This is a genomic window from Streptomyces sp. NPDC005820 (assembly GCF_040630255.1).
GTDB lineage: Bacteria > Actinomycetota > Actinomycetes > Streptomycetales > Streptomycetaceae > Streptomyces.
Map to the genome: position 1 here is coordinate 53,350 of NZ_JBEXXE010000025.1, position 108,838 is coordinate 162,187.

The 108,838-nt window shown below is 70.9% G+C and carries 106 protein-coding genes and 2 pseudogenes (1 of these 108 cut by a window edge); 57 read left to right on the forward strand and 51 right to left on the reverse strand.

What is annotated here, in order from left to right:
- Positions 1–21, reverse strand: the beginning of a protein-coding gene (locus ABZ464_RS28860) for a tetratricopeptide repeat protein (protein WP_359281231.1). The gene continues 3,201 nt to the left of window position 1, outside the view; only the first 21 of its 3,222 coding nucleotides appear in the window; its start codon is at positions 19–21; its stop codon lies beyond the left edge, outside the window.
- 164 nt (positions 22–185) lie between these two features.
- Here ABZ464_RS28860 and ABZ464_RS28865 point away from each other — a divergent pair, with 164 nt between their 5' ends.
- Together ABZ464_RS28865 and ABZ464_RS28870 are read left to right on the forward strand one after the other, a co-directional pair.
- A complete protein-coding gene (locus ABZ464_RS28865; RefSeq protein ID WP_359281234.1) occupies positions 186–836 on the forward strand; it encodes a hypothetical protein in 651 nt (216 codons plus the stop codon).
- Positions 837–873: 37 nt separating this feature from the next.
- On the forward strand, positions 874–2,907 hold the full coding sequence (locus ABZ464_RS28870) for a thioredoxin domain-containing protein (RefSeq protein WP_359281236.1): 2,034 nt from the start codon (positions 874–876) through the stop codon (positions 2,905–2,907).
- A gap of 486 nt (positions 2,908–3,393) precedes the next feature.
- On the opposite strand, the gene ABZ464_RS28875 is transcribed toward ABZ464_RS28870, so the two are convergent.
- The 4 genes from ABZ464_RS28875 to ABZ464_RS28890 all read right to left on the reverse strand — a co-directional run bounded on the left by ABZ464_RS28875 (position 3,394) and on the right by ABZ464_RS28890 (position 7,171).
- The gene (locus ABZ464_RS28875; RefSeq protein WP_359281238.1) at positions 3,394–4,119 is read right to left on the reverse strand and encodes a Mut7-C RNAse domain-containing protein; all 726 of its coding nucleotides are present in this window, start codon (positions 4,117–4,119) and stop codon (positions 3,394–3,396) included.
- Positions 4,120–4,153: 34 nt separating this feature from the next.
- A complete protein-coding gene (locus ABZ464_RS28880) occupies positions 4,154–4,783 on the reverse strand; it encodes a TetR family transcriptional regulator (RefSeq protein ID WP_359281241.1) in 630 nt (209 codons plus the stop codon).
- Positions 4,784–4,794: 11 nt separating this feature from the next.
- Positions 4,795–6,354: an MFS transporter gene (locus ABZ464_RS28885; protein ID WP_359281243.1), complete on the reverse strand. Its 1,560-nt coding sequence runs from the start codon at positions 6,352–6,354 to the stop codon at positions 4,795–4,797.
- A gap of 103 nt (positions 6,355–6,457) precedes the next feature.
- The gene (locus tag ABZ464_RS28890; protein WP_359281246.1) at positions 6,458–7,171 is read right to left on the reverse strand and encodes a hemolysin III family protein; all 714 of its coding nucleotides are present in this window, start codon (positions 7,169–7,171) and stop codon (positions 6,458–6,460) included.
- 336 nt (positions 7,172–7,507) lie between these two features.
- Between ABZ464_RS28890 and ABZ464_RS28895 the strand changes: the two genes are divergently transcribed.
- Positions 7,508–9,331 carry a phosphoenolpyruvate carboxykinase (GTP) gene (locus ABZ464_RS28895; RefSeq protein ID WP_359281248.1) on the forward strand — a complete coding sequence of 608 codons (1,824 nt, stop codon included), beginning with the start codon at positions 7,508–7,510 and terminating at the stop codon, positions 9,329–9,331.
- Positions 9,332–9,465: 134 nt separating this feature from the next.
- Here ABZ464_RS28895 and ABZ464_RS28900 read toward each other — a convergent pair whose 3' ends face one another.
- Entirely contained in the window at positions 9,466–9,894 is a 429-nt protein-coding gene (locus tag ABZ464_RS28900; protein WP_359281251.1) for a GtrA family protein, read from the reverse strand.
- A gap of 61 nt (positions 9,895–9,955) precedes the next feature.
- On the opposite strand from ABZ464_RS28900, the gene ABZ464_RS28905 reads away from it, so the two are divergent.
- Positions 9,956–10,942 carry a glycosyltransferase family 2 protein gene (locus ABZ464_RS28905; RefSeq protein ID WP_359281253.1) on the forward strand — a complete coding sequence of 329 codons (987 nt, stop codon included), beginning with the start codon at positions 9,956–9,958 and terminating at the stop codon, positions 10,940–10,942.
- Here ABZ464_RS28905 and ABZ464_RS28910 read toward each other — a convergent pair.
- The 4 genes from ABZ464_RS28910 to ABZ464_RS28925 all read right to left on the reverse strand — a co-directional run bounded on the left by ABZ464_RS28910 (position 10,908) and on the right by ABZ464_RS28925 (position 14,753).
- Positions 10,908–12,164, reverse strand: coding sequence for a glycosyltransferase 87 family protein (locus ABZ464_RS28910; protein ID WP_359281256.1), 1,257 nt, complete (start codon positions 12,162–12,164; stop codon positions 10,908–10,910). The two genes, ABZ464_RS28905 and ABZ464_RS28910, sit on opposite strands and share 35 nt — an antisense overlap.
- Positions 12,161–12,784, reverse strand: a complete 624-nt coding sequence (locus ABZ464_RS28915; protein ID WP_359281258.1) for a tetratricopeptide repeat protein — start codon at positions 12,782–12,784, stop codon at positions 12,161–12,163. The genes ABZ464_RS28910 and ABZ464_RS28915 overlap by 4 nt, the downstream gene beginning before the upstream one ends.
- 204 nt (positions 12,785–12,988) lie before the next feature.
- Positions 12,989–13,429, reverse strand: coding sequence for a hypothetical protein (locus ABZ464_RS28920; protein ID WP_359281259.1), 441 nt, complete (start codon positions 13,427–13,429; stop codon positions 12,989–12,991).
- Positions 13,430–13,541: 112 nt separating this feature from the next.
- Positions 13,542–14,753 carry a pyridoxal phosphate-dependent aminotransferase gene (locus tag ABZ464_RS28925; RefSeq protein ID WP_359281262.1) on the reverse strand — a complete coding sequence of 404 codons (1,212 nt, stop codon included), beginning with the start codon at positions 14,751–14,753 and terminating at the stop codon, positions 13,542–13,544.
- A gap of 125 nt (positions 14,754–14,878) precedes the next feature.
- On the opposite strand from ABZ464_RS28925, the gene ABZ464_RS28930 reads away from it, so the two are divergent.
- Complete coding sequence (locus tag ABZ464_RS28930; protein WP_359281263.1) at positions 14,879–15,538, forward strand: hypothetical protein; 660 nt, start codon at positions 14,879–14,881, stop codon at positions 15,536–15,538.
- A gap of 90 nt (positions 15,539–15,628) precedes the next feature.
- Here ABZ464_RS28930 and ABZ464_RS28935 read toward each other — a convergent pair whose 3' ends face one another.
- The gene (locus tag ABZ464_RS28935; RefSeq protein WP_359281266.1) at positions 15,629–16,564 is read right to left on the reverse strand and encodes a chlorophyllase; all 936 of its coding nucleotides are present in this window, start codon (positions 16,562–16,564) and stop codon (positions 15,629–15,631) included.
- Positions 16,565–16,765: 201 nt separating this feature from the next.
- Here ABZ464_RS28935 and ABZ464_RS28940 point away from each other — a divergent pair, with 201 nt between their 5' ends.
- Positions 16,766–17,629 (forward strand): serine protease, encoded by an 864-nt coding sequence (locus ABZ464_RS28940; RefSeq protein ID WP_359281268.1) that lies wholly within the window; start codon positions 16,766–16,768, stop codon positions 17,627–17,629.
- A 54-nt stretch (positions 17,630–17,683) separates the two neighbouring features.
- Here ABZ464_RS28940 and ABZ464_RS28945 read toward each other — a convergent pair whose 3' ends face one another.
- The gene (locus tag ABZ464_RS28945) at positions 17,684–19,303 is read right to left on the reverse strand and encodes a D-aminoacylase (RefSeq protein WP_359281271.1); all 1,620 of its coding nucleotides are present in this window, start codon (positions 19,301–19,303) and stop codon (positions 17,684–17,686) included.
- 36 nt (positions 19,304–19,339) lie between these two features.
- Complete coding sequence (locus ABZ464_RS28950) at positions 19,340–20,608, reverse strand: amino acid deaminase (protein ID WP_359281274.1); 1,269 nt, start codon at positions 20,606–20,608, stop codon at positions 19,340–19,342.
- 138 nt (positions 20,609–20,746) lie between these two features.
- Between ABZ464_RS28950 and ABZ464_RS28955 the strand changes: the two genes are divergently transcribed.
- From ABZ464_RS28955 to ABZ464_RS28970, 4 genes are all read left to right on the forward strand, one after another.
- On the forward strand, positions 20,747–21,790 hold the full coding sequence (locus ABZ464_RS28955) for a sugar kinase (RefSeq protein ID WP_359281277.1): 1,044 nt from the start codon (positions 20,747–20,749) through the stop codon (positions 21,788–21,790).
- Complete coding sequence (locus ABZ464_RS28960) at positions 21,787–22,548, forward strand: IclR family transcriptional regulator (RefSeq protein ID WP_359281279.1); 762 nt, start codon at positions 21,787–21,789, stop codon at positions 22,546–22,548. The genes ABZ464_RS28955 and ABZ464_RS28960 overlap by 4 nt, the downstream gene beginning before the upstream one ends.
- Entirely contained in the window at positions 22,545–22,955 is a 411-nt protein-coding gene (locus ABZ464_RS28965) for a RidA family protein (protein WP_359281282.1), read from the forward strand. Before ABZ464_RS28960 ends, ABZ464_RS28965 begins: the two co-directional genes overlap by 4 nt.
- Before the next feature lie 138 nt (positions 22,956–23,093).
- Entirely contained in the window at positions 23,094–23,621 is a 528-nt protein-coding gene (locus ABZ464_RS28970) for a hypothetical protein (protein ID WP_359281285.1), read from the forward strand.
- Here the strand turns inward: ABZ464_RS28970 and ABZ464_RS28975 are convergent.
- On the reverse strand, positions 23,618–24,988 hold the full coding sequence (locus tag ABZ464_RS28975; RefSeq protein WP_359281287.1) for a M14 family metallopeptidase: 1,371 nt from the start codon (positions 24,986–24,988) through the stop codon (positions 23,618–23,620). The genes ABZ464_RS28970 and ABZ464_RS28975 overlap by 4 nt on opposite strands.
- A 301-nt stretch (positions 24,989–25,289) precedes the next feature.
- Between ABZ464_RS28975 and ABZ464_RS28980 the strand changes: the two genes are divergently transcribed.
- The 5 genes from ABZ464_RS28980 (at position 25,290) to ABZ464_RS29000 (ending at position 31,340) form a co-directional block, all read left to right on the forward strand.
- Positions 25,290–27,713, forward strand: a complete 2,424-nt coding sequence (locus ABZ464_RS28980; protein WP_359281290.1) for a LuxR C-terminal-related transcriptional regulator — start codon at positions 25,290–25,292, stop codon at positions 27,711–27,713.
- Positions 27,714–27,810: 97 nt separating this feature from the next.
- Positions 27,811–28,731 carry an MEDS domain-containing protein gene (locus ABZ464_RS28985; protein ID WP_359281293.1) on the forward strand — a complete coding sequence of 307 codons (921 nt, stop codon included), beginning with the start codon at positions 27,811–27,813 and terminating at the stop codon, positions 28,729–28,731.
- 82 nt (positions 28,732–28,813) lie between these two features.
- Positions 28,814–29,248 (forward strand): ATP-binding protein, encoded by a 435-nt coding sequence (locus ABZ464_RS28990; RefSeq protein WP_359281296.1) that lies wholly within the window; start codon positions 28,814–28,816, stop codon positions 29,246–29,248.
- A 52-nt stretch (positions 29,249–29,300) separates the two neighbouring features.
- Positions 29,301–30,644 (forward strand): Nramp family divalent metal transporter, encoded by a 1,344-nt coding sequence (locus tag ABZ464_RS28995; RefSeq protein ID WP_359281299.1) that lies wholly within the window; start codon positions 29,301–29,303, stop codon positions 30,642–30,644.
- A 114-nt stretch (positions 30,645–30,758) separates the two neighbouring features.
- A complete protein-coding gene (locus tag ABZ464_RS29000) occupies positions 30,759–31,340 on the forward strand; it encodes an isochorismatase family protein (RefSeq protein ID WP_359281302.1) in 582 nt (193 codons plus the stop codon).
- Between the two features lie 37 nt (positions 31,341–31,377).
- On the opposite strand, the gene ABZ464_RS29005 is transcribed toward ABZ464_RS29000, so the two are convergent.
- Both ABZ464_RS29005 and ABZ464_RS29010 read right to left on the reverse strand, forming a co-directional pair.
- Complete coding sequence (locus ABZ464_RS29005; RefSeq protein WP_359281305.1) at positions 31,378–32,643, reverse strand: hypothetical protein; 1,266 nt, start codon at positions 32,641–32,643, stop codon at positions 31,378–31,380.
- Between the two features lie 81 nt (positions 32,644–32,724).
- Positions 32,725–33,234 carry a SigE family RNA polymerase sigma factor gene (locus ABZ464_RS29010; RefSeq protein ID WP_359281308.1) on the reverse strand — a complete coding sequence of 170 codons (510 nt, stop codon included), beginning with the start codon at positions 33,232–33,234 and terminating at the stop codon, positions 32,725–32,727.
- A 132-nt stretch (positions 33,235–33,366) separates the two neighbouring features.
- Here ABZ464_RS29010 and ABZ464_RS29015 point away from each other — a divergent pair, with 132 nt between their 5' ends.
- Positions 33,367–33,741 (forward strand): hypothetical protein, encoded by a 375-nt coding sequence (locus tag ABZ464_RS29015; protein ID WP_359281309.1) that lies wholly within the window; start codon positions 33,367–33,369, stop codon positions 33,739–33,741.
- Here the strand turns inward: ABZ464_RS29015 and ABZ464_RS29020 are convergent.
- Positions 33,738–34,187 carry a DUF5707 domain-containing protein gene (locus ABZ464_RS29020; RefSeq protein WP_359281312.1) on the reverse strand — a complete coding sequence of 150 codons (450 nt, stop codon included), beginning with the start codon at positions 34,185–34,187 and terminating at the stop codon, positions 33,738–33,740. The genes ABZ464_RS29015 and ABZ464_RS29020 overlap by 4 nt on opposite strands.
- 212 nt (positions 34,188–34,399) lie before the next feature.
- On the opposite strand from ABZ464_RS29020, the gene ABZ464_RS29025 reads away from it, so the two are divergent.
- Genes ABZ464_RS29025 through ABZ464_RS29035 form a run of 3 tightly spaced genes read left to right on the forward strand, consistent with a single transcriptional unit; the run spans position 34,400 to position 37,722 of the window.
- Entirely contained in the window at positions 34,400–36,721 is a 2,322-nt protein-coding gene (locus ABZ464_RS29025) for a histidine kinase (RefSeq protein WP_359281314.1), read from the forward strand.
- The gene (locus tag ABZ464_RS29030; RefSeq protein ID WP_359281316.1) at positions 36,718–37,401 is read left to right on the forward strand and encodes a response regulator transcription factor; all 684 of its coding nucleotides are present in this window, start codon (positions 36,718–36,720) and stop codon (positions 37,399–37,401) included. Before ABZ464_RS29025 ends, ABZ464_RS29030 begins: the two co-directional genes overlap by 4 nt.
- A 24-nt stretch (positions 37,402–37,425) precedes the next feature.
- Positions 37,426–37,722: a hypothetical protein gene (locus ABZ464_RS29035; protein WP_359281319.1), complete on the forward strand. Its 297-nt coding sequence runs from the start codon at positions 37,426–37,428 to the stop codon at positions 37,720–37,722.
- Here the strand turns inward: ABZ464_RS29035 and ABZ464_RS29040 are convergent.
- Both ABZ464_RS29040 and ABZ464_RS29045 read right to left on the reverse strand, forming a co-directional pair.
- Positions 37,710–37,901, reverse strand: a complete 192-nt coding sequence (locus tag ABZ464_RS29040) for a hypothetical protein (protein WP_359281320.1) — start codon at positions 37,899–37,901, stop codon at positions 37,710–37,712. The genes ABZ464_RS29035 and ABZ464_RS29040 overlap by 13 nt on opposite strands.
- A gap of 11 nt (positions 37,902–37,912) precedes the next feature.
- Positions 37,913–38,764: a helix-turn-helix transcriptional regulator gene (locus ABZ464_RS29045; RefSeq protein ID WP_359281323.1), complete on the reverse strand. Its 852-nt coding sequence runs from the start codon at positions 38,762–38,764 to the stop codon at positions 37,913–37,915.
- A 178-nt stretch (positions 38,765–38,942) separates the two neighbouring features.
- Here ABZ464_RS29045 and ABZ464_RS29050 point away from each other — a divergent pair, with 178 nt between their 5' ends.
- The gene (locus tag ABZ464_RS29050; protein ID WP_359281324.1) at positions 38,943–39,461 is read left to right on the forward strand and encodes an ATP-binding protein; all 519 of its coding nucleotides are present in this window, start codon (positions 38,943–38,945) and stop codon (positions 39,459–39,461) included.
- Positions 39,462–39,463: 2 nt separating this feature from the next.
- Here the strand turns inward: ABZ464_RS29050 and ABZ464_RS29055 are convergent, their stop codons facing one another.
- Positions 39,464–41,161 carry a glycoside hydrolase family 18 protein gene (locus tag ABZ464_RS29055; RefSeq protein WP_359281327.1) on the reverse strand — a complete coding sequence of 566 codons (1,698 nt, stop codon included), beginning with the start codon at positions 41,159–41,161 and terminating at the stop codon, positions 39,464–39,466.
- 251 nt (positions 41,162–41,412) lie between these two features.
- Between ABZ464_RS29055 and ABZ464_RS29060 the strand changes: the two genes are divergently transcribed.
- From ABZ464_RS29060 to ABZ464_RS29120, 13 genes and pseudogenes are all read left to right on the forward strand, one after another.
- Positions 41,413–42,279: a hypothetical protein gene (locus ABZ464_RS29060; protein ID WP_359281330.1), complete on the forward strand. Its 867-nt coding sequence runs from the start codon at positions 41,413–41,415 to the stop codon at positions 42,277–42,279.
- Positions 42,280–42,361: 82 nt separating this feature from the next.
- Entirely contained in the window at positions 42,362–43,066 is a 705-nt protein-coding gene (gene cpaB, locus ABZ464_RS29065) for a Flp pilus assembly protein CpaB (protein ID WP_359281332.1), read from the forward strand.
- A gap of 13 nt (positions 43,067–43,079) precedes the next feature.
- Positions 43,080–44,345, forward strand: coding sequence for an AAA family ATPase (locus ABZ464_RS29070; RefSeq protein ID WP_359281335.1), 1,266 nt, complete (start codon positions 43,080–43,082; stop codon positions 44,343–44,345).
- Between the two features lie 5 nt (positions 44,346–44,350).
- Positions 44,351–44,737: a TadE family protein gene (locus tag ABZ464_RS29075; RefSeq protein ID WP_359281337.1), complete on the forward strand. Its 387-nt coding sequence runs from the start codon at positions 44,351–44,353 to the stop codon at positions 44,735–44,737.
- 1 nt (position 44,738) lies between these two features.
- Positions 44,739–45,116, forward strand: coding sequence for a TadE family protein (locus ABZ464_RS29080; RefSeq protein WP_359281339.1), 378 nt, complete (start codon positions 44,739–44,741; stop codon positions 45,114–45,116).
- Between the two features lie 17 nt (positions 45,117–45,133).
- Entirely contained in the window at positions 45,134–46,471 is a 1,338-nt protein-coding gene (locus tag ABZ464_RS29085) for a CpaF family protein (RefSeq protein WP_359281341.1), read from the forward strand.
- Positions 46,472–46,476: 5 nt separating this feature from the next.
- Complete coding sequence (locus ABZ464_RS29090) at positions 46,477–47,421, forward strand: type II secretion system F family protein (protein ID WP_359281343.1); 945 nt, start codon at positions 46,477–46,479, stop codon at positions 47,419–47,421.
- A gap of 16 nt (positions 47,422–47,437) precedes the next feature.
- Positions 47,438–48,325: a DUF5936 domain-containing protein gene (locus ABZ464_RS29095; protein ID WP_359281346.1), complete on the forward strand. Its 888-nt coding sequence runs from the start codon at positions 47,438–47,440 to the stop codon at positions 48,323–48,325.
- A gap of 10 nt (positions 48,326–48,335) precedes the next feature.
- The gene (locus ABZ464_RS29100; RefSeq protein WP_359281349.1) at positions 48,336–49,676 is read left to right on the forward strand and encodes a histidine kinase; all 1,341 of its coding nucleotides are present in this window, start codon (positions 48,336–48,338) and stop codon (positions 49,674–49,676) included.
- Positions 49,649–50,302 (forward strand): annotated as a pseudogene (locus tag ABZ464_RS29105) (response regulator transcription factor); the annotation flags it as partial. The gene ABZ464_RS29100 and the pseudogene ABZ464_RS29105, both read left to right, overlap by 28 nt.
- 294 nt (positions 50,303–50,596) lie before the next feature.
- Positions 50,597–51,199 (forward strand): pilus assembly protein TadG-related protein, encoded by a 603-nt coding sequence (locus ABZ464_RS29110; protein ID WP_359281486.1) that lies wholly within the window; start codon positions 50,597–50,599, stop codon positions 51,197–51,199.
- 17 nt (positions 51,200–51,216) lie between these two features.
- Positions 51,217–51,801, forward strand: coding sequence for a hypothetical protein (locus tag ABZ464_RS29115; RefSeq protein WP_359281351.1), 585 nt, complete (start codon positions 51,217–51,219; stop codon positions 51,799–51,801).
- A gap of 8 nt (positions 51,802–51,809) precedes the next feature.
- Complete coding sequence (locus ABZ464_RS29120) at positions 51,810–52,427, forward strand: OmpA family protein (protein WP_359281353.1); 618 nt, start codon at positions 51,810–51,812, stop codon at positions 52,425–52,427.
- On the opposite strand, the gene ABZ464_RS29125 is transcribed toward ABZ464_RS29120, so the two are convergent.
- Entirely contained in the window at positions 52,402–52,779 is a 378-nt protein-coding gene (locus ABZ464_RS29125; RefSeq protein WP_359281355.1) for a DUF192 domain-containing protein, read from the reverse strand. The two genes, ABZ464_RS29120 and ABZ464_RS29125, sit on opposite strands and share 26 nt — an antisense overlap.
- A 73-nt stretch (positions 52,780–52,852) precedes the next feature.
- Between ABZ464_RS29125 and ABZ464_RS29130 the strand changes: the two genes are divergently transcribed.
- Both ABZ464_RS29130 and ABZ464_RS29135 read left to right on the forward strand, forming a co-directional pair.
- Positions 52,853–53,440 (forward strand): dihydrofolate reductase family protein, encoded by a 588-nt coding sequence (locus ABZ464_RS29130; protein WP_359281358.1) that lies wholly within the window; start codon positions 52,853–52,855, stop codon positions 53,438–53,440.
- Between the two features lie 82 nt (positions 53,441–53,522).
- Positions 53,523–54,338, forward strand: a complete 816-nt coding sequence (locus tag ABZ464_RS29135) for a methyltransferase domain-containing protein (protein WP_359281360.1) — start codon at positions 53,523–53,525, stop codon at positions 54,336–54,338.
- Between the two features lie 47 nt (positions 54,339–54,385).
- Here the strand turns inward: ABZ464_RS29135 and ABZ464_RS29140 are convergent, their stop codons facing one another.
- Positions 54,386–55,540, reverse strand: coding sequence for a winged helix DNA-binding domain-containing protein (locus ABZ464_RS29140; RefSeq protein WP_359281362.1), 1,155 nt, complete (start codon positions 55,538–55,540; stop codon positions 54,386–54,388).
- Positions 55,541–56,298: 758 nt separating this feature from the next.
- Here ABZ464_RS29140 and ABZ464_RS29145 point away from each other — a divergent pair.
- The 5 genes from ABZ464_RS29145 (at position 56,299) to ABZ464_RS29165 (ending at position 62,067) form a co-directional block, all read left to right on the forward strand.
- Complete coding sequence (locus ABZ464_RS29145; protein ID WP_359281363.1) at positions 56,299–57,072, forward strand: isoprenyl transferase; 774 nt, start codon at positions 56,299–56,301, stop codon at positions 57,070–57,072.
- 290 nt (positions 57,073–57,362) lie between these two features.
- Positions 57,363–58,688, forward strand: a complete 1,326-nt coding sequence (locus ABZ464_RS29150) for a PhoH family protein (protein WP_359281365.1) — start codon at positions 57,363–57,365, stop codon at positions 58,686–58,688.
- 419 nt (positions 58,689–59,107) lie between these two features.
- A complete protein-coding gene (locus ABZ464_RS29155; protein ID WP_359281368.1) occupies positions 59,108–59,785 on the forward strand; it encodes a lytic transglycosylase domain-containing protein in 678 nt (225 codons plus the stop codon).
- Between the two features lie 67 nt (positions 59,786–59,852).
- Positions 59,853–60,566, forward strand: a complete 714-nt coding sequence (locus tag ABZ464_RS29160; protein WP_359281370.1) for a transglycosylase SLT domain-containing protein — start codon at positions 59,853–59,855, stop codon at positions 60,564–60,566.
- A 121-nt stretch (positions 60,567–60,687) separates the two neighbouring features.
- Entirely contained in the window at positions 60,688–62,067 is a 1,380-nt protein-coding gene (locus tag ABZ464_RS29165) for an AI-2E family transporter (protein ID WP_359281373.1), read from the forward strand.
- Between the two features lie 16 nt (positions 62,068–62,083).
- Here the strand turns inward: ABZ464_RS29165 and ABZ464_RS29170 are convergent, their stop codons facing one another.
- On the reverse strand, positions 62,084–62,617 hold the full coding sequence (locus tag ABZ464_RS29170) for a carboxymuconolactone decarboxylase family protein (protein ID WP_359281376.1): 534 nt from the start codon (positions 62,615–62,617) through the stop codon (positions 62,084–62,086).
- A 200-nt stretch (positions 62,618–62,817) separates the two neighbouring features.
- Between ABZ464_RS29170 and ABZ464_RS29175 the strand changes: the two genes are divergently transcribed.
- The 3 genes from ABZ464_RS29175 (at position 62,818) to ABZ464_RS29185 (ending at position 64,679) form a co-directional block, all read left to right on the forward strand.
- A complete protein-coding gene (locus tag ABZ464_RS29175) occupies positions 62,818–63,738 on the forward strand; it encodes a MarR family transcriptional regulator (protein ID WP_359281379.1) in 921 nt (306 codons plus the stop codon).
- Between the two features lie 121 nt (positions 63,739–63,859).
- On the forward strand, positions 63,860–64,237 hold the full coding sequence (locus ABZ464_RS29180) for a roadblock/LC7 domain-containing protein (protein WP_359281381.1): 378 nt from the start codon (positions 63,860–63,862) through the stop codon (positions 64,235–64,237).
- Between the two features lie 13 nt (positions 64,238–64,250).
- Complete coding sequence (locus ABZ464_RS29185) at positions 64,251–64,679, forward strand: hypothetical protein (RefSeq protein WP_030783701.1); 429 nt, start codon at positions 64,251–64,253, stop codon at positions 64,677–64,679.
- A gap of 44 nt (positions 64,680–64,723) precedes the next feature.
- Here the strand turns inward: ABZ464_RS29185 and ABZ464_RS29190 are convergent, their stop codons facing one another.
- The 5 genes from ABZ464_RS29190 to ABZ464_RS29210 form a co-directional block, all read right to left on the reverse strand.
- On the reverse strand, positions 64,724–67,060 hold the full coding sequence (locus tag ABZ464_RS29190) for an FtsX-like permease family protein (RefSeq protein WP_359281384.1): 2,337 nt from the start codon (positions 67,058–67,060) through the stop codon (positions 64,724–64,726).
- The gene (locus tag ABZ464_RS29195; RefSeq protein WP_359281385.1) at positions 67,057–67,746 is read right to left on the reverse strand and encodes an ABC transporter ATP-binding protein; all 690 of its coding nucleotides are present in this window, start codon (positions 67,744–67,746) and stop codon (positions 67,057–67,059) included. The genes ABZ464_RS29190 and ABZ464_RS29195 overlap by 4 nt, the downstream gene beginning before the upstream one ends.
- Positions 67,743–68,267: a PadR family transcriptional regulator gene (locus ABZ464_RS29200; protein WP_359281387.1), complete on the reverse strand. Its 525-nt coding sequence runs from the start codon at positions 68,265–68,267 to the stop codon at positions 67,743–67,745. Before ABZ464_RS29200 ends, ABZ464_RS29195 begins: the two co-directional genes overlap by 4 nt.
- Before the next feature lie 195 nt (positions 68,268–68,462).
- Positions 68,463–68,717, reverse strand: coding sequence for a hypothetical protein (locus tag ABZ464_RS29205; RefSeq protein WP_359281390.1), 255 nt, complete (start codon positions 68,715–68,717; stop codon positions 68,463–68,465).
- Positions 68,714–69,643: an SPFH domain-containing protein gene (locus ABZ464_RS29210; RefSeq protein WP_359281392.1), complete on the reverse strand. Its 930-nt coding sequence runs from the start codon at positions 69,641–69,643 to the stop codon at positions 68,714–68,716. The genes ABZ464_RS29205 and ABZ464_RS29210 overlap by 4 nt, the downstream gene beginning before the upstream one ends.
- Before the next feature lie 288 nt (positions 69,644–69,931).
- On the opposite strand from ABZ464_RS29210, the gene ABZ464_RS29215 reads away from it, so the two are divergent.
- Complete coding sequence (locus ABZ464_RS29215) at positions 69,932–72,427, forward strand: transglycosylase domain-containing protein (RefSeq protein ID WP_359281395.1); 2,496 nt, start codon at positions 69,932–69,934, stop codon at positions 72,425–72,427.
- Positions 72,428–72,489: 62 nt separating this feature from the next.
- Here the strand turns inward: ABZ464_RS29215 and ABZ464_RS29220 are convergent, their stop codons facing one another.
- The 4 genes from ABZ464_RS29220 to ABZ464_RS29235 all read right to left on the reverse strand — a co-directional run bounded on the left by ABZ464_RS29220 (position 72,490) and on the right by ABZ464_RS29235 (position 78,968).
- Positions 72,490–74,592 (reverse strand): SpoIIE family protein phosphatase, encoded by a 2,103-nt coding sequence (locus ABZ464_RS29220; protein ID WP_359281397.1) that lies wholly within the window; start codon positions 74,590–74,592, stop codon positions 72,490–72,492.
- A 325-nt stretch (positions 74,593–74,917) separates the two neighbouring features.
- Positions 74,918–75,610 (reverse strand): DUF402 domain-containing protein, encoded by a 693-nt coding sequence (locus tag ABZ464_RS29225; protein WP_359281399.1) that lies wholly within the window; start codon positions 75,608–75,610, stop codon positions 74,918–74,920.
- A gap of 72 nt (positions 75,611–75,682) precedes the next feature.
- Complete coding sequence (locus ABZ464_RS29230; RefSeq protein WP_359281402.1) at positions 75,683–77,086, reverse strand: class II fumarate hydratase; 1,404 nt, start codon at positions 77,084–77,086, stop codon at positions 75,683–75,685.
- A gap of 214 nt (positions 77,087–77,300) precedes the next feature.
- Positions 77,301–78,968, reverse strand: coding sequence for a fumarate hydratase (locus tag ABZ464_RS29235; protein ID WP_359281404.1), 1,668 nt, complete (start codon positions 78,966–78,968; stop codon positions 77,301–77,303).
- A 149-nt stretch (positions 78,969–79,117) separates the two neighbouring features.
- On the opposite strand from ABZ464_RS29235, the gene ABZ464_RS29240 reads away from it, so the two are divergent.
- Positions 79,118–79,807 (forward strand): DUF1707 domain-containing protein, encoded by a 690-nt coding sequence (locus ABZ464_RS29240; protein ID WP_359281407.1) that lies wholly within the window; start codon positions 79,118–79,120, stop codon positions 79,805–79,807.
- Between the two features lie 115 nt (positions 79,808–79,922).
- Complete coding sequence (locus ABZ464_RS29245) at positions 79,923–80,294, forward strand: WhiB family transcriptional regulator (protein ID WP_359281410.1); 372 nt, start codon at positions 79,923–79,925, stop codon at positions 80,292–80,294.
- Between the two features lie 160 nt (positions 80,295–80,454).
- Here ABZ464_RS29245 and glpX read toward each other — a convergent pair whose 3' ends face one another.
- Positions 80,455–81,489 (reverse strand): class II fructose-bisphosphatase, encoded by a 1,035-nt coding sequence (gene glpX / locus ABZ464_RS29250; protein ID WP_358999543.1) that lies wholly within the window; start codon positions 81,487–81,489, stop codon positions 80,455–80,457.
- Between the two features lie 127 nt (positions 81,490–81,616).
- Between glpX and ABZ464_RS29255 the strand changes: the two genes are divergently transcribed.
- Positions 81,617–82,141 carry a DUF4245 domain-containing protein gene (locus ABZ464_RS29255; protein WP_359281413.1) on the forward strand — a complete coding sequence of 175 codons (525 nt, stop codon included), beginning with the start codon at positions 81,617–81,619 and terminating at the stop codon, positions 82,139–82,141.
- Positions 82,142–82,229: 88 nt separating this feature from the next.
- On the opposite strand, the gene ABZ464_RS29260 is transcribed toward ABZ464_RS29255, so the two are convergent.
- The 3 genes from ABZ464_RS29260 to xseA all read right to left on the reverse strand — a co-directional run bounded on the left by ABZ464_RS29260 (position 82,230) and on the right by xseA (position 84,415).
- On the reverse strand, positions 82,230–82,820 hold the full coding sequence (locus tag ABZ464_RS29260) for a malonic semialdehyde reductase (protein WP_359281416.1): 591 nt from the start codon (positions 82,818–82,820) through the stop codon (positions 82,230–82,232).
- A gap of 145 nt (positions 82,821–82,965) precedes the next feature.
- A complete protein-coding gene (locus ABZ464_RS29265) occupies positions 82,966–83,196 on the reverse strand; it encodes an exodeoxyribonuclease VII small subunit (RefSeq protein ID WP_359281418.1) in 231 nt (76 codons plus the stop codon).
- A gap of 4 nt (positions 83,197–83,200) precedes the next feature.
- Positions 83,201–84,415, reverse strand: a complete 1,215-nt coding sequence (xseA, locus tag ABZ464_RS29270) for an exodeoxyribonuclease VII large subunit (protein WP_359281421.1) — start codon at positions 84,413–84,415, stop codon at positions 83,201–83,203.
- 153 nt (positions 84,416–84,568) lie between these two features.
- Between xseA and ABZ464_RS29275 the strand changes: the two genes are divergently transcribed.
- Entirely contained in the window at positions 84,569–85,606 is a 1,038-nt protein-coding gene (locus ABZ464_RS29275) for a 4-hydroxy-3-methylbut-2-enyl diphosphate reductase (protein WP_359281423.1), read from the forward strand.
- Between the two features lie 29 nt (positions 85,607–85,635).
- Complete coding sequence (ppgK, locus tag ABZ464_RS29280; RefSeq protein ID WP_359281426.1) at positions 85,636–86,391, forward strand: polyphosphate--glucose phosphotransferase; 756 nt, start codon at positions 85,636–85,638, stop codon at positions 86,389–86,391.
- 171 nt (positions 86,392–86,562) lie between these two features.
- Here ppgK and ABZ464_RS29285 read toward each other — a convergent pair.
- Positions 86,563–86,991, reverse strand: a pseudogene (locus ABZ464_RS29285) (DUF6542 domain-containing protein); the annotation flags it as partial.
- Between the two features lie 1,397 nt (positions 86,992–88,388).
- Here ABZ464_RS29285 and ychF point away from each other — a divergent pair.
- Positions 88,389–89,477 (forward strand): redox-regulated ATPase YchF, encoded by a 1,089-nt coding sequence (gene ychF, locus ABZ464_RS29290; protein WP_359281428.1) that lies wholly within the window; start codon positions 88,389–88,391, stop codon positions 89,475–89,477.
- Between the two features lie 382 nt (positions 89,478–89,859).
- Here the strand turns inward: ychF and ABZ464_RS29295 are convergent, their stop codons facing one another.
- From ABZ464_RS29295 to ABZ464_RS29330, 8 genes are all read right to left on the reverse strand, one after another.
- Entirely contained in the window at positions 89,860–91,260 is a 1,401-nt protein-coding gene (locus ABZ464_RS29295; protein ID WP_359281429.1) for an MFS transporter, read from the reverse strand.
- Between the two features lie 94 nt (positions 91,261–91,354).
- Positions 91,355–92,887: an AMP-binding protein gene (locus ABZ464_RS29300; protein ID WP_359281431.1), complete on the reverse strand. Its 1,533-nt coding sequence runs from the start codon at positions 92,885–92,887 to the stop codon at positions 91,355–91,357.
- Positions 92,884–93,786 (reverse strand): CoA ester lyase, encoded by a 903-nt coding sequence (locus ABZ464_RS29305; protein WP_359281432.1) that lies wholly within the window; start codon positions 93,784–93,786, stop codon positions 92,884–92,886. The genes ABZ464_RS29300 and ABZ464_RS29305 overlap by 4 nt, the downstream gene beginning before the upstream one ends.
- Entirely contained in the window at positions 93,783–94,244 is a 462-nt protein-coding gene (locus tag ABZ464_RS29310; protein ID WP_359281433.1) for a MaoC family dehydratase, read from the reverse strand. Before ABZ464_RS29310 ends, ABZ464_RS29305 begins: the two co-directional genes overlap by 4 nt.
- Positions 94,241–95,398: an acyl-CoA dehydrogenase family protein gene (locus ABZ464_RS29315; RefSeq protein WP_359281434.1), complete on the reverse strand. Its 1,158-nt coding sequence runs from the start codon at positions 95,396–95,398 to the stop codon at positions 94,241–94,243. Before ABZ464_RS29315 ends, ABZ464_RS29310 begins: the two co-directional genes overlap by 4 nt.
- Positions 95,395–95,898: a MaoC family dehydratase gene (locus ABZ464_RS29320; RefSeq protein ID WP_359281436.1), complete on the reverse strand. Its 504-nt coding sequence runs from the start codon at positions 95,896–95,898 to the stop codon at positions 95,395–95,397. The genes ABZ464_RS29315 and ABZ464_RS29320 overlap by 4 nt, the downstream gene beginning before the upstream one ends.
- A 610-nt stretch (positions 95,899–96,508) precedes the next feature.
- Complete coding sequence (locus ABZ464_RS29325; RefSeq protein WP_359281438.1) at positions 96,509–97,342, reverse strand: MurR/RpiR family transcriptional regulator; 834 nt, start codon at positions 97,340–97,342, stop codon at positions 96,509–96,511.
- Between the two features lie 31 nt (positions 97,343–97,373).
- Entirely contained in the window at positions 97,374–97,553 is a 180-nt protein-coding gene (locus ABZ464_RS29330; protein WP_359281443.1) for a hypothetical protein, read from the reverse strand.
- A gap of 1,259 nt (positions 97,554–98,812) precedes the next feature.
- Here ABZ464_RS29330 and ABZ464_RS29335 point away from each other — a divergent pair.
- The 3 genes from ABZ464_RS29335 to ABZ464_RS29345 all read left to right on the forward strand — a co-directional run bounded on the left by ABZ464_RS29335 (position 98,813) and on the right by ABZ464_RS29345 (position 100,700).
- A complete protein-coding gene (locus tag ABZ464_RS29335; RefSeq protein ID WP_359281445.1) occupies positions 98,813–99,046 on the forward strand; it encodes a hypothetical protein in 234 nt (77 codons plus the stop codon).
- Between the two features lie 21 nt (positions 99,047–99,067).
- Positions 99,068–99,868 carry an alpha/beta fold hydrolase gene (locus ABZ464_RS29340; protein ID WP_359281447.1) on the forward strand — a complete coding sequence of 267 codons (801 nt, stop codon included), beginning with the start codon at positions 99,068–99,070 and terminating at the stop codon, positions 99,866–99,868.
- A gap of 211 nt (positions 99,869–100,079) precedes the next feature.
- Entirely contained in the window at positions 100,080–100,700 is a 621-nt protein-coding gene (locus ABZ464_RS29345; RefSeq protein WP_359281450.1) for a TetR/AcrR family transcriptional regulator, read from the forward strand.
- A gap of 78 nt (positions 100,701–100,778) precedes the next feature.
- On the opposite strand, the gene ABZ464_RS29350 is transcribed toward ABZ464_RS29345, so the two are convergent.
- Both ABZ464_RS29350 and ABZ464_RS29355 read right to left on the reverse strand, forming a co-directional pair.
- Positions 100,779–100,940 (reverse strand): hypothetical protein, encoded by a 162-nt coding sequence (locus tag ABZ464_RS29350; protein WP_359281453.1) that lies wholly within the window; start codon positions 100,938–100,940, stop codon positions 100,779–100,781.
- A 60-nt stretch (positions 100,941–101,000) separates the two neighbouring features.
- Positions 101,001–101,195, reverse strand: coding sequence for a Trm112 family protein (locus tag ABZ464_RS29355; protein ID WP_359281455.1), 195 nt, complete (start codon positions 101,193–101,195; stop codon positions 101,001–101,003).
- Positions 101,196–101,572: 377 nt separating this feature from the next.
- Here ABZ464_RS29355 and ABZ464_RS29360 point away from each other — a divergent pair, with 377 nt between their 5' ends.
- Positions 101,573–101,887: a hypothetical protein gene (locus tag ABZ464_RS29360; RefSeq protein WP_359281458.1), complete on the forward strand. Its 315-nt coding sequence runs from the start codon at positions 101,573–101,575 to the stop codon at positions 101,885–101,887.
- 319 nt (positions 101,888–102,206) lie between these two features.
- Here ABZ464_RS29360 and ABZ464_RS29365 read toward each other — a convergent pair whose 3' ends face one another.
- Both ABZ464_RS29365 and ABZ464_RS29370 read right to left on the reverse strand, forming a co-directional pair.
- Entirely contained in the window at positions 102,207–102,614 is a 408-nt protein-coding gene (locus ABZ464_RS29365; protein WP_359281460.1) for a PIN domain-containing protein, read from the reverse strand.
- Positions 102,611–102,886: a hypothetical protein gene (locus ABZ464_RS29370; RefSeq protein ID WP_359281462.1), complete on the reverse strand. Its 276-nt coding sequence runs from the start codon at positions 102,884–102,886 to the stop codon at positions 102,611–102,613. Before ABZ464_RS29370 ends, ABZ464_RS29365 begins: the two co-directional genes overlap by 4 nt.
- Before the next feature lie 1,021 nt (positions 102,887–103,907).
- On the opposite strand from ABZ464_RS29370, the gene ABZ464_RS29375 reads away from it, so the two are divergent.
- Complete coding sequence (locus ABZ464_RS29375) at positions 103,908–104,474, forward strand: TetR/AcrR family transcriptional regulator (RefSeq protein WP_359281465.1); 567 nt, start codon at positions 103,908–103,910, stop codon at positions 104,472–104,474.
- Between the two features lie 17 nt (positions 104,475–104,491).
- Here the strand turns inward: ABZ464_RS29375 and ABZ464_RS29380 are convergent, their stop codons facing one another.
- Together ABZ464_RS29380 and ABZ464_RS29385 are read right to left on the reverse strand one after the other, a co-directional pair.
- Positions 104,492–105,112 (reverse strand): ScbR family autoregulator-binding transcription factor, encoded by a 621-nt coding sequence (locus tag ABZ464_RS29380; protein ID WP_359281468.1) that lies wholly within the window; start codon positions 105,110–105,112, stop codon positions 104,492–104,494.
- Positions 105,113–105,243: 131 nt separating this feature from the next.
- On the reverse strand, positions 105,244–106,026 hold the full coding sequence (locus tag ABZ464_RS29385) for a response regulator transcription factor (RefSeq protein WP_359281471.1): 783 nt from the start codon (positions 106,024–106,026) through the stop codon (positions 105,244–105,246).
- A gap of 445 nt (positions 106,027–106,471) precedes the next feature.
- Here ABZ464_RS29385 and ABZ464_RS29390 point away from each other — a divergent pair, with 445 nt between their 5' ends.
- The gene (locus ABZ464_RS29390; RefSeq protein ID WP_359281473.1) at positions 106,472–107,404 is read left to right on the forward strand and encodes a ScbA/BarX family gamma-butyrolactone biosynthesis protein; all 933 of its coding nucleotides are present in this window, start codon (positions 106,472–106,474) and stop codon (positions 107,402–107,404) included.
- Entirely contained in the window at positions 107,401–108,360 is a 960-nt protein-coding gene (locus ABZ464_RS29395) for an NAD-dependent epimerase/dehydratase family protein (protein WP_359281476.1), read from the forward strand. Before ABZ464_RS29390 ends, ABZ464_RS29395 begins: the two co-directional genes overlap by 4 nt.
- The last annotated feature ends 478 nt before the right edge of the window (positions 108,361–108,838 follow it).

Here is a 108,838-nt window from a genome sequence, read left to right on the forward strand (position 1 = left end):
TGCCTTGTGACTGTCCCGCATGTCCCGTCCCCCTCCGGCGGCACGGCGTTCGTCGGGTCAAGTGTGCGGCGGACGACTCCCGTGGCGCGAGAGGGCGGAGGGCTGCGGAGGGTTTCCGATCGGGTGGTGGGCTTCGCTGTCGTGACCGCAGCAACCGAGCGATGAGCATGATGACGGGGGATGTCATGAGCACGGACAACGGGCTGCCGTCCGGTCCGCCGCACCCGCCCGCCGGTCACCAGCCCCGCTGGGCCTGGTGGGTCGTCGGCATCGTCATCCCGGTCGTGGGCATCGTCGTGACCCTCCTCCTGGGCCGCCCGGGTTCGTCGGACGACGACAACGGCGCCAAGAACACCGGGTCCGCGTCCACCGCCGACCGGCAGTCCGGCTCGACGGGATCCGCCGGCCAGGACCGGCCCACCGCGTCGGCCGACGCCGGCGTGACCGCGGCCCGCCCGCTGTTCGGACCGAAGGTGGTCGAGGCCGACACCACCAACGCCGGTTCCTACCTGGAGTTCGACACGACGACGCCGCTCGTGTCGCCGCCCGGCACCAAGGGCGCGGACCTCATCGTCAGCGCCTCCACCGGCACCCCCGACCTCTTCGTGCCGGACTCGAACACCACCCTCGCCCCGCTGCCCGCCTCCGGCGCCGACCCGACGGCCGAGGAGCGCGCCGAGAGCGTGGACCGCAACGCCACCTACACCGCGCTCGCCGAGCGCGGCGGCCGTTTCTGTCTGCTGACCGACCAGGGCCGTACCGTCTACCTCAAGATCCTCACCGCTCCGCCCGCCGGCCTGGCCCGGCTCCAGGTCACGGTCTGGGACGCCGTCTGACACGAGCCGTGCCGGGTACTGGGGCAGGATGGACCCCATGCCGAACCGACTGGCTCATGAGACGTCCCCGTATCTGCTCCAGCACGCCGACAATCCGGTCGACTGGTGGCCCTGGTCCGAGGAGGCGTTCGAGGAGGCGCGGCGCCGCGGTGTGCCGGTGCTGCTCAGTGTCGGATACAGCAGCTGCCACTGGTGCCATGTCATGGCGCACGAGTCCTTCGAGGACCCCGGGACCGCGGAGCGGCTCAACGCGGACTTCGTGAGCGTCAAGGTCGACCGGGAAGAGCGGCCCGACGTGGACGCCGTCTACATGGAGGCCGTGCAGGCCGCCACCGGGCAGGGCGGGTGGCCGATGACGGTGTTCCTGACGCCGGACGCGGAGCCGTTCTACTTCGGTACGTACTTTCCGCCGGCGCCCCGGCACGGCATGCCGTCGTTCCGGCAGGTGCTGGAGGGGGTCCGGCAGGCCTGGGTCGAGCGGCGGGAGGAGGTCGCGGAGGTCGCCGGGAAGATCGTGCGGGATCTGGCGGAGCGGGAGATCTCCTTCGGGGACGGAAAGGCGCCGGGGGAGCAGGAGCTGTCGCAGGCGCTGCTGGGGCTGACCCGGGAGTACGACCCGCAGCGCGGTGGGTTCGGCGGGGCGCCGAAGTTCCCGCCGTCCATGGTGATCGAGTTCCTGCTGCGGCATCACGCCCGTACCGGTGCCGAGGGTGCGCTGCAGATGGCCCAGGACACCTGTGAGCGGATGGCGCGGGGCGGGATCTACGACCAGCTCGGCGGCGGTTTCGCCCGGTACTCGGTCGACCGCGACTGGACCGTGCCGCACTTTGAAAAGATGTTGTACGACAATGCGCTGCTGTGTCGGGTCTATGCACACCTCTGGCGTGCCACCGGCTCCGAGCTCGCCCGCCGTGTCGCCCTGGAGACGGCCGACTTCATGGTGCGGGAGCTGCGGACCGGGGAGGGCGGGTTCGCCTCGGCGCTCGACGCCGACAGCGACGACGGCACCGGGAAGCATGTCGAGGGCGCGTACTACGCGTGGACGCCCGCGCAGCTGACCGAGGTGCTCGGCGCCGAGGACGCGCGGCTCGCCATGCACTACTTCGGGGTCACGGAGGAAGGCACCTTCGAGGAGGGCGCCTCCGTGCTCCGGCTGCCCCAGCAGGACAGCGTCTTCGACGCGGAGAAGGTCGCCGGCATCAGGGAACGGCTGCTGGCGAAGCGCGCCGAGCGGCCCGCGCCCGGCCGGGACGACAAGGTCGTCGCCGCCTGGAACGGGCTCGCGATCGCCGCGCTCGCCGAGACCGGCGCCTACTTCGACCGCCCCGATCTCGTCGCCGCGGCCGTGGGCGCCGCCGATCTCCTCGTACGGCTGCACCTCGACGAGCAGGCCCGGCTCTCGCGGACCAGCAAGGACGGGCAGGCCGGGGCCAACGCCGGGGTGCTGGAGGACTACGCAGATGTCGCCGAGGGGTTCCTCGCGCTGGCCTCGGTCACGGGGGAAGGGGTCTGGCTGGAGTTCGCCGGGTTCCTGCTCGACCACGTCCTCGCGCGGTTCGCCGACCCCGAGTCGGGGGCCCTGTACGACACCGCCGCCGACGCCGAGCGGCTGATCCGCAGGCCGCAGGACCCGACCGACAACGCCGTCCCCTCCGGCTGGACCGCCGCGGCCGGCGCGCTGCTGGGGTACGCCGCCCACACCGGCTCCGAGCCGCACCGCACCGCCGCCGAGAAGGCCCTCGGGGTCGTCAAGGCGCTGGGGCCGCGGGTGCCCCGGTTCATCGGCTGGGGGCTCGCCGCCGCGGAGGCGCTGCTGGACGGGCCGCGCGAGGTGGCCGTCGTGGCGGCCGAGTTCGACGACCCGGCCGCCAAGACCCTGCTCCGTACGGCGCTGCTCGGCGCCGCGCCCGGGGCGGTCGTGGCGTACGGCACGGTCGGCAGCGAGGAGTTCCCGTTGCTCGCCGACCGGCCGCTGCGCGACGGCGAGCCGACGGCGTACGTCTGCCGCAACTTCACCTGCGACGCCCCGACGACCGACCCGGAACGCCTTCGCCTCGCTCTGAGCGACTGACGAAGCCCCTGCGGTCGGCCGGCCAGTCGGCGAACTCCGCTGTGGCGTCCCGACGGCCGATCCGGAGCGGTACTCGTCTTGCCCTGGGCTGAGTGTGGAAGCCCTCGCGAGTCGGCCGGCTGGCGAACTCCGCTGTGGCGTCCCGACGGCCGATCGGGGACGGTGCTCGTCTTGCCCTGGGCTGGCTGAGGTAGCCCTCGTGCGTCGGTCGGCGGGTGAGTTCCGTTGTGGTGTCCCGGCGGCCGATCTGGAGCGGTGCTCGTCTTGCCTTGGGCTGAGTGTGGAAGCCCTCGTGAGTCGGTCGGCGGGTGAGTTCCGCTGTGGCGTCCCGGCGGCCGATCCGGAGCGGTGCTCGTCTTGTCTTGGGCTGACTGTGGTAGCCCTCGTGCGTCGGTCGGCGGGTGAGTTCCGCTGTGGTGTCCCGGCGGCCGATCCGGAGCGGTGCTCGTCTTGCCCTGGGTGACTGAAGAAGCCCCGGCGAGTCGGCTAGCCGGCGAATTCTGCCAGGGCGCGTTCCACGATGGCCTCCAGCTGTTCGTGGTGTGCGCCCTTCCAGTAGGCGCGGCCGCAGGAGGCGCACTGGGCGAAGACGTCGTAGGAGCGGTGGGTGCCGTGTTCGAGCTGGTCGGCGACCTCGTCCTTGGTGGCCTGGCGCAGGAGGCCGTTGCAGGCGGTGCAGCGGGTCCAGGGGGCGAGGGCGGGGCGGAAGCGGTCGAGGACGTCGCGGAGTTGGTCCTCCGGGCTGGTGCTGTAGATGTACGCGCCGGCCCAGAGCTCGCGGCGGCGCAGCAGGCCCCGGTCGCGGCTGAGCATGACCCGCCGCTCGGCGGCGGAACGGGTGGCGAGGGCCGGGTCGCCGATGTCGGTGGACTCGTAGGCCGTGTCCACGCCGAGCAGGCGCAGCCGGCGGGCGAGGGTGCCGAGGTGGACGTCGAGGAGGAAGCGCAGCGGGGCGCCGGGGACCTGCTGGGGGCGGGCGACCGGGCGGACCGCCACCCGCTCGCCGTCCGCCGGGATGTGCGCGACCGGGACCTCGCGGCCGTCGACCACGAGGGCGCCGACCTCCGTCAGCGGGACGCCGAGGGACTCGACGACATGGCCGAGGGTGGAGACGCCGTCGACGGCGAGCGGGTGGGCGCCGGCCCGGCGTGCGTGCGGGACGAACAGGGCCAGCTCGGGGGCCACTTCGACGTGGATCTCGGGTGGGTTCACCCGGTCAGGATGGCATGCGGGGACCGGGCCCGGCTCAGGGGTTTTCCTTGGGCAGACCGTGTTCGAGGACGCTCAGGGTGCGGTCGACGAGGGTCACGAAGTCGTCCTGGTGCCCCTTCTCCGCCCAGTACAGGGAGGTCTCCATCAGGCCGCCGATCAGGGACATGGCGTAGACGCGGACCTCCAGGCTGTCCGGGTCGCGGCCGGTGCGCTCGGCGATGGCGGTGCAGAGCATGCGGCCGGTGACCGACATGCTCTCCATCATCCGTGAGCGCACCGCCGGTACCTGGACCATCAGATGGGTGCGCAACCGCGCGACCTCCGCGTCCTCCTCGACCCCCGTGCGGACGGCCTCCCGCATCACGTACCGGATGCTCTCCGGCCACGGCTCGTCCGCCGGGCGGGCCCGCAGTTCCTCGAGGAGGACCGGGTCGTACTCGTCCGTGAGGACGATGTCCTCCTTGGTCGGGAAGTAGCGGAAGACGGTCGACGGCGACACCTCGGCGCGCTCGGCGATCTGGTCGATCGTCGTGGCGTCGTACCCCTGCTCCCTGATCAGTGCGTACGTCGCGGTGCGGATCGCCTCGCGCGTCTTGATCTTCTTGCGCTCACGCAGACCCGGCTGGGGGCGGTCGGCGGGGGAGGAGGTGCGGGCGGCCGTCATGGGGTTCATTCTCAGGCATCCGCCTTGTGTGTGGCCACGTCGGGCCGCGGGCCGGCGGTGCGGCGGGCCGTCGTCGTCCCCGGCAGGAACGCCGCCGCCAGCAGGGCCGAGACCAGGGCGGCGAGCCCGCACACCAGCAGGGCCAGGGTCATGCCGTGCACATAGGCGGCGTTCGCGGAGGCCGCCAGGTGCGCGGAGCCCGCCTTCTCGGCGATCAGGTGCGCGGCGACGACGGAGTCCCCGGCGGTGTCGGCGGCCGCGGCGGGCAGGCCGGTGACGTCGAGGCGGTCGCGGAAGGCGCCCGCGAGCAGGCTGCCGAGCAGGGCGATGCCGATGGCGCCGCCGACCTGGCGCAGGGTCATCAGCAGCCCCGAGCCGCTGCCGGCACGGTCGGAGGGCAGGGTGCCGAGGGCGCCGGACATGGCGGGCACGATCGAGAACCCGAAGCCGGCTCCGGCGACGGAGAGCCACAGCGCGGTGAAGCCGTAGCCGGAGTCGACCGTCGTACGGCTGCCGAGGAGCGCGGCGAAGGCCAGCACCACCAGGCCCGCGCTCACCACGGCCCGGGCGCCGAAGCGGGCGACGACCGGCTGGGCGGCCCGCGCGGCGACCATCAGTCCGCCCATCATCGGCAGCAGCCGCACCCCGGTGCCGAGGGCGTCATGGCCGAGGACGGCCTGGAGGTAGGGCGGCAGGACGAACATCAGGCCGGACAGGACGAACATCACCAGGGTTGCCGCGAGGGTGTTGAACAGGAAGCCCCGGTGAGCGAGCAGCCCCATGTCGAGCATGGGCCGCGGCGCCTTGCGCTCGCGCAGGACCAGCGCGGTGATCAGGACGGCGGCCACCGCGAACATGGCGGCGACCAGGGGGTCGCCCCAGCCTCGGGTGGGCGCCTCGATGATCGCGTAGATCAGCGCGCCGAGCCCCGTGGCGGTGAGCGCGGTGGAGACGGCGTCGACCGTGGGGGAGGCGGGGTCGCGGGTCTCCGGCAGCAGCAGGACGCAGGCGGCGACGCCGATCGCGGCCATCGGGAGGTTGATGAGGAAGACGGAGCCCCACCAGAAGTGGTTGAGCAGCCAGCCGCCGATGATCGGGCCGAGCGGCAGACCGAGGGTCGAGCCGGCGGAGACGATGCCGACGGCCTTGGTGCGCTCCTCGGGGGCGAACAGCGAGGGCAGGACGGACAACGCGAGCGGGGTGACCAGCGCGGCCCCGACGCCCATCACCGCGCGGGCGGCGATGACCGCCTCGACGCCCCCGGCCAGCGCGCCCACCAGCGAACCGACGAAGAAGATCCCCAGCCCGGTGATCAGCATCCGGCGGCGGCCGAAGCGGTCGCCGAGGAGGCCGGCGGGGAGCATCAGCGCCGCGAAGACGACGACGTACGCGTCCGCCATCCACTGCTGCTCGCCGGTCGTGGCGCCGAGGTCCCGCGCCATCGTCGGGAGCGCCACGTTGAGGATCGTCATGTCGAAGCCGAGCGTGAGCATGCTCGCGACCAGGGCCCCGAGGGCCCACCAGCGGCGGGGGTCGCGTCCCGCCTCGGAAGTGTCCGTGACAGTAGCCATGAAATGAGAGTAGCTCTCAAAACATGGTGAGTGTCAATTGGTGGCAGGCGCGAAAAAGGCCACGGCTTGGAAGCCGTGGCCCTGAGAAGGCTGAAAACCGACGCTACGCGTGCTGGTACGCCACCAGCGAGATGCCGACGTAGTGGACGACGAACGCGGCGAGCGTGAACGAGTGGAAGACCTCGTGGAAGCCGAACCAGCGGGGTGAGGGGTTCGGCCGCTTGATGCCGTAGATCACGCCGCCCGCGCTGTAGAGGACGCCGCCGACGATCACCAGGACCAGCACGGCGATGCCGCCCGTGCGCATGAAGTCCGGCAGGAAGAAGACGGCCGCCCAGCCCATCGCGATGTAGCAGGGGGTGTACAGCCAGCGCGGGGCGCCGACCCAGAAGACCCGGAAGGCGATGCCCGCGAGCGCCGCGCCCCAGATGCCCCACAGCAGCCACTGGCCCTTGGTGTCCGGCAGGAGCAGCAGGGTCAGCGGGGTGTAGGTGCCCGCGATGATCAGGAAGATGTTGGCGTGGTCGAGGCGGCGCAGGATGCCGTCCATGCGCGCGTTCCAGTTGCCCCGGTGGTACAGCGCGCTCACGCCGAACAGCAGACAGGCGGTGAGCGCGTAGATACCGCAGGCGATCCGGCCACGGGTGGAGTCCGCGAGGGCGGTGAGGACCAGGCCCGCGATCAGTGCGGCCGGGAACATGCCGAGATGCAGCCAGCCACGCAGCTTGGGCTTGATCTCGTGCGGCAGGGGGAGCCCGAGGGGACCGCGGCCGTCGGCCGGCGTGTCGGTGGGCGCGTCGGGGGCGGGCGCAGTCATGGGCCGAATCGTACCTACGGAACCGTAAGTTACGGGCCACTCCCGGGGGTTCGGGGGTGAAGAGTGGCCATCATCTCACGGTGCCGCACCGGGGGCACAAAAGGTTCACTCCAAAGAATCTTCTGCTGAACGTCAAGTGGACGCAAAGAAGCGCGGTTATGCGTGGCGATCCTCACTCCGCTCACCTGTGACGCCTTCTGGACAGATGGGCGCGAGCATCGGATGATCAGATGAGTGCGGTCGGCACCGGATGAGCGCTGAAGATCCAGCCGCCCAGCATCCGGGCCGCAGCCCCCACGGGGCCTCCAACAAAAAACCCCTCATCTAGGAGCGATCGTGGCGCGCGACATCGCGGCTCCCACTGTCATCCCGACCAACCACCAGGAACTGATCTCGTGGGTCAACGAGATCGCCGAACTGACACAGCCGGACAGCGTGGTCTGGTGTGACGGATCCGAGGCCGAGTACGAGCGCCTGTGCGGGGAGCTCGTCGAGAAGGGCACCTTCCGTAAACTCGACCCGATCAAGCGCCCCAACTCCTACTACGCCGCTTCCGACCCGACCGATGTCGCCCGGGTCGAGGACCGGACCTTCATCTGCTCCGAGAAGGAGCAGGACGCGGGTCCCACGAACCACTGGAAGGCCCCCGCCGAGATGCGGGAGATCTTCGCCGGCGAGAAGGGCATCTTCCGCGGCTCGATGCGCGGCCGGACGATGTACGTCGTCCCGTTCTGCATGGGCCCCCTCGGCTCGGACCTCTCCGCGATCGGCGTCGAGATCACCGACTCCGCATACGTCGCGGTCTCCATGCGCACCATGACCCGGATGGGCCGGCCCGTCCTGGACGAGCTCGGCTCCGACGGCTTCTTCGTCAAGGCCGTGCACACCCTCGGCGCGCCGCTGGAGGAGGGCGAGGCGGACGTTCCGTGGCCGTGCAACTCCACCAAGTACATCTCGCACTTCCCCGAGAGCCGCGAGATCTGGTCCTACGGCTCCGGCTACGGCGGCAACGCCCTGCTCGGCAAGAAGTGCTACGCCCTGCGCATCGCCTCCGTCATGGCCCGTGACGAGGGCTGGCTGGCCGAGCACATGCTGATCCTCAAGCTCACCCCGCCGCAGGGCGAGTCCAAGTACGTCGCCGCCGCCTTCCCCTCCGCCTGCGGCAAGACCAACCTCGCCATGCTGGAGCCCACCATCTCCGGCTGGACGGTCGAGACGATCGGCGACGACATCGCCTGGATGCGCTTCGGCGAGGACGGCCGCCTGTACGCGATCAACCCGGAGGCCGGCTTCTTCGGCGTCGCGCCCGGCACCGGCGAGCACACCAACGCCAACGCGATGAAGACGCTGTGGGGCAACTCCGTCTTCACCAACGTCGCCCTCACCGACGACAACGACATCTGGTGGGAGGGCATGACGGAGGAGACCCCGGCCCACCTCACCGACTGGAAGGGCAACGACTGGACCGCGTCCTCGGACGTCCCGGCCGCCCACCCCAACGCCCGCTTCACCGTCCCGGCCTCGCAGTGCCCGATCATCGCGCCCGAGTGGGAGGACCCCAAGGGCGTGCCGATCTCGGCGATCCTCTTCGGCGGGCGGCGCGCGAGCGCGGTCCCGCTGGTGACGGAGTCCTTCGACTGGAACCACGGGGTCTTCCTCGGCGCCAACGTCGCCTCCGAGAAGACCGCCGCCGCCGAGGGCAAGGTCGGCGAGCTGCGCCGCGACCCGTTCGCCATGCTGCCGTTCTGCGGCTACAACATGGGCGACTACATGGGGCACTGGGTCGACGTCGCCAAGGGCAAGGACCAGGCGAAGCTCCCGAAGATCTACTACGTCAACTGGTTCCGCAAGAACGACGAGGGCAAGTTCGTCTGGCCCGGCTTCGGCGAGAACAGCCGCGTCCTGAAGTGGATCGTCGAGCGGCTGGACGGCCGTGCCGAGGGCGTCGAGACCCCGATCGGCATCCTGCCGGCCAAGGGCGCCCTGGACACCAAGGGCCTCGGGCTGGCCGACGCCGACCTCGAGTTCCTCCTCACCGTCGACAAGGAGGTCTGGCGCGAGGAGGCCGCCCTGGTCCCCGAGCACCTCAACACCTTCGGCGAGCACACCCCGAAGGAACTGTGGGACGAGTACCGCGCTCTGGTGCAGCGCCTGGGCTGACGCCCGCCACGACCGCCGCGGCCGGCTGCCGATCGAGCCCTGACCAGCAATATCGTCACGGCCGGCCGCGGTGACAGCACCACCGCACCATCCGCACCATCCGCACCAACGCCACCATCCGCGTCATCCGCGCTTCACGCGGCCTTCGCGAACACCCACCACCGCAGCAGTGTGAAGCGCAGTATCGTCGCGGTCCCGTTGGCCACGACCAGTGCGGCGATCTCCACGTGCGGCGCGTCCGACACCATCCGGTGCACCAGGGCGAGGGCGCCGCTGCTGAGCGCGAGCCCCGCGAGGAAGGCCACCAGCCCCTGGAGCTGATGCCGGGCGACCCCCTCCTTGCCGCGGATCCGGAAGGTGAACCGGCGGTTGGCGGCGGTGTTCGCCACGGCCGTGGTGAAGAGCGCGACCAGGTTGGCGAGCTGAGCGTCGAGCACCGGCCGCAGCGCCGTGAACAGTCCGAGATGGGCCAGCGTGGACAGCACGCCGATGACCGCGAACACGGGAAGCTGCCGGGCGACCCCTGCGGTGCGGGGTGCGTGTGTCTCTACGCGCTGAGCCATTCCTGCATTGTACGGTAAGTAAGCAAATATTACCGTAAGTGAGCATAGGGCCGGTGTCCGTATGTCATCTGTCGAACTGTCGGTCGTCATTCCGATGTTCAACGAGGAAGAGGCACTTCCGGCCCTGGCGGAACGACTGCGCCCGGTGCTCGACGGGACGGGCGAGACGTACGAGGTCGTCGCCGTCGATGACGGTTCCACGGACGGGACGGTCGGTCAACTCACCCGGCTGCGGGCCGGCTGGCCCCAACTGCGGGTGGTACGGCTGCGCCGCAACAGCGGACACCAGGCCGCGCTGACCGCCGGACTGCACCACGCCCGGGGCCACTACACCGCGAGCCTCGACGCCGACCTCCAGGATCCCCCGGAGAAGATCCCCGAGATGCTGGACCTGGCCCGCTCCCGGCACCTCGACATCGTCTACGGCGTGCGCGGCAACCGCTCCAGCGACACCGGCTTCAAACGCCGTACCGCCGGCGCCTACTACTGGCTCATGCGCCGGGTGGTCGGCAGTCATGTCTCGGCCCAGGCGGGCGACTTCCGGCTGCTGTCGCGCGAGGCCCTCGACGCCCTGAAGCGCCTGCCCGACCAGCCGCAGGTGTACCGGCTGCTCATGCCCTGGTTCGGCTTCCCCAGCGGGGAGATCACCTATCGCCGGGACCCCCGCGTCGCCGGCCGCACCAAGTACCCCCTGCGCAAGATGGTCCTGCTCGCGGTCGACAGCGTCATCGGCTTCTCCGTCGCCCCGCTGCGGCTGGCGATCTGGCTGGGTGTGCTCGCGTTCGGCATCTGCCTCGGCATGCTCGCGTACACCCTGGCCGTGTACGCCGCGGGCGACACCACCCGCGGCTGGACCTCCCTGATCATCGCGGTGCTCTTCGTCGGCTCCGTCCAGCTCATCTGCCTGGGGGTGGTCGGCGAGTACATCGGCCGGATCTACACCGCCACCCAGCGGCGGCCCACCTATTACGTCGCCGACGACACCGGCGCGGCCCACGCCCCCGGCGCGGCCGTCACGTCCGGGCCGGCTCGGCCGCGGTCGGGCTGACGAGCGGCGCGCGGGCCGGGGCGGGCGCCCCGGGCGCCGGGCGCAGTTCGCGGGCGGTCGTCCGGAGCAGGGCCAGCGACGCCAGCAGCATCAGCGCCGCGAACGCGGGCAGGGACATGTACGCGGCCAGCTCGGCGGAGTTGCACTTCAGATAGCTGCCGCAGGAGGCGAGCTGCACCAGCACCGGCACGTACCAGAGCCGCCGGGGCAGCGCGAACGCGGCGACCACCGTGAGCACCTCGGCGGCGTAGAAGTACCGCTCGTGCATCGAGGGCAGCACATACGGCACGAAGAGCGCCGAGCAGGCGGCCAGCAGCACCACCCGGGTGTCCGTGAGCCCGGCCCCGAGGACACCCGGATCCCCCGCGCCCGACCGGCCCCGCCGCAGCGACCGGATCGCGAGCCCGGTCAGCAGCACCACCAGCACCCCCGCGACGAGCACGCCCGCCGTGCGGACGCCGTCGGTGTCCGTGCCGTCGGGCACCGACGCGAACGCGTACACGGACGGCGCGTTGACGGACAGCTGGTGGTACGTCCCCGTCTGCCGGGCGTAGACCGTCAGCAGCGGCCAGGGATCGGCGCCGAGCAGCAGCGCCGGCACGTCGAGGGCGACGTACACCGCCGGGATGGCGAGCAGGCTGCGCCACGGCACCCGTCCGAGCACCACCATGACCAGCAGGAAGGGGAAGAGGAAGACGGCCTGGAACTTGACCGCCAGCGCGATCCCGAAGAACGCGCACGCCCACCACGGCCGCCGGCCCAGCAGGTGGTGGACCCCGCCGACCAGGAAGACCGCGTAGACGCCGTCGCACTGCCCCCACCAGCCGCTGTTGGTGACGACGGTGGGCAGCAGGAGCACCGCCGCCGCCGCGCCGTAGGCGGCCCAGGGGGAGGCGGGCCGCAGCCGGGCCACGATCCGGAAGGTGTAGTACGCCAGCCCCAGATCGGACAGGATCGAGATCCACTTGATGCCGGCCAGCGCCGACACGGGCAGATGGGTCAGCCCGGCGAGCAGATAGAGGTAGGGCACGTTGTAGTCCGAGAACCCGGGGTCGGCGAGGGCGGCGAACCCGCCGTGGCTCTCCAGGTGCCGGTACCAGGGGTCGAGGAAGGTGACGTAGTCCCCGGACTCCTCGGGCAGCAGGAAGACACGGGCCGCGAGGGCGGTCGCCACCAGGGTGTACAGGGCCAGCACGCGTACGGTCCGGTCGTGCGTCGTCATCGGGGACTCCCTGCCGGGCTCGGTGCGGGTTCGGGGCGCAGGGAATCCCGGAAGGAATCCGGTACCTGGGAGAGAAGTGCGGGGTCGGCGGCCACGGCACTGCGGAATTCCTCGGCGGCCTCACGGTCACGGTTCTTGCGGACCCAGAGATCCCCGAGATGCAGATGGGCCGTGGCCGCCCGGGGATCGGCGCCGACGGCGCGTTCCAGAAGTCCCATCGCGAGGTCGGGATCGCTCGACTTCAGCAGGAGCGCCTCGTTGTACAGGGCCGAGGAGAACGCCGGATCGATTTTCAGGGCCTTTTCGTAGGCCTTGCGGGCATCGGCGGTCCGGCCGTCCTGGTGCGCGATGACGCCCAGGTTGTACCAGGCGGCCTTGTTCCGCGGGTCCAGGGTGAGGACCACACCGTAGAACCGGGAAGCTTCTTGCGGATCGTTGTTCTGCTGCGCCGCGATTCCCGCCTGCAGCAGGGCGTCGGCGTTCGGGGGAGTCGTCCGGGACGACGCCCGCGCCTCGGCTTTCGAGACCGCCGCCGAATACGCCGCGACCGACCACGACATCAGTGCGGTGGCAACTGCAGCCGCACCGGAGAGCACTACCAACAATTGCCTGCGTTTCACCGCATCGACGTTACGAGGCGGTTCTCACGGCGCCGGTGCGCGCGGGCACTCGGGGCGCGCAGTCCACCCGAATGCACGCGGGCAGAAAACACGCGGCCAGAAAAACTCGCGGGCAGGAAACTCTCGGCAAGAGGATATGGCGCCCGGTCCGCGCGTCGCTGCGGGTGCACGCGGACCGGGGCCGTAGGGGGACCCCCGCAGGGGTCAGCCGGCGGTGCTCAGCTCCTGCTCCTGCGCCAGTGCGGCGGCATGGGCGTCCATGCGCTCCGCCGCGAGGATCGCCGCCTTGGTGTCCGCGCGGGACGCTGCGACGACCAGGGCGCGTCCCGCGAGGGAGTGCGCCCGCTCGTGCAGTGCCGCGAGCCGGGACTCGCGGGTGGCGGAGGTCGCCGCGCGGGCCGGCGTCCGTCCTCCCCGCAGCCGGGTCACCTGCTGGGCGAGCTGTGCGGCCGCGCTGTCGAGGTCGGCGGACGGCGCCGGACCGCGCAGCTCGTCGGTGACGGCGAGCAGGGCGGAGAGATGTCCGGCGAGCTGGATGTCCAGCTCCTCCTCGCGGGAGCGGTGGGGGAAGTCGGAGGTGGTGCCGGCCATCTGGCTGTGGACGGACCCCTTGTGCGACGAAGGGGTGCGGATCGGCTCGTACATGAGGATGGCCTCCTGTGCTCTGACAGGAAGCCATCCTAGCTTAGATTTCGTCTAAAGTTGAGCCGTTCGCAGAACGGGGGCACAGCTTCTACAGAGGGTGAACCGCGCGGGATCAGGGCTGCCCGTAGCCGTCCAGGAAACGCGAGATCCGCCCCATCGCGTCCCGCAGATCCGTCGCCGTCGGCAGGGTCACCACCCGGAAGTGGTCCGGCTCCGGCCAGTTGAAGCCGGTGCCCTGGACGACCATGATCTTCTCCTGGCGCAGCAGGTCCAGGACCATCTGCCGGTCATCCTTGATCTTGAAGACGGTCGGGTCCAGACGCGGGAAGAGATACAGCGCGCCCTTCGGCCGTACGCACGTCACGCCCGGGATCTGCGTGAGCAGCTCGTACGCCGTGTCCATCTGCTCCTTCAGCCGCCCGCCCGGCAGCACCAGGTCGTTGATGGACTGCCGGCCGCTGAGCGCGGCCACCACGCCGTGCTGGCCCGGCATGTTGGCGCACAGCCGCATGTTCGCCAGGATCGTCAGACCCTCGATGTAGGAGTCGGCGTGGGCGCGCGGGCCCGAGATCGACATCCAGCCGACCCGGTAGCCGGCCACCCGGTAGGCCTTCGACATCCCGTTGAAGGTGAGCGTCAGCAGATCCGGGGCCACGGCGGCGGTCGGGGTGTGCGTGGCGCCGTCGTACAGGATCTTGTCGTAGATCTCGTCGGAGCAGACGAGCAGATTGTGGCGCCGGGCGATGTCGGTCAGCCCCCGGACCATCGCCTCGTCGTACACCGCGCCCGTCGGGTTGTTGGGGTTGATGATGACGATCGCCTTGGTGCGGTCGGTGACCTTGCGCTCGACGTCCGCGAGGTCGGGCATCCAGTCCGCCTGCTCGTCGCAGCGGTAGTGCACGGCCGTACCGCCCGACAGCGACACGGCCGCCGTCCACAGCGGATAGTCCGGTGACGGCACCAGCACCTCGTCGCCGTCGTCCAGCAGTGCCTGCATCGCCATCACGATCAGCTCGGAGACGCCGTTGCCGATGAAGACGTGCTCGACGTCCGTCTCTATGCCGAGGGTCTGGTTGTGCATGACGACCGCGCGGCGGGCCGCGAGCAGGCCCTTGGCGTCGCCGTAGCCGTGTGCCGTCGAGACGTTGCGCAGGACGTCCTCGAGGATCTCCGGAGGGGCCTCGAAACCGAAGGCGGCCGGGTTGCCGGTGTTGAGCTTGAGGATGCGGTGCCCTGCCGCTTCCAGGCGCATCGCCTCCTCGAGAACCGGGCCCCGGATCTCGTAACAGACGTTGGCGAGCTTCGTCGACTGGATCACCTGCATGTCAGGGAGCTTACGGCCCGGTAACGCCCTGTGGGGCGTGTTTTCCACCACGCGAGACGGGTGTTTTGGTCTGTTATCGCCGGTCACTGTCCGGCGGGCCGTACTCCTCCCTACAATGCGCGGCCATGTCCAGGCCAGGTGAGAGCGGCGCGCCCCAGGTGCGGCCGATCGTGTTCCACCCGGATGCCGGGTCCGACCCGTCGTCGTATGAGCAGTACGCCGATCCGGCGACCGCGCACGGGTGGCAGAACGCGTACGACGAGACCCAGCAGCTGCCCCGTGTACCCGCCCCGCGCGCGGACGAGGCGTCCGCCCTTTCCGGGGAGCCGATGCCGGGCGGCCGGGCGGACCGTCGCCGGGCCGCGCGCCGCACGGGCGGCGGGCGTTCGCGCCGGGTCGCGGTCGCGGCGGGGGCGGTGGGCGCGGTGTCGCTGGCCGCGCTGGTGGCCGGGATCTCCTTCACGTCGGGCGGCTCGGGCTCGTCGCCGGACGGCGGGCAGGGCAAGCGCGGCGACACCCGCTCGGCGCCCGACGACACGGTGAGCCCGTCGGATGCCCCGAGCGGCCCGCCCTCGTCGGCGGGCGAGTCGGCGTCCTCCGGCGCGGGCGCGACCCCGTCCTCCGGCTCTACGACGTCCGGCGCGCCCTCCGCCACCTCCTCGGGCCCGGCTCCGGGCGCGGCGACCGACACCCCCTCCGCGACCGCCACCGAGTCCTGGAGCACCCCCGGCAGTGCCGGCAATCAGGGCCGAGGCCACGGGAAGGGCGGCGGCAAGTCGCGCTGAGAGCTCTGCCGGAAGCGCCGCCGCGTCGGGCCGTCGGCGGCGCCGAGGTGGCCGGTCGCGCAGTTCCCCGTGCCCCTTCCGGGTGGTGGCCTACTTCGATTCCACGCGGCCGAGGGCGGGCGTCAGTGTCTCGCACGCCGTCCGCCAGGCCGGGTCCCCGGGGTACAGCTCGCTGCGGAGGTAGGCCGACGTGAGGTGCTGGATCACGGACACCCGCTCGGGGTTCTCGTCCGTGGTCTCGGCGACGTCGTATCCGGAGACCCCGCCGAGCCCGTGCTCCCCGCCGGACAGGGTGAGCAGGGACTTGCGGCCGGGGGAGAGGGCGTACGGGTCGGCGTGCCAGTCGGGGCCCGTGACCGTCAGATGCGCGGAGTCGTCCCTGTCGCCGGCGACCACGAGCGTCGGAGTCGTCATCTTCGAGAAGTCCGTGGTCAGGAAGAAGGGCCAGTTCTCCCGCACGAACGGGGTGAGGGCGGCACCGCCCCGGCCGACCGAGGCCAGCAGGACGCCCGCCTTGATCCGGGGCTCGGTCAGGTCCATCTCCGTGCCGTCGTCGGGGTCGGTGAGCCGGGCGCCCAGCAGCAGGCTCGCGGTGTGCCCGCCCATCGAGTGTCCGGCCACGGCGACCCGGTCCCGGTCCAGGCGCCCCGCGAGCTGTGGGACGGCGGCCTCGATCTCGTCGAGGCGGTCGAGGACCAGGGTCATGTCCTCGGCGCGTGAACGCCAGAACAGGGGTGCCCCGGGGGTTTCGGGGTCCAGGGTCAGGGTCCGGGAGCTCAGATGCGTGGGCTGGATCACCGCGAAGCCGTGCGCCGCCCAGTGGTGGGCGAGCGGCGCGTAGCCGTTCAGCGAGGAGAGGTGGTTGGAGTGGCCCTGGCCGTGCGACAGGAGGACGACCGGCAGATCGTCCCCGGTCAGGGGCGCCGACACCCGCAGCTGTAGATCCACGGGTCGGTCCGGGGTGGACAGGGTCACGGGGGCGACCGAGAGGACGGGGGTGGGCGAGGGGTGGGTCGATGTGCTCATGACGGGATGCCTCCAGAAGCGGAACGTCGTCCCGTTTAATATACGGAACCGTGTTCCGTTTATGCAAAGCGCGGGATCGCGCCAACTCCCGTCCGGAAACGGCCGCTTGCCCCTCCGTGCATCCGTACTAAGAATGCACATGACAAAACAGCGGGCGGCCGGAAGATCTCCGGTCGCCTCGTCGTAAGAGGGGACCCCCACATGAGAAAGCCTCTCGTCGCCGCGCTCACCGCCCTGGCCATCGCCGGGATCGGAGCGGCACCGGCCGTCGCGGCACCCGCGGCCAAGGCGGACACCAAGGCGGACACCAAGGCGGCCGCACCCACGTTGCAGGCCGTCACCCTCGCCGGGACCGTCGCGCTCAGCAACTGTTCCGGATCGGTCATCCGCTTCCCGAACTCCCTGGACACCGACCCGGCGCTGGTGCTCAGCAACGGCCACTGCCTGACGTCCGGCTTCCTGGACCCGGGCGAGGTCCTCACCAACCAGACCTCCACCCGGACCTTCGGGCTGCTCAACTCCTCCGGCACCCGGGTCGCGACCCTGCGCGCCGGCAAGCTCGCCTACGCCACGATGACCGACACCGACGTGTCGATCTACCAGCTCACCAGCACCTACGCGACGATCAAGAACTCGTACGGGATCTCCGCGCTGACCGTGCAGGACACCCACCCGACCGCCGGCACCGCCATCACCGTGGCCTCCGGCTACTGGAAGACGCTCTACAACTGCAACATCGACGGGTTCGCGTACCGCCTCAAGGAGGGCGACTGGACCTGGAAGGACTCCATCCGCTACACCTCGGCCTGCCAGACCATCGGCGGCACCTCCGGCTCGCCGGTGATCGACCAGTCCACCGGCAAGGTCGTCGCCGTCAACAACACCGGCAACGAGGACGGGGAGAGCTGCACGGTGAACAACCCGTGCGAGGTCAGTGAGAGCGGGACCGTGACCGTGCGCGAGGGCATCAACTACGCGCAGGAGATCTATCAGATTCCGGCCTGCTTCACGACCGGGAACCAGCTCAATCTGAGTGCGAGTGCTTGCGTGTTGCCCAAGCCGTAAGCGTCGTTTTCGGGCGCGGGTGCGTGGGGGCTGGTCGCGCAGTTCCCCGCGCCCCTAGGCAAGCTGTAGTGGCGTACGTCTGATCGCTCGGCCTGCCAATGTGTCCGTTCGGCGGCCGTTCTCGATCACGAAGCGGCCGTCCACGAGTACGTGCGGGATGCCCGTGGGCAGGGTGCGTGGGGTGGCGTAGGACGAGCCCGCCGCCACCGTTCGCGGGTCGAAGAGGACCAGGTCCGCCCGGTAGCCCTCGCGGACCAGGCCCCGGTCGGGGAGGCGGAGGCGGGCCGCCGGGCGGGCGGTCAGATGGGCCACGCACTCCTCCAGGGACAGGATGCCCAGCTCCCGCACGTAGTGGCCGAGGTAGTGCGGGAAGGTGCCGTAGGCGCGCGGGTGCGGTTTCGCGCCGTGGAGGATGCCGTCCGAGCCGCCCGTGTGCACGCGGTGGCGCATGATCGTCCGGACGTTCTCCTCGTGGCCCACGTGCTGGAGGATCGTCGGGCCGAGGCGGTCGTCGAGCAGCAGCCGGCGGGCCGTCGCCCAGGGGGCCTCGCCGCGCAGGGACGACGACTCCCGGACCGTACGGCCGACGAAGTCGCCCAGCGCCGGGTCGGTCACCCCGGAGATCTCGATGGTGTCCCAGTCCACCGGCACCCCGTGGCAGCCGTCCGCGCCGGTCACCTCCAGGTCGTGGCGGATCCGCTCGGCGGTCCCGTCGTCCGCGAGCCGGCGCAGCACCTCCCGGGGGCCGCCCTCGTGCGCCCAGCTCGGCAGCAGGGCCACGAGCGTGGTGCAGCCGGGCGTGTAGGGGTAGGTGTCGAGGGTGATGTCCGTGCCGGCGTCGAGCGCCTCGTCGAGAAGGGCCAGCAGTTCGGGGGCGCGGCCCTCGTTCACGCCGAAGTTCAAGGTGGCGTGGGCCAGGTGCAGGGCGCAGTCCGCCTCCCTCGCCAAATGCACCATCTCCGCGTACGCCGCCAGCGCACCCGCCCCGTAACTGCGGTGGTGGGGGCAGTAGTAGCCGCCGTGGCGGGCCACCACCCGGCACAGTTCGGTCAGTTCGGCGTTCTCGGCGTACATCCCGGGGGTGTACGTCAGCCCGGACGACAGGCCGACCGCGCCCTGTTCCAGGCCCTCCGCCACCAGCTGCCGCATCCGGTCCAGCTCGCCCGGTGTGGCCGGGCGGTCCTCCCAGCCGACGACGAGGGCGCGGACCGTGCCCTGCGGGACCAGGTAGGCCGCGTTCACCGCGATGCCCCGGTCGAGCCGGTCCAGGTACTCGCCCACCGACCGCCAGTCGAAGTCGATGTCGTCGCCGGTGCCGTTCCAGCCGGCGATGGCCCGGCGGACCTCGTCGAGGGTGCGGTCGTCGACCGGGGCGTACGACAGCCCGTCCTGGCCCAGGACTTCGAGGGTCACCCCCTGGGCGGCCTTGGCGCTGTGGTCCGGGTCGCGCAGCAGCGCGAGGTCGCTGTGCGCGTGCATGTCGATGAAGCCGGGGGAGAGGACGAGTCCCTCGGCGTCCAGTTCCCGCACCGCCTTCGGCCGTTGACAGCCCGCCGCCGCGGCCTCCTTGACGATCGCGACGATCCTGCCGTCGTCGATCACCACGTCCGCGCGGTAGGAGTCCGCGCCGCTGCCGTCGACGACGTCCGCGTCCCGGATGACGAGGTCTTCCATGCCCGGCCCTCCGCTCGGTCAGAGCCTACGAATGTGTCAGAAGAACGTACGGATGTACTCGACGACCGTGCCGTCCGCCCGCACGACCGGGATCAGCGGCCACTTGTCGAACGAGGTGCACGGATGGGACAGCCCGAGCCCGACCCAGTCGCCGATCTCCACGTCCGCCTCCTCGGTGGTGCGCAGCCAGGCGTGCTGGTCGGACAGGGCGGTGACCGACACCCCGGTGGCCGGGCGTTCCGTCCCGTCGCGGCGGACCACCTGGGCGAACGGCAGGTCCAGGTCGTAGGCGGCGTCCCGCTTGCCCGCGTTGACGAACGCCTGGGAGGGGGAGGGACGGGAGACGACCTGCGTCCACAGGCGGAAGGCCGGCTCCAGCGCGCCCTCCTCCGGTACCCGGTTGAAGGGGGTCAGCCGGCGGTAGTGACCGTCGTCGTGCGAGACGTACGCGCCGGAGCGCAGCAGCTTCAGCACGGGGGAGGACAGCTCGGGGATCTCCCCGAACACCTCGGCGACCGCGTCGAACCAGGCGCTCCCGCCCGCGCTGACGACGATCTCCGCCGTCCCGGCGAACCGTCCCGCCCCGTCGAGGCCGACGGCGAGCGCCACCAGCCGCCGCAGCCAGGCCCGCACCCGCTCGTCGTCGGCCCCGGGGACCTCGCCCTCGTACCCCGCGACCCCCACCAGCCTCAGCGTCGCCGTGGCGGCCACCGCGTCCGCGACCGCCGCGCACTCCGCCTCCGTACGGACCCCGGTGCGGGCGCCCTCCCCGGCGGCGAGCTCGATGACGACGTCCAGCGGGCGGGCGGCCCCGGCGAGCGCCGCGTCCATCAGCTCGACCCCGCGCACGGAGTCGACGTAACAGACCAGCCGGAAGTCCGGGTCGGCGTCGAGCTGTCCGGAGAGCCAGCGCAGGGCCGCCGGATCCACGACCTCGTTGGCGAGGAACACCCGCCCGACGCCGTACGCCCGCGCCACCCGGACCTGGTGCGGGACGGCGAGGGTGATGCCCCAGGCCCCGTAGTCCAGCTGCCGCCGGAAGAGCTGGGGCGCCATGGTCGTCTTGCCGTGCGGGGCGAACGCGAGACCGTGCCGGGTCGCGTACGTCTCCATCAGGCGCAGATTGTGCTCCAGGCGCTCGGCGGACAGGGCGAGGACCGGGGTCGTGAAGCCGTCGGTGAACAGGTTGCGGCGCTGGGCGGTCAGCTCGGCGACGGTGAGGCCGTCGGCGTCCGGCGGCAGGCCCTTGAAGCGGTGGTCGACTGCTTCCTCCGCGAGGCGGGCGAGCGCTTCCGTACCGGACACTGGGCCTCCCTGATCGATCCGTTGCATTCTCTGCAACGTTCATTGCGTATATCGCTTATCGCTGTCTAACATCCACGCCAATGCCGGGTCAATGGCGTCGCCGTGACCCTCCGCCCTCGACGAGGAGCTACGGCCATCGTGACTGCCCCCGACGTCGTGGACGTCGTCGCGCTCGGCGAATCCATGGTCACGTTCCTGCCCACGCGCCCCGGCCGACTCGCCGACGTCCCCTCCTTCGACCGGGCGATCGGCGGCGCGGAGTCCAACGTGGCGTGCGGGTTGGCTGCCGCCGGCCATGCGGTGAGGTGGGTCAGCCGGGTCGGGGCGGACGGCTTCGGCGATCACCTGGTCGAGGCGATCGGGGGGTACGGCGTCGACGTCTCGTCCGTCGGCCGTGATCCCTCCCGTCCCACGGGGGTGTACTTCCGTACGGCGGGGGACCGGGCCGGCGCGGACCACGAGGTGGCGTACTACCGGGCGGGCTCGGCGGCGTCGGCGATGAGCACGGCGAACGTCGATCCGGGGGCGGTGCGGGCGGGGCGGGTGCTGCATCTTTCGGGGATCACGGCTGCGTTGTCCTCCGAGTGCCTTGAGCTGCTGTGGGAGCTGACCGGGCCGGGTCCGGGCCGGCCCCTCGTCTCCTTCGACGTCAACCACCGCAGTGGTCTGTGGCCGACGGGTGAGGGGCCGAGGGTGTTGCTGGAGCTGGCGCGGCGGGCGGATGTCGTGTTCGTGGGGGAGGACGAGGCGGAGGGGGCGTGGGGGGTTGCGGGAGGGCCTTCGGCGATTCGGGAGGCGTTGCCAGAGCCGCCGGTTCTGGTGGTGAAGCAAGGACGGGCGGGGGCTACTGCTTTCGTCTTGGGTGCGGGGGAGGGCCACTCGCGTAGGGCCTTTGTCCCCGCCCCGGCTGTTGACGTCGTGGCCAGCGTCGGTGCCGGGGATGCCTTCGCCGCCGGGTTTCTGTCCGGGACCCTTCGGGGGCTCCCCCTGCGGGATCGGTTGCGGCACGGGCACCTCTGGGCCGCCGCCGTCCTCACCGTCCCCGGTGATCTCGCCGTACCCCCCTCCCGCGGCCACGCCGACCGGCTCGTCGCCCTCGACGACCAGGCGTGGGGGACACTTCGACTCGGCCCCGGCTGGACCCAAGCCGGGGCGGCCCCGGAGGAGGTAGCCACCCCATGAGCCAGACCGTCGACCGAGCGCTGAGCATCCTGCCGCTGCTCGCCGAGGGCCCCGCCGATCTCGGACAGGTCGCCGACCGCCTCGGCGTGCACAAGTCGACGGCCCTGCGGCTGCTGCGCACCCTCCATGAACACGGCCTGGTCTACCGCCAGTCCGACCAGCGCTACCGCCTCGGCGCCCGTCTCTTCGCCCTCGCCCAGGAGGCGATGGAGAACCTCGACGTCCGCGAGATCGCCCACCCCCACCTCGTCCACCTCAACGAACAGTGCGGACACACCGTGCACCTCGCCGTGTACGAGGAGGGCGAGGTCCTCTACATCGACAAGGTCGAGAGCCGCTACCCGGTGCGGATGTACTCGCGGATCGGCAAGCCCGTCGCCATCACGGTCGCCGCCGTCGCCAAGCTGCTCCTCGCCGACCTTCCCGAGGCCGAGCGGCGCGCGGTCGCCGAGCAGCTCGAATTCCCGATGTACACGGCCCGTTCCACGCCCAACGCCCCCGCTTTCCTGCGGGAGCTGGAGAAGGTGCGGGAACAGGGCTGGGCCACCGACCTCGGGGGCCACGAGGAGTCCATCAACTGCGTCGCCGCCCCCATCCGCGGCGCGGACGGCCGGGTGGTCGCCGCGATGTCGGTCTCCGCGCCTAACGTCGTCGTCACCGCCGACGAACTCCTCGCCCTGCGCCCGCTGGTGCGCCGGACGGCCGACGCCATCAGCGGTGAGTACTCCGGCAGAACACCAGTAAAGGACCCCGTATGACGGACAAGATCGCGCTCACCCCGAAGACCCACACCACCCCGCCCGCGAAGTTCTCCCACGGCGTGCGCAAGGGCAACATCCTCCAGGTCGCCGGGCAGGTCGGCTTCCTGCCCGCCGAGGAGGGCAGGCCCCCCACGCCCGCCGGGCCCACCCTGCGCGAGCAGACCCTCCAGACCCTCGCCAACGTCAAGGCGATCCTTCAGGAGGGCGGCGCGAGCTGGGAGGACGTGATGATGATCCGCGTCTATCTGACGGACGTGGACCACTTCGCGGAGATGAACGAGATCTACAACGCGTACTTCGAGGAGCAGGAACTCACCGCTCCCCCCGCCGCCCGCACGACCGTCTACGTCGGTCTCCCCGCCGGGCTGCTCATCGAGATCGACGCGCTCGCCGTCCTCGACTGACGGTCACGCACCTCCCGTACGACGGTACGGCGCACGCCGGGTTGAGCCTGTTCGTGTGAACCTCTCCGTTGTAGGTCTCCGGTAACGAAGTAGGGGCTGGCTGTGTCCGGCACAGGATCTTCGACCATACTTCGCGCTGTGGAGCAGCAGCGGATAGGTTCGAGCAGCAAGCCCCTGGAGGGCGCCGGATTCGACCCGGCGTTCATCCCCGGGCTCTCGTCGCCCGTGAAGGCGGACGAGCCGGAGGACGCGAAGCCGGCCGCGGAGGCCGAGGAGACCGACGGGGTCGACGAGGCCCCGGCCGCGGAGGCCGAGAAGGAGGCCCCCGCCGAGGAGGAGGCCTCCGAAGGTCCCGTCTTCGAGGCCTCCGACCGCCGGGCGCGGATCGTCGCCGACGCCAAGGGAGTTCGCCTGACCCTCGACGAGGAGCAGTGCGAGTTCCGCTGGGACGAGATCGGCGCGATCGAGACGGAGGCTCCGCGCTTCGGCAAGCGGTTCACCATCACGGTCCACACCCCTGACCGCCGCTGGTACCCCATAGAGGTCGAGGCGACGGCCAGGTCCCGCTTCAAGGAGTGGGAGGACCAGCTGGACGAGGTCCTCGACGCCTACTTCGAAGAGGACGCTCAGGATGCCGACCAGGGGCGCGAGGAACCGCGCACCTAACTGCAGTACTGGGCGGCCTTACCAATCGACCGGTACATACAGTCCGCGTTCTCCAGCAACTGCAACACCGCGTCCCGGTTCCGGGAAGTCTCCCGCTCGATCACCTCGTCGGGCGGGTAGAACCCACCCCCGGAGCTGGACGTCGGATACATCTCGAACGTGTACGAGAAGATCTTGTGCACGCCCCAGAGGTAGTCGTCGATCGTCCCGTCGGTGATGTACAGGTCGCTCGACTGCTCCGCGGTGTACCCGTTGCTGGCGGCCATCTTCTGCCCCACCGCCTTGAACGCGGCGTTGTCGTCGGCCGTCATCCCGGTCGCCGTGTCCGAGTACGTGTACCCGAACGGCCACAGCACCAGCTCGCTGTAGGTGTGGAAGTCGATCCCGGCGGTGATCTGCTGCTTGCCGCCCACGACCCGGCTGCGGACGAAGTCGGAGACGACCTTCACCTCGGGCGCGGACTCGGCCGACGCCCCGCGGTAGGTCTCGGAGGACGTGGAGCCCGAGGAGCCGCCGCAGCAGCCGAAGTTGTAGTTCCAGTTCCGGTTGAGGTCCGTACCGACGTACGAGGAACCGGAGTTGGGCTGCCGGTTCTTGCGCCAGGAGCGGTAGGAGCCGGTGGCGATGTCGTACTCGCCGCCGTCCGGGTTGAGGTCGGGGACGATCCAGATCTCGCGCCCGTTCACCATGTTCGTCACCCGGGAGTCGCTGCCGTAGCCGGCGCCCAGCTCGCGGAGCAGATACAGGGCCATCTCGACGGTGAGGTGCTCGCGGGCGTGCTGGTGGTGGGTGAACAGCACCTCCGGCTCGGCCTCGTCGGTGCCGACGTTGTCGCTGATCTTGATGGCGACGATGTCCCGGCCGCTGTACGACTTGCCGATGACCCGCTTGCTCATGATGCTCGGGTAGGCCGCGACGCGCTGGTCGATCTCCGCGGTCATCTCGGCGTAGTTGTGGTACTTGGCGTCCGCCGTCGGGAAGTCGAAGAGGCGCACCTCGTCCTCGGCGAGCCGGTCGGGCGCGGAGCCCACCGGGGTGACCTCGTACCCCTGGGCGCGGAGTTTGCCGATCTGGTCGGCGCGGCCGGAGACGACCACGGTCTCCTCGTCGGCCTCGTCGACGCTGACCCCGGCCCGGGCGATCGCGGTGCGGGTGACCGGGGTGTTGTGGTCGACGTGGATCTCGTACTGGCGGATGTCGTCGGCGGAGGAGGTGGCCTTCGGGGCGCTGTCGGCGGAGGCGTGGCCGGCCGTCGCCGAGAGAGGGGCCGCGAGGGCGAGGGCCAGCAGGGTGGCGAGGGCAGCGGTCCGTTTCCCGCTGCGGGCGCGGGTGGCGCCGGCGCCTGAGCCGCGGATGCGAAGTCGCATGAACTCTCCTTGTGGGGAGGGGGTGTGGGGGGTCGTGCTGTGCGCTTGCTGTGTGCGGCGGTGCGGTGCCGCTCATGGTCCGGTGTTGGCATGATCAGGTCAATAAGCGACAAAGAGCCGCTTGGCCTGAATCATGCGGAAAGGGGCGAGTCGATCGGCGGCGCAGTGTACGCATGGGCGTGTCGCGGCGAGCGGACCTCGCTGAAGTACACCCGTGAGGGTGAGGGCGAGGTGCATATATGTACGTCCCGGGGAAGCCTGAGGGTCCGCACGAACGCACCCCCCAGAGGACTGGCTGATCATGGGCGGATCAGCGCCGCGCCGGGACTGCCACCTGCCGGTGGAGACGACCAGCTTCGTCGACCGGCGGAGCGAACTGGCCGAAGGGCGCGAACTCTTGGCCAGGGCGAGACTGGTCACCCTGACCGGGCCGGGCGGGGTGGGCAAGACCCGCCTCGCCGGCCGGATCGCGGCCCGCGTCGCCCGCGCCTTCCCCGACGGCGTCCGCATCGTCCACCTCTCCGGCCTGCACGACCCGGCCCTGGTCCCGCTGGCCGTGGCCGACGCCCTCGGACTGCACGACCACTCCGAACGCCCGGCCCTGGACTCGCTCGTGGAGCGGGTACGTGACCGCAGACTGCTCCTCGTCGTCGACAACTGCGAACACCTGGCGACCGCCTGCGCCGCCCTCGCCGGCGCCCTGCTGCACGGCACCCCCGGCATCCGCGTCCTCGCCACCAGCCGCCACCGCCTCGGCCTCACCGAGGAACACCTGATGGAGGTACGGCCGCTGCCGGTGCCCGACCCCGACGGCGACCTCGGCGCCGCCGACGGCTACCCCGCCCTCGCCCTGTTCGCCGACCGCGCCGCCGCGGTGGTCCCCGGCTTCCGCCTCACCGCCGCGAACCGCTCCGCCGTCGCCCGTCTCTGCCGCCGCCTCGACGGACTGCCGCTCGCCATCGAACTGGCCGCCGTCCGGATGCGTGTCCTCGACGTCCACCAGCTCCTCGCCCGCCTCGACGACCGCTACCGCCTCCTCACCGGCGGCAGCCCCGCCGTACTGCCCCGCCACCAGACCCTGCGGGCGGCCGTCGACTGGAGCCATGAGCTGTGCGACGAGCGGGAGCAGGCGGTGTGGGCGCGGTTGTCGGTGCTGGCCGGCAGCTTCGATCTGGAGGCCGCCGAAGCGGTGTGCGGGGCCGTGGCGGGGGGCTCCGCCCCTCGCGCCCCCCGTGTCGGCCCTCAACGGGCCTCGTCCGCAAACTCCCCCGGAGGGGGGACCCCCGGACGGGCTGGATACTCCGAGGTTCTCGAAGCCATCGCCGGGCTCGTCGACAAGTCCGTTCTGTGCCGGGAGGCCGCGCCCGACGGTGGGCTGCGCTACCGGCTGCTCGACACCCTGCGGCACTACGGGCTCGAGCGGCTGCGCGAGATGCCGGGGGAGGAGCGGGCCGCCCGGGTCCGGCACCGGGACTGGACGCAGGAGCTGGCCGCCGCCTGTGAGCGGGAGTGGTTCGGGTCCGGGCAGCCCGGGATCGTCGCCCGGCTGCGCGCCGAACGGGACAACATCCGCGCCGCCCTGGACTTCAGCCTCACCACCCCCGGCGAGGCCCACGCCGGGCTGCGGCTGGCCGGCACCCTGTGGTTCCACTGGCACGCCTGCGGCGCCCCGCGCGAGGGCCGCTACTGGCTCGACCGCGCCCTCGACGCCAACCCCGGCCCCACCCCCGAACGGGCCCGTGCCCTGTGGACGGCGGGCCTGCTCGCCGGCTGCCCCGAGGACCTCACCCGGGGCCGCCGCCGCGCCGAGGAGGCCCGTGCCCTCGCGCAGCGCCTCGGCGACCGGGCCGAGGCCGCCCACGCCGACTACGCCATCGGCGTCATCCGGCTGTTCAGCGACGACATCCCCGGCGCCCTCACCCACTTCCGCACCGCCGTGGCCCGCGGCCGCGCCCCCGGCCAGCACCTCAGTCTTCTCGGCCTGGACCACGTCGAACTCGCCTGCGCCCTCGCCTTCCTGGGCCGGGCCGACGAGGCCATCGAGGTGTGCGAGGAGATCCGCCGGCTGTGCGCGGAGCACGGCGAGCAGTGGGTGCTGTCGTACGGGGAACGCATCCTCGCCCTCGCCCACACCGTGAAGGGCGACGGCGAGCGGGCGGAGGCGCACGCCCGTGAGGCGCTGCGGCTCAAGCTCGCGGTGCACGACGTCGTCGGCATCGGCCTCACCCTCGATCTGCTGGCCCGGATCGCCGCCGACCGAGGCGCCCACGGCCGTGCGGCCCTCGTCCTCGGCGGCGCCGACCGCGCCTGGACCGACGTGGACCGCGACCGCTGGGGCTCGGCCTGCCTCAACGCCACCCGCCGCGCCGCCGAGGACCGTGTCCGGGAGGCGATCGGGCCCGCCGCCTACCGCCGCGCCTACGACCGGGGCGCCGCTCTCGCCCTGCCCGAACTCGCCGCCCGCGTCCTGGACGACACGGGGGACGGCACCGGGCTCCCCCGCCCCGACGGCCACCCCGAGGAGCCGCCCGCCCCCACCGTCCGCCTCACCCGGCGCGAGGCCCAGGTCGCCGGACTCGTCGCCGAGGGACTCGCCAACCAGCAGATCGCCGACCGTCTGGTGATCGCCCGCCGCACCGCCGAAGGACATGTCGAACGCATCCTCAGCAAGCTCGGCTTCAGCAACCGCAGCCAGATCGCCGCCTGGGTGACGGCCCAGCGCTGAGCGGCCCGCCGCGCCACCGCCGCACCCGGACCCCGCACCCACACCCGCACCCCGCGCCCGTACGCACCCGACCCACCCACCGATCCACGAGGGACCCATGACCGCTCCGTCCTCGCCCTCCCCGTCGTCCCTGTCCGGCATGTTCGACCACCGCATGACCGTCTTCGGCACCGACGAGGGTTTCCTCGCCGACGCCCTTCCCTTCCTCGCCGAGGGACTCGCCGCCGTGGACGAGCCACCGCCGATGGCGATCCTCGCCCCCGACCGGCTGGACCTCCTGCGCGACGCCCTCGGCGCCGACGCCCGGCACATCGGCTTCCTCCCGCACACCGACTGGTACACCGGCTCCGCCGCCAACGCCGTCGCCCGCGCCGCCGCCCACCTCGCCGGACACGGCGGCCCCGGCGGCCGGATGCACCTCCTCATGGAGCCGGTGTGGAACGGCCGCGCCGGCCGCTCCCCGCGCGAGAGCGCCGAGTGGATCCGCTACGAGGCCCTCGCCAACCTCCTCTTCGCGTCCGCGGCGACCACCGCGATGTGCGTCTACGACACCCGTACCGCGGGCGCGGTCCTCGTCGAGGCGGCCCGCCGCGCCCACCCCGGCACGGGCGTGTACGAGGACCCGGTCCGGATCGCCGCCGAGCTGGACGCCGTACCCCTGCCGCCGACCCCGTCCGACGCGCGGCGGCTCGTCGAGCCGGCGCCCGAGGCCGTGCACGCCTGGGCCGCCGGGTGCGGGCTGGGCACGGCCGACGCGGAGGCGTTCACCACGGCGGTCACCGAGGCCGCCACCCTCGGCCGGGTCACCGGCGCGGTGCTCTGGGGCGAGGCGCCCGGCTGTGTCTGCGAGCTCTCCCTGGCCGAACGGATCGACGACCCGCTCGTCGGTTTCGTCCCGCCCCCGGCCGCCGGGCCGGCCCCCGGGCAGGGGCTCTGGTACGCCCGTCAGGTGTGCGCGTACGTCGACGTCCGCGACGCCGGCGGCGGTGGTACGGCCGTACGGTTGCAGTACGCGTGAGCCCACCCGCGTAAGCGGTGCGGGTACGGAATCGGGTAGTCCTCCCCGTACGGGAAAGGCCGGGGGAGGACATCCTGAGGGCATGGCCATGCTGCGACTCTCCGGCGGAGGACCCCGCCCGGACCCCGCCCCTCGCTACGGTGCCTATCCCCAGCCGCCGATGGGCGCCGGCCACTGGAGCGCGGAGTACGACCCCCATCCCCTCGCCGTGCGGGAGGCACGGGCGCAGGTGGGCAGACAGCTGGAGCTCTGGGGGCTCGCGGACCGGGGCGATCTCGCGCACACGGCCGAACTGCTCGTCAGCGAGCTGACGACGAACGCCGTGTTGCAGTCCGCGAGCCGCTTCCGGCTCACGCTGACGGCGGCGCACGGGACACTGCGCTGCGAGGTGGAGGACGGCGGGGAGTACGCCCCACAGGGGTTCCTGGTGGACGCGCTCGCCCGACGGTGGGGGTGCCGGCCGAGCGGGGCGGGGAAGACGGTGTGGTTCGAACTCGGCACGTGCGAGTGCGACTAGGTCAGGTGTGCCCTCTTGCCGGGCCGGTCCCCTTTAGGTTTTCTTTACCATCATGGCGGACACCACGGGTAACCCCACTGACACCCCGGCATCATCCGGCATCGACCACACCGACAACACCGACAACACCTCCCCCCGCAAGAGCAGTTGGAAGTACATCGGGCCCGGCATCGTCGTCGCCGCGACGGGGGTGGGCGCCGGTGATCTGGTCGCCACCCTCATCGCGGGCAGCAACTTCGGTTACACGCTTCTCTGGGCGGCGGTCGCCGGCTGTCTGGTGAAGATCTCGCTGGCCGAGGCGGCCGGGCGGTGGCATCTGTCCACCGGGCGCACCCTCTTCGACGGCTGGGCGAGCCTCGGCCGCTGGACGACGTACTTCTTCGTCGTCTACGCCGTCGTCTGGGGCTTCGTCTACGGCGCGGCGGCGATGTCGTCGAGCGCGCTGCCCCTGCAGGCGCTGTTCCCGGACGTGATGGACCTCGAGTGGTGGGGCATCACGTGCGGGCTGGTCGGCCTCGTCTTCGTGTGGTTCAACAAGTACGCGGTCTTCGAGAAGGTCATGACCGTGCTGGTCGGCGTCATGTTCGCGGTGACGGTGTACCTCGCGGTGCGGGTCACCCCGAATCTGCCGGACGCCCTCGCCGGGCTGCTGCCCGTGCTGCCCGACGAGAAGGACTCCGTCCTCAACACCCTGGGGCTGATCGGCGGCGTCGGCGGCACCATCACCCTCGCGGCGTACGGGTACTGGGTCAACGCCAAGGGCTGGACCCACCCGGGCTGGATGAAGGTGATGCGGCTCGACAACCGCGTCGCGTACGTCACGACCGGCATCTTCGTGATCGCGATGCTCTTCGTCGGCGCCGAACTGCTGCACTCCGCGAACGTCGCGATCGCGAGCGGCGACAAGGGGCTCGTCCAGCTGGGCGACATCCTGGAGGCCGAGTACGGCGCGGCCACGGCGAAGTTCTTCCTGATCGGTTTCTTCGCCACCTCCTTCACCTCGCTGATCGGCGTCTGGCACGGCGTCAGCCTGATGTTCGCCGACTTCGTGGCCCGCTCCCGGACCCGGGAGGCGGCCCGCGGCGCGGAGGTCGCCTCCGGGGAGCGCGAGCGCTCGTGGCCGTTCCGGCTGTACCTGCTGTGGCTGACCTTCCCGCCGATCGTGCTGCTCTTCCAGGGGCAGCCCTTCCGGCTGATCATCCTGTACGGCGTCCTGGGCGCGGCCTTCCTGCCGTTCCTGGCCGGCACGCTGCTGTGGCTGCTCAACTCCTCCCGTACGCCCCGTGAGTGGCGCAACGGGCCGGTGAGCAACGCGATGCTGGTGCTGGCCGGGCTGCTGTTCCTGGTGCTGTGCGTGAAGCAGGTCGCGGACCAGCCGTGGGCGGAGTTCTTCTGAGCGGCCGGTCCTTTCGGGCACCGATCGGTGACGCGGGGCAAACTTGCGTTACTCAAGCTTGAGTTTGGCAAGTACCTCTCCTAGGCTCGTGCTCCCCTAGGAGAGGTGCCCGCCGTGACCGCGACCGTGCTGGACGACAAGACCGCCCTCGTGCTGATCGACCTCCAGGCGGGCACGCTCGCCGCCCCGACCAAGCCGTACCCGGCGGCCGACGTGGTCGCCCGGGCCGCCGCGCTCGCCGACGCCTTCCGCGCCGCCGGCGCCCCCGTGATCCTGGTCCGCATGGCCACCTCGCCGGACGGCGCCGACGCCGTGCCCGGCCGCAGCGAGGCGGCCCGGCTGGCCGGCGGCCGCTCCCGCCCGTACGACCTCGGCCCGATCGCCGAACCGCTCACCGGCCACGACGGGGACGTCCAGGTCACCAAGCGGGCCTGGGGCGCCTTCCACGGCACCGACCTGGACCTCCAGCTGCGCCGCCGGGGCGTCACCCAGATCGTCCTCGGCGGCATCGCCACCAGCCTCGGCGTCGAGTCGACCGCCCGCGCCGCCCACGAGCACGGCTACCACGTCACGTTCGCGGTCGACGCGATGACCGACATCAACGAGGACGCCCACCGGCACAGCGTGTCGTACCTCTTCCCGCTGATCGGCGAGCCGGGGACCACGGAGGAGATCCTGGCGCTGCTCAAGCAGTAGCCGGCTCAAGCGGTAGCCGGCTCGAGCGGTTGCCGGCTCAGGGAGCGACCGTGTCGGTCAGCCACTCCGGGCTGAGCGCGATCCTCCGCAGATCGCCGAGGGAGAGGGCGGGCGACTTGCGGGTCGCGGCCTTGTTCTGGTCACCGGTGTTGAAGGCGCTGACCACGACCCGCAGCCCGTCCTTGCGCAGGGTGTCCGCCGTCCACATCACGACCCCCGCCCCGCCCTTCTCACCGGGCGCCTTGCGGACCGTGACCAGGGTGCCGTCGGCGAGGGTCTCGGCGTCGGAGCCGAAGAGCTGGCCGGCGACGTCGGACATGCCGGGCTGGACGTTGATCTGGACGAGGCTGCGCCCCTTGCCGTCGTCGACGACGAAGTAGCCGTACTCCGTCTCCTGGCTGCCGCTGGAGACGACCTCGGCCCCCTTGGGCAGCAGCAGCTTGAGCTTGCGCAGGATCGTCAGCCCGGACAGCTCCCCGGGGCGGGTGGGGGCACTGCCGACGGCGGTCGGCGCCTCCTCCTTCGGCAGGGCGTCGATGATCTCGCGCCACTGCGCGGCGGAGGCCAGCGCCTTCAGCTGATTCGGCCCGAGGGGCGGATCGGTCCTGGTGACCGGCTTGTCCTTCTCCGCCGGGGAGTTCCACTCGATGACGCTGACATGGTGTCCGTTTGGGGTGACGAGGTCGGCGCCCCACGCCTTGGTGTCGACCCGGCGGTCGGGATACTCGTACCCCTGGTAGACCGTGATCGCCGAGCCGTCGGACAGTCCCTCGGTCGTGCAGCTGTCGAAGCCCGACTGGGTGCCCTCGGGGCAGGGCATCACCTCGGCGGAGGGGTTGAGGTTCCGGCCGGTCGGTGTGATCCGCTCCAGCCCCAGGGAGAGGGACCCTTCGCCCTGGCCGTCGTCGAACACGCCCACCGCGAGCGGCGGCAGCTCCTCGTCCGTGCCGCGCGCCTCCGTCCTGGTGAACTTGCCCTGGGGCAGGAGGTGCTGGAGGGTGCGGACGACGTCGTCGGCGGAGTAGGACCGCGCCGGCTCGGGGGTGCCGCTGCCGGCGACCGAGGCGGGCCGGGGGGCGGGCGTGCCGTGCCAGGGCACGAGCAGCGCCCCGCCCACCCCCACGAGCGCGAGACTCGCCGCGCTCCCCGCGATCGCGGCCCGGCGCTGCAACTGCAGCCGCCTGCCGCGCCGGGCGCCGGCGGCGGCGAGTTCGGTGCGCGGGGCGTCGAAGGTGCCGCCGACCTCGTGCAGTGCGGCGGAGAGCCGGTCCTCGAAGGGGCCGGTGTGCTGGTCTGCGGGCATGGTGAACCACCGTTTCCACGGGCTGGAGATGACGTCGGGTGAGGTGGGTGCGCTGGTGCTCTACGACAGGAGGGGGCGCGGTCAGGGACGTACGTACTCGCCGATGTCCTCGCCGAGCAGCTCCCGCAGCCGTCCCAGCGCCCGTGAGCACCGGGTCCGTACGGCCGCCGAGCTGGCGTTGAGGGCACCGGCGGTCTGCTCGACCGACCGGTCCTCCCAGTACCGCAGCACCACCACGGCCCGGTCCTTCGCGGGCAGCCGCCCGAGGGCCTGGAGCAGGGTGAGTCTGAGCGGTGTGTCGGTGCCGCCGCCGTCCGGCAGGTCCGGGAACGCCTCCACGGCTCGCTCCCGGCTGCTGCGTCTGCGCTGATGGGCGAGGAAGGTGCGGGTCAGGACGGTCTGCGCGTACGCCGCCGGGTTGTCCGCCCGGGACACCCGGCCCCAGCGGACGTACAGCCTGCCGAGGGTCTCCTGGACCAGGTCCTCGGCGAGGTGGGTGTCCCCGGCGGTGAGCAGACACGCGGACCGGTACAGATGCCCGGTGCGCGCCGCCGCGAACTCGGCGTACTCGTCCGCACGGACCTTTCTCATTCGAGTCCCCCTGTCTCGGTCGCCGTCTCGGCGCCTGTGCCGTCCTCACCTCATTGATGCGGTGGGACAGGGGAAATGTTTCAGGGGGGACCGAAAGTGGGGTCACAGGGGGGTGCCGGGTAGGTTGCCGGGGTGACAGACCAGCCGCCGCCACCCCCGGCCGTCCCGCCGGGCTTCGGACCGCCTCCGCCCCAGTACGCCCCGGGACCGCCGCAACCGCCCGCTCCCGGACCGGAGTTCCTCGCCGTCGACAAGCACAACTCGATCGTCGTCGACGTCTCCGGAGTGGCCTTCGAGATGTACGACATCACGGTCGACTTCCCCTGGCCGGAGATCCGGAGCGTCCACTACCAGGCGAGCCCCAACGGCAAGGCGCTGATGGTCGCCGTGATCCATCTGGACGGCCGGGTGTACGAGTGCGTCGTGAACGCCCGACCACGCGAACTGCTCCAGACCTGGTTCGCCCAGCTGGCGTGGGTGCTCGGCCACTACCGCCCGATGGGCTAGGCGACCTGGAAGGTGGCCGCGTGCGGGACGAACGTCGTGGCGCCGTCCTTCGACGTCGCCAGGGCGGACACGTACCAGGTGCCCTTGGCCAGGTCGGCGGCCTCCGCCTGCGTGACCTTCAGGGTGTAGGTGCAGCGGTACGTCTCGTCGGAGACGGCCCGGCAGGCGGCGTCCGCCACGTGCCGCAGCTCCGCCTCGGTCGGGTCGAGCTTCGAACTCGCGGGCCAGGCGAGGACCTTGAGGCCCTTGATCCCGTTGTCGTCGATCACGTCCGCGGTGAAGGTGACCGAGCCGGCCCGGTCGCCCGAGGGGGCGGCGTACCGCACCGAGCTGTTCTCCACGGACGGGTCGGTGGGCGCGAAGGCCCACGCCAGACCGCCCGCGGCCACCCCGCCGAGGGCGACGACGGCACCGATGAGGGACGAGACGAGAACGCGCTTGGACATGGTGATTCCCCGTGTGTAGATGAGTGGTGGAGGGATTCCTCGATGTGATCGAGCCTAGGGTCGGGGGCCCGCCCGGTCCTCGCGCCGCAGGACGATTGAGGGGTTCGAACCGGAGGTGGAGCGGGTGGGGGATCTGCAACCCAGGTAAGAGGCGGGAATACGACCCGAGCGGGAGTCGGGCCCTTCACCAGCGGACATAGCCTGGGCGCACCATGAAGCGAACCGACGACCGGCTGATCCCGGTCCTGCTGATCTGCGTCCAGGCGCTGGTGTGGCCCGGGGCGGCGCTCGTGCGCGGCACCGTCCCCTCCGCGTCCGACCTGCTCGTGGCCGCCCTGGTCGCCGGACCGCTGACCGCCGCACTCGCCCAGCGCCGGGCCCGCCCGGTGACCACCCTGGTCCTGGTCGCCGTCGCCTGCGGGCTGGGCGCAGGCCCGCTGCCCCCGGGAGCGGTGGCCGTGTTCGGCACCGCGGGCGTCGCGCTGGCCCTGTTCACCGTCGCGAGCGAACGCGACACCTTCACCGCCCTGCTGTGCGTGGTGACGCTCCCCTTCTGGCAGTTCACGCAGGACGTCACCCTGCACGGGCTCAGGGACGGCGACGGCCTCGGCGTCGCCCTCACCGCCCTGCTGTACGTGGCCGCGTGCGGCAGCGGCCTGGTGGCCCGGCGCGTGCGGCGGGCCCGGCAGACGGCCGAGCGGGCGCTGCGCCGCGCCGAGGCCGAGCGTCACCGGCTCCCGGCGGCCGAACGGCGCCGGATGGAACGGGAGTTGCACGACGTCAGCGCCCATCATCTGACCGCCGTGGTGGTCACCGCGGGCGCGGCGCTGGGGCTGCGCGAGCGGCGCCCCGAACTGGCCCAGGAGGCGCTGCGGTTCGCGGCCGAGACCGGCCGGGAGGTCACCCGGGCCCTCGGCGCGGTCCGGGCGCCGACGCCCTCGCGTGAGGAACTGCCCACGCCCGAGGAGCGGTTGCTCGCGCTCGTCGCGGGGTTCCGCAGGCTCGACCAGCCGGTGGACTGCGAGATCGAACCCCTCCCGGAGGGGATCGTGGCGGACGCGGCGTACGGCATCGTGCGCGAGGCGCTGACCAACGTGGCACGCCACGCACCCGGCGCGCGTACGACGGTGCTGTGCCGGTACGGCGACACCCGCACCGACGTCGTGGTCACCAGCGCGGCCCCGCCGGCCGGAGCGGCGGCACACGGCGCGGGTCTCGGCGGCGGGCGCGGCCAGGGCTTCCTGCGCTCCCGCGCCCGGGAGGCGGGCGGCACCCTGAGCACCGGTCCGACGGCCGACGGCGGCTGGGAGGTGCGGGCGGTCCTGCCCGGCCGGAGCTCCGGGCCGGTGGAGGGAAGCGTGCCGCGGGGCTACCGGCTCGCCCAGGTCGTCGCCGCGCTCGGACTGTCGCTCCAACCGCTGCTCCCCGCGCTGGTGATCCGCGCGGACACCGCGTCGTACACCTCGCACATCACCGCGGGCGCGCTGTTCGCCCTGCTCGCCGCGGCGCAGGCGGTCGCCCTGCTGTGGCTGCGCCGGGCACCCCGGCCCGCCCTCGCCGCGGTGCTCGCCCTGGCCCCGCTGTGGCCGGTGGCGATGGCGCTGGGCGACTACACCGGCCCGGTGCTCCTGCCGCCCGCGCTGAGCGCACTCGCCACCTGCGCGGCCCTCACGGCGAGGGCGGAACGCCGGACGGCCGGCTCCGCGACCTTCTTCGAGGATCGCGCGCTGCTCGCGGCCGTCCTGGCGGCGGTGGTGGTCCACGCGGGGGCCGCGACCGTGGCCGTTCTGGACCGGGGTACGTCGGTGCCCGGCTGGGCGGTGGCCGGGGGTGCCATGGTCGTGGCCCTGGCGGCGGCCGGTGCCGCCGTGTGGGTCGGGAGTCTGCGTGGGCGGCGTGAGCGGGCCGACCGGGGCGCGCGCGAGGAGCGCCTCGCCGCCTGGACCGAGGAGGCCGTCCGGGAGGCGTGGGCCGAGCGGCGCCGGATCGCCGCCGGGCTGGAGACCACCGTGCTGGCCCGCACCGCCGACATGACCGCCGAGGCGGAGGCGGGCCGGCTCGACTCCACCGCCGGCCGCGCCCGGGAGGCCCTGGCCGCGATGCGGGCCCTGCTCGACGCGGTCCGGGAGGACGAGACGGCCCCCGAACTGCGCCCCCAGCCCACCCTCCAGGCCCTCGACCTGCTCGCCGCCCAGTGCCGGGCCACCGGCCGCGAGGTCGAGATACGGCTCACCGACCGCGTACCGGACCGGCTGCCCACGGCCGTGGACCTGACCGCCTACCATGCCGCCGAGACACTGCTCGCGGCCGGCGGCGAGGATCCCGCCCTGCTGGAACTCGACACGGACGGCGATACGTTGACGCTGACCGCCACCGGTGTGCCGCTTGGCGCCCGCCCCGCCGTACGGGAGAGGCTCACGGCGCGGATCGCGGCGCTCGGCGGCACCCTGACCACCGAGGCATCCGGCCCGGTCGGCCTTCGGCTGCCGCTGGCGCCGGCGGCGGAGCAGGGTGAGGAGAAGAGGGAACGATGAGTCTCAAGGTGCTGGTCGTCGACGACCAGGGCATCGTCCGGGCGGGGTTCGCCGCCGTGATCGACGCCGAGGAGGACCTGACGGTCGTCGGCGAGGCCGGCGACGGCGCGAGCGCGGTGCGGCTGGCGGAGGAACTCCGCCCCGACGTGGTCGTCATGGACGTCCGCATGCCCGAGCTCGACGGCATCGCCGCCACCCGCATCATCACCGGCCGGGAGGACGCGCCCCGGGTGCTCGTCCTGACCACCTTCGACCTCGACGCGTACGTCTTCGACGCCCTGCGCGCCGGAGCCTCGGGCTTCCTCCTCAAGGACGTCCAGCCCGCCGAACTCCTCCAGGGCATCCGGGTGGTGGCGGCGGGCGAGAGCGTGCTCGCCCCCTCCGCGACCCGGCGGCTGATCGGCCACTACGCCTCGGGCGCCGGGGCCGGGACCTCCTCCGGCACCCCGGCCCCCGAACTGGACACCCTGACCGCCAGCCAGCGGGGCGTCCTCACCCTGGTGGCGGCCGGGCTCAACAACGCCGAGATCGCCGACCAGTTGGGCATCACCGTGGGCACGGTCAAGTCCCACGTCAACGCCCTGCTGCGCAAACTCGGGCTGCGGGACCGCGTCCAGGCGACGATCCTCGCCTACGACCTGGGCCTGGCCCGCCCGAACCCACCCGGCCTGCACCTCTGACCGGCCGACCGAGGAGACCCTCCCGTGACCGACACCGTGACCGGCCGCCTGCGCCACGTGCTCACCGACGTCTTCGCCCTCGTCTACCTCGCGGTCTGCGCGGGCTTGTTGGTGTGGGCCCTGGTGGCGACCGCCCTGGACGACTCGGGCGAGTCCATGGCGGGGGTCATCCCCCTCCTGGCCACGGCCCCGGCCAGCCTGGTCCTGTTCTTCCTCCCGGACCACGTCTCGATGCTCGTGCTCGCGGTCGCCTTCGGCGCCCTGTGCAACGCGGCGATCATCGGCTGGTGCGCCCGCGCCCTGCGCCGTCAGAGCAGGTGATCGGCCTTGCCCGCCTTGATGTCCCGGATCATCGTGCGGAGGGCTTCCCGGGAGTCGGTGAGATAGGAGTCCTCGGCGCCGGCTATGGCGATGTAGGCGTTGCCGGTGGGATCGGTGCCGAGGCGGAAGCAGCTCGCTCCCTCGCCGCAGAAGGGCTCCTCCCAGGTGATGTCGTCCATGGGGCGTCTCCTCACAGGCTGTTGGCGATGTCCCGGACGAAGTCGCGCGATGCTTCGGGGGAGAGGGCGATGCGCTCCATCCAGTCCAGATGCGTACGGTACTTGGCCAACTGTGCCTCCCCACCCAGGAATTCCGGCCCGTGGGTGCTGTCGACCTGGACGGTGTCCAGTTGGGGAGACGGACCTTCCAGGTAGGTGAACGTCTGTCCGGACCCGGGAAACGTGCCGGCGGCGAACGGAACGACCAGCAGCCGTACCGTCGGCCGCTCGGACACGTCCAAGAGGTGCTCCAACTGTGCACGGGCCACCTTGCGGCCACCGAACCGCATCCGCACAGCGGCTTCGTGTACGACGGCGACGTACTCGGGTGGGGCGTCGCCGTCCAGCGCTTGCTGCCGCTCGACCCGGTACGCCAGCCGCAGGGCCACTTCGTGCTCCGGAAGCGGCGGCAGCACCGCCCGGAAGAGTTCGAGGGCGTGGTCGCTGGTCTGCAACAGTCCTGGGATGTGCGCGATGTGCACGGTCCGCATCCGCGTCGCGAAGGCTTCGAACTCGGCGATGTCCAACAGCCCGGCGGACAGTGCGCCCCGGTAGCGCTCCCACCAGCCACGCCCGTCGGGCCGCGCCAGGCTGACGAGGGCTTCGACGTATGCCTGGTCCGAACAGGCGCAATTGCAGGCGAGGGTACGGATCCGCTCCGGGCTGATGGTGCGGATGCCGGTCTCGACGTTGGAGATCTTCGCCCGGTCGAGGCTCAACAGCCCGGCAGCCTGTTCGGCCGTTATCCCCGCCGCCATCCGCATCTTGCGCAGCTCGCTGCCCAGTCGCCGCTGACGTTCGGTGGGTGTCGTCCTCGGAGGCATGCCGTTCCTTCCGTGCGTTCCTGAGCAGTCTGCTGCCTATCGGTGCCCACCACCCACGATCGGGTCAATTTCCCCATCGGCGTGGTTATTGAACCATCATGCCCTCTACAGTGAGTCACGAACCGACTACGTGGCGCCAGCTGCCGTCGTGCCCGCCCGCTTTCCCGAGGAGCCCCCCATGCCCCTGCCGCTCTGCCCCCTCGCCCCCAAGTTCCCCGCCGACTTCACGCCCCCCTTCCCCGAAACCCTCTCCTACAGCCTCACCCTCCCCGCAGCCCTCGCCAGCCCCGCCCTCGCCCGGGTGACCACTCGTGAGGTCCTCAAGCTTCACGGTCTGCACGACATGCTGGACCCGGCGCTCCAAGCGGTGGGCGAACTGACGGCGGTCGCGGCCCAGTTCACGGAGTCCCCCGACTTCTACCTCTCGCTCCGCTACCGCGCCGACACCCTCCGCGTCATCGCCTACGACAGCCACCCCCGCCACACCCACCCCCACCTCGCCACCGCCTGCGACATCCGCCGCCGGGCAGCCCTCCGCGTCCTGGCCTGTGTGTGCCGCGCCTGCGAGGGCGACTGGGGCTTCGGCGCGTCCCGGGAGCCGGGCGGCGGGACGCGGATGTGGGCGACGCTGCCGAAGGCGGGTGCGACGGCGTACGGCGGCGGGGCCGCGAACGGCCCCGCCGCCACTACCGCGTGACCTCACGGCAACGCGTGCACATGCGCCCCCACCGACGACGACCACGCGTTCCCCGCCGCCGCGTCCCAGTTGGTGGACCAGGTCATGGCGCCTCGGAGGTCCGGGTAGGTCCTGGAAGGCTTGAAGGAGCCGCACCCCGTGCCCTTGGCGAGGCAGTCCAGCGCGTTGTTGACCACTGCGGGGGAGACATAGCCGCTGCCCGCGCCGCTGGGGGAGGGGGGGAGGCCGAGGCCGACCTGGGACGGGGCGAGACCGCCCTCCAGCTGGATGCAGGCGAGGGCGGTCAGGAAGTCCACCGAGCCCTGGCTGTAGACCTTGCCGTCGCAGCCCAGCATCGAACCGCTGTTGTAGTACTGCATGTTGACGACAGTGAGGATGTCCTTCACGTTCAGCGCGGTCTGGAAGTACGCGTTGGACGTCGACTGCATGTCGATCGTCTGGGGGGCCATCGTCAGGACGAGGGAGGGGCCCGCCTTCGACGACAACGACCGCAGCGCCTGGCTCATGTACGTCGCGTTCAGGCCGTTCTCCAGGTCGATGTCCACGCCGTCGAAGCCGTACGTCCGCATCAGCGAGTAGACCGAGTTCGCGAAGTTCGCCGCGGACGTCGCGTCGCTCACCGACACCGTGCCGTTCTGCCCGCCGACCGAGACGATCACCTTCTTCCCGGCCGCCTGCTTGGCCTTGATGTCGGCCTTGAACTGGTCCACCGTGTAGCCGCCGAGACCGGCGGAGTCGAGGCTGAAGGTCACCGCGCCCGGGGTCGTCGTCGCGTCGGCGAAGGCGACGGCGATGATGTCGTACGCGGCGGGCACGTCGGAGATGCGCTGGACCGTCGCGCCGTTGTTGAAGTTCTGCCAGTAGCCGGTCACCGCGTGCTTCGGCACCCCCGTACCGCCGCTCCCGGTGCCCGTCGTCGTGCCCGTCACCGCCGTCGACTTCGGCGACTCGCCCGCCGCGTTCGTCGCCGTCACCTGGAAGCTGTACGACGTCGAGGCCGCGAGCCCGGTCACGGTCGCCGAGGTGCCGGTCACGGAGGCCACCTTCGTGCCCGCCCGGTAGACGTTGTAGCCCGTCGCGTTCGACACCCCGGACCAGGAGAGGGAGACCGAGGAGGAGGTGGTTCCCGAGACCGTCGGGGCCGTGGGGGCGGCGGGGATCGTGGGGGCCGGGCCGCCGCCTCCGCCGCCGTCGGGGCCGTAGACCGAGAGGTCGTCCGCGTAGTACGGCTGCTGGCCGTACCAGCCGTGGGTGTAGACCGTCACCGAGGTGGTCGAGGAGCCGGTGGTGAAGGTGGTCCGCAGCTGGGTCCAGGTGGAGGAGTCGGGGGTCCAGGTGGAGACGTCCGTCGTGCCCGTGCCCGTCACGCCCAGGTAGGTGTAGCCGCCCTGCACCCACGCGCTGAGCGTGTAGGTGGAGTCGGGCTTCACGGCCACCGTCTGGGTGCACTTGGCGTTGTCCTGGCCGGCCGGGGTGGCCTTCAGGGCGGCCGCGCCGCCGTGCGCCGGTGAGGACACCGTCGTACCGCTGCCCGCCGTACAGGACCAGTCGGTCAGGCCGGACTCGAAGCCGGCGTTCTTCGCGTTGTTCAGGTCCGCGGCGGACGCCTGAGCCGCGCCCGCCAGGGAGAGGGTGAGGGCGGCGGTGACCGCCCCCGACCAGAGTCTCGTCCGTCTCGTCACTCGTTTATGTGGGGACATGACAATACGTTGGTCCAGACCAATTCTCTTGTCAAGGGATCCTCGAGGGATCCAGTTGTGGAGGGTCCGTGTGCGCAACCTGCCCCGGTTTGCCGTGACTTGCGCGAAGAACAGTTCCTTACCAGCTGCGGAAAGCTGTTCTCCGGCCACAAGCGCGTGGTTACAGTGCTGACGTAGTCACGCAATGAAGTCACCTCGGTGCGCCGGAGTAACTCCCGGTGGACCGGACCGCGGGAATCGGGGAGCTGCGCGTGCCAACTGCCGTTGCCGTGACCGGCGCCGACCTGGCGCTGCCGCCGCAGGACGAGCGGACCCTGCCCGCCGTCGTGCTCGCCGACCTGGACCGGCAGCCGCTGGAACAGGCCCTGGACGCCGTACAACTCCTCGTCGAGCAGCACGGACACCTCGTCGTCGTGTACTCGCGGGCCGTCCCGCCCGCCGTGGAACAGCGGCTGCACACCATCCGCTCGCTCCTGGAGAGCGACCGCATCGCGCTGTACCGGCCCGACCTGCCGCCCCTCGGCGTCGCCGTCCTCGCCCGCCAGCTGCGCCAGCTCGCCTCCTGCGACCTCGGGCCGGGCGTGCTCGCCTCGGCGGGCCGGCTGCTCACCCACTACATCCACGCGGGCGCGCTCCTCGGCTCCGTCGCCCGGCTCGACCGCGTCCCGGTCGTCGGACTGAAGGCGCACGCCCGGTCCTGGGTTCCGGGCAGTCAGTTCGGTGTGCTCGCGCATCCGCAGCCGGAGCTGGTCAAGGCCGCCCCCGACGTCACCCTTCCCGGGCCCGAGTTCGGGACCTGGATGCTCGTCGGCCGCGGCCAGCTCCAGTCCGACTGGGTCACCGGCACCCTCGCCCCCGCCTGGAAGGCGCAGGGGCTGCGGGAGACCGAGGCGCCCGCCGAGTCCGCCGACTGGTGGGGCACCCCGAAACTGATCGAGTTCTGCGCCTATCTGCCCGACCTGTCGGTCCTCTACCAGCTCGTCGCCTCGGTCCGCCAAGGCGTCTGCCACTGGTGCGGGATCGACGTCATCGGCGACCGCTGCGTGTTCTGCTCCGCCACCCCGCCGCCCGCCGCCGAGCTCACCGCACGCCCCGCCCGCGCCCTCACCACCGGCTGAGACGCCCCACCACCGGCTGAGAAGCGCCGGCACCGACCACCGTTCCCGCTCGACCCGACCCCCAACGAGGTTGCACGGTTCCATGAACTCCCGTCAGCGCCGCGGCGTGATTCTCCTGCTCCTGTCGGTGTTGTGCGCCCTCGGTGCCTTCGCCGGCGTCCTCTCCGTCATCGACGACGTGAACTCCAAGGTCGGCCCCGAGGTCAGCGCCTACGAACTGCGGTCCGACATCGCGCCGTACACGGCTCTCAAGGAGAGCCAGTTCAAGAAGATCGAGATGCCGAAGCGCTGGCTGTCGGAGAACGCCGTCACCGACCTCACCGCGATCGACAAGAAGATCGCGGTGACGACCCTGAAGAAGGGCTCGCTGCTCCAGAGCGACATGATCGTCGACCAGCCCGCCCTCCAGCCCGGGCAGCAGGAGGTCGCCATCATGGTCGACGCGGCGACCGGCGTCGCCGGCAAGATCAGCCCGGGGGCGTCCGTCAACGTGTACGCCACCTTCGAGGGCGCCCGCGACACCGACCCCGACCAGTCGAAGATCATCGTGACGAACGCGCGCGTCCTCGACGTCGGCGAGATCACCGCCCTCGAACCCGACCGCAACGACCGCGACTCCGCCACCGACGCGGTCCCCATCACCTTCGCGCTGTCGACCCTGGACGCCCAGCGCATCACCTACGCCGAGTCCTTCGCCAAGCGGGTCCGCCTCGCCCTCGTGGCCCCCGGCGGGCAGACCACGATCCCCGACCAGGACCGTACGTACGAACTCGTCACGGACAAGTGAGAGGCCGCCGCCCATGCCCACGAGGATCCTCCCGGCCGTCGGCGACGCGGACGCGGTCCGCTCCCTCACCACCCTGCTCAGCCAGCTCCCGGACGCCGAACCGGTCACCCCGGTCGCCGACTCCACCCAGCTCGTCGACACCCTCGCCCGGCTCGCCGCCGAGTCCGTCGACGAACTCCCCGAGGTCGTGATCGTCCACGAACGCATCGGGCCCGTACCGGCGCTGGAGCTGGTCCGCGAGGTCGCCCTGCGCTTCCCGGCCGTCGGCGTCATCCTCGTCACCACCGACGCCGGCCCCGGCCTCTTCCAGGCCGCCATGGACTCCGGCGCCCGAGGACTCGTCACCCTCCCCCTCGGCTACGAGGAGCTCGCCCACCGCGTCCAGGCCGTCGCCCAGTGGTCCGTGGGCGTACGACGTCATCTCGGCCACGGGGCAGACGTGTTCCCCGGCGTCGGCGGCACGGTCGTCACCGTCAGCGGCGCCAAGGGGGGAGTGGGGGCCACGCTCACCGCCGTACAACTCGCCCTCGCCGCCCAGGCCTCCGGCCGGCCCACCGCCCTCGTCGACCTCGACCTGCAGACCGGCGACGTCGCCTCCTACCTGGACGTCCAGTTCCGCCGCTCGGTCGTCGACCTCGCCGCCATCACCGACCTCTCGCCCCGCATCCTCGCCGAGGCCGTCTTCCGCCACGACACCGGAGTGGCCCTCCTGCTCGCCCCCGCCGAGGGCGAACGCGGCGAGGAGGTCACCGACCGCGCCGTACGGCAGATCGTCGGCGCCCTGCGCTCCCGCTACGAGGTCGTGATCGTCGACTGCGGCGCCCAGCTCAGCGGCGCCGGGGCCGCCGCCGTCGAGATGGCCGACCGGGCGCTCCTCGTCACCACCCCGGACGTGGTCGCCGTCCGCGGCGCCAAACGCACCGTCCGCATGTGGGACCGGCTCCAGGTCCGCAAGGCCGAGGAGACGACCGTCGTCGTCAACCGGCACACCCGCGGTACGGAGATCCAGCCCCCGCTCATCCAGAAGATCACCGGCACGGCCGTCGCCACCACCGCGATCCCCGCCAACTTCAAGGAACTCCAGGCCGCGGTCGACGCCGGCCGGGTCCACTCCCTCGACGGCAAGGGCACTGTCCGCCAGGCCCTGTGGGCGCTCGCCGCCGAACTGGGCCTGGTCAAGGCGCCGGAGACGGCCCTGGTGCGCCGGGGCGGGCGCGGCCGGGGCGCGGACCGGGGGACGGGCCGGGGCACGGGCGGCTTCCGGCGGCGGAAGGAGTGAGCGCCATGGGGAGCCGTGTCGCGCGCGACCGGGGCCAGGTCACGATCGAGTTCCTCGGCATGACCCCGCTGATCATCGTCACCCTGGTGGTGGTGTGGCAGTGCGTGCTCGTGGGGTACACGTTCACGCTCGCGGGGAATGCTGCCGACGAGGCGGTGCGGGCGGGCACGGCGGCGGACCCGGGGGCACGGGAGGGGGCCTGCCAGCAGGCGGGCCTGGACAAGCTCGGGGACGCGTGGAGGGGGAACGCCGACGTGGACTGCGGCACCGGCGGCGGCTATGTGACCGCCGACGTCTCCCTGCGCGTCCCCGTCCTGTTCCCGGGCACGATCGACTTCCCGTTCACGGTGCACGGCCATGCCGGGGCCGTGGAGGAAGAGGACGGCGACTGAGATGTCGTACGGACGAGAGCGCACGCGACTGCGACGGCGCGGCCGGGGCGACCGGGGGCAGGTCGCGCTGGAGTATCTCGGCTTTCTGCCCCTGCTGCTGATCGTCGCGCTGGGCGCCGTCCAGCTCGGGCTGTTCGCGTACGCCGCCCAGCAGGCCGGCACGGCGGCCCGCACCGGCGCCCGCAGCGCCTCCCTCGACCAGGACTTCGCCGGAGACTGCGCACGGGCGGTCAGCAGCTGGCTGTCGGTGAGCTGTTCGAGCGCCGACCTGGGCGACGAGGTCCAGGTCACCTCCACCGTCACCATCCCGTCCGTCATCCCGGGCATCGGGAACTTCGGCACCGCCCGCAAGACGGCCACGATGCCGGTCGACCACTGAAGGAAGGCGGCACCGCCATGAGTCTGCGGGCACGCATCACCTCCCCCGAGGAGGGGAACGGGCGGGGCGAGGACGCCCATCTGGTCTCCTCCTACCGGGCCAAGCTGCTGGAGGAGATCGACCTCGCCGAGATGAGCTCGCTCGCGGCGGCCGAGCGCCGGGCCCGGCTGGAGCGGGTCCTCGGGCACATCATCAGCCGCGAGGGCCCGGTGCTGTCGACCGGCGAGCGCTCACAGCTGATCCGGCGGGTCGTCGACGAGGCGCTCGGCCTCGGCATCCTCGAACCGCTCCTCGAGGACGCCTCCATCACCGAGATCATGGTCAACGGCCCCGACGCGATCTTCGTCGAGCGCGGCGGCCGGGTGGAGCAACTCCCGTTGCGGTTCGCCTCGAACGACCAGCTGATGCAGACCATCGAACGCATCGTCTCGACCGTCAACCGCCGCGTCGACGAGACGAACCCGATGGTCGACGCCCGCCTCCCGTCCGGCGAACGTGTCAACGTGATCATCCCGCCGCTCTCCCTGACCGGCCCGATCCTCACCATCCGCCGCTTCCCGCGCTCCTTCACCCTCAACGAGCTCATCGGCTTCGGCTCCCTCGACGAGCCGATGCTCTATCTGCTCGCCGGGCTGGTGCAGGCCAAGTTCAACGTGATCGTCTCCGGCGCCACCGGCACCGGCAAGACCACCCTGCTCAACGCCCTGTCCGGGCTCATCCCGGAGGGCGAGCGGATCATCACCATCGAGGACTCGGCCGAACTCCAGCTCCAGCAGTCCCACGTCATCCGGCTGGAGTCCCGGCCGCCGAACGTCGAGGGCAACGGCCGGATCACCATCCGCGACCTGGTGCGCAACTCGCTGCGGATGCGCCCCGACCGGATCGTGGTCGGTGAGGTCCGCGGCGGCGAGTCCCTCGACATGCTCCAGGCGATGTCGACGGGCCACGACGGCTCGCTCGCCACCGTCCACGCCAACAGCGCCGAGGACGCCCTGATGCGGCTCCAGACCCTCGCCTCCATGTCCGACGTCGAGATCCCCTTCGTCGCGCTCCACGACCAGATCAACAGCGCGGTGGACGTGATCGTGCAGCTGACGCGGTTCGCGGACGGCGCCCGCCGGATCACCGAGATAGCGGTCCTCGACAGCCACGGCTCGGAGGCCTTCCGGCTGGCGACCGTCGCCCGCTTCGACGCCCGCCCGATGAGCGCCGACGGGCGCGTCCACGGCGCCTTCGGGTACTTCCCCCTCCCGCGCCGCACCGCCGACCGCCTCTACATGGCGAGCCAGCCGATCCCTCAGGCGTTCGGGGTCGCCCGCGACGCACTCGAACTCACCACAAGGGAAGCCCGGTAGCAGCGATGGACCTCGACACCCTCATCACCCTCACCACCGGCGTGACCCTCCTGACCTGCGCCCTGGCCGTCGTGGGCGTGCACGTCTACGCCAAGGGCCACGCCCAGCGCGCCGCCCTCGTGGAGCGCCTGTCCTACACCGGCCAGGCCCCCCTCGGCGGACGCCGGCGCCGCTTCCGCGACCTGGACCGGCGGCTGCGCCGGACGAAGACCGGCCGCAGGCTGGAGCTGAAACTCGCGGCCACCGGCCTGGACGTCACCCCCGGCGAGTTCTTCGTCTACATGCTCGCCACGGTGGCCGGCCTGTGGCTGGTCGGCCAGGCCGTCCTGGCCCCCTTCTTCGGCCCGCTCGCCGGACTCCTCGGCCTCTGGGCGGCCCTGCAGTTCCTCACCTGGCAGCGCCAGAAACGCATCGAGAAGTTCATCAACCAACTCCCCGAACTGGCCCGCATCCTGGCCAACGCCACCCACGCCGGCCTCGCCCTGCGCACCGCGATCGGCATGGCCGCGGAGGAACTGGAGGCCCCGGCCGGCGAGGAACTCGGCAAGGTCGCCGACCAGCTGGCCGTCGGCCACTCCGTCGACGACGCCCTCGGCGAGCTCGCCGACCGCCTCCCCTCCCGCGAACTCGTCGTCCTCGTCACCACCCTGGTCCTCTCCAACCGGGCCGGCGGCCAGGTCGTCGGCGCGCTGCGCAACCTCACCGAGACCCTGGAGGAACGCAAGGAGACCCGGCGCGAGGTCCGCACCCAGCTCTCCCAGGTCAACATGACCTCGTACGCCGTCCCGGTGCTCGGCGTCGGCGCCCTGTTCCTCATGGACGGCGTCAACGACGGCACCCTGGACCGGATGACGTCCTCGGCCGTCGGCCAGGCCTGTGTGATCGTCGCCTTCGGCCTCTACGCCGTCGGCTTCCTCCTCATCCGCCGTATGTCCCGCATCGACGTCTGAGGAGGGGACGCAGACCATGGAACTCCTGCTCGCCCTCGTCATGGGCCTCGCCGTCTGGGGCGTCTTCGCCGGGATCCGCATGTACCGGGCCGAGGTCAAGCTCCCCAGCGACCTCGTCCTCGCCCTGGAGGTCGGCGCCACCCGCACCAGCGCCGTCGGCTCCCTCGTCGACCGCATGGGCATGCGGTACGCCCCGGCCGTGCTGCGCCTGATGGGCCCCAGGCAGGTCGCCCGCTACCGCCGCCGCATCGACCTCGCGGGCAACCCCGGAGGCCTGACGATCGACCGGTACGCGGCCCGGCGCGCGGTCTACGGCGCGATCGGCGGCCTCGGCGCGCTGGCCGCCCTCCTCCAGGGCAGCTTCTTCGTCGCCCTGCTCATGCTGGCCTTCGCCGCCTTCTGGTCCGAGGTCGGCATCTGGTCGGCGATCCGGGTCCGCAAGGACGCCATCGAACGCACCCTGCCCGACTTCCTCGACGTCCTCGCCGTCGTGGTCAGCGCCGGCCTCGGCTTCCGCCAGGCACTCGACCGGGTCGCCTCCAAGTACGAGGGCCCCTGGGCGGACGAGATCCGCATCACGCTCCGCCAGATGGACCTCGGCATGAGCCGCCGCGAGGCCTTCGAGGAACTCCGCCGCCGCAACGACTCCGAGCAGGTAGCCATGTTCGTCACCGCCCTCCAGCAGGGCGAGGAACTCGGCGCCCCGATCGTCGACACGCTTGTCGCCATCGCCAAGGACATGCGCCGCACCGACGCCCAGAACGCCCGCCGCAAGGCCGCCCGCGCCGTCCCCAAGGCCACGCTGATGATCACCACGTTCATGGTCCCGGCGACGATGCTCCTCCTCGGCGCGGGCATGCTGCTCGGCTCCGGCACCGACTTCAGCTCGATCACGGGGGAGTAGGCGGCCGGTCATGACGGAAACCACGGGCACGGCAGGCGCGGCGAAGACGGGCGCGGCGAAGACAGGTGTGGCGAAAACAGGTGTGGCGAAAACAGGTGTGGAGAGCGTCAGCCTCCAGGCGAACGCCGTCCAGTCCCTGTGCCGGCAGGTCTTCGGCTTCCGCCTGGCGATGATCGCCCTGGCCGCCCCGTCCGCCCTCCTGCACGCCTCCCCGGGTCTGGGCGTCCGCCTCGTCGGCGCGGCCGTGGTCGTCACCTTCATGGGCTCCTACGCCCTCTTCCGCGACTGGGAACGCTTCGGCCCCCTCCTCCTGCGCCACCCCACCCTCCTGGCGGCCGACACCGCCTTCGGCACCCTCCTGCTCATCTCCGCCGGCCCGGACACCACCCTCGCCTACGTCAGCGTCTGCACCCCCCTCCTCGCCGGCATCGTCTACGGCTGGCGCGGCGCCGCCTGCTTCGCCTCGCTCCAGTCGCTGATCCTGCTGCTGGTCCAGGCGACCGTCGCCCACGGCCCGGACGCGGGGCCGGCCGAACACCTCCTCCTCCCCGGCTTCTGCGTCATCACCGGAGCGGTCGGCTCCACCCTGCGCGGTCTGCTCCTGCGCTTCGGCGAGGCCACCCAGGCCCTCACCGCCGTGCGCGCCCGACTCGCCGCCACCGAGGCGGTGGCCGCCGAACGCGCCCGCCTCGCCCGCGAGATGCACGACTCCGTGGCCAAGACCCTGCACGGCGTCGCGCTGGCGGCGGACGCCCTGGCCGCCTCCACGGACCCCGCGCAGACGCGACGGCAGGCGGAACTGGTCGCCCGCTCCGCGCGCAGGGCGGCCACCGAGTCCCGCGACCTCCTCACCGACCTGCGCCGCGAGCCGGATCCCGCCGGGGGCGTGGACGTACTGCCCGAACTGGCGGCCAGCGCGGACGACTTCGCCGAACGCACCGGCCTACGGGTGGTCTACCGCCCCACCGGCGACCGTACGACCCTCCCCGTGCCCGCGACGGTGGCCCGCCAGCTCCTCACCATCACCGCCGAGGCCATGGAGAACGCCCACCGCCACGCGGACCCCACGGCGGTCGAGGTCCGCGCGGGCGTCCAGGACGACCTCCTCACCCTCACGGTCCACGACGACGGCCGGGGCCTGCCCCCCGGCACCACCCTCGAACACCTCCGCGACACGGGCCGCTTCGGCCTCCTCGGCATGACGGAACGGGCCGCCTGCGTGGGCGCCCGCCTGCGCGTCGCGCCCCGCGACGACCGCACCCCCGGCACCGAGGTCCGCCTGGAACTCCCCCTGGCCGCCCTGACCTTCCGAGAGGAGGCACCATGCCGGACCGGCCCGCCGTACGCGTAGTGGTGGCCGACGACAACCCGGTGGTCCGCGCGGGCCTCACCGCGCTCCTGTCGAGCTGCGCCGACCTCACGGTCGTGGCGGAGGCGGCGGACGGCCGCGAGGCCTGCGAGGCCGCCCTGCGGCACCGCCCCGACGTGCTCCTCCTCGACGTCCGCATGCCCGGCGTCGACGGCCTCACGGCCCTGCCCCACCTGGCCCGGATCACCACGGTCCTGATGCTGACGTACAGCCACGAGCCGGAAACGGTCCGGGCGGCGCTGCGGGGCGGGGCGAGCGGCTATCTGGTGCACGGGGAGTTCACGGTGGAGGAGCTGCGGGGGGCGGTGAGGAGTGCGAATGCACACGACAGTGTGCCCTCAAGTTCCTTGCTTCCATTGACTTTCCCCGAACGGCTTTCGCGACTGCAATCAACTATGGGACAGTCGGATCCGTCGGGTCACCGGGCCGGGTTCCAGCTCAGCGCGAGGGAGGCGGAGATCATGGACCTCATCGCGTCGGGCATGAACAACCAGCAGATCGCCGCCGCATGCTTCATCAGCGAGAAGACGGTCAAGAATCACATCAACCGCATCTTCGCCAAGCTGCACAGCAGCAGCCGCGCCGAGGCGGCGGCCAAGTGGCTGGGAAATTGGGCCCTGGGACCCTCGTCGGGGACACCCCGAGCGCCCTACGTTCCTCCTGCCAATGCCTCAGACCGAGAGGAACACCATGAGCGACCTGCTGCTGAAGACCGTCGTCGCGGCCATGGTCCGGGTGACGGAGGCGGTACGGCGCCGCACCGCCGACGACAGGGGGCAGACCGCGGTCGAGTATCTGGGGATCATCGCGGTGGTGGTGGCGATCGTGGTGTTGATCGCGAACACGAATCTGGGCCAGACGATCGTGGACAAGCTCAGGGCGCAGATCGCCAAGGTGGCGCCCTGACAGTTCGTCGAACACGCCTTTTTGGCGATGGCGGGCAGGCTTTCCCCATCTACATCACCGTGGTGGCGGGCCTGCTCTTTCTCGCGCTCGCGTACTTCGCGGTCGGTCAGGCGGCAGTCAACCGCAACGGCGCTCAGACCGCGGCCGACGCGGCGGCGCTGGCGGCGGCGCAGGAGACGCGGGACCAGCTCTTCGACCAGTGGCGACTGGACGTCCTCGACCCCACGAAGTGGCAGGACATCTTCGACGGAGATGTGCTCGGGCTGGCCTCTTCGTGCTGGCGCGCGTCCGAGCTCGCCTCACAGAACGATGCCAGCCTGCAGCGTTGCGACGAGCCGGATGTTCTTCGCACCAGCGTCACGGTGCAGGCGAACAAGACGGCGGGGGACTCCGTGATCCCCGCCACGAGCACCACGCGCGCCCATGCGTCCGCCGTCGCCGTGATCGACGCGCTGTGCACGTTCGAGCTGCCGGGCGGCACCGGCACACTGCCGAAGCTCACCTGCAAGGACGGGAAGGACTGGGAGCTGGACCCGGATGACCTGACCGATCTGCCCGGTCCCGAGGACCTGTTCGACGTGCACCTGGCCACAGGCTGAGGAAGGAAAACAGAGCGATGAGGATGCGGTTCACTGCGAAAGCCCGCAGGGTGACGGTCGCGCTGACCGTCGTGGCGGGGCTGGCCCTGGGGCCGGCCGCCTGCGGCGGCGGGGGTGACGACGACGCCAAGAAGCCGCAGAACTCGTCGTCCGCCTCCAAGTCCGATGGATCGCAGCCGAATCCGCAGGAGGGAAAGTCCGAGGCGCCGATCGCCGAGCTGAAGGGGCCGAGCGGGCTCCTCCTGCAGATCACGTCGGCCGTGCGGGACTCGGGCGGCTTCATCACCGTCAACGGGGGCTTGAAGAACGACAGCGGCACGGAAGCCGTGATCCCCTCAGCGTTGAGCGGCAACGAGACGGAGATCATCAACAACGGACTGTCCCTCGGCGGAGCCACCCTCGTCGACTCCAAGAGCAAGAAGCGCTACTACGTCCTCCGCGACACAGAGGGCCGCCCCCTGACCACCACCGGCTTCTCGACGCTGAAGGCGGGGGAAACGATCGACGTGTTCCTCCAGTTCCCCGCCCCGCCCGCGAGCAGCACGGAGGTCACCTTCCAGCTCCCGCTGTTCCCCAGCGCGGTCATCAAGATCTCCGGGTGAGGCCGGTCATGACCCCACGTCTCTCCCTGGCGGTGGCCACCGCCACCCTCCTCGTCCTCGGCACGGCCCCCGCCTCCCTGGCCGACGACAGCACCCCCAGCGTCCCCCCGGGCACCGAGGCCACCGCCTCCGCGCCGGTCGAGGTGGACCCCAACGATCCCGACCTCAAACTCCCCGAGGGCGGCACGCTCGCCGAGCCCAAGGTCCTCGACATCAAGCAGGTCGTGGAGGACGAGTCCGGCGACGAACGGCGCGAGGACACCAACGCGGACGTGACGTTCGCCCTCCAGGCCGAGGTCCTGTTCGCCAAGGACAGTGCGAAGCTCGGCACGGAGGCGAAGGCCCGTATCGCGGTGATCGCCGACGAGATCAAGAAGCAGAACACCAAGCTGGTCCGCGTCTTCGGCTTCACCGACAACCTCGGCTCCTCCGCCCACGGCGACGTCCTCTCCAAACAGCGCGCCGACGCCGTCCAGGCGGAACTCGCCGGCGACCTGAACGACCCCGCCATCACCTTCGAGGTCCGCGGCTACGGCGAGCAGTACCCCATCTCCGACAACTCCACGGAGGAAGGCCGCAAGAAGAACCGCCGAGTGGAGGTCACCTTCCCGCGGACGACGACCTGACCTCGACTCTTGCTCCTGGCCGCAGTCCCCATCCCTCCATCGTGCCCGCCGCCGACTCCAGGACATGGCGGGAGCGGAGGCGGGGGAGGCCCAGGCGGGCGGGGGGCATGGTGCGTGTCGCGATGACCGTCAGGCGGCGGTCGAGGTACGCGACGTCGATGGGGATGCGCATGCCGAACGTGTGGACGCTGCCCGCGGGGGTCAGCAGCATCGCGCCGTCGACGGAGTCCCGGCCCAGGAGGCCCCGGGTGCGGGCGCGGTAGGACGCGGCGATCTCCAAGGGGATCCGCAGGGGAATCCCGTCCGCCCCGTCCACCAGCAGTTCGGCATACCCGTCGCGCCAGCGCGCCATACCCCGTCTCCCCTCGGTCGCGTCGCTACTCTCGGCACGGTAGCGAGCCGGGACACGAAGAGGTGGCCGTCGTATGCGGAAGATCGTGCTGATGATGTCGGTGTCCCTGGACGGATACATGGAGGGTCCGGACCGCGACATCTCCTGGCACCGCGTCGACGACGAGGTCCACCAGGACGCCAACGACTTCATCGCCCGGATGGCCGGCCTCCTCAGCGGCCGGGTCACCTACGACCTCATGGCCGGTTTCTGGCCCACCGCCGACGCCGACCCCGAGGCTCCCGCGGTGATGGCCGAGTTTGCCGGCATCTGGCGGGAGATCCCCAAGTACGTCTACTCCCGCACGCTCCAGCACGCCGACTGGAACACCACGATCGTGCGGGAGGTCGTCCCGGAGGAGGTCCGGGCGCTCAAGGAGCGGCGCGACGCGGAACTGGGCCCCGGAGACCTGGGGCTCGGCGGCGCCGATCTCGCGGCGGAGTTCCTCCGGCACGGCCTCGTCGACACGATCCGGCTCTACGTCCACCCCGTACTGATCGGCCGGGGCAAACCCCTCTTCCCGCACGCCGACACCCCCACCGGCCTCCATCTCGCCGAGTCCCGCGCCTTCGGCAACGGCGTCGTCCTGCTCCGCTACGACGTGGGCCATGACGGGACATGACCGGGCATGACTGAAATCGCCGTACGGAGGGGCGGGAAATAATCGGCGGCAGGTGCGTGTCCCCGCCTGCCACGATCACCTCATGAACCACCACGACGACATCGGCATCGGCATCGATATCGGCATGAGCTTCGAGGACCTTCTCGCCGAGGGCGCCGCCGTCCCCACCGAGGGGTGGGACTTCTCGTGGTTCGAGGGGCGGGCGACCGAGGCGCGGCCCTCCTGGGGGTACGCGGTGTCGCTCGCCGGGCGCCTGGCCGGAGCCACGGCCGTGCTCGACATCCAGACCGGCGGCGGCGAGGTCCTGGACTTCGCCCTCGGACGGGCCGCCACCGCCCCCGTCCTCACCGTGGCGGCCGAGGGCTGGCCGGTGAACGTCGCCAAGGCCACCGCCCTCCTGCGACCGCGCGGCATCGCCGTCGTCGCCGTCCCGGAGACGGCCCCGCTGCCCTTCGCCGACGCCGCCTTCGACCTGGTCACCAGCAGGCATCCGGTACGGCCCGGGTGGCGCGAGATCGCCCGGGTGCTCCAGCCCGGCGGGACCTACTTCGCCCAGCACGTCGGGCCCCGCAGCGTCTACGAGCTCGTCGAGTACTTCCTCGGCCCGCAGCCCGAGGCGGCGAGCCACGACCGCCACCCCGACCGCGAACGCGCCGAGGCCGAGGCGGCGGGGCTGGAGATCGTCGACCTGCGCGCGGAACGCCTCCGGATCGAGTTCCACGACATCGCCGCCGTCGTCCACTTCCTGCGCAAGGTGGTCTGGATGGTGCCGGACTTCACCGTCGAGGCCTACGAGCCCCGCCTCCGCGCCCTGCACGAACAGCTCACCGGCCGGGGCCCCTTCGTCGCCCACAGCACCCGCCACCTCATCGAGGCCCGCAGGCCGACGACCTCCTGAAGACCTCCCGCGTGCCGACCGAGCCGCCCACCCCCGACACCGCCCCCTCACGCATGCGCCCCCGTCCGCACCTCCCCGATCACCAGCTCCGCCGTCGCCTCCAGTACCTCCCCGACCCGTTCGGCCCGTTCGCCGAGCTCTCGGGTCCGGCGGGCCGTCAGCCGGTCGAGGGGTTCGACCGTGACGGTCGTACGACGGCCCCGGCGCCGTTGGTGCCACACGCCCGCCACCACCCCGTCCACCAGCAGCACCGGGAAGTTCCCGGCCTGCCCGCCCGCCAGCGCCCGCCCCTGGGCGGCCCCCGGGAACAGCAGCTCCCGGGGCTGGGCGGCGATGACGTACGCGTCGAAGTACGGCAGCAGCCGCACCCCGCGCACGGGCTCCGCCGGGAACCCGGTGTCCCCGGCCGCCACCCAGGCCCGCCGGCCCTCGAACAGCACCTCCTCCACCGCCGCCTCCCCGAGCGCCTCCTCGAACAGCCCGACCGCCCAGCCGGACGGCGCCGCCAGCCACTTGGCGAAGTCCTGCGGGGTCGCCGGACCGTAGGCGGTCAGATAGCGCAGGAGCAGTCGGCGCAGCGCCTCCGCGGGCGGCAGCGGATCGAAGCGGGGCGGGCGGGTGTACGTCACCTTGCGGCCCCGGTTCGGCCCGAAGCACAGCGCGCCGGACTGGCCGGCCCGGTGCAGGACCTGCCGCCAGCGCGGCCACAGGTCCTGGAAGGCGGGCATCACCCGGTCCCCGGCCCAGGGCCCGGTGCGGGCGACGACCTGCTCGTCCAGTTCCTCCAGCGTCAGGCACACCCCGTCGAGCGCCTCCCCGACCGCCGTCACCACCTGCGCGGCCTGTTCCCCGGTGAGCCGTATGTCCGGTGGGAAGGGGCTGCGGCCGGACGGGATGGCCGTCAGGGCGGCGGTCCACAGGGGGAGTTCACGGGCGGGCAGCAGATGGACGGTCCCGCGCGGGCCGTGCGTCCGCACCAGTGACCGGTCCTGGGCCAGGGCGGCGCGTACGGCGGTCCGTGTCATCCCCTCGGCGCGGATCCCCACCGACATCTCCGCCGCCGAGGGAACCTGCGCGTGCGTGCCGAGCATGGCCGCGACGATCTCCTCGGGCCCTCCGGTGCCGGCCGCGAGCGGATTGGCCAGGAACTGCCGTTCCAGCCGCCGCGCGGACGCCTCTCGCCAACTGATTCTCCGGGTCATGGCGCCGACGCTAGAACGCAAAGAGGACGGGAACTGTCCGCCATGGGCGCGCCGCACTCCGCTCGTGTCGGCCCGCACGGCCCACCGGACAAGCAGAACAGGGCATTCCGGTTCACTCCGCCGCAGATCACCTCAGGATCTCCATGAGGCTTCCACATCGTTATCGCGAGCGGTTCGCATTTGCCGTGGGCCTCACGTAAGTTCAAGCGCGGGTAATTCGCGTGAGCAAAGCTGCGCGGGGCGGTACCGCGCAGTGGAGGGGGCTGTGCGGCGCCGCCCGCGTCAAGCGGGCGTGAGCGGCCGGGGTAGCCCGTCGGGGGGACGGGCGGACAACTGCCCGACCGACGCCCAAGTCCCGCCAAAACCTCAGCTTCCCTCGGTAAACGCCGTCATTCCCCTGGGATTCCGTTGCGTTCCGGCCATGATGGGCCCATGAATCATGCCCCGAAAGGGCATCTGGGCGTCGCCGAACGGCTTCGGAGAGTAATTGTGCCGCGCCGATGCACGCAGCATCACTTACGAAGGGTTATGGTGGAAACCCCCCCTCGGGCCGGTCCGTCTCCCCCCCACGGACCGGCCCGTTTTTTGCATCAGAGAGCGGCGCCTTCTCAGCACGGGCGAACCGCCCCGACCGCAGGGGCGCGGGGAACTGCGCGAACCACCCCCGCCCACCGGCACCCGACAGACAACCGCACCGCCCCGCACCGGTACCCTGTTGGCCCGCGGGGACCGCACTCGCACGGAGGGGCTGACATCACGTGAACCTGCGCGACAAGCTGCGCGGCCTTCTGGTCAGGCTGTACGCACGCCGGGTGGAAGGTCACCTGGACCACGCTCAGGTGCCCAAGCACATCGGCGTCATCATGGACGGCAACCGCCGCTGGGCGAAGGCCGCCGGGTCCACCACCGAGCACGGCCACCGGGCAGGCGCCGAGAAGATCGAGGAGTTCCTCGGCTGGTGCACCGAGACGGACGTCGAGGTCGTCACCCTCTGGCTGCTGTCGACGGACAACCTCGACCGCCCCCAGGAGGAACTCGTCCCCCTCCTCGGCATCATCGAGGACGTGGTCCGCACCCTCGCCGCCGACGGCCGCTGGCGCGTCCACCATGTCGGCACCCCCGACATCCTCCCCGCCCATGTGCAGACCGCGCTGAAGGAGGCCGAGCAGGCCACCGCCCACGTCGACGGGATACTGGTCAACGTCGCCATCGGCTACGGCGGCCGCCAGGAGATCGCCGACGCCGTGCGCTCGATGATCACCGACGCCGCCGACAAGGGCGTCTCGATGGAGGACCTCGCGGAGTCCGTCAGCGTCGACCTGATCGGCCGCCACCTCTACACCGGCGCCCAGCCCGACCCCGACCTGGTGATCCGCACCAGCGGCGAACAGCGGCTGTCCGGATTCATGCTGTGGCAGACCGCCCATGCGGAGTACTACTTCTGCGAGGTCTTCTGGCCGGCCTTCCGCAAGGTCGACTTCCTGCGTGCCCTGCGCGACTACGCGGCACGTCACCGCCGCTACGGCGGCTGACCGCGGGACGGAAGTAACAAGGAGTTCACCGGTGCGCCGTCATATGCCCTGGCATGGCGGCGCATTTTCGAGGGCATAAGCCAAGCAGGTCGACGCCCGAACCACGGGTGTCGGATCCTCAGCGGGCGGCACGGGGCCGTCCGCCCGGGAGGCCCTTTGCACCAGCCCGACCGTGCGGTCACAGCATGGAAGCAGCAGCGGGGGGCCGGTTCCCGGCCCGTGCAGGGCCATGAACCGGTCCAGCTCCACTCCGTCGCTCCCCGACCTCATCCGAGGGGGTACGTCCTTCCGTGGTGACCAGCACAAAGCGCCGTATGCCTGACCGGCGCACCTATGTTCTCGACACCAGCGTCCTGCTGGCCGACCCGAACGCCATGACCCGCTTCGAGGAGCACGAGGTCGTGCTCCCCATCGTCGTGGTCACGGAACTGGAGGCCAAGCGGCACCATCCCGAACTCGGCTACTTCGCCCGGCAGGCCCTGCGCCTGCTCGACGACTACCGGGTGAAGTACGGTCGCCTCGACGCCCCCATCCCGATCGGGGAGCTGGGCGGCACCATCCGTGTCGAGCTCAACCACTCGGACCCCAGCGTGCTGCCCAGCGGCTACCGACTGGGGGACAACGACTCACGCATCCTCGCGGTCGCCCGCAACCTGCAGGCCGAGGGGTTCGACGTCACCGTCGTGTCGAAGGACCTGCCGCTCAGGATCAAGGCCTCGTCGGTCGGTCTCCTGGCGGAGGAGTACCGCGCCGAGCTCGCCATCACGGACGCCTCCGGCTGGACCGGAATGTCCGAACTGGGCCTGTCCGGCGAACAGGTGGACATCCTCTTCGAGGAAGGACACGTGTACGTCCCGGAGGTCGCCGACCTCCCCGTGCACACCGGCCTGACCATCCAGTCGGAGCGCGGCAAGGCGCTGGGCCGGGTCACCCCCGAGGGCAACATCCGGCTGGTGCGCGGCGACCGGGAGGCGTTCGGCATCAAGGGCCGCAGCGCCGAGCAGCGCATCGCGCTCGATCTGCTGCTCGACCCGGACGTCGGCATCCTGTCCCTGGGCGGCCGGGCCGGCACCGGCAAGTCGGCGCTGGCGCTGTGCGCGGGCCTCGAGGCGGTTCTGGAGCGCCGTCAGCACCAGAAGGTGATGGTCTTCCGGCCGCTGTACGCGGTGGGCGGACAGGAGCTCGGCTATCTGCCCGGCTCCGAGTCGGAGAAGATGAGCCCCTGGGCGCAGGCGGTGTTCGACACCCTGTCGGCCGTCACCTCCCGCGAGGTCATCGAGGAGGTCACCGCGCGCGGGATGCTGGAGGTCCTGCCCCTGACCCACATCCGGGGCCGCTCCCTGCACGACGCCTTCGTCATCGTCGACGAGGCCCAGTCCCTCGAACGGAACGTGCTGCTGACCGTTCTGTCCCGGATCGGTGCCAATTCACGGGTGGTTCTCACCCATGACGTGGCCCAGCGGGACAATCTGAGGGTCGGGCGCTACGACGGTGTCGTCGCCGTCGTGGAGAAGCTGAAGGGTCATCCGCTCTTCGCGCATGTGACGCTGAACCGGTCCGAGAGGTCCCAGATCGCGGCGCTTGTGACCGAAATGCTGGAGGACGGGCATATCTGACCCTGACCGCACAAGTTCATAAGCTTTGAGCGTCAGTTGGTGCCGTCCGGCAAAGGTGGTGAGCCTAGCCGGGCGGCATCGGCGTGTGTAAGGGTTTGGCGAAATCCCCTGGAGTTCCAGGGGTGTGAGCTTTCACACGTAACTCGGAATTGCCTTGCGGCGTTGGGTTACGGCAGAGTCTCGATCCTGTCAGGCCCCGCATACGGCACACGTGTACCCCCAGTGGTACGGAACCGCACTTGCACCACCGTCAACTCCATAGCGTCGCCGTATGCCGCCCGAGCACCACACGGCACTCCCTTCCGGGGAGTCGCCCACCGGGCCCGTGTCTCCCGTGACCCATCGAGGGGAGGCCAGCGTCAGGGGCACGATCGCGTCCGCCAGGGTCACCGAAGCGGGCGCTGCTGGAAGGAAACCGTGTGAGCCGGATCTCGGTCCGGGGATTCGCAGTGGCCTCGGCCACGGCGGTCACCGCTGTCGGAAGCGTCGTCGGCGTTGCCTCGGGCAGCATCGCAGCACCGAACAACGACGCTGAGGCGACCGCGAGCGACGCGACGCTCCTCGCTGACATCCCTGCCGGCCAGCAGGCCCAGGTGCAGACCGCCACCGTGGCGCAGCAGGCCAACTACCAGGCCATCGCCGCCGACGAGGGCGCCAAGAAGGAAGCGGAGGCAGCGGCCCGCAAGGCTGCCGCCGAGACCGCCGTCGCGAAGAAGGAGGCCGCCGAGAAGGCGGCCAAGGAGCGCGCGGAGGCCAAGGCCAAGGCCAGCCGCAGCGCGTCCGACTTCCCGGTGCAGAGTTCCTACACGGTCGCGCAGATCCAGGCCATGGCCGCGCAGATGGTGCCGAGCGGCCAGTTCCAGTGCTTCAGCAACATCGTGGACCACGAGTCCAGCTGGAACTACCACGCCGTCAACGCCTCCTCCGGCGCCTACGGCCTCTTCCAGGCGCTGCCCGCCGGCAAGTACGCGTCCGCGGGCGCCGACTGGCAGTCCAACCCGGCCACCCAGATCAAGTGGGGGCTGAACTACATGAACAGCCGGTACGGCAGCCCCTGTGAGGCGTGGTCGTTCTGGCAGGCCAACCACTGGTACTGAGTCCCGCGCGGCTCCGGCCGCACCTTCTCCTTTCAGCTCGACTTTCATCTCGAACGAAGGATTTCGTGTGAGCCGGAACTCGGCCCGGGGATTCGCGGTGGCCTCGGCCACCGCGGTCACCACGGTCGGTGCGGTCATGGGCGTGGCCCAGGCCGGCACCGCGCAGTCCAGCGACGACGCGCAGGCCACGGCGAGCGGTACGACGCTCCTCGCCGACTTACCCGTAGGCCAGCAGGCCGAGGTGCAGACGGCCTCGCTGAACCAGCAGGCCACCACGCAGGCCATCGCCGCGGACACGACCGCCAAGAAGGAGGCGGAGGAGTCCGCCCGTAAGCAGGCGGCCAAGGACGCCGTGGCCAAGCAGAAGGCCGCCGTCGCCAAGGCCAAGGCCGAGAAGGAAGCGAAGGAAGCCAAGGAACGCGCGGAGGCGGAGACCAAGTCCACCTCGGCCTCCGGCAGCACCGCGAGCTTCCCGCAGCAGGCGTCGTACACCGTCGCCGAGGTCCAGGCCATCGCACGTCAGATCGTGCCCGCCGGACAGTTCCAGTGCTTCAGCAACATCGTGAACCACGAGTCCACCTGGAACTACCGGGCCGTCAACCCCACTTCCGGCGCCTATGGCCTCGTCCAGGCCTACCCGGGATCGAAGATGTCGTCCGCCGGCGCCGACTGGCAGACCAACCCGGCGACCCAGATCAAATGGGGCCTGAACTACATGAACGAACGCTACGGCAGCCCCTGCGACGCCTGGGACTACTGGCAGGCCAACGGCTCCTACTGAGCCGACGCTCAACCCCGCGCAGCCCCTCCCCGTCCTTAGGTGAGGGGCATCGCCCTGTACGGTCGACAAGCCGACGACTCCAGGGGGAGTGGTGGGGAGAGACGGGGGAAGAGGGCGGATCATGTCGCGAGTGCCAGGGTGGCTCGGCCGGCTCGGGGCCGGTCTGACCGAGATGGGTGAGCGGCTCGACGAGCGCCGCGCCGAGGTGGAGCGGGAGAGCGCCCCCGAGCCCCCAGAGCCCCTCGAGGTCTCCGAGCCGGACCCGGAGCCGTCGGCGCCCGGGGCCGCCGTGACGCCCCCCGGGGCCGCCGAGGAGCCCACCCCTCCCCTCCCGCGCCCCGATCCCGCCCAGGCCGTGCCGTGGGGCGTCCGGGTCGCCGCCGAGGCGGGCTGGCGGCTGCTGGTGCTCGCCGGGACCGTCTGGGTGCTGATCAAGGTCATCAGCGCGGTCCAGCTGGTCGTCCTGGCCTTCGTGGTCGCCCTGCTGCTGACCGCCCTCCTCGAACCCACCGTGGCCCGGCTCAAGCGCATGGGCGTGCCCCGGGGACCCGCGACCGCCCTCACCGCGATCCTCGGATTCGTCGTCATCGGCCTGATGGGCTGGTTCGTGACCTGGCAGGTCATGGAGAACATCGACAACCTCTCCGACCAGGTCCAGGACGGCATCGAGGATCTGCGCCGCTGGCTGCTCAACAGCCCCTTCCACGTCACCGACAAGCAGATCAACGGCATCGCCAAGAACCTGCGCGAGGCGATCGGCGCCAACACCGACTCCATCACCTCGGCGGGCCTGGAGGGTGTCACGGTCGTCGTCGAGGCGCTCACCGGCATCCTGCTCGCGTTCTTCTCGACGCTCTTCCTGCTCTACGACGGCAAGCGGATCTGGGAGTGGACCCTCAAGCTGGTCCCGGCCGCCGCCCGCCCGGGTGTGGCGGGCGCGGGCCCGCGGGCCTGGGCGACGCTGACGGCGTACGTCCGGGGCACGGTCGTGGTGGCCCTCATCGACGCCATCTTCATCGGCCTCGGCATCTACTTCCTCGATGTGCCGATGGCCGTGCCGCTGGCCGTGTTCATCTTCCTGTTCTCGTTCATCCCGCTGGTCGGCGCGGTGGCCTCCGGCGCGCTGGCGGTGGTCGTGGCGCTGGTGACGCAGGGCGTGTTCGTCGCGGTGATGACGCTCGCCGTGGTGCTGGCCGTGCAGCAGATCGAGGGCCACATCCTCCAGCCGTTCATCCTCGGCCGCGCGGTCCGCGTCCACCCGCTCGCGGTGGTCCTGGCGGTGGCCTCCGGCGGCCTGGTCGCCGGCATCGGCGGCGCGGTGGTCGCCGTACCCCTGGTGGCGGTGACGAACACGGTGGTGGGCTATCTGAAGGCGTACGCCCAGGAACCCGCCCTGCGGACCTCGCCGAGGCCGCGCGGGGCCACGGCGATGGAGGTCGCCCCGGTCGGCCCGCCCCCGCAGGACGCGCCCCGTCCGCAGGCCGAGGACGAGGCCCGCTGAGGGCCGGAGCGGTGGCCTACGCGCCCAGCACGGCCTCCGCCTCCAGGGTCACCCCCACCGCCTGGACGACCGAGGCGATCCTGAACGCCTCCTGAACCACCTCCCGCCCGACCCCCGCCGTGCGCAGCGCCCGCTCGTGCGCGTCGAGACAGAGCCCGCACCCGTTGACCGCGGACACCGCGACCGACCACAGCTCGACGTCCACCCGGGGGACTCCGGGGTCGCCGAGGACGTTCGTCCGCAGCCCGGCCCGCAGACCGCCGTACTCCGGGTCGGAGAGCAGATGCCGGGTGCGGTGGAAGACGTTGTTCATCGTCATCGTCGCGGCCGCCGACTTCGCGGCGGTGTACGCCTCCGGGGAGAGCCTCGCCCGTGCCTCCGGTCCCAGCTCGCGCAGCACGATCGGGGAGCGCGCGGCGATCGCGCTCACCAGGACCGTGCCCCACAGCTGCTGGGCCGGCAGGGCCGAAGCGCCGATGACCGAGCCCAGGTTGAGCCGCAGTTCCCTGGCGTAGTCCGGCAGGGCGGACTTCAGCGCGTCCAACGACATGTCTCTCCTCGCACACCCACGGCGTCACCGCCGATCGGTCAAATGAGCGCCGAACAAAAATATTTGAATGATCCGACAAGACAACTTCCGTCAGGTCGGGACAGGTAGCAAATCCCCGGCTGGAATATACGCCCGGGCTGATAGACATTCCCCCCTCAGCGGTACGCGTCAGGCGTATGTGCGACAGGGCAAGGGGAGTGATGTCGGGCTACGAGCTGCTGGCACGCGACCTCGCCGCGTGCGTGCGCGACGGGTTCACGGGCGAGCTGTGGGTGGCCGGTTCACCCGGCGGCGTCTTCCATCTGCACGGCGGACTGATCGCCTCGATCGAGTCGCCGGGCGCGCCCGGCGCGGAGGCCCTGCTGCTGCGTTCCGGGCGGATCGCCGGCGAGGAGTGGGCCGCGCTGGTGCGCGAGTCCGGGGGCGCGCGCTGGCCCGCCGCCGGGCTGATCGCCCACGGCTACGCGGGCGCCGCCCAGCTCCGGGTGGTCTGCGCGATGGCCCTCCAGGACGCCGCGTTCGCAGTCGTCGCGGGCAGCGTCAACGGCTGCGAACGCGGTCCGGCGACCGGGCCGCCGCCCGCCCCGGTCGCCATCGGCGAGGCCCCCACCCGGCTGCTCCAGGAGGCGGCCCGCAAGCTCTCGGCGCTGCTCTCGATGCCGTACCCGGTACGCCCCGAGCGGGAGCGTCCGGTGCCCGGCTCCCTCTCCTACGCCGCCGACCGCCTCGGCCCGATCCAGCGCGAGCTGCTCACCCACGCCGACGGCCGGCGCACCGCCCGCGACCTCGCCTTCCGCACCGGGCGCGGGGTCTACACGGTCACCGTGGCGGTGGCCCGGATGCTGGGGGAGGGGCTGATGGAGTGCGGGGAGTCGCCCCGGCCGATCCCGGTGCGGCTGCCGCCAGGCGGCCAGGGCGTACGGCCCCGGGAACCGGCCCCGCCCCCACCGCTCGCCCCCGTCCCGCCGCCCGCACCGCCCCCCGAGCCGGCCGCCCTGCCCCGCCGCCGCCCCGGCGCCAGCGGCATCAACGAGGCCCTCGCCCCGGAACCCGACGAGAACAACGGCGGCGGCACCGGCTGGAAGGACTTCTTCCGGCTCCGCAATCCGACGACGAAATAGCCGGACGAAATAGCCGGACGGACAGCCGGACGGCTCGAATGGCCGGCCTCCACCGGGAAATTCGAAATCCCCCACAGAAAACAGACGGTCATATGCGATCAGAATCAGGGGAGTTGCACTCATGGACCACAAAGCCCTCGCGCAGGAGATGCGCGGCCTGCGCGAGCAGGTGAGCGGAATCACCGACACCGCCCTCGCCGCGGCCGACGGGCTGCTCATCGCCGCGGACACGGCCGACTCGATCGACCCGGAGGGCCTCGCCGCCCTCGCCGCGGCCGGCCTCGGCCTCGCCCGCCGTACCTCCGAGGCGACCGCCCGCGGTGCCCTGCACCGCACGGTGACCTACGGCAGCCACGGCTGCGCCGCGTTCTACGCCGTCGGCGACACCGCGCTGATGGTCGTACTCGGGGACGAGGGGATGGATGTGGAGCGCCTGCACCGGGCGACCCAGCCGGCCCTGCGCCGCATCGATCTGATCCTCACCGAGAAAACCGCCTAAGGAGTCTGAAGGGATGGCGACGAAGCGTATGACCCCCGGTTTCTCCGATCAGGTGATGGGCCTGGTCAAGTCACTCCGTACCGATGCCCCCGACTGCGTCGCCTCCGGCGTCGTCGACATGTCCACCGGCATGCTGCTCTCCTACGAAACGGTCGACAACCACCCGCCCGAGGTCCTCGACCTGCTGGCCGGCGCGACGCTCGACCTGTTCCAGGGCCGCACGGTCGTCATGATCGAGGACGTCTTCAAGGAGCGGCGCGGGATCCAGAGCGACAACCACTTCTTCCAGGAGATCCTCGTCAACAGCGACAATCTCACCCACCTGTTCGTGAGGATGACCGAGCAGCAGGACGTCGTCGCGGTGGTCGTCTGCCGCAAGTCCGTCAACGTGGGCATGCTGTTCGCGCAGGTGCGGAGGGTGGTGCGGGAGTACCGGCTCTGAACGACCGAAGGGCCCCTCGGCGGCAATCCGAGGGGCCCTCCAGGTCACTCCGTGCGCAGACCGTCCGGCCGCATCAGCCGTATCAGCGGCGGCAGGCTCAGCAGCGTCACCAGCACCACGACCGCCGCGCCGAAACCGGTCATCGCCAGCACGCTCGGCCAGTCCACACTGATGCCGGTGTCCGTCATCCTCAGCAGGATCGCGCCCAGCGTGAGGCCCACCCCCATGGCCAGCAGCAGACCCAGCGCGATCGGGATCGCCGTCTGCCACAGCACCGACAGGCCCAGGGTGCGCCGCCGGGTGCCGAAGGCGACCAGGGCCGACAGCAGCTTGCGGCGGTCGCGCAGCTGCTCCAGCTGCGACACCAGCAGGCTCGCCCCGATCAGCAGCAGCACACAGGCGGAACCGACCATCAGACCGGAGCGGATGGACTCGTACTTCCGGTTCTTCTCGGTGGCCGACCAGGTCATCATCGAGGCTATCGGGTCCACGTGGAAGGTGGTGTTGCGGACGTATTCGCTCGCGTCGGGCACGGACTCGTCGACCGAGAGGTACACCTCACCGCTGACCGTCTTCTCCAGCGACTTCGGCAGCGCGCCCGTCGTCATCACGAAGCCACCGCGCCGCAGATTGCGGGGGTCCTTGATCGACGGAACCTCCCGGATTCCTGCGGGGACGGTCCAGACGGCTTCGGGGCTGTGCTCGCCCCATCCCTCGATATAGAGCTTCGTGCCGGGCTTGTTCAGCTTCGCGGAGTCGGAGTCGTAGTCGGCTCCGTTCAGGACGAACATGTCGCCGTCCTTGCAGGAGGGCAGCTTCGCCACCTCGCGCAGCGCGTCGCAGTCGCCCACGGTCAGCTCCGAGCTGATCTCCGGGCCGTTCTCGCTGTTCCAGGAGGAGTTGCCGAAGTAGCCCTCCCACAGCGCGGTGACCTTCGTGACGCCCTTGGTGTCGGCGAACTTCCGGGCGGTCTCCGCCAGCGGGACGCCCTCCGGCACGGTCACCTGGAGCTGCGCCCGCCGCAGATCCTGCCCGGTGGCCTTGGTGTAGTCGCCGTCGACGCCGGCGAACAGCATCTGCAGGGCGATCGCCCCGGCCACCGCCACCGCGATGCCGTTGACCATCCGGGCCGCCGTACCGCTGCTCAACTGCAGGCGCCGTACGGCCAGTTGCCAGGCCACTCCACCGGAGCCGAGCCGGGCGACGACCGTCTCCACGAGCCACGGCAGCAGGGCCGTGACCCCGACCAGCAGCAGCAGCACTCCGCCGATCACCAGGTACTGGTTGAAGTCGCCGTTGGTGCGGCCCTGGCCGATCATCGGGTAGAGCATCGCGAGACCGCCCACGGGCAGCAGCAGCCGCCACCACAGCCGGCGCCGGGTGGGCCGGGCGGTGCGGACCACGCCGAGCGGCTCGATGACGACCCCGCGCAGGGCGAAGAGCGTGACCAGGACGGCGGCGGCGGGCACCGCCAGCGCGACCAGCGCCGCCAGCAGGGGCGAGGGGTCGAGATAGCTCGGCCAGGCGCTGATGCCCAGCACCTCCACCGAGCCCGCCACGTGCCGGCCGATCAGGAAGAACCCGGTGCCGGCGACCAGCCCGAGCAGCGACCCGGCCATCGCCTCACCGGCCGCGACCCGCCGGGTCATCCCGCCGTCGGAACCGATCAGCCTGAGGGCCGCGAGCCTGCGGTCGCGCCGCTCGCCGCCGAACCGCACGGCCGCGGCGATGAACACGGCCACCGGCATCAGCAGCACCACGATCATGACGAGGATCAGCAGGACGAGCACCGGGTCCGTGTCCTCGTGCGTCGGCTTCGGGTTCCCGAACGCCGTCAGCCGGGTCGCCCCGTTGCCGTCGAGGTACCTGGCCAGCCCGGAGCCGCCCGCGTAGTAGGCGAGTTCCTGCGAGCCGATCAGCCCGCTCTCCCCGATCGTCCCCACGATCCGGTACGGCAGCCGCTCCCGCAGCAGCGCCGAACCACCGGAGGCGAGCAGCTTCTTCAGTGCCGGCGAGACGACCATCTCGCCCTTGGCCGGGTAGGCGTCCACCCCGGGCGGCCGCGGGGCGTCGGGCCCCTCCGGCTCCACCAGCCGGCCGCGCACGTCCTTGTCGCGGAACGTGGTGTCGGACTCGACGAGCACAAGAGTGCTGTCGCTCTTGCGCGGCACCTCCGCGGAGAACGAGTAGTCCAGCCGCGCCTCTTCGCGCGCGTGCCTGGCCTGAAGCGCGTTGGGTATCGCGGTCGTCAGCAGCAGCACCGCCACCCCGAGCCCCACGCCGACCGCGGTCAGCGCGGCGCGGATCCAGCCCTCCCGGCCGCCCGTGAAGGCGAACCGCACCCCGAGGCCGAGATCCCGGGACCACTGCCTCACGTTCATACGACCCGCTCCATGTCCCGCGACTTCCCGTCCCGTACGACGATCTCGCGGTCGGAGTAGGCGGCCACCCGCGCCTCGTGCGTCACCAGCACCACGGCCGCGTTGGCCGATCGGGCGGCCTCGGTGAGCAGCTCCATCACACGCTCGCCGTTGAGCGAGTCGAGCGCACCGGTCGGCTCGTCCGCGAAGATCAGCCGCGGGCTCGTGACGAGCGAGCGCGCCACCGCGACCCGCTGGCCCTGCCCGCCGGACACCTCACCCGGCCGCTTCTTGGCGAGGTCGTCGACCTCCAGCCGCTCCATCCACCCGAGGGCGGTGCGCTCGGCCTGCTTGCGGGAGGTGCCGTTCAGCCGCAGCGGCAGGGCCACGTTCTCGACACAGGTCAGCTCCGGCACCAGCTGGCCGAACTGGAACACGAACCCGAACTCCGTGCGCCGCAGCAGACTGCGCCGTGCGTCGTTCATCGTCGCGAGCTCCTGCCCGTCGTACCGGATCGAGCCGGAGTCGGGCGTCACTATGCCGGCGAGGCAGTGCAGCAGCGTCGATTTGCCGGACCCGGACGGGCCCATCACCGCGACGACCTCGCCGGGGTGGATGGAGAACTCGGCGCCGTCCAGCGCCATGGTCGGCCCGTACGCCTTTTTCAGGTCCTCGGCGACGAGCAGGGATCCCCCGGGGGCGTTCATTCGGTCACCGTGGCCTTCAGCTTGTCGAGGCGCGCGGCGGCGAGCTCCAGCCAGCGCAGGTCGGCCTCGAGATGGAACAGGGCGTGGTCGCAGATGAGCTGGTCCGCCAGATCACCCTTGCGCTTGCGGTCGGTCAGGATGCGCATGCTGCGCAGATGCTCCGCCCGCTGGGTGTCGAGGATGTCGGCCGCGTCGCGCTCGGTGAGCAGGGCGAGGACGACCTTCGTGTAGAGGGTCGACTGCAGATACGGCTCGGGCTTCTCGGGCGTGGCGAGCCAGCGCTCCACGTCGGTGACACCGGCGTCGGTGATCGCGTACCGCTTGCGCTCGGGGCCGCCGCCGGCCTCGATGCCGTCGACCTCGACGAGACCGTTCTTCAGCAGGCGCGACATCGTCGAGTAGACCTGGCCGTAGTGCAGCGGCCGGTCGTGACCGAACTTCTCGTCGAAGGCCCGCTTCAGGTCGTAACCGTGTCGGGGCCCGGACTCCAGGAGTCCCAGGAGGGTGTGACCGATGGACATGGGGAGGACTGTACACGCGGTGTATACCCGGGGTGTATACGCGGAGTGTGTAGGTGGTGGCGGGGGGTGGGGGCGTGCAGGTGGGGGCCGATTGTCACCGTTCTGCTACAGCGCCGGTCGCTGTTCGAGGCCGGTCCTGCAACTCCCGGCCCGTCTGGGGGCACCCCCTCTGGGGGAGTTTGAGGGCGAGGCCGTTCAGGCCGACGGGGGTCTGGGGGCGGAGCCCCCGGGGGGCCGCCCGCGCCGAGGAATCGGCCCCGTGTCGCGAGGTAGTCTCCCGGCCTCCGCGAGAGCGCGCCGCAACAGGAACTCGATCTGCGCGTTCGCGGACCGCAACTCGTCCCCGGCCCACCGCGCCAGCGCGTCGTACACCGCGGGATCCAGCCGCAACAGCACCTGCTTGCGCTGCGGCCGGCCCGGTGGGGTCGAACCCCCGGAGGGAGCCGTCACTGGTAGAGGGTCCCCGTGTTGAGCACGGGCTGCGGCGCCCGGTCCCCGCACAGCACCACCATCAGGTTGGACACCATCGCCGCCTTACGCTCGTCGTCCAGTTCCACGATGTCCTGCTCGGCGATCCGGTGCAGCGCCGCCTCGACCATCCCGACGGCCCCGTCCACGATCTCCCGCCGCGCCGCGACCACCGCGCCCGCCTGCTGCCGCTGGAGCATCGCCGAGGCGATCTCGGGAGCGTACGCGAGATGCGTGAACCGGGACTCGATGATCCGTACACCGGCCGCCTCCACGCGCGCGTGCAGCTCGGCCGCGAGCTTCTCGGTGATCTCCTCGGCGTTGCCGCGCAGCGAGAGCCCGTCCTCGTCGTGGGAGTCGTAGGGGTACTCGATGGCGATGTGCCGTACGGCCGCCTCGGTCTGGGTGGAGACGAACTCCAGGAAGTCGTCCACCTCGAACACGGCCTGCGCGGTGTCCTGCACGTTCCACACCACGACCGCGGCGAGCTCGATCGGGTTGCCGTAGGCGTCGTTGACCTTCAGGACGGCCGTCTCGTGGTTGCGGACCCGGGTGGAGATCTTCTCGCGGGAGGTGAAGGGGTTCACCCAGCGCAGCCCGTCCTCGCGGATGGTGCCCCGGTAGCGCCCGAAGAGCTGCACCACGCGCGCCTCGCCCGGCGCGACCGTGTTCAGTCCGCACATCGACAGGAACGCGGCGAGTCCTATGAGGATGCCGCCGACGATCAGCGCGGCCTTGGCGCCGGTCGCGGTCACCACGGTCGCGGCGGCGATCAGCCCACCGCCGACCAGCAGCCCGGTCAGTCCGCCGAGCAGGGCGAGCCCGCCGCCGACGCTGTGGGCCGGGAACTCCTTGACGTGCGGAGCGGGCAGCGCGGGCACGCCGGCCGAGGATGTCTCTGTGGACATGGGTGATTCCCCCCGTTTGTTCAGATGTGTACCGCCTGCCGGCGGCCATGCGTAAGCATCGGTCTATCTAAGTGATAACACTTAATGAGCGTTTGGCAACCCTCGGAGCGTTCCAGTCGTCGAACGAGGTGACGTGGTGTGCCGGTTTCCCGGCGGGGTGCTGATTCTCACCCCCTCCGAACGCCGGACCGAGGCCTCTTCGACATAGCCGACGGTGTTAGCTTTCTGAGCTGACCTGCCTCCAGGCACTGGTGTGACTGCCGAGTACGAAGCGGAGCGAGCGGACTCATGGGACGAGCGGACGAGAGACGAGCGCGACAGAGCGGTGGCCGTCGCGCGGCGCCCAAGAACCGCTCCCCGCGGAGAGAGGCCCCGCCGACGCGCAGCGAGTCCCGCTCGGCCGTGGAGGCCCCCGAAGCTCCCGAGGCACCCGACACCGCGGGCAGCCCCGCACCCGGCGGCCGCGCGGCCGCGCGCCGGGCCGCCGCCGGCAAGAAAGGCGGCCGGGGCGCCAAAGGCGGCGGCAAGGGCGGCAAGGGCGGCAAGGGCGGTAAGAAGGAGAAGAGCCTCATACGCCGGATCTTCACCTGGAAGAAGATCCTCGGCGCGTTCCTCCTCATGACCACGGCCGTGATCGGCGCCCTCGTCTGGCTGTACGTCAGCACGCCGATCCCCGCCGGCAACCCCGACGCCGATCTGCAGAGCAACGTCTACAAGTACGACGACGGTTCGATCGCCACCCGCGACGGTGACGTCAACCGTGAGAACGTCGACCTCTCCAAGGTCCCCAAGGCCGTCCAGCACACCTTCGTCGCCGCCGAGAACAAGACCTTCTACAACGACGCCGGCGTCGACCTGAGGGGCACCACCCGAGGCATCCTCAACACCCTCATGGGCAAGGGCGCGCAGGGCGGTTCGACGATCACCCAGCAGTACGTCAAGAACTACTACCTGAGCCAGGAACAGACCGTCACGCGCAAGCTGAAGGAACTGATCATCTCGCTCAAGCTGGACCGGGAGAAGGACAAGGACTACATCCTGGCCGGCTACATCAACACCAGCTACTACGGCCGCGGCGCCTACGGCATCCAGGCAGCGGCCCAGGCCTACTACCGCGTCGACGCCGACAAACTCACCGTCCAGCAGGGCGCCTACCTCGCCGCCCTGCTCCAGGCCCCGAGCCAGTACGACTGGGCCGTCGCCACCGACACCGGCAAGCGGCTGGTCAAGGCCCGCTGGAACTACGTCCTCGACAACATGGTCGAGCAGGACTGGCTCGACAAGACGGACCGCGAGAAGATGACGTTCCCGGAGCCCATGGCCCCGAAGGCCGCCCCCGGCCAGGAGGGCCAGACCGGCTACCTGGTCTACGCGGCCAACGTCGAACTGGCCAATCAGCTCGTCGCCACGGGGATCGCCGACGACTTCGAGTCCGCCGCCGCCCTGGTCAAGAAGGGCGGCTGGAACATCGAGCTCAACATCGACAAGAAGAAGCAGAAGGCGCTGGAGACGGCGGTCAAGGATCAGCTGACCAGCAAGCTCGACGCGAAGAAGCGCTCGGTCGACGGCGACGTCCAGGCCGGTGCGGTCTCGGTGGACCCGAAGACGGGCGCCGTGGTGGCGATGTACGGCGGCAAGGGCTACACCGACCACTACGTCAACAACGCCACCCGCACCGACTACCAGCCCGCCTCCACCTTCAAGCCGGTGATCCTCGCCGCGGCCTTCGACGAGAACGCCAAGACGCAGGACGGCGACGAGATCACCGCGAACACGCTCTACGACGGCACCAGCAAGCGCCCGGTCGTCGGCAGCGACATCGGCTTCGCCCCGGAGAACGAGGACGACCAGGACTACGGCGACGTCACCGTCCAGACGGCGCTGAACAAGTCCATCAACTCCGTCTTCGCGCAGATGGGCGTCGACGTCGGCATGGACAAGGTGCTGAAGGTCGCCGACGACCTCGGCATGGACACCAAGGACCTCAAGGCGGTGCCGGCCCAGACCCTCGGCACCATGGGCGCGAGCCCCCTGCAGATGGCCGGTGTCTACGCCACCCTCGACAACCACGGCAAGAAGGTCACCCCGGCGCTCATCAAGACGGCGACGAACAGCGCCTACCCGACGTTCAAGCACACCGACCCCATCGGGGAGCAGGTCGTCGACCGGGAGGCCGCAGACTCGGTCACCTCGGTCCTCACCGGTGTGGTCGACGACGGTACGGCCAAGAAGTCCGTACGGGACAACCCGCTGCGCAAGGGCCAGAAGGTGGCCGGCAAGACGGGTACGTCCGACAACAACAAGTCGGCCTGGTTCACCGGCTACACCCCCGACCTGGTGACCTCGGTCGGCCTGTTCGGCGAGAAGGCCAAGACCGGCGCCCAGGTCAGCCTCACCGGTGCGACGACGGGCCTGACCACGGTCGCGGGCCGGATCAACGGTGGTGGCTTCCCGGCGCAGATCTGGGCGGCGTACACCTTCGGCGTCTCCACCAAGGTCACCAAGTTCGACCTGGACACCGAGCAGGGCGCGGCGGTCCAGACTTCGTCGCCGTCCCCCACCACGTCCGCCTCGTCGAGCCCGAGCCCCTCCAACACCCCCACGGCGACGAACACCCCGACGAGCAAGCCCACGACCGGGGCGCCGACGCCGACCAACACCCCCACCGCGAACACCCCGACGAGCCCGGAACCCACGGGCAACACGACGACAGCACCGTCGACCGGCGAACCCACAGTGGACCCGACCAACCCGCCGGACCCACTGAGCGGCGACGGCCAGTAACCGCATGAAAGAGAGGGCGTCCGGTGATCACCGGACGCCCTCTCTTCTTTGTCTTCGCCGACCTACGACCGATTCAACTCGAACCACACGACCTTGCCGGTACTGAGCCGTGTGGCCCCCCACCGGCGAGCGAGCCGATTGACCAAATACAGCCCCCGCCCACCCTCATCGGTGGCCCGAGCCTGCCGCAACCGAGGCAACTGAGGCACATCGTCCCCCACCTCGCACCGCAGCACGTCGGTCCGCAGCAACCGCAGAGTCACCGGCCGGGAGGCATACCGCACCGCATTGGTGACCACCTCGCTCACCAGCAGCTCCACGGAATCGCTCAGATCCTCCATCCCCCACCGGGACAACGCCCGCCGGGCGAGCCGCCGGGCACGGCCGGGGGCCGCGTCCTCCGGCTCCAGGAACCAGTACGCCACATCGCTCGGCGCGATCCCGTCGAAGCGGGCGGCGAGCAGCGCGATGTCGTCGTCCCGGTCGCCCGGCCCGAGCATGTCGAGCACCTCGTCGCACAGCGCCTCCAGCGGCGGCGGATGATCCGGCCCCGTGAGCTGAGCGGTCGCGGCCAGTTTCTCCCGCAGCTGCTCTATCCCGGTCGCCACGTCCCGCAGCCGGGACTCCACCAGGCCGTCGGTGTACAGCAGCAGCGTCGCCCCGGCCGGTGCGTCCAGTTCCACCGCCTCGAAGTCGACCCCGCCCACGCCGATCGGCGCCCCCGGCGGCACCCGCAGCACCTCGGCCCGGCCCCCCAGATGCAGCAGGACCGGCGGCGGATGGCCGGCGTTGGCGATCGTGATGCGATGCGATACGGGGTCGTAGACGGCGTACAGACAGGTCGCCATCCGGTCGGAGCCCAGCCGCTGGGCCTGCTCGTCGAGATGGTGCAGGACCTCCTGCGGAGGCAGATCCAGACCCGCGAGGGTCTGGGCGGTCGTCCGCAGCTGGCCCATGATCGCGGCCGAGGTCATCGAGTGCCCCATGACATCGCCCACGACCAGCGCCACCCGGCTGCCGGGCAGCGGGATCGCGTCGTACCAGTCGCCGCCCACCCGCGCGGTCTCGGCCGCCGGCAGATAGCGGGATGCGAGCCGTACGCCCGTGGGCCGGGGCAGGTGCTCCGGCAGCATCGTGCGCTGCAGCTCGTCGGCGATGTACGCCTCACGGTCGTACAGCACGGCCTTGTCGATGCCGAGCGCGCTGTGCGTGGCGAGCTGGGCCGCGACCAGCAGGTCGTCGTTCTCGAACGGGAAGCGCTCCGGGCGGCGCAGGAAGACCGCCGCGCCGATCACCCGGCGGCGGCCCCGCAGCGGGGCCAGGATGGCCCGCTGGCCGCCCGGGACGACCAGGGTGCTGTCCGCGCCCAGGAGTTCGGGCAGCGCGGCACGTGCGGCCGGGCTGTCGGCGAACACCGGGCGCACCCCGCGCAGCACCTCCGCGAGCGCCCCGCCGGGCCGTACCTCGCACAGTTCGGCGATCGCGGAGGACAACTCGGCGCTCAGCTCGGAGGGTTCCGGCGGCGGCAGGGCGAGCGCGGCGAAGCCGGTCTCGGTGTCGCGCTCCTCCGGGATGCGGTCGGTGCGCCGCAGTCGCAGCATGACGCGGTCGGCCACCGGCCGCTCGTCGCCGACCGGCAGCGGGTCGCGCAGATAGACGAGGATCGCGTCGGAGAAGGTCGGCACGGTGGCCCGGCACAGCCCCATCACGATCTCGTCGAGGTCCAGGCCGCGGGCGATCCGCCGGGTCGCGGCGCCGACGAAACGCAGCCGGTCCCCGTCCCGGCGCATCGGCGCGGGCCGCCCGGGCGTCACCCCTTGCCCCGTACGACGCTCGGCGCGCATGTCACCACCCGGCTGGGCCGGGATGGACTCGGGCGCCGGACGTGGCCGGTGGCTGTCGGGTTCGGCTCCGGCCGCCGGCTGTGAGTGCTCGGCCTGTGAACCGGCCGGATCCGTTCCCTGGGCACTCTTGTTTCCCTTGCTGCCCTTCCCACTGGTGGCACTCGACGCGGTGCTGCCAGGGCCGTCCTCCGCGCGGCCCTGGGAGGCGGCGGGAGGTAAGGCGTCCGAGGCGTCCGGGGCCTGGGTACGCAGGAGCGCCCCGCGGGGTTCCGTGGGGTCGACGCCCTGGGGGCGTTCGTAGCTGGTGGGCTGCTCCGTCACGCGTGTCGAATCCGTCCGTCCGGGGCTGCGCGGCGCGCACACAGTTGGTCCCGCAGAAAACCCGATACCCGGAATACCTGTCCCCGGAACGGAATTCCCGCGTGGTCAGAGGCTGTTCCTGTGCCACCGGAGGACCGGGCGCGGCCCTGGCGGCGGGCGCCGTATGTCCTTTCGGCCCCGCCGGTGTTGCCCTCGTACCCCTCGCTCACGTCCTGCCGCCCCTCGGTGACGTTCGGTCAGACCCGGTGTCGGCCCCGGGAGTTGCTGTTCGATGGTCTTGCGGAGGACGATCCTACGTTTCCTGCCCGGGGGCGCATCAAGGGTCTCATGTGGACACGTGCGCCGGGACTCGGTCCCAGTCCTCCGGAAGCAACGGTACGGCCCAGGAGGGATCCGGGCGCCAGTGCTGCCAGCCCTTGTTGAACGGAGCCTCCCAGGCGCGGATCACCTCCACCGCCGCTCGGCCCGCCTCCCGCACCCGCTCGGCGACGGCGGCGTCCATCAGTCCGTCCTGCTGGGCCTGCGTGAACTCGTCCTCGTCGCGCCAGTCCCAACTGCGGTCGGGGTACACGCAGATGTCCAGAAAGTGATCCTCGGAGTCCACTCCGCCGTCCCAACGGGCCAGCGGGTCCTCCAGGTTGACGTACCAGTTCTTGAACTGCCAGCCCGGCTCCCAGAACAGCCACACCGACCAGGGATCGCCGGGCCGGGCCAGCTTCAGCACACCGGTGCCGAACCAGCGGTCGAGCTGGACGGTCCGGGGCTTGGTGTAGCGCGTCGGCAGCGGCTCCTGGTGCAGTGGGGTGCCGTCGGCGAGCACGGGCTTGACGACCTGGGTGCCGGGCGCCAGCCAGACCGCGAGCAGCTCCTCGTCGTCACGGACGACGGTGACCGGGCGGGCGATGTGGAAGCCCGGGCCGCCGTTCTCCCGGTAGCGCCACAGGATCCGGTCCCCGGGCGCCCAGAACGCCGCCGTACCGCCTGTTCCCACGCGTCTCATCGCTCCACCGTCTGCCATGCACAGATATTAGGTGCCATGGGCATACGACGCTGCGGCGCGCGTCACGGTTCTGCGCGCCGCGCGGAAAGGTTACGGGCGTGTCATCCGCAGGACATCCAGGGCCTCGTCGAGCTGTTCCACCGTCAGCCTGCCGCCCTCCACATACCCGCTTTCGAGGACGACCTGGCGGATCGTCTTGCGCTGCGCGAGGGCCTTCTTGGCGACCTTGGCGGCCTCCTCGTAGCCGATGTACTTGTTGAGCGGGGTGACGACGGACGGCGAGGACTCGGCGTACTCCCGGGCGCGTTCGCGGTGCGCGACGATCCCGTCCACGGTCCGGTCGGCGAGCAGCCGCGAGACGTTGGCCAGCAGCCGGACCGACTCCAGCACGTTCTTGGCGATGACCGGGAGCATCACGTTGAGCTCGAAGTTGCCGGCCGCACCGGCGGCGGCCACGGTGGCGTCGTTGCCCATGACCTGCGCGGCGACCATCAGCACCGCCTCCGGGATGACCGGGTTGACCTTCCCGGGCATGATCGAGGACCCGGGCTGGAGGTCGGGCAGCGAGATCTCCGCGAGGCCCGTCCTCGGCCCCGAGGCCATCCACCGCAGATCGTTGGCGATCTTCGTCAGGGACACCGCGATGGTCCGCAGCTGCCCGCTGGTCTCCACGATCCCGTCCCGGGCGCCCTGCGCCTCGAAGTGGTCCCGGGCCTCGGTCAGCGGCAGCCCGGTGACCCGGGCGACCTCCGCGATGACGGCGGCGGAGAAGCCGGGCGGGGTGTTGATCCCGGTCCCGACGGCGGTCCCGCCGAGGGGCAGCTCGGCGAGCCGGGGCAGCGAGGCGGTGAGCCGCTCCACGCCGTACCGCACCTGGGCGGCGTACCCGCCGAACTCCTGCCCCAGCGTCACGGGCGTGGCGTCCATGAGATGGGTCCGCCCCGACTTCACGACGTCGGCGAACTCCTCGCTCTTGCGGGTGAGGGCGTCGGCGAGGTGCTCCAGGGCCGGGATCAGGTCCCGGGTGACGGCGGCGGTGGCGGCGATGTGGATCGAGGACGGGAAGACGTCGTTGGACGACTGCGACGCGTTGACGTGATCGTTGGGATGGACGTCCCGGCCGAGCCGCTCGGTCGCCAGCGTGGCGAGGACCTCGTTGGTGTTCATGTTCGACGACGTCCCCGACCCCGTCTGGAACACGTCCACCGGGAAGTGCGCGTCCCAGGTCCCCTCGGCGACCTCGGCGGCCGCGTCCTGGATGGCCTCCGCCACGTCCTTGTCGAGCACCCCGAGTTCGGCGTTCACCTTCGCGGCGGCACCCTTGATCCGGGCCAGCGCCTCGATGTGCGCCCGCTCGATCCGCTGCCCGGACACGGGGAAGTTCTCCACGGCCCGCTGCGTCTGCGCCCGCCACTTGGCGTCCGCCGGCACCCGCACCTCGCCCATGGAGTCGTGCTCGATGCGGTACCCGCCCTTGTCCTGCTCGTCGGTCATCGACGATCACCTCCACAGGGGACAGCATCGCGGACGGGCCCGCTGTTCCCGCGGAGGTGACCCGCCGCGCTGCTCCGACGGCTCCCTCCAGCCCGTCCGGCGTTCGAGGACGAGGCCCGTTCAGGGCCGATCGGGGGTCCAGGGGGCGGAGCCCCGGGGAGGGGACGGGTAGGGGCGGCGGGGGCGAGATCCGTCTCCCGCCGCACCCGAGGCACTAGGCCAGGCCAGGACCCCGCACCGGAATGGACGTGAACGTCGGGGCCGGGGCCGGGTCCTTGAAGAAGTCGTTGCCCTTGTCGTCGACGACGACGAAGGCGGGGAAGTCCTCGACCTCGATCTTCCAGACCGCCTCCATGCCGAGCTCCTCGTACTCGACGACCTCGACCTTCTTGATGCAGTCCTGGGCGAGGCGGGCGGCGGGCCCGCCGATGGAGCCGAGGTAGAAGCCGCCGTGGCTGCCGCAGGCGTCGGTGACCTGCTGGGAGCGGTTGCCCTTGGCCAGCATCACCTTGGAGCCGCCCGCCGCCTGGAACTGCTCGACGTAGGAGTCCATCCGGCCGGCGGTCGTCGGGCCGAAGGAGCCGGACGCGTAGCCCTCGGGAGTCTTGGCCGGGCCCGCGTAGTACACCGGGTGGTCCTTCAGGTACTGCGGCATCTCCTCGCCCGCGTCCAGCCGCTCCTTGATCTTGGCGTGCGCGATGTCCCGGGCCACGACCAGCGGGCCGGACAGGGAGAGACGGGTCTTCACCGGGTACTTCGTCAGCTCGGCGAGGATGGCGTCCATCGGCTGGTTGAGGTCGATGCGGACCACGTCGGACGACTCGTCCAGGTGCTCGTCCGTCGTCTCCGGAAGGAACCGCGCCGGGTCCGTCTCCAGCTGCTCCAGGAAGACGCCCTCGGCGGTGATCTTCGCGACGGCCTGGCGGTCGGCGGAGCAGGACACGGCGATGGCGACCGGGCAGGACGCGCCGTGCCGGGGCAGCCGCACCACGCGGACGTCGTGGCAGAAGTACTTGCCGCCGAACTGGGCGCCGATGCCGATCTTCTGCGTCAGCTCGAAGACCTTCTCCTCCAGCTCCTTGTCCCGGAAGCCGTGACCGAGCTCCGAGCCCTCCGCCGGGATCTCGTCCAGGTAGTGCGCGGAGGCGTACTTCGCGGTCTTCAGCGCGTACTCCGCGGACGTGCCGCCGACGACGATCGCCAGGTGGTACGGCGGGCAGGCGGCCGTACCCAGCGAACGGATCTTCTCCTCCAGGAACTTCATCATGGAGGCCTCGTTGAGGACGGCCTTCGTCTCCTGGTAGAGGAAGCTCTTGTTGGCGCTGCCGCCGCCCTTCGCCATGAACAGGAACTTGTACGCGCCGCCGTCGGTGGCGTACAGCTCGATCTGGGCCGGGAGGTTGGAGCCGGTGTTCTTCTCGTCCCACATGGTGAGCGGGGCCATCTGCGAGTAGCGCAGGTTCAGGTTCAGGTACGCGTCGTAGATGCCCCGGCTGAGGGCCTCCTCGTCGCCGCCCGAGGTCAGCACGTTCTGGCCGCGCTTGCCCATGACGATCGCCGTGCCCGTGTCCTGGCACATCGGCAGGACGCCCGCCGCCGCGATGTTCGCGTTCTTCAGCAGGTCCAGCGCGACGAACTTGTCGTTGCTCGACGCCTCGGGGTCGTCGATGATCCGCTTGAGCTGGGCGAGGTGGGCCGGCCGCAGATAGTGCTGGATGTCGTGGATGGCCTCCGCGGCGAGCTTGCGCAGCGCCTCCGGCTCCACCTTGAGGAACGTCCGCCCGTCGGCCTCGAAGGTGGAGACACCCTCGGCGGTCACCAGCCGGTACGGGGTGGTGTCCTCTCCCATGGGGAGCAGATCGGTGTACGCGAACTCAGGCATCGCAGCCCATTCCTCACTCTGCAGACGGCGGCCCGCCGACACTGGCGGGCCTCACCAGCGTAGAACCTGCCTCTGACACGGAGCTTGTGAGGTAAGGCTCAGTTGGAGCGGGGCTATCGCGATCTATCGTGTTTGGGTACGCTGGTTCCGTGGACCTTCAGAAGCAGACCGCTGCCGCCCCCACACCGCCCGGCCAGCTGCGCGCGTCGGACGCCGACCGCGACCGCGTCGCCGACATCCTGCGCGAGGCCCTGGCCGAGGGCCGGCTGACCGCCGACGAGCACGCCGAGCGCGTGGAGGGCGTGCTGGCCGCCAAGACGGTCGGCGAACTGGAGGTCTTCATACGGGACCTGCCCGCCGCCCACGCCCGCCGCACGGCGCCCGGCGGCGCCCCGAGCCGCCCGGACGCCGGCGCGATCCCCGCCGACCCCGACGACAACGTGGTCGCGGTGTTCAGCAGCGCCAGCCGCCGGGGCCGCTGGCGCGCGGGCCGCCGTATCCATGCGTACGCGATCTTCGGCAGCGTCGAGATCGACCTCAGCGAGGCCCTCTTCGAGTACCAGACGGTCATGATCAAGGCCTGGTCCGTCTTCGGCAACGTCGAGGTGTACGTCCCGGAGAACGTGTCGCTGCGCGGCACCGGCGGCGGCGTCCTCGGCAACTTCGAGGTGGACGCCCTCGACTCGCCCGAGCCCGACGCCCCCGTGGTCTACGTCGACGGCTGGGCGGTGCTCGGCAACATCGAGGGCCGGCCGAAGCGCGGCAGGCTCGTCGCGGACATCCTCGATCGGGTGCAGCGCAAGGTCGACAAGGGTTTGCGCAAACACCTGGGCCATTGACGGTCGCGAATCGCAGGAATCCAGCGGTTCGGGACGCAGTGCATAGGCGCGCGCACAGCGGGTAGGCCTTGCTGCATCGTCTCTCGCTCGCGAAGCCGTCGTCAGGAGTAGACCCGTGCTGCAACCGCCGCATTCGTCCCTGCAGGTCGCCGCCGTTCCGGCCCAGCGGGTGCCAGCGCGCGACCAAGACGCTCCCTGGCACACCGAGGCGGTGTGCCGGCGTGACGAGGCAGGCCTGTTCTTCGCCCCCTCCAAGGAACCCACCGCCGCCCGCCTCTCCCGCGAGGAGGCCGCGAAGCGGGTCTGCGCCCGCTGTCCCGTGATGGTGGAGTGCCGCGAGCACGCCCTGCTCCAGCCCGAGCCCTACGGCGTATGGGGCGGCCTCACCGCCGCCGAACGCCGCGTGGTCCTGGCCCGACGCCGCCGCCGCGACATGGAACTGAAGAAGGCGGCCAGGACGACGGACCGCATAGCGCAGGCGGGCTGACCCCACCGACGGGAAAGTGGGCGCCCCCCTCCGCACCGGGGGACGCCCACTTTTTCGGGGTACGGCGAGGTGCGCACGTCAGGGGCGCGGGGCCGTTTCGACATGCGGCTCCGCCGCGTGGCGCGACAAGCCACGAAGCACTCGCACCCGCTACCAGGCGCTACTTGGCCCGATCGAAGTCGACGGCGCTGTAGGCCCGCAGCTTGCTGAGCCGGTGCTCGGAGTCGATCCGCCGAACCGTCCCCGACCGCGACCGCATCACGATCGAGTCGGTCGTCGCCGTCTCCGACCGGTACCGCACCCCGCGGAGCAGCTCCCCGTCCGTGATCCCGGTGGCGACGAAGAACACGTTCTCGCCCTGGACCAGGTCCTCGGTCGTCAGCACCCGGTCGAGATCGTGCCCGGCGTCGACCGCGCGCTGCCGCTCCTCGTCGTCCTTGGGCCACAGCTTGCCCTGGATGGTGCCGCCCAGGCACTTCACGGCGCAGGCCGAGATGATGCCCTCCGGCGTGCCGCCGATGCCGAGCAGCAGGTCGATGCCGGTGCCCTCGCGCAGCGCCAGGATCGAGCCGGCCACATCGCCGTCGGAGATCAGCTTGATGCGCGCCCCGGTGTCCCGGATCTCCTTGATGATGCCCTCGTGCCGCGGCCGGTCCAGGATGACGACGGTGACGTCCTCCGGGGTGGCCCGCTTGGCCTTGGCGACCCGCCGGATGTTGACCTCGACGGGTGCGTTGATGTCGACGAACTCAGCCGCCTCCGGGCCGGTGACCAGCTTGTCCATGTAGAACACGGCGGACGGGTCGAACATCGCGCCCCGCTCGGTCGCCGCGAGCACCGCGATCGCGTTCGGCATGCCCTTGGCCGTCAGCGTGGTCCCGTCGATCGGGTCGACGGCGATGTCCACCTCCGGCCCGGTCCCGTCGCCGACGCGCTCGCCGTTGAACAGCATCGGCGCCTCGTCCTTCTCGCCCTCACCGATGACGACGACGCCGTTCATCGAGACGGTCGAGACGAGGGTCCGCATCGCGCGCACCGCGGCACCGTCGGCGCCGTTCTTGTCGCCGCGCCCCACCCAGCGGCCCGCGGCCATCGCGGCGGCTTCGGTCACCCGGACCAGTTCCAGGGCGAGGTTGCGGTCGGGGGCCTCGGAAGGGACATCGAGCTCGGACGGCAGATGATGATGCTCGGTCATCGGAGCGCACCTTTCTGATACGACGACGGCCGGATGAGGGTTCGATCCTCGACTCTATCGTCAGTCCGACAAAATGAGCAGGGGACCCCACGGATGAGCGGGCCGGGCACCTGCGACGATAGGGGGCGTGGCAGGTTCGAACGGCAAGCAGAAGACGGCCCGGGACATGGTTCTCTCCCTGGGCCTCATCGTCATGGCGGCGTATGTGATCTACCTCTTCGTCCCGCACGACGAGACCGCTCCCGACGTCAAGCGGGTCGACTACCGCATCGAACTGCTCACGGCGCGCCGTGCGGCGTCGTACCCGGTGGCGGCGCCCGAGGGCCTGCCGGAGAGCTGGAAGGCGACCTCCGTGCGCTTCCAGGGCGCCGAGTTCGACTCGTGGCATCTCGGCTTCCACACTCCCGACGGGGAGTACGTCGCCGTCGAGCAGTCCACCCGGAAGCGGGTGGAGTTCATCGAGGAGGCGAGCCAGGGGGCGCGGGCGACCAAGGTCACCGAGGACATCGCCGGCCGTACCTGGACCCGCTACACCGGCGGCCGTTACGACGCCCTCGTCCTGCAGGGCACCGACGGTTCGACGACGGTCGTCGCGGGCACGGCGTCCTTCGACCGGCTGACGGAAATGGCGAAGGCGCTCAAGACGGCGTGAGCGACGCCCGACCGGCTTGACCGAGAGCCGAAGGGGCCCCGACCGACCGGTCGGGGCCCCTTCGCATGTCCTGATCGTCTCGATCCGCTCAGACGGTGGTGACCACCTGGTCGTAGGCGAGGCGCGGGGAACGCGGGAAGGAGGCGTCCGGGCCGGGCTTGCCGATGTTGATCACCATCAGCGGGGTGTGGTCGTCGTCGAGGAACTCCTTGCGGATGCCCTCGAAGTCCAGGCCGGTCATCGGGCCGGCGGCCAGACCGGCGGCGCGGATGCCGACGATGAAGTACGCGGCCTGGAGGGCGGCGTTCATCCCGGCGGCACCCTCGCGGGCCGCGCGCTCGGCGAAGAACAGGTCCTTGGCCTGCGGGAAGGCCGGGAACAGGGCCGGCAGCTCCTCGTGGAACTCGTTGTCCGCGGAGAGGATCGCGACCAGGGGGGCCGTGGACGTCTTGGCCTTGTTGCCGTCCGCCATGTGCTGGACCAGGCGCTCACGGGCCTCGGCCGAGCGGACCAGGGTGATGCGCAGCGGGGTCTGGTTGAAGGCGGTCGGGCCGAACTTGACCAGGTCGTAGATCGCCTGGATCTGCTCGTCGGTCACCGGCTCGTCGGTGAAGGTGTTCGCAGTGTGGGCCTCGCGGAACAGCAGGTCCTGGGCGGCGGGGTCAAGAACGAGAGACATGAACTTCCTCGGGGTGGGGCGCCTGGCTCCGTTCCGGACCACGGTCCGGATCGGCTGACAGGGATGACCGTACGCGAGGGGACGTTCAAGTTTCAACAAAAAGCGGAGGCTGGTGACCCGCCTCACAGAGACCCGCCCCGGGGGATCACTCGCCCTCCGCCGCCGCCCCCTCCTCTTCCCCGGCCAGCGCCGCGTCCAGCCGCGCCCGCGCGCCCTCCAGCCAGCGCCGGCACACCTTGGCCAGCTCCTCCCCGCGCTCCCACAGGGCGAGCGACTCCTCCAGCGTCGTACCCCCCGCCTCCAGGCGTCGTACGACCTCGATCAACTCGTCCCGGGCCTGCTCGTACCCCAGGGCTTCCTCGGCCTTGCTCGTCATGCGGTCATTCCTTCTCGTCGACTCGAACCGTGAACTCGCCCTCGGCGACCCGCGCGCGCAGCACCTCGGCCGCGGTCAGCTCGCCCGGATCCCGCACCACATGCCCGTCGGCCCGCTGGAGCACCGCGTACCCCCGCTTCAGCGTCGCGGCCGGCGAGAGGGCCACCACGCGCGCGTGCGTGTGCGTGAGCTCGGAGTCGGCGCGGTCCAGCAGGTGCCCGAGCGTGCGCCGGGACCGCTCGACGAGCGCGGTCACCTGATCGGCGCGCTCCTCGACCATCCGGTGCGGATCCCGCAGCACCGGCCGCCCCAGCGCGTGCGCGAGCCCGCGCTCCTCCCGCTCCACGAACGCCTCCGCACACCGCCGCGCCCGCCCGCGCAGCATCCGCACCCGCTCCAGCTCCTCGCCGACGTCCGGTACGACCTTCTTGGCGGCGTCGGTGGGCGTGGAGGCGCGCAGATCCGCGACATGGTCCAGGAGCGGCTGGTCGGGCTCGTGCCCGATCGCCGAGACGACCGGCGTACGGCACTCCGCGACCGCCCGCACCAGCTGCTCGTCGGAGAACGGCAGCAGATCCTCCACGCTCCCGCCGCCGCGCGCGACGATGATCACATCCACCTCGGGGAGCTCGTCCAGCTCCTTCACCGCCTGGACGACCTGGGTCACCGCGTGCACCCCCTGCACGGCGACATTGCGCACCTCGAAGCGGACGGCCGGCCAGCGGTGCCGGGCGTTCTCCAGCACATCCCGCTCCGCGGCGGACGCCCGCCCGCACACCAGCCCGATCAGCTGCGGCAGAAAGGGCAGCGGCTTCTTCCGCTCGGCCGCGAACAGCCCCTCCGCCGCCAGCGACTTCTTCAACTGCTCCAGCCGGGCCAGCAGCTCCCCGACCCCCACCGGCCGTATCTCCACGGCCCGCAGCGACAGCTGCCCCCGCGGCGCGTACCACTCCGGCTTCGCGTGGACGACGACCCGGGCGCCCTCCCCGACGACGTCCGCGACCGCGTCGAACACCTGCCGGTAGCAGGTCACGCCCACCGAGACGTCGTACGACGGATCCCGCAGCGTCAGAAACACGACGCCCGCGCCCGGACGCCGCGACAACTGGGTGATCTGCCCCTCGACCCACACCGCGCCGAGCCGCTCGATCCACCCCCCGATGAGCCGGGAGACCTCGCCGACGGGCAGCGGGGCGTCCGCGGACGTGTTCACAGCCATGCGACCGAGACTATCGGCCGGGACTGACAACCCGGCCGAGCGTCTCCGGCGGACGCGCGCCGGCGGCGGACGGTCTGCGGGGCGGCGCGGCGGGCGGTCTGCGGGGTGGCGGCGGCGGGCGGCCAGCGGGGCGGCGCGGCGGGCGGCCTTACGATGGGACGCATGACTGCTTCGCCAGCCCGCCGCCGTGTCCTGCTCGCCGCTCCCCGGGGCTACTGCGCGGGCGTGGACCGCGCCGTGATCGCCGTCGAGAAGGCCCTGGAGCAGTACGGGGCCCCGGTCTACGTCCGGCACGAGATCGTCCACAACAAGTACGTCGTGCAGACCCTGGAGAAGAAGGGCGCGATCTTCGTCGAGCGGACCGAGGAGGTCCCGCCGGGCAACATCGTGATGTTCTCGGCGCACGGAGTCGCGCCGGTGGTGCACGAGGAGGCCGCGCGCGGGCAGCTCGCCACGATCGACGCGACCTGCCCCCTGGTCACCAAGGTCCACAAAGAAGCCGTCCGCTTCGCCCAGGACGACTACGACATCCTCCTGATCGGCCACGAGGGCCACGAGGAGGTCATCGGCACCTCCGGCGAGGCCCCCGACCACATCCAGCTCGTCGACGGCCCCGGCGATGTCGCCAAGGTCGAGGTGCGCGACCCCTCCAAGGTCGTCTGGCTGTCCCAGACCACCCTCTCCGTCGACGAGACGATGGAGACGGTCGACGCCCTCAAGGAGAAGTTCCCGCAGCTCATCTCCCCGCCGAGCGACGACATCTGCTACGCCACGCAGAACCGTCAGCTCGCGGTGAAGCAGATGGGCGCCGAGGCCGAGCTGGTGATCGTGGTCGGCTCGCGCAACTCCTCCAACTCCAAGCGGCTCGTCGAGGTCGCCAAGCTGGCGGGCGCGCGTGCCGCGTACCTGGTGGACTTCGCGAGCGAGATCGACGAAGCCTGGCTGGAGGGCGTGAGCACGGTCGGCGTCACCTCCGGCGCCTCCGTCCCCGAGGTCCTCGTCGAGGAGGTCCTCGCCTTCCTCGCCGAGCGCGACTACGCGGACGTCGAGCTGGTCAAGGCCGCCGACGAGCACATCACCTTCTCGCTGCCCAAGGAACTCCGCCGCGACCTGCGCGAGGAGGCGGCGGCACTGGTGGCGGCGCGCGGCGGCAGCGGTGCCGGGGGTACGGCGGACGTCTCGGGCGAGTGACCGTCAGTCGTCCGTCGTAACGTAGGGCCATGCAGATCTTCGGCGTGGACATCGGCGGTTCAGGGATCAAGGGCGCCCCTGTGGACCTGGACAAGGGCGACCTGGCTCAGGAACGCCTGAAAGTGCTCACCCCGCATCCGGCGACGCCCGATGCGGTGGCCGACGGCGTCAAGGAGGTCGTCGAGCACTTCGGCTGGACGGGACCGGTCGGCCTCACCTTCCCCGGTGTGGTCACCGGCGGTTCGCACATCCGTACGGCAGCCAATGTCGACAAGGCCTGGATCGACACCGACGCGCGCGCGTTGTTCAGCGAGCGGCTGGGCGGTCTCCCGGTGACCGTCGTCAACGACGCGGACGCGGCGGGCGTCGCCGAGGTGGCCTTCGGCGCCGGCCGCGACCGCGAGGGCACGGTCATCCTGCTGACCTTCGGCACGGGCATCGGCAGCGCCGTCTTCACGGACGGCGTCCTCGTCCCCAACACCGAGCTCGGCCACCTCGAGCTGCACGGCCACGACGCGGAGAAGCGGGCCTCCAGCAAGGCGAAGGAGGACCACGAGCTGACCTGGGAACACTGGGCCCGCCGGGTCACCAAGTACCTCGCTCACGTCGAGATGCTGTTCTCCCCCGAGCTCTTCATCATCGGCGGCGGCGTCAGCCGCAAGTCGGAGAAGTTCCTGCACTACATCGAGGGCATCAAGGCGGAGATCGTCCCCGCGCAACTGCAGAACAACGCGGGGATCGTGGGGGCGGCGATGAGAGCGACGACGGGCGGACAGGCCGGCTGAGTCCGGCGTCGGCCGGGTCTTGGGCGCGGTTGGGTCGGGGCGCGGCGTGGTTGGACCGAGCCCCCGGTCCGTCGGGGCGTCGCCCGGCTGGGTGGAGCGGAGCAGGAACCCGGCGCGAGCGCGAGGGTCCTGGACCCCGTCGGGGGCGCCGCCCCGGTGCCGTGGAGCGGCTCAGGAAGCCCTGCCCGAGAGCCGTGGGCCGCCGCGGCTCACGCCCCTCGCTGCCCGGCGGCGGGCCGTTGCCCGGTGTACTCCCCGCACCAGGACGGTCGCGGCCGCGAGAAGCGTTCCGGCGTAGAGCCAGCCGGCCTGCGTGGCCAGCCCCGTGACCAGCTCCATCAGCCGCGCCCCGAGCCCGTCCGCGCCCCCGGCGACGGGCAGCAGGCCCACCGCGAAGGCGATCGGCACGACGATGGGCGCCGACAGCAGATCCCCCGGGCGCACCCACAGCGCGACCAGCAGACACACCGGCAGGAACAACACGCCGTACACGGTCAGCGAGCCGCCGAACAACACCTCGTCCACCATCCCGAGCGCAAACATCACCACCCCACCGAACAGCCCACTCCCCAGCCCGGTGAGCCGAGGATTCGGCCACCGCGCCCCAACCGATCCGGCAGACCTGGCCGGGAACGGGGGCGCGCCTGAGGCGGGGGAGGGAGGGCCGGTGGGGGAAGGGCGGCCGGTGGGGGAGGGACGGCCAGCGGGGGAAGGACGGCTGGCGAGAGAAGGACGGCCGGTGGGGGAAGAGCGCTGATTGGCGAAGGGCCGGCCACTTGGGGGTGATCCGCTGTTCGGGGAGGGGCGGGTACGGGGGGTGGGGCGGGTGCCGGGGAAGGGGGCGCGGCTGGGGGAGGGGCGGTTACTGGGGAGGGGCCCGCCACTGGGGGAGGGCCCGCCACTGGGGGAGGGGCGGCCATTGGGGAAGGGGTCGCCATCTGGGGAGCGGCGGCCACCGGAGGAAGGCCGTCGGCCGTAGGCAGCACGCGGGGTTGCGGATGGTCCCGGGCCATCGGATGGTCGCGGACCTGCGGATGGTCCCGGGCCAGTGGACGGTCGTGGACCTGCGGATGGTCCCGGGCCATCGGACGGTCGTGGGCCGGCGGACGGCCCTGGGCCTGTGGACGGTCGCTGATCAGCGGAGGGGCGCCGACCAGAGGAGGGACGCGGGTCCGGTGCGGGTTTCCGGACCTCAGCCCGCTGGGCGACGACCGGTGCCGGGCGAGGGACCCTCGAGCGGCGTTGAGTCCCCGACCGGGCGGGCAGCTTTGTAGGCCGAGGCGGCTCAGGCGGGCGCGGCGGCACCGCACCTCGACCGGGCCCCGCGTCGGCCCCCGCCTCCCGACGTTCCCTCGCCCCTGAGGAACCCTCGGCGGACTCGACAGCGGAAATTCCCATGGAGAGCGCGGCGGAGCCCTCCGCAGAGTCCCCCGCGAGCTTCCCCACGGACTGCCGTACGGCGTCTCCTGCGGGCTTGCTCGCGGACCTCCCTACGGCCTTGCCTGCGGGCCCCTCCGCGGGCTTCCCCGCGGATCCCTTTCCGGCCTTGCCTGCGGCCCCCTCCGCGGGCTTCCCTGCGGATCCCTTTCCGGCCTTCCCCGCAGAGCCCCCTGCGGCCTTCCCGCCGGAGCCCCCTGTGGGCGGCCCCCCACCCCCCTCCCGCAAGGGCCGCAGCTCAAGGCCCGGCCCCGGCGTGGTGTCCCGGGCCGGCTGGGGTGGCAGTGGCGGTGGCGGTGGCGAAGTGGGGTCGCGGTGGGTCGAGATCTGTGGGGGGCGCGTCCTGTGTTGCTCCACTGCACCAACTTAGGTCGGCTTATGTGCCGAATCGGGTCTCGGACACGCCGAGGGACGGACCGTGGCCATGCGTGCGACAGGGCCGCCGGTCCGGTGCCCGGCACGCCGTAAACTGGTGGATCGGTCGGCCTCTGGCCCGCCCGCCCCGGCCCTCTCACCACGGGAACCGGCCCCCTGGCCCTCTGACTACGGGAAGTCGCAACGTGTCGCTCACGATCGGAATCGTCGGTCTGCCGAATGTCGGCAAGTCGACCCTGTTCAACGCCCTGACCAAGAACGACGTGCTGGCGGCCAACTACCCGTTCGCCACGATCGAGCCGAACGTCGGGGTGGTCGGCGTCCCCGACGCCCGGCTCACCAAGCTGGCCGAGATCTTCTCCTCCCAGCGGATCCTCCCGGCGACGGTCGACTTCGTCGACATCGCCGGCATCGTGCGCGGCGCCTCCGAGGGCGAGGGCCTCGGCAACAAGTTCCTGGCGAACATCCGTGAGTCCGACGCGATCTGCCAGGTCATCCGTGCCTTCAAGGACGAGAACGTCGTGCACGTCGACGGCAAGGTCTCGCCCAAGGACGACATCGAGACGATCAACACCGAGCTGATCCTGGCGGACCTCCAGACGATCGAGAAGGTCCTGCCCCGCCTCCAGAAGGAGTCGCGGATCAAGAAGGACGTCGCGCCGAAGGTCAAGGTCGTCGAGGAGGCCAAGGAGATCCTGGAGAAGGGCGACACCCTCTTCTCGCAGGGCTTCGTCCAGGGCGGCGAGCGCGCCGAGCTCCTGCACGACCTGCACCTGCTCACCACCAAGCCGTTCCTCTACGTCTTCAACGTGGACGAGGACGAGCTGACCGACGACGGCTTCAAGGACGAGCAGCGCGCCCTGGTCGCCCCGGCCGAGGCGATCTTCCTCAACGCCAAGCTGGAGGCGGACCTCGCCGAGCTGGACGAGGCGGACGCCATGGAGCTGCTGGAGTCGGTCGGCGCCGAGGAGCCCGGTCTCGCGACCCTCGCCCGCGTCGGCTTCGACACCCTCGGCCTGCAGACCTACCTCACGGCCGGCCCCAAGGAATCCCGCGCCTGGACCATCAAGAAGGGCGCGACGGCCCCCGAGGCGGCCGGTGTCATCCACACCGACTTCCAGAAGGGCTTCATCAAGGCCGAGGTCATCTCCTTCGCCGACCTGGTGGAAACCGGCTCGGTCGCCGAGGCCCGCGCCAAGGGCAAGGCCCGTATGGAGGGCAAGGACTACGTCATGCAGGACGGCGACGTCGTGGAGTTCCGCTTCAATGTCTAGCCGGTGACTTAACACCACTTCACTGATCTGGCAAACATGCAGGTCAAATGGGGTCTGGCTCTTCGGGGTCAGGCCCCTGGATTTTTACCGTGCTGGTTAGGTGCTGGATTTTCTGACCTCTCGTCACCTGTCATCACCCCTGCTCATCCCTACCGTGCTGGATTCGTGCTGGGATTCACGGAGGGCGCCCGTGCTGGGTCGTGCGCTGTTTCAGGGCCCGACGGCTCTCCCCGTAGGCGCCGTCGGAGCGCACGACCCGGGTGAGTGTTGCGGGTTCACTCCGAGTCGAGGGTCCCAGTACAGGTCAGGCCGACCGCGAGGGCAATTGCTTGCGCGGTGGTTGGCGTGCGGCAGGTCGGCCGCGTAGCCGTCCGCTGAGGCGTCAGACCGTGTCCAGCCGTACGGCGTTGGTGCGTGGGCCCAAGGCCGCCACGGTGATGCCCATCGTCGTGATCAGGGCGGCACAGCACACGAAGAGAAGGGTGGGGCCCAGCGCGTCGAGAATCCCGAGCGTGCAGAACGGCAGGACGGCCGCGACGAGCCGGGAGAGCGCGTACGTGCGACCGAGCGCCGTGTTGCGGATGCCGGTCGGGAACAACTCCGCGCTGTACGTCCGTGACACGGTCGCGTTGACCACGCTGACGAGGGACATGAGCAGCCCGGCGGGCAGGATGACCCACACGCTCGTACCGGCGCCGAAGACGATGCCCGTGACGGCGATGCCGAGAGCGGAGGCGACGACGAGGGTACGGCGTTGGATCCGCTCGGTCAGGTGCATCAGGACGTAGCAACCCAGGGGGTAGCCCAGGGCGCCGATGGCCGTGTAGGCGAGCGAGTCGACCACGGTGTAGCCCTTCTCGATCAGCACCAGAGGGGCGATGGAGGCGAAGCCGTAGATACCGATGGGACCGAGCAACTGCATGACGCACACCAGGGTCGTGCGGCTGCGCAGGGCCGGACTCCACAGGCGTGGCCGTGCTTCCGTCGGCGACGATGCCGTCGCGCTCACCTCCAGGGCGATCAACGTGTCGCCACCCGGTGCCGGTGAGTGCCCCGTCTCCCGCTCGATACGTGTCATGACATCCAGCGCCTGTTGGGGCCGGTGGACGGCCAACCAGCGTGGTGACTCCGGCAGGTTGCGTCGGACCAGCCAGGCGACCACGGCGCCCAGGGCGGTGAAGAGCATCAACCACCGCCAGCCCGCGAGACCCGACGGCGCTTGCGGGAACGTCGTGGCCAGCACGCCCGCGACCGGGATGGCGGTCATGCCCAGGGCGTAGGCGGTGGCGAGGAGGTGACCGCGCCGGGCGGACGGCATCATTTCGGTCAGGTAGGAGTCCACGAGGATCAGCTCCGCACCGAGACCGATACCGAGCAGGAAACGGAGGGCGATGAGTGAGGTCGCGTCCTGGGCGAAGGCGGCACCGATGGAGAAGACGGCGTACGCGATCAGGTTGAGCTGGAACATGGTACGTCGGCCGTACCGGTCGGCGAGTCCGGACAGCAGCAACGCGCCCACGAACTCGCCCGCGAAGGTGGCTCCGATGAGCAGCGCCTTGTCCGTCGTGGTCACAGTCCAGCCGGCCGGCAGCAGTGGCACCAGCAGACTCCCCAGGGCGATCTCGAAGAAGTTGAAGAAGGCCCCCAGCGCGACTACGGCCAGTACGCGGCGATGCCAGCGTCCCACCGGGAGCGCATCGAGACGGGCCGCTATCACTTCCTGCAGCCGCTGAGGCATGTCCTGGTCGTGCACGCTGCCTGGCGCGTGCGGTATGTCAGTCATGGCACCATCCCGTGTCACAGGTGAACAGCGGAGATCCTGGCGTGGGCGAAGAAGGCAGCCGACGACCCGTCGTGATGTGCTACTGGCCTTGCGTCTAGAGGGAGTTGTCCTCGTAGCGCTGGCGGATGGTGCGCTTGAGCACCTTGCCGGTGGCGTTGCGGGGCAGCGACGGCCACACCTCGACCCGCTTCGGGGCTTTGACCGATCCGAGCGTGGCCTTGGTGTGCTCGATGATCTGCTGTACGTCGATCGTTTCGCCGGTCTTGGCGACGACGACGGCGGTGACGGCCTCTCCCCAGTGCGCGTCGGGGACGCCGATGACCGCCACGTCGGCGACGCCGGGGATCTCGGCGATCACGCGCTCGACTTCCGCGGGGTAGACGTTGAAGCCGCCGCTGATGATGAGGTCCTTCTTGCGGTCGACGAGGTGGAGATAGCCTTCGGGGTCGAAGTAGCCCACGTCGCCGGTGTGGTGCCAGCCGCCGCGTGACACGTCGGCTGTGGCGTCGGGGTCCTTGTAGTAGCCGACCATGACGAAGTCGCCGCGTACGCAGATCTCCCCGATCTCGCCCGGGGGCAGCTCGCGGCCGTCGTCGCCGAGGATCGCCACGGTCGCGACCTTGGTGGGCCGGCCGACGCTGGAGAGCCGTTGGTCGGGCGCGGGACGGCCGCCGACCATGTGCTCGTCGGCGGGGAGCGCCGTGATGAGCATGGGCGCCTCGGTCTGGCCGTAGCCCTGCCGGAACACGGGGCCGAAGAGCTCCAGTGCCTGCTTGAGCTTCTCCACACGGATCGGTGCCGCGCCGTAACTGATCTGCCGCAGGGCGGGAAAGCGTCTTTCGATGCTGGGCATGTCGACGATCGCGTAGAGGACCGTCGGCGGCAGCATGGTCGAGCGGACCTCGTGCTCTTCGAGGGTGTCGAGCAGGGTGTCGAGTCCCGGGCGGTGCAGGATCACCACGGTCCCCCCACGCTGCATGGCTGCCAGGGCGATCCGGCCGGAGACGTGGGTGAGGGGGGCGGCCGCGAGGAAGACGGGCCGTTCGTCGTCGATGGCCTTCGCCTCGTCGGCCAGCGCGTTGATGAAGAACGCGAAGCGACGGTTGTCGTGCATCACCCCGCGCGGCAGACCGGTGGTCCCGCTGGTGGGGTAGATGGCGGCGATCGCGTCGGGGTCGCCGACGCCCGGGCCGCTGACGTCTTCGGGCGGTGCGTCGCCGAGCCAGTCGTCCAGGTCGGTGTCGTAGAGGATCACCTCGCGGACCCCGGGGGCCGCGTCGCGGAGTTCGTCGATGTGCTCGCGGTAGGCGGAGTGGACGAACAGCACGTCGGCGTCCAGCCGCTCCAGCAGAAGCCCGACCTGGGGGATCGCGTCGTAGGGGTTGAGTGGCACCCAGGTCACGCCGGCGCGCATCAGCCCGAGGGCGCAGACGAAGCCGGCGATGTCGTTGGGGGCCAGGACGCCGCCGTGCATGCCGGGGGTGAATCCGTGGGCGTGCAGTGCCTGGGCGACGCGGCAGGAGCGGTCGTAGAGCTGTTGGTACGTGACGCGCTCGTCGCCGCAGATCAGCGAGACGGTGTCGGGGTGCGCCCGGGCCGCACGGTCGATGACGTCGGTCGGCCTCATCGCGCGCGCTCCTCGATCAGCTCGGCCCGCTGGAGCACCGCGCCGAACAGGCGGGTGGTGGCGGCGTCCACGAGGGCACCCTGCGCGGCGGCGGCGCCGTCGCTGGACTCCTGGGCGGCGCACATCTGCCGGGCGATCGCGATCTCCTGCTCGGTGGGGGAGAAGACGGCGTTGGCCGGCTCGATCTGGCTGGGGTGGATCGCCCACTTGCCGGTCGCGCCCAGTGTGCTGGCCCAGACTGCCTGGGTGCGGTATCCGTCGGTGTCGCCGATGAGTGGGTAGGGGCCGTCGATCGCCTCCAGGCCGTGCGCACGCGCGGCGGCGGTGACGCGTGCGCGGGCATGGTGCCAGGGGTCGCCGGGGTAGGCGAGGGCGGGGTCGTCGACATGTCCGTAGCGGAAGCCGAGGCTGGCGGCGAGGTCGCCGAAGCCGAGGATGAGGGCTTCCAACCGGGGCGAGCAGCCTGCCAGTTCCTCGACCCGGCCGAGGGCCTCGGCCTCCTCGATGAGGATCTCGAAGCCGATCTGATGCGTGAGACCGAGCTTGGCCTCCAGTTGTTCGACGAGGGTCTCGAAGAACCACACGTCACGCGGGGCCTTGACCTTGGGCAGGATCAGGACGTCGAGGTTGTGTCCGGCGCGGGTGACGACGTCGATGACGTCGTCATGGGCCCAGGGAGTCTGGGCGTCGTTGACCCGCACGGCACGGACCCGGTGGCCCCAGTCCAGCTCGTTGAGGAGGCGGATCGCGAGTTCGCGGGCCTTCTCCTTCTCGGGCGGGGCGACCGCGTCCTCCAGGTCGAGGAAGACGAGGTCGGCGTCGCTGGCCGCAGCCTTGCGGATCATCTTCTCGCTGGAGGCCGGGACGGCGAGTTCGGAGCGGCGCAGGCGGGTGGTCATCGGTTCTCCCTGGGGTGGTGGCTCGCGCGCTTGAGCAGGACCGTGCGCTCGCCCTCGAAGACGACGGTGCCGTCGGGCTTGAAGCCCCAGTGCTTGAAGCGCACGAGGCCGGCGTCCTCGCGGTCGGGTGCGGGCTCGGTCGCCAGCACCTCGGTCGCGGCGTAGAGGGTGTCGCCGTGGACCACGGGGGAGCGGAACCGCAGCTTGTCGAGCGCGACCTCCGCGATCGCGTCCTCGGCGGTGTCCTGGGTGGCGAGCCCGATGGTGACGGAGGCGCTGAGCAGGCCGAACACGATGCGGCTGCCGAACGGAGTGCCGGCCATGGCGTCGTCGTTGAAGTGCGCCTGGGCCGAGTTCATGACCAGCTTCGACAGCAGCTGGCCCTCGACGTCGGTCATGGTGCAACCGCGGGCGTGGCGCATGCGGTCACCCGGCTTGAAGTCCTCGAATCGGGTCATCGCTTACGCCCCAGCAGGTCATCGGCGATCAGGGTGCGCTGGATCTCGGAAGTACCCTCGAAGATCGTGGTCAGCCGGGCGTCGCGCCAGTAGCGCTCCACGCGCCGCTCGGTCGTGTAGCCGTTGCCTCCGTGGAGCTGCATCGCCTGGTTGGTGACGCGGACCGCCATCTCGGTGGCGACCAGCTTGCACATGGACGGCAGGGTGGCGGTCTCGTCCCCGGTGTCCAGCGCATGCGCCGCCTGGTAGGTGAGCGCGCGGGCCGCCTCGATGTCGGCCGCCATGTCCGCGAGGGCGAAGCGCAGCGCCTGGAAGCTCGCCAGCGGCCGGTCGAACTGACGGCGTTCGCGCAGGTACTCACGTGAGTCCTCCAGCGCCCCACGGGCGAGGCCGACCGCCCGCGCGGCGGTGTGCACGCGCGCGACATTGAGCCCTTGGACGACTTCGGCGAACGCGTTGCCTTCAGTATTCGCCGCAAGCGGCACCCGTACGTCGTCCAGGCGCAGCTGGTAGGTGGTGATGCCGTGGTAGCCGATCTTGTCGATCGGGGTGGCGGTCATCCCCTCTGGCAGCGTGCCCGGCTCCTTCTCGATCAGCAGCGCGACCAGGCCGGCCGCACGGTGCTCGCCGGGCTCCGGGTCACGCTCGCGGGCGACCAGGACGATGAAGTGCGCACGTACGACGTTGCCGGTCCAGCGCTTCTCGCCGTTGAGTACCCAGTGGTCCCCGTCCCGCTTGGCACGGCAGGCGACTCCGGCGAGGTCGGACCCCGCCCCCGGCTCGGAAGCGGCGAAGGCCCCGATCCACTCACCACGGGCACTGCGCCGCAGCAGCTCGGCGCGCCGCTCGGGGTCGGTGACCTGGCAGCCGAACCCGTTGGCACGTGCCATCAGACTCGGCACGCTCATCCATGCACGCGACAGCTCCTCCGTGACCAGGGCGTACTCGAAGACACCCAGCCCGAGGCCGCCGTGCTCGGTCGGAACCCGGATCCCGAAGTAGCCCTCGGCGGCGAGCCGCTCGATGAGCGTGTCCGGGATGTCCTCACCGCGCGGATCGAGCTTGTCGGCGACCGGCAGTACCTCGGTCATCGCGACTTCCCGCGCCCGCGCCTGGAGCTCGAGCCGCTCGGGTGTGAGATAGATGTTGGTCATTGCAGTGCCTCTCGCATCACGACGAGGTTGGAACGGGTGAACGCGACCACGAGCTCGCCGTGCTGATTGCGGCCCTCGGTGCGCCAGGTGACGATGCCGAACCCCGGCTGCGTCCGTGACGGCCGCTTGTCCAGGACGGTGCTGCTCGACGAGAGCGTGTCGCCGGGATGCACGGGCCGGTGGAACACCAGGTCGTCGATGCCCAGGAACGGACCGCCGGCCTCCGAGAGGTCCTCGACGCTGAGGCCGACGACCGTGCACAGCGCCAGCAGGGGGTGGACGACCAGGTCACGGTGGCCTTCGGCGCGGGCGTGGTCGGCGTTGAAGTAGAGGGGGTTGTAGGCGAGCGTCGTGGTCGCGAACAGCGTCGCGTCGCCCGCCGTCAGCGTCCGCCCCCAGTGATGGTCCAGGTGTTCACCGACCTGGAAGTCCTCGTACTGGCGTCCGTGGGTCCGCGTAGGAAACGTCGACGGCTCCAGCACCTGTTCGTGGGAGTTCATGACGTCAACGTAACACGAAAATGTGGTTGGTCAACCATATTATTTCTGTGAGGTGGCCTGTCCGTCATGGCCGGCCTCTACGTGCCCCGGCTCTCCGGCTCCCCGGCGGTCACACTCCGAGCTGTCCACGATCCGACCGCTTGACACCGCGCCGAGCTGATCGCCGGAAGGGAGGGGGTTCGAGCGGGGGTGGGCCGGCCGCACTCTGGCGTCGGCGGTCAGAGAGTGGAGAGGACTGCCGCGCTGCACAGCTTTATCAACGAGCTGCGTGCCGGTTGGCGCCGCAACGCGCACCAGACGCGCGCTCTGTGGGTCCTCGCTTCGCCGATGGCACCGACGGCTGAGCCACCCGCGCGTGCCGTCCTGGTCCGTCAGGGCGGCGCGCCAGTTCGCTCACCACCTCAGGCTGCCCCTGACGAAACCGGCCGGATCGGCAGGCCGCCGCCTTGCGTCGCGCCTCATGACCCGGCCCCGCCTCGCGAGATCGGTGCGGAGCGGCGTGTCAGGGGGCCGGGCCGCGGGTCGTGGCTCCCGCGCCCTTTCCACTGTCGTGAGCGGGCGCGGCGCCCTCACGCATGGTCGGACCGGGGTCGTACCCGGCCCGGCCGGCTCAGGGTTGGTCGTCCATCAGGTCCAGGTACTGCCACATTTGTTGGACCCGGCCTGAGGAGCGGATGGCATCGTCGTCCATGAGCTCGCTGATGACGGCCTGCACGGCGGCGACAACGGCGGTGACGGAGGGGCCTGCGTGCATGCCTTCGATGGGGGTGACGATCAAGTGGTCGGCGTCTTCGGCGAGGGGTGAAGAGCGAAGGTCGGTGAAGACGCAGACGATGGCACCGCGCTCCCTGGCGAGCCGGGTCAGGCCCCGCAGGGGCCGGGTCAGACGCCAGACGTTGAGGGTGACAAGGCAGTCACCTGGTTCCAGCCTGGCGACGTGCACGGCTTGGCTGGTGGAGGCGTCGAGGGCGAGCTGGATGTCGTGGCCGGCGATGGTGCCGAGGTGGCTGAGGATGTGGGCGGGACCGGCTCCGCTGTCGGAGCTGATGACGAGGGTGCGGCGGGCGGCTTTGATGGCCTTGGCCGTGGCGCGGATGGCGGCGAGATTGTCGACGGTGGCGAGAGCGTTGATGTTGCCGGCGTCCTGGCGCAGCATCTGAGCCGCGGGGTCGGCGGCAGGACCGGAGGAGACGTGTCCTGAGGAGACGCAGGCGAGGTAGCGGGCGCGCAGTTCCTCGCGCAGTTGGGGCCAGCCGTCGAAGCCGAGCTGTTGGGCGGTGCGGACCACAGTGGACACATTGACACCGGCGCGCTCGGCGATTTCGCGGGCCGAGGCGTAGCTGGCGCTCTCGGGTGCCCGGGCAAGGACGTGGACGACACGTTCGGCCTGGGTGCCGAGCGTCCCCCGAGTGTTGCGGTCGGCCAGCCATGCCTCGATGTTCACTGCGCCTCTTCTCCTCGGGTGCCGGGCGGGTCTACTCCGCCGCGCTGTGATGGGCGAGGTGGAACTCTCGGGTGCTCATGGCGTCGATGGAGTCGAGGAACAGTGCCATCCCCAGGGCGAGCTCCTGCCGCCGTGGCGAATTCTGCCAGGCGGTACAGGCATCGGCACCGGCCCGCAGGGCGGTGACGACGGCAGTGTTCGGTTCGTCCATGAAGGTCAGCCCGTGTGTAGCCGGCGTACTGGGGTGCCTCCAGGGAGCCTGCCGGGCAGTGGTGCCCGATTCCGCTCGTCGTGGCGGCTTGATGTGCGCTGCGGTGGTGACGCGAAGTCATGCATCAAGTGTTGCATGGACGGCTTTTATGCATCTAGTGTTGCAGCGCCAGCTCCTCTCTTTCGTCTGCAGGAGGCATGGTGGCTCTTTCCTGATGGCAGTACGGCAGTGCCGACTGCCGGAATTCGACTTCTTCGACAGCGCGCCCATGGGCTGTCGCTGTTCTTGCCCTCGCCATGGACGTCGTCTCAGCCTCTGACGGCAGGGCCGCCGACCGCAGCCAAGGACAACTGGAAGGAAACCGAGCATGACAGCGCCGCCCGCACGCCTGCTGAACACCCACACCCAACTGCTGCTCGACCGCAGTGAGCCGACCGGCACCTCGTGGCTGGAGGCCGCCGCCGGGCGTATTGCCGCCCGCGGCACAGGGCGCCCGCCCACCCCAACCGAGGACATGCCAGCGCCGGACGCGACCGGCGCGACCGTCATGCCGGGGCCCAGTGACGCCCTTGTCCACTGGCACCCGCCCGATCCCCGGTGGCAAGGCGCCGTCCTGGACGGGCGGGCACGGGGAGCTTCGCCCGCTCGGTGACGACGCGCTGCCCTGCTCTCAGCATCACTCCGCATTCGCCGCCCGCATCGACGATGGTGTCGAGGCGGTAAGCGCTGCCGCCCGGAGCGGGTTCGGCAAGGGCGCCGTCCCTCTGCAGTAGCTCATCAGTGGCGGTGTCGCCTCACTCGCCTGAGCGCCCTCGAACGCCGGCAAGAAAGTTCCCACGCAACGCGTCCGGGTCCGGCCCTCCGCCGACTTCCTCCCTGCCGCAACGACCACGGCCGCCCGCCCGCTGCGCACGGAGGGCGGGTTCGGCAGCCTGACCGTCGGCGCCTGGACCGACCTGCTCATCGTCGACGGCAATCCACTCGACGACATTCGCGCACCGGGAGCGCCTGCGCTGCCCTGCCGCGCAACCGCGGTGCGCAAGAGCGCCGCATGACGTCGTTCGCGGGCCTGACTCCAGGCCGCGCCACGCACGAACGCCCCCGCGCCGCACCGCCCGAGGGTGCCGTCGCTCCTCTGCCTCTGCCATGGCCACGGTCGCTCGCGTGGCGTCCTTCGCTGCCGGCAGTCGCGCCCCGCCGTCCTGTCCGCGACGGCGAAACAGCACCAGACCCAAACATCAAACACAAAAGGAACATTGATGACTGTCACTACGCTGCGGCGCCGCACGGCCCGCAGAATCGCTCTCGTCGTTGCAGGCACTTCTGTCGTCGCTGGTGCCGCCTTCGCCACGATGGGCGTGGCTGCCGCGACCGATCGCCCCCAGGGCTACCAGGACTTCAAGCGCCACACGATCACCGAGCAGGTCGCGCTGACCGCCGGCGGGCCGGAAGATCAGAGGCTGAGCGCGGTGATCTATGAGCCGACGCGTTGAACCGCCCGTGGTATCCAGGTCATGGTGCCCGGCGCCACGTACGACCACCGCTATTTCGACCTCAAGACGAGTCGCGGCTGGGTCTCGGAAGCCCGCCAGGCGGCCAAGAACGGCTGGATCGCGGTTGCCGTCGACCGCTTGGGGACGGGCAACTCCAGCCGCCCGCCCGCGGACAAGCTGAACGACGTGGCTCACGCCCGCACCGTCCACGAACTCGTCACCAGGCTCAAGGCCACCTACAAGGGGCTGCCCGTCGCGCTGGTCGGCCACTCCCTGGGCAGCGCGATCGCCATCCAGGAGGCGGCAACCTACAAGGACGTCAACGCGGTCGTTGCCACCGGACTTCTCCACCACTCCGGCGTCGCCGGAGGGTTGTTCGGCATCCTGATCCAACCCGCGACCGACGACCCGAAGTTCGAGAATCACCCGGTACCGTCCGGCTACCTCACCACCCAGGACGGTCTGCGCCACCTGTTCTACTGGCCCTTCAACGCCGACCTGAGCACCGTCAAGGCCGACGACGCGGCCAAGCAGACCACCACCACGGCAGAGGTCGCCGACTTCCAGGTCGAGTGGAACAAGGGCGTCTTCAGTAAGGACGTGAGTGTCCCGGTCCTGTCGGTCATCGGGGACCATGACTTCTCCTTCTTCAACCCCGACCAACGCGACAAGGCCGTCGCCGCGGAGCCGGCGTCCTACCCCGCGAGCCCTGACGCCGAAGTGAAGGTCATCCCTGACGCGGGACACGACCTGGCACTCCATCGCAACGCGGACTCCACAACGCGCACCATCAACCACTGGCTTGCCGACAAGCTCCGGTGAGCGAATGCGGGGCCCATGCCGTCGCAGCGGACACTGACGGCATGGGCCCCGCCCTCGGAGCTGCTCCGCTCCCTTGCCTGCGACCACCCATGGGCATGGGCATGGGCATGGGCATGGGCAGGGGCAGGGGTGGCCCGGGGCCAAGGAAAGGTGGCATCGCCGTGGAATATGGTTGGTTGGTCACATTATTTTGTGAGGTAATCTGTCTGTCATGACCAGCCCCTACGCGCCACCCACTCCCAAGCAGACACGCTCGGAGCTGTCCACGACCCGCCTGCTCGACGCCGCGGCCGAGCTGATCGCCGAAGGCGGGTACGAGCGGATGACGCTCACGGCGATCGGCAAGCGGGCCGGCTACAGCCCCGCGCTCGTCACGGCGCGCTTTGGTTCCAAGGAAGGTCTGCTTGCGTCGCTCCTGGACCGCATCACCGTCGTCTGGGCCGGGGACACCTTGGTCCCTGCGGTCGGAGAGGAGACCGGGGCCGCGGGACTGCATCGCTTCTTCGACGAGCTGCGCGCCAGTTGGCGCCGTAACCCGGACCAGATGCGCGCGCTGTACGTCCTCATGTTCGAGGCGGTGCTGCCCACCCCGTTCCTGCGGGAGAGGATGGCCGACCTGCATCGCGAACTGCGCCGCACGATCGAGCAGGGCATCTCGCAGACAGTGACGAGCGTCGACGCATCCACGACCGCCATGCTCGTCGTGAGCGCGCTGCGCGGCGCCGTCTACCAGTCGCTCCTCGACCCCGAGGCGGTGCCCATCGACACCGCACTGAGCAGCCTGACGCACCTTGCCGACGCGCTCCTCAGAGAGCCGACCGCAACCCGATGACACGGTGACGCGATCGGGCGGCCCAGCCATTTGCTCAAGTCGGCGAAGCCGTACAAGTGACGTGCGGATGCGTGGCGTTCATGGCGCCGACGGAGAGGACTGCCCCTCCGGGAAGGACACCAAGGGAACATTGGCCTGCTCCGGGGTGGCGGTCAGCGCCGCGACGATGCCGACGGCGGCTCCGACGGCGAGCGTGACGGCGACGACACAGGTCACGAGGATCGCGACAAGTCTGTTCATGGGCTATGGCCTCTTTCCTGGGGGCGACAACGGGAACGTGTGCTTCGGGCCGCGTCGTGGCTACTCGTCCGCAACCGCCGGTTCTTCCTGCGGCACCGGCTCACCACTGGTGGGCAGCAGTTGAGGGATTCCGTCGACGATCGGATAGCGGCGGCGCAGCCGAGGGTTGTAGAGGGCGCCCTCCTCCAGCAGGGTGAGTGGGCCTTTGTCGATCGGGCAGGCGAGGATCTGCAGCAGTGGGTCGTCGGCGTGCATGGTTCGCTCCTTGTAGGGGTGTGCGCGAAGAGCCGTTGACGTCGGGTGGGAGGGGCTTGAGGCCGGCCGTGCTCTCTGGTCGTGGCGGGGCAGGGTCAGCAGGACGACGACGGCGAGCCCGGTCCCACCGAGCCGCAGCCCTGGCCGTGCCGGTTCCGGAAGCCGGGAAGTGCGCATCTTCGGGACGGCGACATGGTGGCCCGCGCCGACTCCAAAGCCCTGTTGGTTCGGCACGACGGCCGAGGCCGCCTTCACCTCCGCGCCGCATTCCGCGCCCCCAGTACTGGCACAGAGGCATCGACCTCGAGAACGCCGAGGCCGTACGAACACCTCTGCTGGGCCTGTACGACGGCTGGGACGAGCGCCTGCTCGACCTCATGCGGGCCGGCGAGGGCGGCTTCACCCACCGCCCCGCGCACGCGCTGCCCACGTATACCTGGGACCACGTTTCGGGCATCACGCTGCTGGGCGACGCCGCCCACCTCATGCCCCCGTCCGACGTCGGGGCCAACCTGGTCCTGCTGGATGGCGCGGACCTTGCCCAGGCCCTCGTCACCGAGGACACCATCGACGAAGCGGTACGCGCCTATGAGGTCATGATGCGGCGGCACTGGGCTGCCGCTGCCCACAGCGCCGCCCAGGCGATGGCCCGACTCCTACCGGACCCGGCGTGCCGCAGGTGGCCGTCTTGAACACACGGGCTCAGCCTTCGATCTTACGGGCGGGATGGGACCGGACGGGCGGCCCCCCTCGCTGGACTGACAGTCGTGCTGCTCGTCCCTCGCGTCGGCGACCAGACCGCCAGGGGGTGCGTGTCCTTGGCGTCGGTGTCACCGACAAGACAGCCGCACGGGAATTGGGCATGTCGCTGCGCATGCACCGCCCCCGATCGCCGAACTGCTCGCTGCCTGGATGCGGCCTCGCGCTTCCAAACCGGAGCGCGGGCGGGAGAGCTGGGACCGTCCCGCAGGTGATCAACCCCGCGCGCGGCGAACTTGGCAAACGCCAAGTTCAGACGTCCTTGATCTGCACGCGGTCACCGCACAGTTTCGACCAGTCGTCGCGGTCCGAGGTCAGCACAAGGACGGGCGCCGGGACGCGGAGCGCCATCGCGGCGACGAGAGCGTCGATGGCGTATTTGTGGCCGTGCAGGCCACCGGCGTCGCTCAGCAACTGCACCGCCGTGAGACTGTCAGCCTGAGTGACGTCTTTGACCTGAAGCCGGGAGAGCACCCAGTGCAGCCGGGCGGTGTCCGTCTTCCCGTAGACGGCCTCCACCACGGTCAGGGCCGACACGAGGACGGGCACGCCTACCCGCCGAGCGGCCTCGATCCGGGTGACCATCTGGCGGTCGTTGCGCAGGAGCAGCGAGAGTGCCTGGGAGTCCAGAACAAGGGACCTGGCCGCGGGTTCCTTCATGCGGCGCTGTCGCCGGACGCGTACGGCGCCGGTGCGTCACCGAACAACTCGCGCTGCGCGGCCTGTACCTCGGCTTCGCTCAACGGTTCATGCTCGGCCTCGTAGGCGGTCACAATCTCGGCGAGGCCGTCCATCGCCAGCTGATGCCGGACCGCCGCTGTGACGTACGCGGACACGCCGCGCTTGCCGGTGCGTGTGCGCAGAGCGCCGAGGAGTTCCGAGGGCATCGAGACGGAGATGTTCTCCGTGCCTCCGGGACGGGGTGACTTCATGACATCAGTCTAGTACATGAACTATTACAACGTTGGGGTGCTGTGCGGCCCACATCGTTGGTGCGTAGTCTTGGCGCCCTGGATCTTCTTGTACTCAGTCGCGGCGCCCGTGCTGGATCGGTGCTGGATAATCGGGCATTTCCACAGGTCAAAGCCTTATGGCGGAGTTCCGCTTCAATGTGTAGCCGTCCAGTTACCGCACGTTAGATGGTTCATCAAGCGTGCAGGTCGGAAGGGGTCGGGCTCTGATGAGCCCGACCCCTTCTGTGTTCCTCGGCCTCGTGGGCGTGGTGCAGACGTCGGCGTCCGGCGACCCGACCTCCTGGCTGTCCGGCTGTGCGGTGGGAGGATGCGGGATCTCGCCGAGGCCTGTTTCCGCAGGTGGGAGCGCTACCGTAGTCGTTCTGCTTCAACGTGTGACCGGGTCGCCGCCCTGCGCCGGATGAAGCGTCGAACGCGCACCCGATGAGTTCGGCCTGGCGGGGTGCTTCGGGGGGCGGTCCAGGTCCTCCGTGAGCCGGCCTTCCGCGCGCGGCGGGCGCATCCAGCAGGGCGGTGCGCTCTCGACTCCACCGTAGCGACTCGACGAGGCCGGGGCCGCGGGATCGTCACCCACCGGTTCACCGGCCGGCGGGCCGCGGCCCCCACGTCCTTGGAAGGCAGGCGTACCGTACCCGCGCCGCACCGGCTGCTGACCCCGGGCTGCCTCGGACGGCCACGCTTTCCAGAGGGGTCCGTACACCCGTTCGCGCAGGCTGGGACGGACGCGGGTCTGCCCGATGCGTGTGCACCGCCGCCGGTCGGGGTGACGGCGCAATCTGCCGTTGAAGGAACTTTTCCGATGAAACCAGGTCATGTGCACCCGGGCTTGAGGAATGCTTGAAGGTGCCTCGAGAATCCCCGCGTGATGAGTGCCAGCAAAACAGGCATGGTTGTATGATTCAGAGGCGCGCCGCTGCGGCGCCGTGAGTGTGTCCGTCCACGGTGGCGGCCGAGAAAGAAGAGAGATGGCGGGTGCCTGATGCAGATACGGTCCGAGCGCACCCGTCAGGCTCTCGTCCGTGCCACGGCCGAGCTGATCGCGGACGGCCGGCCCTCCGATGCGGGCCTGATCAACATCTGCCACAAGGCGGGGGTGAGCCGTGGGGCGCTCTATCATCACTTCGCCTCGACCGCGGCACTGGCCGCCGCCGTGTACGACCAGGCCCACAGCAGGGTCGTCGCGCTGACGGGCGAGGCTTTTCAGGGGTCGGCGACGGACGCGCCGGAACGGTTCTTCGTGGCGCTCGGCGAGGCCCTGCGAACGGAGAAGGTCGTCCGGGCAGGTATGCAGCTGGCTGCGGACGGGTCGGTCGGGCCACCGTGTCTCCGTGACGACTTGCTGTCCCTCGCGGGCCAACGGGTCGCCGACGGGTGTCAGGATCCTGTACACCCTGCGCAGGATCTGGCTGATCTGGTCGTGGTGTTGGCCGCCGGGCTGGTGGCCCTGGGCTATACGGACCCACGCTGGTGGGACGGCGAGACCTCGCAGCGGTTGTGGGAACTTCTGCGTCCGCTGTACGTCCCGGCGAAGGGGGAGCGTGATTGACGCCGCCGAGCTGCGGCTCAGTCCTGCTCGGCGGCAGGCGGCGGGGTGATGCGCAGTCGGCTGATCAGGCCCGGGGTGGCGAGCCCCGGCAGCATGAACTGCCAGAACGTGGTGACCCGTTCGGGCAGGTCCGCACGGTTGGCGTAGGCCTGGGACATGATTTGGAGGCCCGTGAAGGAGCCGACGATGGTCGCCGCTGCCGCCCCGACGTCGACACCCGGCAGGATCTCGCCCTGCTCCCTGGCCTGCCCCAGCAGTTTGAGGATGGCGGCGTTGGACTGATCGTAGGCGGTCTGTGGCGGGGAGGAGAAAGAGGTCTGCTCGACCGTCAGACGCACACTCGCGCGCAGTATCGGGTCGTACTGGAGCCGCCTGGCGAATGCCATGGTCACGTCGATCACGGCCTGGAGCTTCATCGGCTGGTCCGGCACCTCCAGGGCCTCGGCGTGCGCGTCCACCAGGGCCAGGGCGATGGCCTCCTTGGAGGGGAAATGGTGGTACAGCGAACCGCGGGTGAGCCCGGTGCGGGCCAGGATCTCGGTGGTGCTCGCCGCATCGTAGCCACGCTCGTCAAACACTTGAGCGGCTGCGAGCAGAATGGAGTACCTCGATCGTTTGCCGCGTTCCTGCTGAGCCATACCGGATCCTCACCTGAACAGACTTGCCTGTATCATAACTCGGGCGCCCTGATGCCAGGGCGCCCGAGTTACTGTCCGTTCAGGGGTGTTTCCCGTTCCGGTACGGCTCGCAGGGTGGCTCCGGACGGGCCCTAGGGATGGCCCAGCCGGAAGCCGACTCCTCGTACCGTGGTGATCCACTTGCTGGAGCCGAGTTTGGCTCGCAGGCTGCTGATGTGGGTGTCGACGGTTCGGCCGCGCGGGGACCAGGCGTCGTCCCAGACCTGAGCCATGATCTGCCGCCGCGGGATGACGGTGCCGGGCTGCGAGGCCAGCAGATGGAGCAGGTCGAACTCCTTGCGGGTCAGGTCCACCGGCTGCCCCTCCACCATGGCCACGCGGGCACTCGCGTCGATATGGAGCGAACCGTGGCGAAGTACCTGAGGTGCGGCGGTCGGCTGTGAGCGCACCCGGCGCAGCACTGCATCCATCCGGGCCAGCAGCTCGCGGAAGCCGTAGGGCTTGACCAGGTAGTCGTCGGAGCCGGCTTGCAGTCCGAGTACCCGGTCCAGTTCCGAGCCGCGGGTGGTGACGGTGATGATCGGGGTGTCGCTGACCACCCGGATGCCCCGGCACACCTCCAGGCCGTCCAGATCGGGCAGGTCGAGGTCGAGCAGGATCAGATCGGCGTCGCGGTGCGCCCGGAGCGCCTCGGTGCCGGTGGCCACGTTCCAGGCGGTGTAGCTCTGCCGCGCCAGGCCCTTGAGGAGTGTGTCGGCGGTCCGGGCGTCGCTCTCGATGACCAGGACACGCAGGGGCGCTGCTTCCTGGTCCGCGGCCTGCGGGGCGAGCGCCGGCCTGGGCGGGGTCACCTCCCGGCGGCGGGGGTGGTGTTGCTCCGGTATTCGTTCGAGTAGGTCTGCCTGGCGATTCATCTGCCCCCTCCAGATACGCAGTCACGTCATCACGCACTGCTGAACGCTCACGGCGACGAGGTTAGCAAACAGACTTGTCTGATTGTCAACGACCTTTGATCGATCGAGTGGGCGTCAGTCGTGGGTCGGCATTCCCGTGGGGACCGTAAAGGTGCAGCTCATGCGATGAGTTGAGTGGGCGGCGGGGGCGGGTGGAAGGCCGATCCGGCCTGGGCCGGCCTCCATGGGAATCGTACAATCCTGCCTATTTTTGCGACGTCCTGGCTCGAGTGGGCAGTTCGGTGTGATTCGCCGGCAGGCGAGAGGTGATCGTCGCGCTTGGTGACTAAATTTTTACTTGAAAAAACGAACCGACCTGTCTGTATCTTGGAGGCCGTCGGCCACGGGGGAGGTTGTCGGCGTACGGCTGGTTCCCCCTGCCCGGAAACTGACAGGAGAACTGCACATGCCGTACCTCCGCCAGACGTCGCGACTCACCACCACCGTTCCGCGCGAGTTCGTCCACCGCGCTGCCGTATCCGAAGTGCTGCTGACCGGCTGGGAGGCCGAAGCCCCGGCCGGTTCGGGCGGCCAGGACAGCTTCGCGGTCAGGGCCCAGTGGCCGCGCAGCCACGCTCTGTTCGCGCCGGACGGCGGCTACCAGGACCCCATGCTCCTGAGCGAGTCCGTCCGCCAGATCGGATCGCTCCTCGCTCATGCCGAGTTCGGGGTCCCCTTCGGCCACCAGTTCCTGATGCGGGACATGTCCTTCACCGCCGAACCCGAACTCTTCGTCGCGGACGCCGCCCCCACCGAGATCGACATGCGTACGGCATGCAGAGACATCGTCCAGCGGGGCGGCTCACTCACCGGGATGCGCTACGAGGTCACCGTCGTGCGCGACGGCCGGGCGTTGGCCACCGCCGGGGCGGCCTTCCGGTGCCTGAGCCCTGACGTGTACCGGCGGCTGCGCGGTGAGCGTCCCACCACCGCGGCCCGAACCGCGCCGCCGGCGATCGACCCGGGCGCCGTGGGCCACACCAGTGCCTCGCATGTCGTCCTGGCCCGCCCCGAACCGGGCATCGGCAACCGCTGGGAACTGCGCGTCGACACCGCGCACCCGACCTACTTCGACCACCCGGTGGACCACGTCCCCGGCATGGTCCTGCTGGAGGCTGCCCGGCAGGCCGCCCTCGCCTCGACCGGGCTGCCCGACGCCTTCCTGCTCGGTCTGAAAAGCGGTTTCACACGCTACGCCGAATTAGACGCCCCCTGCTGGATCGAGGCGCAACCGGTCCTCCACGGCACCGCCGGCGAGGTCCTGGTACGGGTGCGCGGCTCGCAGCAGGAGAAGGCCGTCTTCACCGCGGAACTCGTCCTGAGATCCCGTACCCGATGAACCGGCCACCCCGGGAGAGCATCACCGCGCCCACTCTCCTGATCGCCGGTGCATCCGGTTTCGTGGGTGGTCACGTCCGCCGCGAGGCCGAGCGTCGGAAGGTCGACCTGCGGCTCATGTCGCACCGTAGGCCCGTGTCCCCCTCCGTATCCGGCCCCCGCACCGTCCCGGCTGACCTGTCCGACCCCGCGACTCTGCGCGGAGTCTGCGAGGGCGTCGACATCCTGATCCACTGCGCCTCCCGGATCGGCGGAACCGCCGAGGCGAACGAGGCGGTCAATGCCCGCGGCACCGCCGCTCTCGTCACCGAGGCACGCCGCGCGGGCGTCTCCCGCATCGTGTACCTCAGCACCACGTCCGTCTACGGCCGTGGGACCTTCCGCGGCAGTCGGCCCGAGGAACTCACCCGCAACCCAGGATCATTCACCTCACACACCCGCGCCCGCGCCGAGGACGCCGTGCTTGCGGCCGGGGGCGTCGTCCTGCGGCCCCATCTGGTCTACGGGGAAGGGGACATGTGGGTGGGCCCGGGAGTCGGCCGGCTCCTGCGCACCCTGCCGGGCACGGTGGCGGGCTGGCCCTCGCGCATGTCGCTGATCGCCGTACGGGAGCTGGCCGGGCTGCTGGTGGCCACCGCCCTCGCGCCCGCCTCTGCCCTGACCGCGTCCGTCTACCACGCCGCCCACCCGGTGCCCGTCACCGCGGAAGCCCTTCTGCGGGCCTTGGCCGGGTGCATCGGGACACCCTGGGCGGAGCGGGAACTCACCGTCGAACAGGCCCGGGCCGTTCTGGCGGAGAATGACCAGGACCTGTCCGCGCTCGACATGCTGACGACCGACCACGTCTTTGACAGCACGCCGCTCTGGGCAGACGTCCGCAGCGATCCCGGCGCCGGATTCGACCACGACTTCCGGCACACGGCGCACTGGTACCGCAGAACTCTGCAATCGACGTGAGCTCATGCGAGGTGAGCGCGGAGGGCCGGCGCGGCCGGCTGCTGCTGTGGCTTGACGATCGACCTGGACGACGCTCCCTGTCTCCCGGAGATCCATCAGAAGGGCCCCAGCAGGCGGGATCCGGCGTATTCGCGTCTTCTGCCGGTCCTCGCGCCACCCTGCCGCCCAGCCCGCCGGACGCAGGCCCCGTGTGGCCTGCGTCCGTAGGTCGCCTGACGAGTTTCTGACACTCACCTGGCTGTTTTCCCACACAGTCGCCATGGGCTTGTTGAATCTGACCGATTCCTGAAATCAGCTCCCTTGAACGGCCGTTCGCCGCCGCCGAAGCTTGAAGGCATAGTCCGGTGCGATGTCACCAGGGGCCTTTCACAAGGCTGGAGAACGAGAGTGCAGACGCGAGCCGATCGGGAGAAGACCTACTGTGCGCAAGGTGCTCATCGCCAACCGTGGCGAAATCGCTGTCCGCGTGGCCCGGGCG

Excerpts from the sequence above, each read along its gene's own strand:
- ABZ464_RS28865 (WP_359281234.1), top strand. The coding sequence starts at position 186 with ATGAGCACGGACAACGGGCTGCCGTCCGGTCCGCCGCACCCGCCCGCC.
- ABZ464_RS28870 (WP_359281236.1), top strand. The coding sequence starts at position 874 with ATGCCGAACCGACTGGCTCATGAGACGTCCCCGTATCTGCTCCAGCAC.
- ABZ464_RS28880 (WP_359281241.1), bottom strand. The coding sequence starts at position 4,783 with ATGACGGCCGCCCGCACCTCCTCCCCCGCCGACCGCCCCCAGCCGGGT.
- ABZ464_RS28885 (WP_359281243.1), bottom strand. The coding sequence starts at position 6,354 with ATGGCTACTGTCACGGACACTTCCGAGGCGGGACGCGACCCCCGCCGC.
- ABZ464_RS28890 (WP_359281246.1), bottom strand. The coding sequence starts at position 7,171 with ATGACTGCGCCCGCCCCCGACGCGCCCACCGACACGCCGGCCGACGGC.
- ABZ464_RS28900 (WP_359281251.1), bottom strand. The coding sequence starts at position 9,894 with ATGGCTCAGCGCGTAGAGACACACGCACCCCGCACCGCAGGGGTCGCC.
- ABZ464_RS28905 (WP_359281253.1), top strand. The coding sequence starts at position 9,956 with ATGTCATCTGTCGAACTGTCGGTCGTCATTCCGATGTTCAACGAGGAA.
- ABZ464_RS28910 (WP_359281256.1), bottom strand. The coding sequence starts at position 12,164 with ATGACGACGCACGACCGGACCGTACGCGTGCTGGCCCTGTACACCCTG.
- ABZ464_RS28920 (WP_359281259.1), bottom strand. The coding sequence starts at position 13,429 with ATGTACGAGCCGATCCGCACCCCTTCGTCGCACAAGGGGTCCGTCCAC.
- ABZ464_RS28925 (WP_359281262.1), bottom strand. The coding sequence starts at position 14,753 with ATGCAGGTGATCCAGTCGACGAAGCTCGCCAACGTCTGTTACGAGATC.
- ABZ464_RS28930 (WP_359281263.1), top strand. The coding sequence starts at position 14,879 with ATGTCCAGGCCAGGTGAGAGCGGCGCGCCCCAGGTGCGGCCGATCGTG.
- ABZ464_RS28935 (WP_359281266.1), bottom strand. The coding sequence starts at position 16,564 with ATGAGCACATCGACCCACCCCTCGCCCACCCCCGTCCTCTCGGTCGCC.
- ABZ464_RS28940 (WP_359281268.1), top strand. The coding sequence starts at position 16,766 with ATGAGAAAGCCTCTCGTCGCCGCGCTCACCGCCCTGGCCATCGCCGGG.
- ABZ464_RS28945 (WP_359281271.1), bottom strand. The coding sequence starts at position 19,303 with ATGGAAGACCTCGTCATCCGGGACGCGGACGTCGTCGACGGCAGCGGC.
- ABZ464_RS28960 (WP_359281279.1), top strand. The coding sequence starts at position 21,787 with ATGAGCCAGACCGTCGACCGAGCGCTGAGCATCCTGCCGCTGCTCGCC.
- ABZ464_RS28965 (WP_359281282.1), top strand. The coding sequence starts at position 22,545 with ATGACGGACAAGATCGCGCTCACCCCGAAGACCCACACCACCCCGCCC.
- ABZ464_RS28975 (WP_359281287.1), bottom strand. The coding sequence starts at position 24,988 with ATGCGACTTCGCATCCGCGGCTCAGGCGCCGGCGCCACCCGCGCCCGC.
- ABZ464_RS28980 (WP_359281290.1), top strand. The coding sequence starts at position 25,290 with ATGGGCGGATCAGCGCCGCGCCGGGACTGCCACCTGCCGGTGGAGACG.
- ABZ464_RS28985 (WP_359281293.1), top strand. The coding sequence starts at position 27,811 with ATGACCGCTCCGTCCTCGCCCTCCCCGTCGTCCCTGTCCGGCATGTTC.
- ABZ464_RS28990 (WP_359281296.1), top strand. The coding sequence starts at position 28,814 with ATGGCCATGCTGCGACTCTCCGGCGGAGGACCCCGCCCGGACCCCGCC.
- ABZ464_RS28995 (WP_359281299.1), top strand. The coding sequence starts at position 29,301 with ATGGCGGACACCACGGGTAACCCCACTGACACCCCGGCATCATCCGGC.
- ABZ464_RS29005 (WP_359281305.1), bottom strand. The coding sequence starts at position 32,643 with ATGCCCGCAGACCAGCACACCGGCCCCTTCGAGGACCGGCTCTCCGCC.
- ABZ464_RS29010 (WP_359281308.1), bottom strand. The coding sequence starts at position 33,234 with ATGAGAAAGGTCCGTGCGGACGAGTACGCCGAGTTCGCGGCGGCGCGC.
- ABZ464_RS29020 (WP_359281312.1), bottom strand. The coding sequence starts at position 34,187 with ATGTCCAAGCGCGTTCTCGTCTCGTCCCTCATCGGTGCCGTCGTCGCC.
- ABZ464_RS29025 (WP_359281314.1), top strand. The coding sequence starts at position 34,400 with ATGAAGCGAACCGACGACCGGCTGATCCCGGTCCTGCTGATCTGCGTC.
- ABZ464_RS29030 (WP_359281316.1), top strand. The coding sequence starts at position 36,718 with ATGAGTCTCAAGGTGCTGGTCGTCGACGACCAGGGCATCGTCCGGGCG.
- ABZ464_RS29040 (WP_359281320.1), bottom strand. The coding sequence starts at position 37,901 with ATGGACGACATCACCTGGGAGGAGCCCTTCTGCGGCGAGGGAGCGAGC.
- ABZ464_RS29045 (WP_359281323.1), bottom strand. The coding sequence starts at position 38,764 with ATGCCTCCGAGGACGACACCCACCGAACGTCAGCGGCGACTGGGCAGC.
- ABZ464_RS29050 (WP_359281324.1), top strand. The coding sequence starts at position 38,943 with ATGCCCCTGCCGCTCTGCCCCCTCGCCCCCAAGTTCCCCGCCGACTTC.
- ABZ464_RS29055 (WP_359281327.1), bottom strand. The coding sequence starts at position 41,161 with ATGTCCCCACATAAACGAGTGACGAGACGGACGAGACTCTGGTCGGGG.
- cpaB (WP_359281332.1), top strand. The coding sequence starts at position 42,362 with ATGAACTCCCGTCAGCGCCGCGGCGTGATTCTCCTGCTCCTGTCGGTG.
- ABZ464_RS29070 (WP_359281335.1), top strand. The coding sequence starts at position 43,080 with ATGCCCACGAGGATCCTCCCGGCCGTCGGCGACGCGGACGCGGTCCGC.
- ABZ464_RS29075 (WP_359281337.1), top strand. The coding sequence starts at position 44,351 with ATGGGGAGCCGTGTCGCGCGCGACCGGGGCCAGGTCACGATCGAGTTC.
- ABZ464_RS29080 (WP_359281339.1), top strand. The coding sequence starts at position 44,739 with ATGTCGTACGGACGAGAGCGCACGCGACTGCGACGGCGCGGCCGGGGC.
- ABZ464_RS29085 (WP_359281341.1), top strand. The coding sequence starts at position 45,134 with ATGAGTCTGCGGGCACGCATCACCTCCCCCGAGGAGGGGAACGGGCGG.
- ABZ464_RS29090 (WP_359281343.1), top strand. The coding sequence starts at position 46,477 with ATGGACCTCGACACCCTCATCACCCTCACCACCGGCGTGACCCTCCTG.
- ABZ464_RS29095 (WP_359281346.1), top strand. The coding sequence starts at position 47,438 with ATGGAACTCCTGCTCGCCCTCGTCATGGGCCTCGCCGTCTGGGGCGTC.
- ABZ464_RS29100 (WP_359281349.1), top strand. The coding sequence starts at position 48,336 with ATGACGGAAACCACGGGCACGGCAGGCGCGGCGAAGACGGGCGCGGCG.
- ABZ464_RS29115 (WP_359281351.1), top strand. The coding sequence starts at position 51,217 with ATGAGGATGCGGTTCACTGCGAAAGCCCGCAGGGTGACGGTCGCGCTG.
- ABZ464_RS29120 (WP_359281353.1), top strand. The coding sequence starts at position 51,810 with ATGACCCCACGTCTCTCCCTGGCGGTGGCCACCGCCACCCTCCTCGTC.
- ABZ464_RS29125 (WP_359281355.1), bottom strand. The coding sequence starts at position 52,779 with ATGGCGCGCTGGCGCGACGGGTATGCCGAACTGCTGGTGGACGGGGCG.
- ABZ464_RS29130 (WP_359281358.1), top strand. The coding sequence starts at position 52,853 with ATGCGGAAGATCGTGCTGATGATGTCGGTGTCCCTGGACGGATACATG.
- ABZ464_RS29135 (WP_359281360.1), top strand. The coding sequence starts at position 53,523 with ATGAACCACCACGACGACATCGGCATCGGCATCGATATCGGCATGAGC.
- ABZ464_RS29140 (WP_359281362.1), bottom strand. The coding sequence starts at position 55,540 with ATGACCCGGAGAATCAGTTGGCGAGAGGCGTCCGCGCGGCGGCTGGAA.
- ABZ464_RS29165 (WP_359281373.1), top strand. The coding sequence starts at position 60,688 with ATGTCGCGAGTGCCAGGGTGGCTCGGCCGGCTCGGGGCCGGTCTGACC.
- ABZ464_RS29170 (WP_359281376.1), bottom strand. The coding sequence starts at position 62,617 with ATGTCGTTGGACGCGCTGAAGTCCGCCCTGCCGGACTACGCCAGGGAA.
- ABZ464_RS29175 (WP_359281379.1), top strand. The coding sequence starts at position 62,818 with ATGTCGGGCTACGAGCTGCTGGCACGCGACCTCGCCGCGTGCGTGCGC.
- ABZ464_RS29180 (WP_359281381.1), top strand. The coding sequence starts at position 63,860 with ATGGACCACAAAGCCCTCGCGCAGGAGATGCGCGGCCTGCGCGAGCAG.
- ABZ464_RS29185 (WP_030783701.1), top strand. The coding sequence starts at position 64,251 with ATGGCGACGAAGCGTATGACCCCCGGTTTCTCCGATCAGGTGATGGGC.
- ABZ464_RS29190 (WP_359281384.1), bottom strand. The coding sequence starts at position 67,060 with ATGAACGTGAGGCAGTGGTCCCGGGATCTCGGCCTCGGGGTGCGGTTC.
- ABZ464_RS29195 (WP_359281385.1), bottom strand. The coding sequence starts at position 67,746 with ATGAACGCCCCCGGGGGATCCCTGCTCGTCGCCGAGGACCTGAAAAAG.
- ABZ464_RS29200 (WP_359281387.1), bottom strand. The coding sequence starts at position 68,267 with ATGTCCATCGGTCACACCCTCCTGGGACTCCTGGAGTCCGGGCCCCGA.
- ABZ464_RS29210 (WP_359281392.1), bottom strand. The coding sequence starts at position 69,643 with ATGTCCACAGAGACATCCTCGGCCGGCGTGCCCGCGCTGCCCGCTCCG.
- ABZ464_RS29215 (WP_359281395.1), top strand. The coding sequence starts at position 69,932 with ATGGGACGAGCGGACGAGAGACGAGCGCGACAGAGCGGTGGCCGTCGC.
- ABZ464_RS29225 (WP_359281399.1), bottom strand. The coding sequence starts at position 75,610 with ATGGCAGACGGTGGAGCGATGAGACGCGTGGGAACAGGCGGTACGGCG.
- ABZ464_RS29230 (WP_359281402.1), bottom strand. The coding sequence starts at position 77,086 with ATGACCGACGAGCAGGACAAGGGCGGGTACCGCATCGAGCACGACTCC.
- ABZ464_RS29235 (WP_359281404.1), bottom strand. The coding sequence starts at position 78,968 with ATGCCTGAGTTCGCGTACACCGATCTGCTCCCCATGGGAGAGGACACC.
- glpX (WP_358999543.1), bottom strand. The coding sequence starts at position 81,489 with ATGACCGAGCATCATCATCTGCCGTCCGAGCTCGATGTCCCTTCCGAG.
- ABZ464_RS29260 (WP_359281416.1), bottom strand. The coding sequence starts at position 82,820 with ATGTCTCTCGTTCTTGACCCCGCCGCCCAGGACCTGCTGTTCCGCGAG.
- ABZ464_RS29265 (WP_359281418.1), bottom strand. The coding sequence starts at position 83,196 with ATGACGAGCAAGGCCGAGGAAGCCCTGGGGTACGAGCAGGCCCGGGAC.
- xseA (WP_359281421.1), bottom strand. The coding sequence starts at position 84,415 with ATGGCTGTGAACACGTCCGCGGACGCCCCGCTGCCCGTCGGCGAGGTC.
- ABZ464_RS29275 (WP_359281423.1), top strand. The coding sequence starts at position 84,569 with ATGGGACGCATGACTGCTTCGCCAGCCCGCCGCCGTGTCCTGCTCGCC.
- ppgK (WP_359281426.1), top strand. The coding sequence starts at position 85,636 with ATGCAGATCTTCGGCGTGGACATCGGCGGTTCAGGGATCAAGGGCGCC.
- ABZ464_RS29295 (WP_359281429.1), bottom strand. The coding sequence starts at position 91,260 with ATGACTGACATACCGCACGCGCCAGGCAGCGTGCACGACCAGGACATG.
- ABZ464_RS29300 (WP_359281431.1), bottom strand. The coding sequence starts at position 92,887 with ATGAGGCCGACCGACGTCATCGACCGTGCGGCCCGGGCGCACCCCGAC.
- ABZ464_RS29305 (WP_359281432.1), bottom strand. The coding sequence starts at position 93,786 with ATGACCACCCGCCTGCGCCGCTCCGAACTCGCCGTCCCGGCCTCCAGC.
- ABZ464_RS29310 (WP_359281433.1), bottom strand. The coding sequence starts at position 94,244 with ATGACCCGATTCGAGGACTTCAAGCCGGGTGACCGCATGCGCCACGCC.
- ABZ464_RS29315 (WP_359281434.1), bottom strand. The coding sequence starts at position 95,398 with ATGACCAACATCTATCTCACACCCGAGCGGCTCGAGCTCCAGGCGCGG.
- ABZ464_RS29320 (WP_359281436.1), bottom strand. The coding sequence starts at position 95,898 with ATGAACTCCCACGAACAGGTGCTGGAGCCGTCGACGTTTCCTACGCGG.
- ABZ464_RS29330 (WP_359281443.1), bottom strand. The coding sequence starts at position 97,553 with ATGGACGAACCGAACACTGCCGTCGTCACCGCCCTGCGGGCCGGTGCC.
- ABZ464_RS29335 (WP_359281445.1), top strand. The coding sequence starts at position 98,813 with ATGACTGTCACTACGCTGCGGCGCCGCACGGCCCGCAGAATCGCTCTC.
- ABZ464_RS29340 (WP_359281447.1), top strand. The coding sequence starts at position 99,068 with ATGGTGCCCGGCGCCACGTACGACCACCGCTATTTCGACCTCAAGACG.
- ABZ464_RS29345 (WP_359281450.1), top strand. The coding sequence starts at position 100,080 with ATGACCAGCCCCTACGCGCCACCCACTCCCAAGCAGACACGCTCGGAG.
- ABZ464_RS29350 (WP_359281453.1), bottom strand. The coding sequence starts at position 100,940 with ATGAACAGACTTGTCGCGATCCTCGTGACCTGTGTCGTCGCCGTCACG.
- ABZ464_RS29355 (WP_359281455.1), bottom strand. The coding sequence starts at position 101,195 with ATGCACGCCGACGACCCACTGCTGCAGATCCTCGCCTGCCCGATCGAC.
- ABZ464_RS29360 (WP_359281458.1), top strand. The coding sequence starts at position 101,573 with ATGCGGGCCGGCGAGGGCGGCTTCACCCACCGCCCCGCGCACGCGCTG.
- ABZ464_RS29365 (WP_359281460.1), bottom strand. The coding sequence starts at position 102,614 with ATGAAGGAACCCGCGGCCAGGTCCCTTGTTCTGGACTCCCAGGCACTC.
- ABZ464_RS29370 (WP_359281462.1), bottom strand. The coding sequence starts at position 102,886 with ATGAAGTCACCCCGTCCCGGAGGCACGGAGAACATCTCCGTCTCGATG.
- ABZ464_RS29375 (WP_359281465.1), top strand. The coding sequence starts at position 103,908 with ATGCAGATACGGTCCGAGCGCACCCGTCAGGCTCTCGTCCGTGCCACG.
- ABZ464_RS29380 (WP_359281468.1), bottom strand. The coding sequence starts at position 105,112 with ATGGCTCAGCAGGAACGCGGCAAACGATCGAGGTACTCCATTCTGCTC.
- ABZ464_RS29385 (WP_359281471.1), bottom strand. The coding sequence starts at position 106,026 with ATGAATCGCCAGGCAGACCTACTCGAACGAATACCGGAGCAACACCAC.
- ABZ464_RS29390 (WP_359281473.1), top strand. The coding sequence starts at position 106,472 with ATGCCGTACCTCCGCCAGACGTCGCGACTCACCACCACCGTTCCGCGC.
- ABZ464_RS29395 (WP_359281476.1), top strand. The coding sequence starts at position 107,401 with ATGAACCGGCCACCCCGGGAGAGCATCACCGCGCCCACTCTCCTGATC.